General features: G+C 37.4%; 128 protein-coding genes, 12 tRNA genes, 1 pseudogene and 1 CRISPR repeat array (2 of these 142 only partly in view). Of the genes and pseudogenes, 97 read left to right on the plus strand and 44 right to left on the minus strand.

Features of this window, described 5'->3' with window-relative positions:
• Positions 1-366, minus strand: partial view of an HAD-IC family P-type ATPase gene (locus JG738_RS00985; RefSeq protein ID WP_201337935.1) — the 5' end (the start) only. 3570 nt of this gene lie to the left of the window's left edge; only the first 366 of its 3936 coding nucleotides appear in the window; its start codon is at positions 364-366; the stop codon falls past the left edge of the window.
• Positions 367-485: 119 nt separating this feature from the next.
• On the opposite strand from JG738_RS00985, the gene JG738_RS00990 reads away from it, so the two are divergent.
• Positions 486-1346 (plus strand): DNA adenine methylase, encoded by an 861-nt coding sequence (locus JG738_RS00990; protein WP_201337936.1) that lies wholly within the window; start codon positions 486-488, stop codon positions 1344-1346.
• 76 nt (positions 1347-1422) lie between these two features.
• Positions 1423-2202 (plus strand): thiazole synthase, encoded by a 780-nt coding sequence (locus JG738_RS00995; RefSeq protein WP_084275125.1) that lies wholly within the window; start codon positions 1423-1425, stop codon positions 2200-2202.
• A 36-nt stretch (positions 2203-2238) separates the two neighbouring features.
• Here JG738_RS00995 and JG738_RS01000 read toward each other — a convergent pair whose 3' ends face one another.
• Positions 2239-5409, minus strand: coding sequence for a hypothetical protein (locus tag JG738_RS01000; RefSeq protein ID WP_201337937.1), 3171 nt, complete (start codon positions 5407-5409; stop codon positions 2239-2241).
• Between the two features lie 274 nt (positions 5410-5683).
• Between JG738_RS01000 and JG738_RS01005 the strand changes: the two are divergent.
• From JG738_RS01005 to JG738_RS01025, 4 genes and pseudogenes are all read left to right on the plus strand, one after another.
• Positions 5684-6111, plus strand: a pseudogene (locus JG738_RS01005) (thiazole synthase); the annotation flags it as partial.
• Between the two features lie 87 nt (positions 6112-6198).
• Positions 6199-6570: a thioredoxin gene (trxA, locus tag JG738_RS01010; RefSeq protein ID WP_201337938.1), complete on the plus strand. Its 372-nt coding sequence runs from the start codon at positions 6199-6201 to the stop codon at positions 6568-6570.
• A gap of 360 nt (positions 6571-6930) precedes the next feature.
• Positions 6931-7245, plus strand: coding sequence for a hypothetical protein (locus tag JG738_RS01020; protein WP_201337939.1), 315 nt, complete (start codon positions 6931-6933; stop codon positions 7243-7245).
• A 34-nt stretch (positions 7246-7279) separates the two neighbouring features.
• Positions 7280-7588: a hypothetical protein gene (locus JG738_RS01025; RefSeq protein WP_201337940.1), complete on the plus strand. Its 309-nt coding sequence runs from the start codon at positions 7280-7282 to the stop codon at positions 7586-7588.
• A 133-nt stretch (positions 7589-7721) separates the two neighbouring features.
• Here the strand turns inward: JG738_RS01025 and JG738_RS01030 are convergent, their stop codons facing one another.
• The 13 genes from JG738_RS01030 to JG738_RS01090 form a co-directional block, all read right to left on the minus strand.
• The gene (locus tag JG738_RS01030) at positions 7722-7925 is read right to left on the minus strand and encodes a hypothetical protein (protein ID WP_201337941.1); all 204 of its coding nucleotides are present in this window, start codon (positions 7923-7925) and stop codon (positions 7722-7724) included.
• 32 nt (positions 7926-7957) lie between these two features.
• The gene (locus JG738_RS01035) at positions 7958-8167 is read right to left on the minus strand and encodes a hypothetical protein (RefSeq protein WP_201337942.1); all 210 of its coding nucleotides are present in this window, start codon (positions 8165-8167) and stop codon (positions 7958-7960) included.
• Positions 8168-8483: 316 nt separating this feature from the next.
• Positions 8484-10239: a CRISPR direct-repeat array (repeat unit 30 nt; unit sequence GTTTCAATACCTCATAGGCACGATACAAAC).
• A gap of 208 nt (positions 10240-10447) precedes the next feature.
• A complete protein-coding gene (gene cas2, locus JG738_RS01040) occupies positions 10448-10714 on the minus strand; it encodes a CRISPR-associated endonuclease Cas2 (protein ID WP_201337943.1) in 267 nt (88 codons plus the stop codon).
• Between the two features lies 1 nt (position 10715).
• On the minus strand, positions 10716-11708 hold the full coding sequence (gene cas1b / locus JG738_RS01045; RefSeq protein WP_201337944.1) for a type I-B CRISPR-associated endonuclease Cas1b: 993 nt from the start codon (positions 11706-11708) through the stop codon (positions 10716-10718).
• 1 nt (position 11709) lies between these two features.
• Positions 11710-12192: a CRISPR-associated protein Cas4 gene (gene cas4, locus JG738_RS01050; protein ID WP_201337945.1), complete on the minus strand. Its 483-nt coding sequence runs from the start codon at positions 12190-12192 to the stop codon at positions 11710-11712.
• Positions 12182-14476, minus strand: a complete 2295-nt coding sequence (gene cas3 / locus JG738_RS01055) for a CRISPR-associated helicase Cas3' (RefSeq protein WP_201337946.1) — start codon at positions 14474-14476, stop codon at positions 12182-12184. Before cas3 ends, cas4 begins: the two co-directional genes overlap by 11 nt.
• 8 nt (positions 14477-14484) lie before the next feature.
• Complete coding sequence (gene cas5b, locus JG738_RS01060) at positions 14485-15177, minus strand: type I-B CRISPR-associated protein Cas5b (protein WP_201337947.1); 693 nt, start codon at positions 15175-15177, stop codon at positions 14485-14487.
• The gene (cas7b, locus tag JG738_RS01065; RefSeq protein WP_201337948.1) at positions 15174-16088 is read right to left on the minus strand and encodes a type I-B CRISPR-associated protein Cas7/Csh2; all 915 of its coding nucleotides are present in this window, start codon (positions 16086-16088) and stop codon (positions 15174-15176) included. Before cas7b ends, cas5b begins: the two co-directional genes overlap by 4 nt.
• A gap of 11 nt (positions 16089-16099) precedes the next feature.
• The gene (locus tag JG738_RS01070) at positions 16100-16549 is read right to left on the minus strand and encodes a HepT-like ribonuclease domain-containing protein (RefSeq protein ID WP_201337949.1); all 450 of its coding nucleotides are present in this window, start codon (positions 16547-16549) and stop codon (positions 16100-16102) included.
• The gene (locus JG738_RS01075; RefSeq protein WP_201337950.1) at positions 16546-16848 is read right to left on the minus strand and encodes a nucleotidyltransferase domain-containing protein; all 303 of its coding nucleotides are present in this window, start codon (positions 16846-16848) and stop codon (positions 16546-16548) included. The genes JG738_RS01070 and JG738_RS01075 overlap by 4 nt, the downstream gene beginning before the upstream one ends.
• On the minus strand, positions 16826-18520 hold the full coding sequence (locus JG738_RS01080) for a TIGR02556 family CRISPR-associated protein (protein WP_201337951.1): 1695 nt from the start codon (positions 18518-18520) through the stop codon (positions 16826-16828). The genes JG738_RS01075 and JG738_RS01080 overlap by 23 nt, the downstream gene beginning before the upstream one ends.
• Before the next feature lie 12 nt (positions 18521-18532).
• A complete protein-coding gene (cas6, locus tag JG738_RS01085; RefSeq protein ID WP_201337952.1) occupies positions 18533-19252 on the minus strand; it encodes a CRISPR-associated endoribonuclease Cas6 in 720 nt (239 codons plus the stop codon).
• A gap of 92 nt (positions 19253-19344) precedes the next feature.
• Positions 19345-20700 (minus strand): sodium-dependent transporter, encoded by a 1356-nt coding sequence (locus JG738_RS01090; protein ID WP_201337953.1) that lies wholly within the window; start codon positions 20698-20700, stop codon positions 19345-19347.
• Between the two features lie 273 nt (positions 20701-20973).
• On the opposite strand from JG738_RS01090, the gene JG738_RS01095 reads away from it, so the two are divergent.
• From JG738_RS01095 to JG738_RS01120, 6 genes are all read left to right on the plus strand, one after another.
• Positions 20974-21051: transfer RNA gene (locus JG738_RS01095), tRNA-Pro, on the plus strand.
• A 21-nt stretch (positions 21052-21072) separates the two neighbouring features.
• A tRNA-His gene (locus JG738_RS01100) sits at positions 21073-21149 on the plus strand.
• Positions 21150-21222: 73 nt separating this feature from the next.
• A tRNA-Arg gene (locus JG738_RS01105) sits at positions 21223-21299 on the plus strand.
• A 25-nt stretch (positions 21300-21324) separates the two neighbouring features.
• Positions 21325-21401, plus strand: a tRNA-Arg gene (locus JG738_RS01110).
• A 6-nt stretch (positions 21402-21407) separates the two neighbouring features.
• Positions 21408-21492, plus strand: a tRNA-Leu gene (locus JG738_RS01115).
• A gap of 12 nt (positions 21493-21504) precedes the next feature.
• Positions 21505-22008, plus strand: a complete 504-nt coding sequence (locus JG738_RS01120) for a DUF2726 domain-containing protein (RefSeq protein ID WP_201337954.1) — start codon at positions 21505-21507, stop codon at positions 22006-22008.
• On the opposite strand, the gene JG738_RS01125 is transcribed toward JG738_RS01120, so the two are convergent.
• The 4 genes from JG738_RS01125 to JG738_RS01140 all read right to left on the minus strand — a co-directional run bounded on the left by JG738_RS01125 (position 21974) and on the right by JG738_RS01140 (position 28372).
• Entirely contained in the window at positions 21974-23383 is a 1410-nt protein-coding gene (locus tag JG738_RS01125; protein WP_201337955.1) for an FAD-dependent oxidoreductase, read from the minus strand. The two genes, JG738_RS01120 and JG738_RS01125, sit on opposite strands and share 35 nt — an antisense overlap.
• On the minus strand, positions 23380-24024 hold the full coding sequence (locus tag JG738_RS01130; protein WP_201337956.1) for a phosphoglycolate phosphatase: 645 nt from the start codon (positions 24022-24024) through the stop codon (positions 23380-23382). The genes JG738_RS01125 and JG738_RS01130 overlap by 4 nt, the downstream gene beginning before the upstream one ends.
• 77 nt (positions 24025-24101) lie before the next feature.
• Positions 24102-26702, minus strand: a complete 2601-nt coding sequence (locus JG738_RS01135; protein ID WP_201337957.1) for a translocation/assembly module TamB domain-containing protein — start codon at positions 26700-26702, stop codon at positions 24102-24104.
• Positions 26699-28372: an autotransporter assembly complex family protein gene (locus JG738_RS01140; protein ID WP_201337958.1), complete on the minus strand. Its 1674-nt coding sequence runs from the start codon at positions 28370-28372 to the stop codon at positions 26699-26701. The genes JG738_RS01135 and JG738_RS01140 overlap by 4 nt, the downstream gene beginning before the upstream one ends.
• Before the next feature lie 17 nt (positions 28373-28389).
• Here JG738_RS01140 and JG738_RS01145 point away from each other — a divergent pair, with 17 nt between their 5' ends.
• The gene (locus JG738_RS01145) at positions 28390-28794 is read left to right on the plus strand and encodes a pyridoxamine 5'-phosphate oxidase family protein (protein ID WP_201337959.1); all 405 of its coding nucleotides are present in this window, start codon (positions 28390-28392) and stop codon (positions 28792-28794) included.
• Here JG738_RS01145 and JG738_RS01150 read toward each other — a convergent pair.
• From JG738_RS01150 to JG738_RS01165, 4 genes are all read right to left on the minus strand, one after another.
• The gene (locus JG738_RS01150) at positions 28778-29269 is read right to left on the minus strand and encodes a hypothetical protein (RefSeq protein ID WP_084275142.1); all 492 of its coding nucleotides are present in this window, start codon (positions 29267-29269) and stop codon (positions 28778-28780) included. The two genes, JG738_RS01145 and JG738_RS01150, sit on opposite strands and share 17 nt — an antisense overlap.
• A complete protein-coding gene (locus JG738_RS01155) occupies positions 29233-30015 on the minus strand; it encodes a patatin-like phospholipase family protein (RefSeq protein WP_201337960.1) in 783 nt (260 codons plus the stop codon). The genes JG738_RS01150 and JG738_RS01155 overlap by 37 nt, the downstream gene beginning before the upstream one ends.
• Positions 30012-30446, minus strand: coding sequence for a protoporphyrinogen oxidase HemJ (gene hemJ, locus JG738_RS01160; RefSeq protein WP_201337961.1), 435 nt, complete (start codon positions 30444-30446; stop codon positions 30012-30014). The genes JG738_RS01155 and hemJ overlap by 4 nt, the downstream gene beginning before the upstream one ends.
• A 118-nt stretch (positions 30447-30564) precedes the next feature.
• Positions 30565-31383 carry a zinc-dependent peptidase gene (locus JG738_RS01165; RefSeq protein ID WP_201337962.1) on the minus strand — a complete coding sequence of 273 codons (819 nt, stop codon included), beginning with the start codon at positions 31381-31383 and terminating at the stop codon, positions 30565-30567.
• Between the two features lie 64 nt (positions 31384-31447).
• Here JG738_RS01165 and JG738_RS01170 point away from each other — a divergent pair, with 64 nt between their 5' ends.
• On the plus strand, positions 31448-31882 hold the full coding sequence (locus JG738_RS01170) for a DUF2267 domain-containing protein (RefSeq protein ID WP_201337963.1): 435 nt from the start codon (positions 31448-31450) through the stop codon (positions 31880-31882).
• 81 nt (positions 31883-31963) lie between these two features.
• Complete coding sequence (locus JG738_RS01175; RefSeq protein WP_201337964.1) at positions 31964-33961, plus strand: hypothetical protein; 1998 nt, start codon at positions 31964-31966, stop codon at positions 33959-33961.
• 247 nt (positions 33962-34208) lie between these two features.
• Here the strand turns inward: JG738_RS01175 and JG738_RS01180 are convergent, their stop codons facing one another.
• The 8 genes from JG738_RS01180 to dnaG all read right to left on the minus strand — a co-directional run bounded on the left by JG738_RS01180 (position 34209) and on the right by dnaG (position 39677).
• Positions 34209-35171 (minus strand): hypothetical protein, encoded by a 963-nt coding sequence (locus JG738_RS01180; RefSeq protein WP_201337965.1) that lies wholly within the window; start codon positions 35169-35171, stop codon positions 34209-34211.
• Positions 35168-35761, minus strand: coding sequence for a site-specific integrase (locus tag JG738_RS01185; protein WP_201338692.1), 594 nt, complete (start codon positions 35759-35761; stop codon positions 35168-35170). The genes JG738_RS01180 and JG738_RS01185 overlap by 4 nt, the downstream gene beginning before the upstream one ends.
• Positions 35737-36105, minus strand: coding sequence for a hypothetical protein (locus JG738_RS10605; protein ID WP_371815597.1), 369 nt, complete (start codon positions 36103-36105; stop codon positions 35737-35739). The genes JG738_RS01185 and JG738_RS10605 overlap by 25 nt, the downstream gene beginning before the upstream one ends.
• Before the next feature lie 92 nt (positions 36106-36197).
• Entirely contained in the window at positions 36198-36401 is a 204-nt protein-coding gene (locus JG738_RS01195) for an Arm DNA-binding domain-containing protein (RefSeq protein WP_201337967.1), read from the minus strand.
• A gap of 184 nt (positions 36402-36585) precedes the next feature.
• Positions 36586-36661, minus strand: a tRNA-Ala gene (locus JG738_RS01200).
• 43 nt (positions 36662-36704) lie between these two features.
• The gene (locus tag JG738_RS01205; RefSeq protein ID WP_201337968.1) at positions 36705-37067 is read right to left on the minus strand and encodes a diacylglycerol kinase; all 363 of its coding nucleotides are present in this window, start codon (positions 37065-37067) and stop codon (positions 36705-36707) included.
• The gene (locus JG738_RS01210) at positions 37064-38053 is read right to left on the minus strand and encodes an argininosuccinate synthase domain-containing protein (protein ID WP_201337969.1); all 990 of its coding nucleotides are present in this window, start codon (positions 38051-38053) and stop codon (positions 37064-37066) included. The genes JG738_RS01205 and JG738_RS01210 overlap by 4 nt, the downstream gene beginning before the upstream one ends.
• Positions 38046-39677 (minus strand): DNA primase, encoded by a 1632-nt coding sequence (gene dnaG, locus JG738_RS01215; protein WP_201337970.1) that lies wholly within the window; start codon positions 39675-39677, stop codon positions 38046-38048. Before dnaG ends, JG738_RS01210 begins: the two co-directional genes overlap by 8 nt.
• A 48-nt stretch (positions 39678-39725) precedes the next feature.
• Between dnaG and JG738_RS01220 the strand changes: the two genes are divergently transcribed.
• The 6 genes from JG738_RS01220 to JG738_RS01245 are packed head-to-tail and all read left to right on the plus strand — an operon-like array spanning position 39726 to position 43700.
• Positions 39726-40709: a lipopolysaccharide assembly protein LapB gene (locus tag JG738_RS01220; protein ID WP_201337971.1), complete on the plus strand. Its 984-nt coding sequence runs from the start codon at positions 39726-39728 to the stop codon at positions 40707-40709.
• On the plus strand, positions 40687-41109 hold the full coding sequence (rnhA, locus tag JG738_RS01225; RefSeq protein ID WP_201337972.1) for a ribonuclease HI: 423 nt from the start codon (positions 40687-40689) through the stop codon (positions 41107-41109). The genes JG738_RS01220 and rnhA overlap by 23 nt, the downstream gene beginning before the upstream one ends.
• A gap of 50 nt (positions 41110-41159) precedes the next feature.
• The gene (gene rnc / locus JG738_RS01230; protein ID WP_201337973.1) at positions 41160-41840 is read left to right on the plus strand and encodes a ribonuclease III; all 681 of its coding nucleotides are present in this window, start codon (positions 41160-41162) and stop codon (positions 41838-41840) included.
• On the plus strand, positions 41833-42909 hold the full coding sequence (gene aroC, locus JG738_RS01235; RefSeq protein ID WP_201337974.1) for a chorismate synthase: 1077 nt from the start codon (positions 41833-41835) through the stop codon (positions 42907-42909). The genes rnc and aroC overlap by 8 nt, the downstream gene beginning before the upstream one ends.
• Entirely contained in the window at positions 42902-43498 is a 597-nt protein-coding gene (locus JG738_RS01240; RefSeq protein ID WP_201337975.1) for a DedA family protein, read from the plus strand. The genes aroC and JG738_RS01240 overlap by 8 nt, the downstream gene beginning before the upstream one ends.
• 19 nt (positions 43499-43517) lie before the next feature.
• Positions 43518-43700, plus strand: coding sequence for a hypothetical protein (locus tag JG738_RS01245; RefSeq protein ID WP_201337976.1), 183 nt, complete (start codon positions 43518-43520; stop codon positions 43698-43700).
• Here the strand turns inward: JG738_RS01245 and JG738_RS01250 are convergent.
• The 3 genes from JG738_RS01250 to JG738_RS01260 all read right to left on the minus strand — a co-directional run bounded on the left by JG738_RS01250 (position 43691) and on the right by JG738_RS01260 (position 46641).
• Positions 43691-44938 (minus strand): DUF2130 domain-containing protein, encoded by a 1248-nt coding sequence (locus JG738_RS01250; RefSeq protein ID WP_201337977.1) that lies wholly within the window; start codon positions 44936-44938, stop codon positions 43691-43693. The two genes, JG738_RS01245 and JG738_RS01250, sit on opposite strands and share 10 nt — an antisense overlap.
• 61 nt (positions 44939-44999) lie before the next feature.
• Positions 45000-45548, minus strand: a complete 549-nt coding sequence (locus tag JG738_RS01255; RefSeq protein WP_201337978.1) for a ribonuclease HII — start codon at positions 45546-45548, stop codon at positions 45000-45002.
• A 34-nt stretch (positions 45549-45582) separates the two neighbouring features.
• Positions 45583-46641, minus strand: a complete 1059-nt coding sequence (locus tag JG738_RS01260) for an ATP-binding protein (protein WP_201337979.1) — start codon at positions 46639-46641, stop codon at positions 45583-45585.
• 129 nt (positions 46642-46770) lie between these two features.
• On the opposite strand from JG738_RS01260, the gene rpsJ reads away from it, so the two are divergent.
• The 57 genes from rpsJ (at position 46771) to JG738_RS01545 (ending at position 84205) form a co-directional block, all read left to right on the plus strand.
• The gene (rpsJ, locus tag JG738_RS01265; RefSeq protein ID WP_084275161.1) at positions 46771-47082 is read left to right on the plus strand and encodes a 30S ribosomal protein S10; all 312 of its coding nucleotides are present in this window, start codon (positions 46771-46773) and stop codon (positions 47080-47082) included.
• 9 nt (positions 47083-47091) lie between these two features.
• On the plus strand, positions 47092-47670 hold the full coding sequence (rplC, locus tag JG738_RS01270) for a 50S ribosomal protein L3 (protein WP_084275162.1): 579 nt from the start codon (positions 47092-47094) through the stop codon (positions 47668-47670).
• Positions 47667-48281 carry a 50S ribosomal protein L4 gene (gene rplD, locus JG738_RS01275; protein ID WP_201337980.1) on the plus strand — a complete coding sequence of 205 codons (615 nt, stop codon included), beginning with the start codon at positions 47667-47669 and terminating at the stop codon, positions 48279-48281. Before rplC ends, rplD begins: the two co-directional genes overlap by 4 nt.
• Position 48282: 1 nt before the next feature.
• Positions 48283-48564, plus strand: a complete 282-nt coding sequence (locus JG738_RS01280; RefSeq protein WP_084275164.1) for a 50S ribosomal protein L23 — start codon at positions 48283-48285, stop codon at positions 48562-48564.
• Positions 48565-48573: 9 nt separating this feature from the next.
• Positions 48574-49401, plus strand: a complete 828-nt coding sequence (gene rplB / locus JG738_RS01285; RefSeq protein WP_201337981.1) for a 50S ribosomal protein L2 — start codon at positions 48574-48576, stop codon at positions 49399-49401.
• A gap of 11 nt (positions 49402-49412) precedes the next feature.
• Positions 49413-49694, plus strand: a complete 282-nt coding sequence (gene rpsS / locus JG738_RS01290) for a 30S ribosomal protein S19 (RefSeq protein WP_012081604.1) — start codon at positions 49413-49415, stop codon at positions 49692-49694.
• A 9-nt stretch (positions 49695-49703) separates the two neighbouring features.
• Positions 49704-50030 (plus strand): 50S ribosomal protein L22, encoded by a 327-nt coding sequence (rplV, locus tag JG738_RS01295; RefSeq protein ID WP_084275166.1) that lies wholly within the window; start codon positions 49704-49706, stop codon positions 50028-50030.
• On the plus strand, positions 50030-50719 hold the full coding sequence (gene rpsC / locus JG738_RS01300) for a 30S ribosomal protein S3 (protein WP_201337982.1): 690 nt from the start codon (positions 50030-50032) through the stop codon (positions 50717-50719). The genes rplV and rpsC overlap by 1 nt, the downstream gene beginning before the upstream one ends.
• 2 nt (positions 50720-50721) lie before the next feature.
• Positions 50722-51147 (plus strand): 50S ribosomal protein L16, encoded by a 426-nt coding sequence (gene rplP, locus JG738_RS01305; RefSeq protein ID WP_084275167.1) that lies wholly within the window; start codon positions 50722-50724, stop codon positions 51145-51147.
• The gene (gene rpmC, locus JG738_RS01310; protein ID WP_084275168.1) at positions 51134-51328 is read left to right on the plus strand and encodes a 50S ribosomal protein L29; all 195 of its coding nucleotides are present in this window, start codon (positions 51134-51136) and stop codon (positions 51326-51328) included. The genes rplP and rpmC overlap by 14 nt, the downstream gene beginning before the upstream one ends.
• Entirely contained in the window at positions 51328-51579 is a 252-nt protein-coding gene (gene rpsQ, locus JG738_RS01315) for a 30S ribosomal protein S17 (protein WP_084275169.1), read from the plus strand. Before rpmC ends, rpsQ begins: the two co-directional genes overlap by 1 nt.
• Positions 51579-51947 carry a 50S ribosomal protein L14 gene (gene rplN / locus JG738_RS01320; RefSeq protein ID WP_084275170.1) on the plus strand — a complete coding sequence of 123 codons (369 nt, stop codon included), beginning with the start codon at positions 51579-51581 and terminating at the stop codon, positions 51945-51947. The genes rpsQ and rplN overlap by 1 nt, the downstream gene beginning before the upstream one ends.
• A complete protein-coding gene (gene rplX, locus JG738_RS01325; RefSeq protein ID WP_084275171.1) occupies positions 51947-52186 on the plus strand; it encodes a 50S ribosomal protein L24 in 240 nt (79 codons plus the stop codon). Before rplN ends, rplX begins: the two co-directional genes overlap by 1 nt.
• Positions 52183-52734, plus strand: a complete 552-nt coding sequence (gene rplE, locus JG738_RS01330) for a 50S ribosomal protein L5 (protein WP_201337983.1) — start codon at positions 52183-52185, stop codon at positions 52732-52734. Before rplX ends, rplE begins: the two co-directional genes overlap by 4 nt.
• A complete protein-coding gene (locus JG738_RS01335) occupies positions 52734-52919 on the plus strand; it encodes a type Z 30S ribosomal protein S14 (protein ID WP_084275173.1) in 186 nt (61 codons plus the stop codon). Before rplE ends, JG738_RS01335 begins: the two co-directional genes overlap by 1 nt.
• A gap of 62 nt (positions 52920-52981) precedes the next feature.
• Positions 52982-53386, plus strand: a complete 405-nt coding sequence (gene rpsH / locus JG738_RS01340) for a 30S ribosomal protein S8 (RefSeq protein WP_084275174.1) — start codon at positions 52982-52984, stop codon at positions 53384-53386.
• Positions 53387-53434: 48 nt separating this feature from the next.
• Positions 53435-53971 (plus strand): 50S ribosomal protein L6, encoded by a 537-nt coding sequence (gene rplF / locus JG738_RS01345; protein ID WP_084275175.1) that lies wholly within the window; start codon positions 53435-53437, stop codon positions 53969-53971.
• 10 nt (positions 53972-53981) lie between these two features.
• Positions 53982-54338, plus strand: coding sequence for a 50S ribosomal protein L18 (rplR, locus tag JG738_RS01350; RefSeq protein ID WP_201337984.1), 357 nt, complete (start codon positions 53982-53984; stop codon positions 54336-54338).
• 10 nt (positions 54339-54348) lie between these two features.
• Entirely contained in the window at positions 54349-54792 is a 444-nt protein-coding gene (rpsE, locus tag JG738_RS01355) for a 30S ribosomal protein S5 (RefSeq protein ID WP_084275177.1), read from the plus strand.
• Between the two features lie 9 nt (positions 54793-54801).
• Positions 54802-55203, plus strand: coding sequence for a 50S ribosomal protein L15 (rplO, locus tag JG738_RS01360; RefSeq protein WP_201337985.1), 402 nt, complete (start codon positions 54802-54804; stop codon positions 55201-55203).
• Positions 55203-56465, plus strand: coding sequence for a preprotein translocase subunit SecY (secY, locus tag JG738_RS01365; protein WP_084275179.1), 1263 nt, complete (start codon positions 55203-55205; stop codon positions 56463-56465). The genes rplO and secY overlap by 1 nt, the downstream gene beginning before the upstream one ends.
• Positions 56465-57226 (plus strand): type I methionyl aminopeptidase, encoded by a 762-nt coding sequence (gene map, locus JG738_RS01370; RefSeq protein ID WP_201337986.1) that lies wholly within the window; start codon positions 56465-56467, stop codon positions 57224-57226. Before secY ends, map begins: the two co-directional genes overlap by 1 nt.
• A gap of 1 nt (position 57227) precedes the next feature.
• A complete protein-coding gene (gene infA / locus JG738_RS01375) occupies positions 57228-57446 on the plus strand; it encodes a translation initiation factor IF-1 (protein ID WP_012081621.1) in 219 nt (72 codons plus the stop codon).
• Positions 57447-57607: 161 nt separating this feature from the next.
• Positions 57608-57721 carry a 50S ribosomal protein L36 gene (gene rpmJ / locus JG738_RS01380; RefSeq protein WP_084275181.1) on the plus strand — a complete coding sequence of 38 codons (114 nt, stop codon included), beginning with the start codon at positions 57608-57610 and terminating at the stop codon, positions 57719-57721.
• A gap of 3 nt (positions 57722-57724) precedes the next feature.
• The gene (gene rpsM / locus JG738_RS01385) at positions 57725-58087 is read left to right on the plus strand and encodes a 30S ribosomal protein S13 (protein ID WP_084275182.1); all 363 of its coding nucleotides are present in this window, start codon (positions 57725-57727) and stop codon (positions 58085-58087) included.
• 11 nt (positions 58088-58098) lie between these two features.
• Entirely contained in the window at positions 58099-58488 is a 390-nt protein-coding gene (rpsK, locus tag JG738_RS01390; protein ID WP_084275183.1) for a 30S ribosomal protein S11, read from the plus strand.
• 55 nt (positions 58489-58543) lie between these two features.
• Positions 58544-59170 (plus strand): 30S ribosomal protein S4, encoded by a 627-nt coding sequence (gene rpsD / locus JG738_RS01395; RefSeq protein ID WP_084275184.1) that lies wholly within the window; start codon positions 58544-58546, stop codon positions 59168-59170.
• A 50-nt stretch (positions 59171-59220) separates the two neighbouring features.
• On the plus strand, positions 59221-60219 hold the full coding sequence (locus JG738_RS01400) for a DNA-directed RNA polymerase subunit alpha (protein ID WP_201337987.1): 999 nt from the start codon (positions 59221-59223) through the stop codon (positions 60217-60219).
• 3 nt (positions 60220-60222) lie between these two features.
• A complete protein-coding gene (rplQ, locus tag JG738_RS01405) occupies positions 60223-60573 on the plus strand; it encodes a 50S ribosomal protein L17 (RefSeq protein WP_201337988.1) in 351 nt (116 codons plus the stop codon).
• A 108-nt stretch (positions 60574-60681) separates the two neighbouring features.
• Positions 60682-60996 (plus strand): NifU family protein, encoded by a 315-nt coding sequence (locus JG738_RS01410; RefSeq protein WP_084275187.1) that lies wholly within the window; start codon positions 60682-60684, stop codon positions 60994-60996.
• Positions 60989-61558 carry a hypothetical protein gene (locus tag JG738_RS01415; protein WP_201337989.1) on the plus strand — a complete coding sequence of 190 codons (570 nt, stop codon included), beginning with the start codon at positions 60989-60991 and terminating at the stop codon, positions 61556-61558. The genes JG738_RS01410 and JG738_RS01415 overlap by 8 nt, the downstream gene beginning before the upstream one ends.
• Positions 61555-62823, plus strand: coding sequence for a UDP-N-acetylmuramoyl-L-alanyl-D-glutamate--2,6-diaminopimelate ligase (locus JG738_RS01420; protein ID WP_201337990.1), 1269 nt, complete (start codon positions 61555-61557; stop codon positions 62821-62823). The genes JG738_RS01415 and JG738_RS01420 overlap by 4 nt, the downstream gene beginning before the upstream one ends.
• 109 nt (positions 62824-62932) lie before the next feature.
• Positions 62933-63319 carry a ferredoxin gene (locus tag JG738_RS01425; RefSeq protein WP_084275190.1) on the plus strand — a complete coding sequence of 129 codons (387 nt, stop codon included), beginning with the start codon at positions 62933-62935 and terminating at the stop codon, positions 63317-63319.
• 2 nt (positions 63320-63321) lie between these two features.
• Complete coding sequence (panD, locus tag JG738_RS01430) at positions 63322-63687, plus strand: aspartate 1-decarboxylase (RefSeq protein ID WP_201337991.1); 366 nt, start codon at positions 63322-63324, stop codon at positions 63685-63687.
• 7 nt (positions 63688-63694) lie between these two features.
• Positions 63695-64006, plus strand: a complete 312-nt coding sequence (locus JG738_RS01435; protein WP_201337992.1) for a YbaB/EbfC family nucleoid-associated protein — start codon at positions 63695-63697, stop codon at positions 64004-64006.
• The gene (locus JG738_RS01440) at positions 64007-64879 is read left to right on the plus strand and encodes a polyprenyl synthetase family protein (RefSeq protein WP_201337993.1); all 873 of its coding nucleotides are present in this window, start codon (positions 64007-64009) and stop codon (positions 64877-64879) included.
• Positions 64872-66812 carry a transketolase gene (gene tkt, locus JG738_RS01445; RefSeq protein ID WP_201337994.1) on the plus strand — a complete coding sequence of 647 codons (1941 nt, stop codon included), beginning with the start codon at positions 64872-64874 and terminating at the stop codon, positions 66810-66812. Before JG738_RS01440 ends, tkt begins: the two co-directional genes overlap by 8 nt.
• A gap of 83 nt (positions 66813-66895) precedes the next feature.
• A tRNA-Thr gene (locus JG738_RS01450) sits at positions 66896-66972 on the plus strand.
• 30 nt (positions 66973-67002) lie between these two features.
• Positions 67003-67088 (plus strand) — tRNA-Tyr (locus JG738_RS01455).
• Between the two features lie 4 nt (positions 67089-67092).
• Positions 67093-67169: transfer RNA gene (locus JG738_RS01460), tRNA-Gly, on the plus strand.
• An 88-nt stretch (positions 67170-67257) separates the two neighbouring features.
• Positions 67258-67332, plus strand: a tRNA-Thr gene (locus JG738_RS01465).
• An 88-nt stretch (positions 67333-67420) separates the two neighbouring features.
• Complete coding sequence (gene tuf, locus JG738_RS01470; RefSeq protein ID WP_084275194.1) at positions 67421-68620, plus strand: elongation factor Tu; 1200 nt, start codon at positions 67421-67423, stop codon at positions 68618-68620.
• 40 nt (positions 68621-68660) lie between these two features.
• Complete coding sequence (gene rpmG, locus JG738_RS01475) at positions 68661-68813, plus strand: 50S ribosomal protein L33 (protein WP_084275195.1); 153 nt, start codon at positions 68661-68663, stop codon at positions 68811-68813.
• 38 nt (positions 68814-68851) lie between these two features.
• A tRNA-Trp gene (locus JG738_RS01480) sits at positions 68852-68927 on the plus strand.
• Positions 68928-68942: 15 nt separating this feature from the next.
• Positions 68943-69122, plus strand: coding sequence for a preprotein translocase subunit SecE (gene secE / locus JG738_RS01485; protein ID WP_201337995.1), 180 nt, complete (start codon positions 68943-68945; stop codon positions 69120-69122).
• Positions 69123-69134: 12 nt separating this feature from the next.
• Complete coding sequence (nusG, locus tag JG738_RS01490) at positions 69135-69665, plus strand: transcription termination/antitermination protein NusG (RefSeq protein ID WP_084275197.1); 531 nt, start codon at positions 69135-69137, stop codon at positions 69663-69665.
• Positions 69666-69683: 18 nt separating this feature from the next.
• Positions 69684-70109: a 50S ribosomal protein L11 gene (rplK, locus tag JG738_RS01495; protein ID WP_084275198.1), complete on the plus strand. Its 426-nt coding sequence runs from the start codon at positions 69684-69686 to the stop codon at positions 70107-70109.
• Positions 70110-70165: 56 nt separating this feature from the next.
• Positions 70166-70873, plus strand: a complete 708-nt coding sequence (gene rplA, locus JG738_RS01500) for a 50S ribosomal protein L1 (RefSeq protein ID WP_201337996.1) — start codon at positions 70166-70168, stop codon at positions 70871-70873.
• 75 nt (positions 70874-70948) lie between these two features.
• Positions 70949-71461: a 50S ribosomal protein L10 gene (gene rplJ, locus JG738_RS01505; protein WP_084275200.1), complete on the plus strand. Its 513-nt coding sequence runs from the start codon at positions 70949-70951 to the stop codon at positions 71459-71461.
• Positions 71462-71481: 20 nt separating this feature from the next.
• Positions 71482-71865 carry a 50S ribosomal protein L7/L12 gene (gene rplL / locus JG738_RS01510; RefSeq protein WP_084275201.1) on the plus strand — a complete coding sequence of 128 codons (384 nt, stop codon included), beginning with the start codon at positions 71482-71484 and terminating at the stop codon, positions 71863-71865.
• 116 nt (positions 71866-71981) lie between these two features.
• Positions 71982-76142 (plus strand): DNA-directed RNA polymerase subunit beta, encoded by a 4161-nt coding sequence (rpoB, locus tag JG738_RS01515; protein ID WP_201337997.1) that lies wholly within the window; start codon positions 71982-71984, stop codon positions 76140-76142.
• The gene (gene rpoC / locus JG738_RS01520) at positions 76120-80643 is read left to right on the plus strand and encodes a DNA-directed RNA polymerase subunit beta' (RefSeq protein WP_201337998.1); all 4524 of its coding nucleotides are present in this window, start codon (positions 76120-76122) and stop codon (positions 80641-80643) included. Before rpoB ends, rpoC begins: the two co-directional genes overlap by 23 nt.
• A 91-nt stretch (positions 80644-80734) precedes the next feature.
• Positions 80735-81106: a 30S ribosomal protein S12 gene (rpsL, locus tag JG738_RS01525; RefSeq protein WP_084275204.1), complete on the plus strand. Its 372-nt coding sequence runs from the start codon at positions 80735-80737 to the stop codon at positions 81104-81106.
• Between the two features lie 103 nt (positions 81107-81209).
• On the plus strand, positions 81210-81680 hold the full coding sequence (rpsG, locus tag JG738_RS01530) for a 30S ribosomal protein S7 (protein WP_084275205.1): 471 nt from the start codon (positions 81210-81212) through the stop codon (positions 81678-81680).
• 99 nt (positions 81681-81779) lie between these two features.
• The gene (fusA, locus tag JG738_RS01535) at positions 81780-83858 is read left to right on the plus strand and encodes an elongation factor G (RefSeq protein WP_201337999.1); all 2079 of its coding nucleotides are present in this window, start codon (positions 81780-81782) and stop codon (positions 83856-83858) included.
• On the plus strand, positions 83851-84141 hold the full coding sequence (locus tag JG738_RS01540; protein ID WP_201338000.1) for a cupin domain-containing protein: 291 nt from the start codon (positions 83851-83853) through the stop codon (positions 84139-84141). Before fusA ends, JG738_RS01540 begins: the two co-directional genes overlap by 8 nt.
• Positions 84132-84205, plus strand: a tRNA-Arg gene (locus JG738_RS01545). The genes JG738_RS01540 and JG738_RS01545 overlap by 10 nt, the downstream gene beginning before the upstream one ends.
• 246 nt (positions 84206-84451) lie before the next feature.
• On the opposite strand, the gene JG738_RS01550 is transcribed toward JG738_RS01545, so the two are convergent.
• The 3 genes from JG738_RS01550 to JG738_RS01560 are packed head-to-tail and all read right to left on the minus strand — an operon-like array spanning position 84452 to position 85741.
• Positions 84452-85195, minus strand: a complete 744-nt coding sequence (locus tag JG738_RS01550; RefSeq protein WP_201338001.1) for a hypothetical protein — start codon at positions 85193-85195, stop codon at positions 84452-84454.
• A gap of 35 nt (positions 85196-85230) precedes the next feature.
• The gene (locus tag JG738_RS01555) at positions 85231-85506 is read right to left on the minus strand and encodes a type II toxin-antitoxin system mRNA interferase toxin, RelE/StbE family (RefSeq protein ID WP_201338002.1); all 276 of its coding nucleotides are present in this window, start codon (positions 85504-85506) and stop codon (positions 85231-85233) included.
• Complete coding sequence (locus JG738_RS01560; RefSeq protein WP_201338003.1) at positions 85481-85741, minus strand: hypothetical protein; 261 nt, start codon at positions 85739-85741, stop codon at positions 85481-85483. The genes JG738_RS01555 and JG738_RS01560 overlap by 26 nt, the downstream gene beginning before the upstream one ends.
• A gap of 569 nt (positions 85742-86310) precedes the next feature.
• Between JG738_RS01560 and cheB the strand changes: the two genes are divergently transcribed.
• From cheB to JG738_RS01575, 3 genes are read left to right on the plus strand one after another with little or no spacing between them, the layout of a single operon-like run.
• Positions 86311-87393 (plus strand): chemotaxis-specific protein-glutamate methyltransferase CheB, encoded by a 1083-nt coding sequence (cheB, locus tag JG738_RS01565; RefSeq protein WP_201338004.1) that lies wholly within the window; start codon positions 86311-86313, stop codon positions 87391-87393.
• Complete coding sequence (locus JG738_RS01570) at positions 87368-87892, plus strand: hypothetical protein (RefSeq protein WP_201338005.1); 525 nt, start codon at positions 87368-87370, stop codon at positions 87890-87892. The genes cheB and JG738_RS01570 overlap by 26 nt, the downstream gene beginning before the upstream one ends.
• On the plus strand, positions 87885-88706 hold the full coding sequence (locus JG738_RS01575) for a protein-glutamate O-methyltransferase CheR (RefSeq protein ID WP_201338006.1): 822 nt from the start codon (positions 87885-87887) through the stop codon (positions 88704-88706). Before JG738_RS01570 ends, JG738_RS01575 begins: the two co-directional genes overlap by 8 nt.
• Here the strand turns inward: JG738_RS01575 and JG738_RS01580 are convergent.
• The gene (locus JG738_RS01580) at positions 88703-90010 is read right to left on the minus strand and encodes a chemotaxis protein CheW (RefSeq protein WP_201338007.1); all 1308 of its coding nucleotides are present in this window, start codon (positions 90008-90010) and stop codon (positions 88703-88705) included. The two genes, JG738_RS01575 and JG738_RS01580, sit on opposite strands and share 4 nt — an antisense overlap.
• Positions 90011-90012: 2 nt before the next feature.
• Positions 90013-91902, minus strand: coding sequence for a methyl-accepting chemotaxis protein (locus JG738_RS01585; RefSeq protein WP_201338008.1), 1890 nt, complete (start codon positions 91900-91902; stop codon positions 90013-90015).
• Between the two features lie 286 nt (positions 91903-92188).
• On the opposite strand from JG738_RS01585, the gene JG738_RS01590 reads away from it, so the two are divergent.
• A complete protein-coding gene (locus tag JG738_RS01590) occupies positions 92189-92458 on the plus strand; it encodes an RNA-binding protein (protein WP_084275225.1) in 270 nt (89 codons plus the stop codon).
• On the opposite strand, the gene JG738_RS01595 is transcribed toward JG738_RS01590, so the two are convergent.
• On the minus strand, positions 92455-93735 hold the full coding sequence (locus JG738_RS01595; protein WP_201338009.1) for a DNA polymerase IV: 1281 nt from the start codon (positions 93733-93735) through the stop codon (positions 92455-92457). The two genes, JG738_RS01590 and JG738_RS01595, sit on opposite strands and share 4 nt — an antisense overlap.
• A gap of 77 nt (positions 93736-93812) precedes the next feature.
• Here JG738_RS01595 and JG738_RS01600 point away from each other — a divergent pair, with 77 nt between their 5' ends.
• Genes JG738_RS01600 through JG738_RS01615 form a run of 4 tightly spaced genes read left to right on the plus strand, consistent with a single transcriptional unit; the run spans position 93813 to position 96431 of the window.
• A complete protein-coding gene (locus tag JG738_RS01600) occupies positions 93813-94487 on the plus strand; it encodes a S24 family peptidase (protein WP_236583175.1) in 675 nt (224 codons plus the stop codon).
• Positions 94488-94498: 11 nt separating this feature from the next.
• The gene (locus tag JG738_RS01605; protein WP_201338010.1) at positions 94499-95236 is read left to right on the plus strand and encodes a GGDEF domain-containing protein; all 738 of its coding nucleotides are present in this window, start codon (positions 94499-94501) and stop codon (positions 95234-95236) included.
• Positions 95237-95256: 20 nt separating this feature from the next.
• Positions 95257-95970 carry a metallophosphoesterase gene (locus JG738_RS01610; RefSeq protein WP_236583230.1) on the plus strand — a complete coding sequence of 238 codons (714 nt, stop codon included), beginning with the start codon at positions 95257-95259 and terminating at the stop codon, positions 95968-95970.
• Positions 95949-96431: a Mut7-C RNAse domain-containing protein gene (locus tag JG738_RS01615; protein WP_201338011.1), complete on the plus strand. Its 483-nt coding sequence runs from the start codon at positions 95949-95951 to the stop codon at positions 96429-96431. The genes JG738_RS01610 and JG738_RS01615 overlap by 22 nt, the downstream gene beginning before the upstream one ends.
• Here the strand turns inward: JG738_RS01615 and JG738_RS01620 are convergent.
• Genes JG738_RS01620 through JG738_RS01635 form a run of 4 tightly spaced genes read right to left on the minus strand, consistent with a single transcriptional unit; the run spans position 96379 to position 100755 of the window.
• Positions 96379-98145 (minus strand): nucleoside-diphosphate sugar epimerase/dehydratase, encoded by a 1767-nt coding sequence (locus JG738_RS01620; RefSeq protein WP_201338012.1) that lies wholly within the window; start codon positions 98143-98145, stop codon positions 96379-96381. The genes JG738_RS01615 and JG738_RS01620 overlap by 53 nt on opposite strands.
• The gene (locus JG738_RS01625) at positions 98118-99200 is read right to left on the minus strand and encodes an aminotransferase class V-fold PLP-dependent enzyme (RefSeq protein ID WP_201338013.1); all 1083 of its coding nucleotides are present in this window, start codon (positions 99198-99200) and stop codon (positions 98118-98120) included. The genes JG738_RS01620 and JG738_RS01625 overlap by 28 nt, the downstream gene beginning before the upstream one ends.
• Entirely contained in the window at positions 99200-100450 is a 1251-nt protein-coding gene (gene tviB, locus JG738_RS01630) for a Vi polysaccharide biosynthesis UDP-N-acetylglucosamine C-6 dehydrogenase TviB (RefSeq protein WP_305080199.1), read from the minus strand. Before tviB ends, JG738_RS01625 begins: the two co-directional genes overlap by 1 nt.
• Positions 100447-100755 carry a hypothetical protein gene (locus JG738_RS01635; protein ID WP_201338014.1) on the minus strand — a complete coding sequence of 103 codons (309 nt, stop codon included), beginning with the start codon at positions 100753-100755 and terminating at the stop codon, positions 100447-100449. The genes tviB and JG738_RS01635 overlap by 4 nt, the downstream gene beginning before the upstream one ends.
• On the opposite strand from JG738_RS01635, the gene JG738_RS01640 reads away from it, so the two are divergent.
• From JG738_RS01640 to JG738_RS01690, 11 genes are all read left to right on the plus strand, one after another.
• On the plus strand, positions 100754-101254 hold the full coding sequence (locus JG738_RS01640; protein WP_201338015.1) for a hypothetical protein: 501 nt from the start codon (positions 100754-100756) through the stop codon (positions 101252-101254). The genes JG738_RS01635 and JG738_RS01640 overlap by 2 nt on opposite strands.
• Entirely contained in the window at positions 101251-102099 is an 849-nt protein-coding gene (gene nfo / locus JG738_RS01645; protein WP_201338016.1) for a deoxyribonuclease IV, read from the plus strand. The genes JG738_RS01640 and nfo overlap by 4 nt, the downstream gene beginning before the upstream one ends.
• On the plus strand, positions 102099-103832 hold the full coding sequence (locus JG738_RS01650; RefSeq protein ID WP_084275236.1) for an ATP-binding protein: 1734 nt from the start codon (positions 102099-102101) through the stop codon (positions 103830-103832). The genes nfo and JG738_RS01650 overlap by 1 nt, the downstream gene beginning before the upstream one ends.
• A 139-nt stretch (positions 103833-103971) precedes the next feature.
• Positions 103972-104361, plus strand: coding sequence for an NAD(P)H-quinone oxidoreductase subunit 3 (locus JG738_RS01655; RefSeq protein WP_084276565.1), 390 nt, complete (start codon positions 103972-103974; stop codon positions 104359-104361).
• On the plus strand, positions 104343-104852 hold the full coding sequence (locus JG738_RS01660; protein ID WP_084275237.1) for an NADH-quinone oxidoreductase subunit B family protein: 510 nt from the start codon (positions 104343-104345) through the stop codon (positions 104850-104852). Before JG738_RS01655 ends, JG738_RS01660 begins: the two co-directional genes overlap by 19 nt.
• Positions 104852-105643 (plus strand): NADH-quinone oxidoreductase subunit C, encoded by a 792-nt coding sequence (locus JG738_RS01665; RefSeq protein WP_201338017.1) that lies wholly within the window; start codon positions 104852-104854, stop codon positions 105641-105643. Before JG738_RS01660 ends, JG738_RS01665 begins: the two co-directional genes overlap by 1 nt.
• A 10-nt stretch (positions 105644-105653) precedes the next feature.
• Positions 105654-106886, plus strand: a complete 1233-nt coding sequence (gene nuoD / locus JG738_RS01670; protein ID WP_201338018.1) for an NADH dehydrogenase (quinone) subunit D — start codon at positions 105654-105656, stop codon at positions 106884-106886.
• 18 nt (positions 106887-106904) lie between these two features.
• Positions 106905-107147, plus strand: a complete 243-nt coding sequence (locus JG738_RS01675) for an NADH-ubiquinone oxidoreductase subunit E family protein (protein ID WP_084275240.1) — start codon at positions 106905-106907, stop codon at positions 107145-107147.
• Positions 107148-107159: 12 nt separating this feature from the next.
• Positions 107160-109202, plus strand: a complete 2043-nt coding sequence (locus JG738_RS01680; protein WP_201338019.1) for an FAD-dependent oxidoreductase — start codon at positions 107160-107162, stop codon at positions 109200-109202.
• 9 nt (positions 109203-109211) lie between these two features.
• Positions 109212-111485, plus strand: coding sequence for an NADH-quinone oxidoreductase subunit G (locus JG738_RS01685; protein WP_201338020.1), 2274 nt, complete (start codon positions 109212-109214; stop codon positions 111483-111485).
• Positions 111482-112895, plus strand: partial view of an NADH-quinone oxidoreductase subunit G gene (locus JG738_RS01690; RefSeq protein ID WP_201338021.1) — the 5' portion only. Its footprint extends 1073 nt past the window's final position; the window shows 1414 of its 2487 coding nt (coding positions 1-1414); it begins with the start codon at positions 111482-111484; its stop codon lies off the right edge, out of view. Before JG738_RS01685 ends, JG738_RS01690 begins: the two co-directional genes overlap by 4 nt.

A 112895-nucleotide genomic window follows, 5' to 3' on the forward strand; every position in this document is an offset into this window, starting at 1 on the left:
GATGAGCCAACCATAGTCAAGATAGAGCATGACAGCTACGCCCATCAAAAATGGAAAGAGAGTATTGAGTACTGTAGCCAGGATAATGTCACTACTTTGACTCTTCATCTCCTTCATATCGATCTGCAGGCCTATGAAAAAGAGCAAAAAGAGCACACCAAGATCGGCAAGTACAGTAAAGATGTTACCATTGAGTCCAGATTGCAGTATGGAGCCAATAGGTGTATAGTGGATCCCCATACCTACAAAAAGGGCAGCCAAAATTCCAGGGATTTTTAATCTCTCAAAAAAGCCAGCCAAAAAGTAGGTGAGGCCAAAGAGCAGTGCTAAAAGAAGGAGAAATTCGCCTAAAAGTTGTTCATTCATATAGCTATTATAGCACTTATAACATCAATTAATTCTTTAGTATTGTAAAAAATTAAGAATTATTTGTAAGATAATTTTATGTGGTAATATTTTAGAAAAATTTCAATGCAAAGGTTTTTATGGTTGATAGTGTAGAAAAAAAGAGTGTAGCATCGCCATTTATAAAGTGGGTTGGAGGAAAAAGAGGTTTATTAACGCAACTTCTACCTCTTATCCCAAGGAAATTTAATAACTACTTCGAGCCCTTTGTAGGTGGTGGAGTACTCTTTTTTGAGCTTTTTAATTTAGGATTATTACACAACAAAAAAGTCTATCTTTTTGATAGAAATGAGGAGCTTATTAATACATATAAGATTGTGCAAAATAAGCCCGATGAGCTTTTAGAAAAGTTAAAAGAGTTTCAAGAAAACCACTCAAAAGAGTTTTATTATGAGATGAGAGAGCTAGATAGAAGAGAGGATTTGAAAAATTTAGATAGAGTTTTACGAGCTGCAAGATTTATCTATCTCAATAGAACCTGCTTTAACGGGCTCTATAGAGTAAACAAAAAGGAGCATTTCAATGTTCCTATAGGCAGATACAAAAATCCTAAAATTTATGATGAAGATCTTATAATGAATGCCTCCCAAGCATTGCAAGGCGTGATTATCAAAGTTGCTGATTTTAGTGAGGTTTTACAATATGCTCAAAAAGAGGATTTTATCTATTTCGATCCTCCCTACTATCCGCTTAATGAAACTTCCAAATTTACCTCTTATACCGATTTAGCGTTTTTGGAAAATAAGCAAAAAAGACTTTTTGATGTGTACGAAGAATTAGATAAAAGAGGCTGTTTTGTAATGGAGAGTAACTCTGATACTAAATTTATCAAAGATTTATATAAAGAGTATACAATTGATACTGTTTATATGCATAGATTTATTAGTAAAAAAGAGGGGAGAGGAAAAATTAGTGAGGCTCTCGTAAGAGATTATATTTGAATGGAAGGGCTAAAATTTTGACACATAAGCGGTTTTCATATAAAATAAGACAAAATTTATCCTAATAGGAGTAGTGATGGCTGATATCTTAAAAATTGGAAAATATGAGTTTACAAGTAGATTGATTGTTGGGAGTGGGAAGTATCCAGATTTCAAAACTACATACGATGCTACAATAGCTAGTGGAGCACAGATGATTACTGTGGCAGTGCGACGGGTCAATATTACCGATCCAAATAAAGAGAACCTCATGGACTATTTTAAAGATAGCGATGTACAGCTTTTGCCAAACAGTGCTGGATGTACGACTGCTGAAGAGGCAATTACACTCTTTCGTATGGTAAGAGAAGCTACAGGTATCGATATTATTAAGCTTGAAATCATCGGTGATACCGAGAAGACGCTCTATCCAGATGTGATTGAGACGATTAAAGCGTGTGAAGTATTGGCAAAAGATGGTTTTACTGTCATGGCATATACAAATGACGATCCAATTACGGCTAAAAAACTTGAAAATGCTGGAGCAGCAGCTGTTATGCCACTTGCTGCACCGATTGGAAGTGGTCTTGGTATTCAAAACAGATACAATGTAGTTTTTGTCAAAGAAGCTGTGAATGTTCCAGTTATCGTTGATGCAGGGGTTGGATGTGCAAGTGATGCGGCAATTGCTATGGAGCTTGGAGCTGATGGAGTACTAACAAATACAGCTATTGCACAAGCGAAAAATCCGATCCTCATGGCTGAAGCTATGAAGCATGCAGTACAAGCAGGACGTATGAGCTATTTGGCTGGTCGAATTCCTAAAAAACCTTACGCAACAGCATCGAGCCCAAGTGAAGGGATGATACAGTTTTGATGTGCGTCTTTAAAAAGAGCCTAAAGGCGGCTCTTTTTATTGATCATGTGGCGCAAATAGATTTACATCTATGATATTTGTTCCCATTCTTCCATCAGGAATATAAAATATATTGCCATCTCTTACAGCCTTTCTTCCTCCTTTAAAATCTGTTGTTCCAAAAGTATTGAAGTAGCCTCTATACTTTGTCCTATCAAAAACATCTAAACCATATCCTTTTGTTATGCCATATACCCGGTAGCCATAATCATTGCCAGCAATATGCAAGACTACTGTAGGATATGCAGAAGAGGACTCAATTAATCTTGGAGCATTGAGATTTGTAATATCATAATATTTCATCCATGTGGAGAAGGTTAAAAGATGGGAAGTATCATGGAATTGGATGGCCCCATACACATATTCATTTTGATTGTAAGTAATGGTACCGATGAATGAAGGACTTAAAGTGTTGCTGGATGAGATATCGTAAATGTTCGTTTTATACACTGGAGGACTTTGATATGTCGCAAAAGTTTGATATGTGACAAAAAGCTTTGTTCCATCCTCTGAAATTGCAATATAGTTAATGGTACCAGGCACATTTAAAAGATGTTCTTCAAGATAGGCAGGTGTTGACCATAATCTAAGAATGTGGACTTTGCTAAAATCTGCTAAAAAGGCTTTTGAACTATTGCTATTGAGAATGAGTTGCGTTGCATCAGTATATGTGCTTTGAACTGGATAAATTCCTACCGATTGAGGTTGCACAGGATTTGTGATATCAACTTCTATAAGCCCTTTTTTATTGCTACTGATATAGAGATGGTTGAGATGATTGGAGAGAGCAATATCTGTCCAATCAACTGGAGATTGATTATTGATAAATTCTGTGAGTTTATTCAAGAAAACCTTATTTGGAGCGATAGAGTAGATAAATAGTTTGCCTTCACTAAGAGCATAAAGGATACTTCCTCTTTTGGCGATGGATTTAATGGTTGATCCCTTTTCTGTTATGCGTGATACCACACCAGAAAGCGTAATGTCCCTGTAGTAAGGATTCGACACATCAATAATATTGATACCTCTTTGTGTACCTTCATTTCTATAAACAAAGGCCAATTTTTTGCCATTTTTAAAAAGTTTGGTAACTTTACAGGCATTATAGAGAATATCAATGTATCCACTCATGGCAGGATGAGTAGGAGTGGAGAGATCAAACATTATCAATCCACTTGCATAATCCGCAACATAAGCGTAACTTCCATCTATTGTTATATCGCAAGTATAATCAAAAGTGTTTGCATGTCCTACAATAGATTTCGATTGAAAATCTATAACGACGATTCCATTTTGTCCATCTGCGACATAGATGTTGTTACCTTTAACATCTACAGCATTTGCATGACCTGGGGTGTCAATATCGAAAATAAATTTTTGTTGATGCGTTGGAGTGATGCGAGGATAGAGATTAATGATTTTGACACCTTCGGTTCCATTTGCAATGATTGCGAACGTGATACCATTTTTGTCTACTATTTTTATATCGTTTGCAAAATCCAAAGGAATCGTACTTTGTAAAATTTTATTTTGAGAAACATCATATTTGTAAAATTTTGTTCTATCTATCAACCAGATGTTATTGCGACTATCTTTTGCCAAATCTATGAAATTTGCGTATATTGGAGCTACTCTTCCGTAAGAGAGGTTTGAAGTATTGACAAAATACAATCCATGAGATGTTGCTACTGCCAATTTTTGTGAACTGTATACAATAATGGCATTTATATTATGTGATGATGGCAACATTCTTTCACGTACTTTTGTAATGTGAGTAGGGTCAGAAATATCCAACTCTATAAATTTATTGTTGTTACCTATATATGCTCTGTTTCCATGAACACAAACGGCATTGCCATACAGTGGTATATTGACATATTCAGTATCAAAAGTGGAGTTAAGTATCATAGAAGGATATTTACCATCCCTCATTCCAACATAAAGATGTGTCAAATCATGTGCTATAGTTGGAGTTACCGCTCCTTTGTTTTGAAGATCTTGGTAAAACGCTATATCTTTCTCATCAATATTACTATCGCCTGTAATATCACGAGTAAAAAGACTTTTTGCTACAGTACGAAGTTGTTCTTGAAAACCAAGAGGATGGAAGCGATATTTAATATAACTGGCAAGATTTTCATAAGCAATTTCACTGATTAATGAGACCACTGGTCTATGAGAAATTTCATCTCCTTTGACAATGAGTCGCAAAACCCCTTTATTTTTATTGCCGAACTGTTCGAGTTGTCCATCACCATTAGGATCGAAATCACATCCTTTATTGACCTCTACGAGATAGTAGCTATTGTTATGATACATACTGCATTCAGCTCCGTCACAAAAGTCAAAAATAAATCCAGATGCTCCAACATGATGATAGGTATGAGTAGTTTTGCGTAAATTTAAAGAACCTGTGGAAGAGATTTCGTAGATTTTCACTTGTGCGTTATACCATTGAAATGGTGTATCGAGTCTTCCAATTTTACGAGATGCTGGTACGGAGCTTGCTGCTCCACTGGAATGGGAACCAATCGCACAATCGAGGTTGCAAAAATTGCTTGCACAAGAACTTGAACTTGAAGTAGGAATCGAGGTCGAAGAGGAAGATGAAGCTGATGAACTACTGCTTGAGTAGGGACAGATTGCTCCAGGAACTATTGAGCAATGGAATGTAGCAGTATTATCATCGTTGATAGTAAACCAGATATAGGGTAATTTATCGGGAGAGCCATTGTTGTCGATATCTAAATATTGAAAATAGTGTGTATTGGGATCTGCCCCCATCAGTTTATATACAGACTGTGAGTTTCGTGAAAGATAGACCCATGAAAATCTCATATCACTATCGCCATCATATTGGATGAATATAAAATATCCTGCAATTTCTGGAAGTTGGGAAGGAACTTTGTTTAATCTCTTCCAACCAAAAGGATTTTTATCAGAGGGAGTTACGCCTAAAAGCCTATACGCATTTCCACGATAAGAGATATAGAGCCAATCATTATAATCTGAGCCATTTTGTTCAAAATCGTACTGGTAAAAAGTTCCATAGATCTTCCATTTTTCTTTTGAAAGCAGATAAGTGCCCAATCCTTCTACATAAGGAGGAAGAGAAGATGCCAATATATAACCAAAACCAAGGAGGAAAAGAAAGACGAAACGGATCATGGCCAATCCTTTATAAGAATTTAACTCTATTAATCATTTTATATTGTAATAGTTTAAATTAAAATTAAATTGTTTTGGCTATTGTGACTGAAATTTATGATAATAATTTAAATTTTACTATTCCCATCAGAGTAAGCATTATGGTAAGTGGAACGATATGGTATATGAGAAAGAGATATATTTTATATTGACTATCTTTTTATTCAATTTAATACACAACGCAGATATGATGCGCTTTTTTGCAATAAATATTCCAAAGAGATTACAATAACAAATCCTTGCATGTGAAGTACTTGCAAAAGATGGCTTTACTGTTATGGCATATACCAATGACGATCCTATTACAGCAAAAAACTTGAAAACGCAGGAGCTGCAGCTGTTATGCCTCTAGCAGCACCGATTGGAAGTGGTCTTGGTATTCAAAACAGATACAATGTAGTTTTTGTCAAAGAAGCAGTAAATGTTCCAGTTATCGTTGATGCAGGGGTTGGATGTGCAAGTGATGCAGCAATTGCTATGGAGCTTGGAGCTGATGGAGTACTAACAAATACAGCTATTGCACAAGCGAAAAATCCGATTCTCATGGCTGAAGCTATGAAGCATACAGTACAAGCAGGACGAATGAGCTATTTGGCTGGTCGAATTCCTAAAAAACCTTACGCAACAGCATCTAGCCCAACTGAAGGGATGATCCAGTTTTGATATCAAGTGGGCTTGTCCCACTTGTTAATACAATTTTCAACAAAATCTTGCCATAATACTTCTTTATCTCCTCAGTAAAGGCATATTATGGCATTAGAGACATTAACAACACAAAACTTCAATGACAAAGTTGCTTCACACAATATTGTGATTCTTGATTTTTGGGCTCCTTGGTGTGGACCTTGTAAAGAGTTTGGTCCAATTTTTGAAAAAGTTTCCCAAAAGTACCCTGAAATTCTTTTTGGAAAAATCAATACAGAAGAAGAGCGTGAGCTTGCAGCACATTTTAATATCTCTTCTATTCCTACTGTTGCTATTATTCGAGAAGGAATAGTACTTTTTATGCAGCCAGGACTTTTACCTGAAGAGGCTTTAGAAGATCTCATCCGCCAAGTAAAAGAACTTGATATGGATAAGGTGCGTGAAGAGATCGCAAAGCAGGAGCAAAATCCACAGTAAAGAGGTTTTGCCTCTTTACTTGATATAAATTGAGATTGCACTCTTTATACTCTTATGAGAGATTTTTTTCAATGGTGTAAAAATAGCTTTATTTGCTCCCATAGCTGGAGTGGTAGCGTATGGTATTGTTTTTCTCCTTGGTATCATTATCTTTGTCATTTTTCTTGCGTTATAGTTATCACTAACACAGACCAAAATCTTTAGAACCAAAAATTAGCAAAAAGTAGTGAAGTATTTTGAAGATGGTGAAGTGGAGTTTGTCAAATATGAGATGAGTTCCTATCATTTCAAAAAATATATTTGTGATTTTTATGTTGATCTCAATATCTGCTATAGCAAAAGAATTGTGCCAAAGAGCAGATGTGCACACTCTCCCTGCATCAATTTTGCAGATGCAAATATGTACTCCACTATCTTACATCAAAAGAGCGATTCAAAAAGATTAAGCCAAAAAGTTTTAAAAAAGCTCCAAAAGAGACGATGGCGAAATTTAGCAAATATGAGCAAAAAAAGATCCTAGGTAGCTATCAAAAACTTGAGGAATTCAGACAAGGTGAGGATATTGAGAGGATTTTTAATAGACTAAGACCAAAGTACCTGATAAGAAGATATGAGGAGGTGATGGGATATAATTCTTCAATGAAAAAATTCAAAGAAAAATTTCAAAAAAAATGAATTTGGATATTTAATAGGTGATATAAGTAGCGAGTTGGCAAAAATACTTACAAGCATAGAAACACAAGTAATTTTTAGCGAAGAGTCTTTAAAGAAGAATTTAAATCACCACAAGGACTTAACGGAAGAGGATTATTTAAAACTTGATGAAATTATTGGAAAAACACATTTTACAGCAAAAGATGGTGAAAAAACATTGGCAGTAGCACTTTATTTTGATGAGATGTATTATTATGCACTTAAGGCAACAAAAATTGGGAGGGCCATATTTTTGACATCTTTTAGGAAGACTAAATTAAAAGATATTGAGCGATTAAGAAAAAAAGCAGGAAAAATAAAATAAATATAATCAAAGATTTTATGCCATAGGCGAGAGGGCTCCCACCTCCTCTCTTGCCCGTTCCTCTGTGCGAGGCGGTACGGCCGGGAGAATCACCGCGTCAACCTATGGCTTTAATAGTATTATAACATAAAATTTACTTTTTACCTAAGTCTTCCAATTCTATCCTAATCTTATCCATATCCTCAATATCGATGGAGTTTAAATCATTGTTGATAATCTGCAGAAGCTTCAATCTTTCATATGTTGGGGCTGAATATCCTAGCTTTTTGAATGCTTCAAGTGTGCTAAATTTTTGTGATACTTTATAGCAAACAGGAGTGTTTACCTTATGGGACATTGAGTTTGGAAAAAAAAGGTTTAGAGGTTTTATTAGAAAAACAGAGCGTTTAAAAGAGTTGCTGCAAGAGTAACGCCAACGGCGAAGATGAAGGAAATAATAGCTGAAGCAGCGAAGGTATCTAAAAATGGAGCATTGTAAGATATTAAAAAAGCAACAAAGATAGCCATCCATGTTACGCCATACGAAGCAAAATAGGATCTATCTAAAAGACCTATAAACTCTTTTATGAATCTCTTCATGACTATATTATAACAAAGGCAGAAAAATGGCAAAGAGCTTTGGGTTTGATAATGTTATGAGTTCGGTATGGATGGATTTAAAAGTGGTTTTCATGCCCAGTAGAGTAAAGATACGAACCAGCAAAGGTTTTCTCATGGTTGCTTTGTATTGCTTTCATTGTAATATTACAGGCTCTGCAATAAGAATTTGTCCTCGACAAATGTTTTAATCTTTTTATAAGTGGTTGGGCTCTCTTTTTACTACTCATTTCGTTGTTCCTTCATTAACTAAACATTTTATCTATTGCCACAAAAGGTAAAGCATACTTTCTAATGGTTTTCAATACTTCGTTGGCATGATACACACTTGAGTAGAAAACAGATCGCAAAGCTGGTAGCTGCAGTTTCAATACCTCATAGGCACGATACAAACAATAATGCTTGCGCTTGCTCAGTATTTGTTATCTGGGTTTCAATACCTCATAGGTACGATACAAACAATAATGCTTGCGCTTGCTCAGTATTTGTTATCTGGGTTTCAATACCTCATAGGCACGATACAAACTTGAGAATCTAGCAGGGAATACATTTGAATATAGTTTGTTTCAATACCTCATAGGCACGATACAAACAAAGCTTCAAAGAGCTTTTTGAGGAGGTTGAAAATGAGTTTCAATACCTCATAGGCACGATACAAACTGTGTTGTGATATTTGCTTTTGAAACTTTTTCAGCAGTTTCAATACCTCATAGGCACGATACAAACAATGTGAAAAATGCTACCAAAAAGACAACAAAAGAGGGTTTCAATACCTCATAGGCACGATACAAACGATTTTTAGCGATAAAGATGAGATAAGAGAAGATTCGTTTCAATACCTCATAGGCACGATACAAACAACTCATCACCGATCGCTTTTGTGATGGATTTGATGGTTTCAATACCTCATAGGCACGATACAAACTCGTCCACCAGTCCCAAAGAGGTTGCCTTGTACAGTGTTTCAATACCTCATAGGCACGATACAAACATTCGTTATTCCAAGGTTTGTAGCCACAACAGAGTTGTTTCAATACCTCATAGGCACGATACAAACCTGATTTGTACATAAAATTGATAACTTTTAGTGAAGAGTTTCAATACCTCATAGGCACGATACAAACGATATGGTTGGGCTTGATAGTAGGCTCTATGAAAAGAGTTTCAATACCTCATAGGCACGATACAAACAAAAACAAGTCGGTGTTATCTATCTTCAATGTAATAGTTTCAATACCTCATAGGCACGATACAAACAAAAACAAGTCGGTGTTATCTATCTTCAATGTAATAGTTTCAATACCTCATAGGCACGATACAAACTTTGAACCCAAAAAAATCAAAAATGCACAAATGAATGTTTCAATACCTCATAGGCACGATACAAACTGTAAAGCTTTTGAAAAAAAACGCAAGGTATATGGAGTTTCAATACCTCATAGGCACGATACAAACTAATCTTTATGACGCAAGTGGTGCGCCGTCATCTTCGTTTCAATACCTCATAGGCACGATACAAACTTTGAACCCAAAAAAATCAAAAATGCACAAATGAATGTTTCAATACCTCATAGGCACGATACAAACGATACCCCGCACTTTGAGCGCAATGTATAAAAACTTGTTTCAATACCTCATAGGCACGATACAAACCCACTTTTGAAGCCCCGAGTATACAAGGGCAAGAAGTAGTTTCAATACCTCATAGGCACGATACAAACCTTACTGGACAAGCAGTTGATACAGATGCAGACAGCGGTTTCAATACCTCATAGGCACGATACAAACCATTAGTGTGTATAGGACAGCGACAGAGTGCAGGCAGTTTCAATACCTCATAGGCACGATACAAACTCGTCCATTGAAGGCTTATTGCCCTCCATCAAGCTATGTTTCAATACCTCATAGGCACGATACAAACAATGTCGCTAGCTATTTTTATTTTATCCACACACTTGTTTCAATACCTCATAGGCACGATACAAACGAAAGATTGATGGAGGATATGAGTTGAGATTGGAGCCGTTTCAATACCTCATAGGCACGATACAAACCTTAAACTATGACAATAAGTTTTCAAGTAACCATGGGCTTTTAAAGCCTTCTAGCTATTATACAAAATGCAGATTTTCAAGTCAACCTTCAATAAGTCTAAAATCATAGGAGATCGACTGAGCCCGATAATATCGATGATTTATAGGATTTTTAGCTAAAAAATATAAAAATTTGTTATAAATATATTACAAAAACAAACCGATCGACTTAGAAAAATATATCTTCACTCGATGGTATGGGGGCTCCAAAGCTATCACGGCTATAGTATTTTTTAGTTCTAAATTTATAGACGATTATCGCATCTTCATTTTCGTCGATAATCTCTTTGAGTTCAAAAATGAGCTTTTCATATTTTGCTTTTGTTATTTCTCCCTCAAAAACGCTTCTTTGCACCCAAGTAAGATATTTTTTGCAGGTTTTATGAAGTTTGGCTACTCTTTTTTGGTTGGCGTCATACACTAAGATTATAAACATTTCACCATCCTGCTATGAAAGGTTTGTAGAGGTCTTCGAGTAAAAAGTGCTTATAAAGTTTATAGCACTCTAGTTTTATAAGCCTTTTATAGGAGACTTTGCCAAGATTTTTATAGTTGATCGTGGTAGCGAGCCTCTTTTCGAAATACTCTATAAAAATTTTTCTTCCCTTCTCATTGAGATAAGCATATTCAAGGGATTTATCAAAATGTTTGAGTGAGAGTTGATTTTTATTAAGCAGCAAAAAAATTGTGCGATCGACGATTATTGGTTTAAATATCTCGGCAAGATCGAGATTGAGTGAAAAACTGCGGTTATTTGATTCGTGCAGATAGCCAATACGCGGGTCAAGATGGGTTTGGTAGATTTGTGAAAGAGCCGTGATATAAAGCAAAGAGTTGCCAAAGCTAATAAGCGCGTTGATGGGATTATCAGGTGGGCGTTTGGTGCGTTTTGAAAGATGAAAATCGCTGTTTGCGATGATTGTGGGGAAGCTATCATAATAGATTTTGCGAGATTCGCCCTCAATTGCCATAAGAGAGGGGATATCTTTTTGAAGAGGAATCTTTTCGATATTTTCTTGAATTGCATCAATATATTCTTGCAAGCTTTTATGGGTCTTTTTGTAGTAGATAAGATTTTTTAAAATATTTTTAAATGAGCCTTCCACAAACTGAGAAGCTAAATAAAGCCGCTCTTTTGGCTCTATATAGGCTTTGGTCTGGGCTATGATCATAAGACCGGAGTTGAGATACTCTCTTGGATAGAATGTTCCTGTGTAATATCCGTAGTAATTGAAAAAATGCATCAAAATTTTATGCTTTGCAAGTAGTTCTAAAGCTCTTTTGTTGATATCAAGCTCCCCAAAAACATTAATCTGATCGATTGCCTCTATGGGAATAGCTTTTTTGCTTTTATCGGTTTGATGAAATTCAAGGGTGTTGTCCTTTCTTTTTAAAGCTCCATCATTAAAAAGGTAAATGGTCTTTTTCATCTTAGCTCCAGCACAGTTCTTTATAAGCGCACGATTTACAATACCAGATTTTTTTGGCTGGTGGAGGTTTGGGAAGCAAAAGAATCTTTTCTATCTCCATCTCCATTGCGATGAGTTTTTCTTCAATTTCTTTGGTGAGACGTAGTTTCACTCTTTTTCGCTCTTTTGGTATGAGCAGCTCTCCATCCATATTGATACCAAGCTTCTTGAGTCGATAGAGATAGTAATAGAGCTGCATTTTAGCGCTCTCTAAAAATTTGGAAGAGCTCTTGATTTCTCCAATTATTTGCTTATTTTCCAAAATATCGATTTTTAATCCATCGATGAGGATCTCTTTTTTGGCATCTTTGTAGCTGTTTTGATGGATGATCCTGCCAAGCTCCATCGCATCAAAATCTTGATCGGCTTCGAGCCCGTGACCGATGAGCCACACTTCTCTTTTACAGATGGTGTAGTACCATATAAGGGTGCCGTTAATAGACATAATACTCCCTTTTTGGAATAAATCCGGTTTCCAAATCGTAATAATCGGCAAGGCTATCAAAAGATACATAGTAGAAGTTATTCACGATTGGCGGGGTATTTTCTTGGATGGGAACTGATACGACAAACTGATAAAAGTTTGCTTTTATTGCCTCAAATGCCTTTTTCTTCTCAAACAGATCCTCAATCTGCCAAATATTTGCATAGCTTTGCCATACCTCCTTTGCCTCGTCATCAATCTCTATAAAGACATCTTGTTTGTAGCTATCTTCTTTGATGAGGATAAAATCTTCAATCGAATGTATCTGGTTTGGCTCTTTGGGAGCAGAGAATTTGAGGCTATAGAGCATTTCAAGCAGATCCAATGAGATTTTGTCTGACTTTATCTGCGAGATTTTATGAAAATAGCTCTTAATTAGCTGGATAAATTCCTGCTCCGTGTATGTGGAATTTGTCAGAATCTCATCGGTAGCATTGAGTAAGATAGCATCATAGATATAGGAGCCATAGAGTCTGCCGTTTTCATCTATGAGTTTTATGATATGAAAATCGCCTTTTTCTTTTTTCCCTTCTCTGTTGCACCGGCCGGCTGACTGGTTGAGGCTGTCAAAAGGGGCAAAATCTCTGTAAACTCTATCAAAGTCGATATCCACTCCAGCTTCAATAAGTTGGGTTGAAATGGCGATTTGTTTTTTGTGCCCTTTTAATTCTTGGATTCTCTTTATTCGCTCTTTTGGAACGATATGGGTTGAAAGATATACAACTTTGTAACTATTTTTAACCATTTCATAGAGTTTTTTTGCGCTGTTTACGGTATTGAGAATAAAAAGATGAGATTGATTGTTGATTTGTAAATTATCAAAAAACTCTTGCAATGTTTGAGTTTTTTTATCTACTATTACATTGTAACGATTCAGTTTTTCAAAATAGCTTGGTGAAGCAAGCTCAAGATGCTTTTTAAAAATCATTGGCTGGGTTGCGGTAGTAAAAATGATGTAAAAATTAAACCGCTCGGTCATCTGTGTAAGCACTTTTTGTAGTAAAAGCCAATATTGGTGAGGAATGGATTGCACTTCATCCAAAATCACTACTGCATTAGTTAATTTATGAAATTTTCTAAGCATCCTGTTTTTATTGCCAATGAGTGAATAGAAAAACTGTAAAAAGGTCGTAACGACAATTTTGGCATTCCACCCCTCGATTAAAATGCGGGAAGTATCATAATCAAACTCCTCTTCTTGATTTTTGTATGCAAAACCACTTAAATGGTGATGTTTTAAAAGTATTGCACTATCTGGTGTTATACCATTATTTTTCAAAACCTCTTCAAACACTTGAAAATTTTGCTCGATGATAGCAAGAAAGGGAAGGCAGTAGATGATTTTAAGATCCTCTTCCTTTTGCCTTTTGACTTCATTAGCAATTCTTAGAGCCGTTTTAAAAGAAATAAGCGTCTTGCCAAGTCCTGTTGGGAGTGTAAGGGTGTAGATCTTTTGATTGATATCGATCTTTTTTTGTGAAACCTCTTGGTAAGCTCTTTGGCGCAGCTGTGTTATTGTAGAGTCATTGGGTTTAAAGGTTTGAATAAAATTATCCACAATATCTGGCTGCAGCGAGATCTTTTGAAAGAGAATCGTTTTGTCTGTTTGTATTCCGGCATCCGATTTATCCGCATCAAGCAAAAGCGAGAAAAATAAAACGGTATCGATATAGTAATTAAGAGATTTTTCGTTCTTTAGTTTTCGTATGAAGCGCCGTATTTTTGTAAGAATGGCTTTGATTGTATCAAAATCGATCTCATCAAAAGTAAAATTAATAAGCTTTTTATCGCAATTTTTGATATTTTGTAAAAATATTTGAAATTTTTGTCTATCGATGGAGGCGATTTGGTTTTTGAGAATCTCTATTGCACTCTCATCTAAGAAAAATTCACTTAAAAAATTTTTTAGATTAGAGTGGTGGCGTTTGGGCAACACAAAACTTAAAGAGAGTAAAAAGAGATCATTTGGCAGATGCTTGTTTGCCAAATGAAGACTAACCACGGCACTAAGTAGGGCGTGTTTTGTCTCTTGTCTGTTTTTCAGCGTTTTATTGCCTTTGATATACTTTTGAAAAAATTTTGTTGATTTTCCAATATCGTGGGAAAATGTGATAATTGTCAAAAAATCTTTGAAGGTAGTAGGGACGTTCTCGATATTCTCAAAAAATCGCTTTGCAAGATCGATGACGCAAGAGGTGTGATCTTCTAAAAATCTATCAGGATGAGAGAAAAGATTGGAATGCATTGGTGCCCTTACAAAAATGAGATAATCGTATCTCCCACCATATAGCAGTTTTGAAACGCTCCTTTAAGATTACGCCCTTTCATCTCAAATACCACATCTTTGTAGCTTAACACTTCTCTATTTGGAGTCATATCAATGGGGAGCTTCTCTTTAAAATAGCTCTTGCCACCTTCAACATCCAAATCTTTGATATTCTCAGCCAAAATCGCGCTCATCACCTCATTGGCAATTTCTAAAGGATTAGCCTCATAAACACCGACATAGCAAAAGTTTGCAAGGAGATTTGCTAATCCCAATGAAAGGGTGTAGTGGGTCTCTTTGTTTTTTATTTTTTTGATGAGTCTGTCAAAAAGGATATTATCTTTTAGATTGATATAGAGGCGGTAGCTGGGATCTTTTAAAAGCTCCATCTTTATCTGTGTTCTGGTTTTGATGAGGTGGAAACTGTGGGAGTTTTTGGTATCGATGAAATTTTGTGTAATTCTCGTCTTTTTTATGGGATTTTGTAATGTAATGGCTACTTTTGTGGTTTCGTGGTTTATGTGTTTGAGATATTCACTCTTTGCAAATCCCAAAATTGCGCCAAGCATTCCATAGATTGCAGTAGGTGGTGGCACAGAAAAGGTAAGAGGAGAAGAGGTGGTGTAAAATTTTTTAAAGTGCCCAAACTCTCCCCAAATATCAAAAACCAAAACCCTCATCGAACAAACTCTCCAAGCTCTTCAAAAGTAATTTTTGGTGATGATAACTCTTTGTTAAGCTTGAGGTTTCGATCGATTTTATAAAGAACTTTTTCGATTTTTTGGGCTTCTTCCTCCATAACCTCCAAGAGCCTATCGATATTGAGGATAAAATCTTCGGTACTTCGTAGCTCTTCATCCGCTTTTTGTGATTCGAGCTTGATATATCTATGAAGTTCTCCTATATGTGAGTGGGTATCTTCTTTATAGATAATTTCTATCAAAAGTCTTGGCATCTGTTCATTTTTGGATCTTGTTATGAGGTTTTTTGTTCCTTCCCACATCCCTTTTTTGAGATATTCCAAATCACTATTGCTCAAGTTTGTCTCTTTTGCGGCATTTTCATTCGCAACTCCGTGAAACGCGATAAACGAGTATGGCAATATCCACTCTTCTCTAAAGGTTTTTTGCTCTTTGCCCTGGCTTGAAGCAAAAGCGCCTGTTCCTTTGATGTATTCGAGTTTGACTCTATGAAGAGACTGTCCCATATTAAACTGCACAGGTCCAGTGTAGATGATGGAACTATCCTTGTTTTTCCCGGTAGTGATTGGAATAGTTCCGCCAAAAAGTCTTACATCTATACACTCATTTAAAATTTTTTGCGGATCGTTTTCAAAATCTTTCGCCCTTGCTTTGGCGTCTTGGATTTTTCCCTTTTCATCTGCTATTTCTCTAACAAAAATCTCTAAGTTTTCAAAATCTTTGAGATAGTCTCTTATCGTTCTTTTGAGTCTTACGTCTGTGACGATATTTTTTCCCGTCTCTTCATCGATTCTTGGCTTGTTCTCATCATTTGGATCGCCGTTTGGATTGGCAAAACTTACATCGTATAAAAAGAGGTATTCTCTGCGGTTTTTGATTGGCTGGCTCATTGTTGGTCTCCTTATAATAAATTTCTCTTTTTCAAATAATTTTCAATATTTTCCAAACTCTTTTCCATCTCACTGATCATATTTAAAGCTTCTTGCACTCCCTCTTTTATCTCTTCAATTTCATTTGGATACTCGTGAGTAAGTTTGTTTCGTATTTGTCTTATTTCCATCCATTTTTGCGAGGAAGTAATGATTTGCAATTTTTCCAATCGATCTAAAATATCTATAAAACTCATATTTTCATAATATTCTCCAATAACTTCTAAAAATCTTCTCAGCAGCTTTTGTCCCAGATAGTCTTGGAGTTTAATGAATCGAAAGATAAATGTATCGAGAGTTTTTACTATCTCAAAATTATCAATATCGAGATTTTTTAATAACTTTTTTTCTTCAATTTCCTGTTTGGCTTTATGTAATCTTTGAAGATGAAGCTTTGCAATTTCAATATTTTCTTGTATCAAAGCATTACTCCTGTCTCTTTTGCTGTTTGAAAAATCTTTTTTTCTTTTTTATAAGGAGTTTTTACGATTAAATCTACTTTTCTCTCTATTCCTTTTTTTTCAAGAGCTACTAAAAATTGTAGTTCATCTTTGAGTGAAGCTTTATAAGACGTTTCTATAAAAATATCTATATCCCCGCCTTTTTTACTCAAATCTGCTCTACTGCCAAAGATATAGACTTTTGCGTTTTTTCCAAAAATCTTTTTAGTTTGCTCTTTGATGATTTGAATCTCTTGGTTAGAGAGTCTCACTTTTTTCATCTTTTTCCTCATATAAAATATTTGCAATATCCCTATAAAGTGCCATTCCAGCGGCAAAGTAGAAATTTATCTCATCGACTGTGAGTCCAAACTTCTCTTGAGAGAGGAAGTTTTTTGCGATCTCTTGAGCAAGTTCTTGTTTGCCTTTATCAAATCTATCATACTCCATCAGTTTATTCATTACTTTAGCCAGCAATCCTTTAATATCATCTTCATTCATTTTCAGTCCTTTGAGACTTTTGATAAATGGCGCGCTGCCTCTTTCGTGTCCTTGGATATTCAAAAGCATCTGCGTCAGCGCTCCAAGCAAAAAGACTCCTTTTTTGGCCGGAGTATTGAGTGATTTGCCCACCTTTTCATACACTCTATCAAATTTCGTATCTTCCATTTTTTTCTCCTCACTGTGTAATAGACCAAGCTCTTCAAAAAACTTTATATTCATAAGGGCATCTGTAGTTGTTTCTTGAAATTTTTTTCCATTTAAAAACTCATCTTGGATTTTTTTATTGAAAATTTGTAAAAGTGTGCTTGAATCTACCCTCCCACCTCTAAAAATCTTATCAATAATTTCAAAAAAAAGCCTGTCAAAATCTTTTAAAAACGTATTGAGTTTGCCAAATGTATAATTCTCTTGAAAAACTCTGTCCACCTTTGCTTTCGTATCAAAAATAGTGTGGATTCTTGAAGGAAACACATCTTCAATGAAAAGCAAAATTCTCTCGGCTGCGTTATCTTTTTTAAGAAACAAAAAGTAAAAACTCACAACATCTTTGTAGTCTTTGAGGATACTAAGAATTTCTTCTTTATCCCCTGTAATGGTATTTCTTTGCTCGTTTGTTAGTTTTTGGATTTTCTCTTCTGATGATAGTATCTCGTTTATCTCTTCTAAAGCTTGCGGCACGTTTAAAATCATCTTTGGAATGAGATAGTAGGTTTTGCCATAAAAACTAAATCTCAAATGCTCTTCCACATATTTTTTAGCTAAATCAATTTTCAAAAAGCAATCTTCGCAGATTGGAAAATTCTTCCAAGCCTCTTTTTTGTTAAATCCTCCAGTGATGTAACACTCTTTATCAAGAGTATAAAATTTATAAATCAAAGAGGTGGTAAAAACTTCCTCTTTTTTCTCCCCACAGACGCTGCAAACTCCATTCTTCTTGTCGATCTCTTTGATTTTACTCAGGTAATCTTCAAGAAGTATTTTTTTAAAGCTTGGCTCTTCTATTTCATAGAGATATTTGCCATCGATTTTTATGGTGAGAATCTTGTTTTCTTTGGTCTGTTTGTATAATTCATCCAATCTTTTTAAAATTGCATCTTGGTTTTTTAGAAGTTCATTGTAAATTTTTTCAATTCCTGGTACTTCTTTGTGATTCTCAAACCATTTGAGTACTTTTTTTGTAAATGTTTTTTGAGGTTCGGTCACTCTGGAGGTGGGGGAAAAATCGGGAGCGTTTGAGCCAGAAGCTCTTTTGTAAAGATACAGATGAGGCGATTCTGCTTTAAACTCTTCAACTCCTATGTTTTGAAAATGCAAATCTTTATCAAACTCTAATGCCCAAACGATCTTATACGTTCCGTTGCTGTCTGGATTTTCTATAAGGATATCTACAGGAGATTTTTGTTTCTTTTTTAAAAGAATTTCTCCCAAATCTTTAAGGGCTGTTAGCATAACATTTTCCTCTTACGTTTCATCTATAACCTCTACCATTCCAAATCCAGAAGAGTTGTTCGCGCCAAGTCCCGCATCATAGACTTTTTCTAAAACAGGGGGAGGGCATTGAAGGATAAATCTTCCTTCGACTCCCTCTACCACATTTCCGTAGTTTTTAATCACTGTTTTTTTACATTTGAGTGGCTGGAGTTTGAGATCAAAATCACTCTCTTTTCCCGCAAGAATGGCATATTTTTTGGCAAGATTCGATTTTATGAGTGGTAGAAACTCTTTATCGTTTGGAAGAAAATATCTTTTCTTTTTGTCAAATGTTTTATATACGACAATAGGGGAGAGTGTTTTGATGATATTGAGCTCCATAAAATCGACACTCTCAATCACTTCAATATACTCAATATTCAAAATATTGTTTTGCAGCCGAAAGGAGCTTTTCTTCAAAAGATTGCTTGCAAAATCTTTTGCGACGATATTGTCCGCAAATCCCACAAAAAGTTGTACGGGCGAAGTGAATGTGATATTTTTGTCTTTGATAAAAAAGCGCTTTGCATAGAGCTTGGAAAAGGTAAAAAGCTTAAAATAGCGGCTTTTGTAAAAATAGCCTTTGTCGTGAAGATTTTTGGCAGTATCATCGGGCAATACATCATAGATAAGCGCCCTTATAAGGTAGTTATAATTAATAGGTAGTGTAATAGTATTTTGTTTGCTATGCAGTAAAATTTTAAATCTCATAATCAGCCTTTAAAAAATTTTACTAGATTAAATTTAAATATAAGTTAAGAAGAAAAGAAGTAGGTATAAAAATCAAAGGTACAAAAGTACCTTTAGATTTTGAGGATTCCTAAGAGATTGAGCATCATAAAAATAAGAGCTACTGGAGCAATATAGCGGATACTAAACATCCAAACGGAGTAGAGATTTCCTGAAAGTTCACCGGGTTTATGAAGATGAGCTTGTATCTGTGTTTTTGGAAGCACATATCCTACAAAGATAACAATTGCAAATCCTCCAAGTGGAAGTAAAATAGAGTCTGTTGTAAACTCTAATATATCAAAGAGCGGTTTTCCAGCGATGCTAAAAAGTTTTCCCCAGTTATTAGTAAATGAGAGAAGGGCTGCAATTCCTACAATCCAATAAATGAGACTTGTAAGCACGACTGCTTTTGTGCGTGACATCTTAAATCTATCGATGAGGTACTGCACTACAGGCTCTACCAAACTCACTGCTGAGGTAAGTCCTGCAAATGCAAGAGCTAGAAAGAAAAGCAGAGCAAAAAAGACTCCTAAAGAGCTAAAATTATGTAGAATTGTTGGAAGAGAGATAAATACAAGTCCAGGACCTTGCCCAGGCTTTGCGCCAAATTGAAATAAAAAGCTAAAAATAACTAGACCTGCTACCAAAGCGATAAGTGTATCCATAAAAGTAACGATAAAAGCGGTTTTTGTTATGCTTGCATCTTTTGGCAAAGATGCTGCATAGGTCATAATAGCTCCCATACCAAGTGAAAGCGTAAAAAAGGAGTGTCCAACAGCGCGGATGAAAGCTTCAGAGTTTAGCTTTTCCCACTTTGGCTCAAACATAAAAGCCAATGCTTTTGAAAAACCATCAAGTGATGCAGCGTAAGTAAGGAGTCCAAAAAGAATGAGCATCAATGCTGGCATCAAGATGAGGTTTACTTTTTCAATCCCTCCTTTGATACCTCTATGGACGACATAACCAACAATAATTACAGAGATGGTATGAAAAAATATTTGTGCTAAAACCTCATTTCCTACAAGGTCAGAAAATATATTTTTTGCTGTTTGTGTATCAGATGGAAGTCCTGAAAGAAGTACATAAAAAAGATAGTATAAAATCCAGCCGATGACTACAGAATAAAATGTCATAATAATAAGACCGTTAAAGCCCATGAATCCGGCATATTTCCACCATTTTTTATTGGGTGGTGCCAGTTCTTCAAAAGAACTGACCGTATCTTTTTTGCCAAGTGCACCTATAAGCATTTCGGCAATCATGACAGAAAATCCTATAAAAGCGATCGTTACAAGATAAACAAGAACAAAAGCCCCACCACCATATTCACCAGTCATATAGGGGAACTTCCAGATATTTCCAAGACCTACAGCGCTTCCGGCTGCAGCCATAATAAAACCAATCTTGCTAAATTTTTGTATTTTCAAGATATCTCCTGCAATGCAATTTGTTTTGATAATTATACTACACTGCATAAGCTTAATCATATCTAGCACCGCAAATAAGATAAGGGAGTGCAAATTAGATACATAACTTTTCGATTTATGGGCAGTCGATATCATTAATAAAAACTAGCCCAAGCACTTAATTGTTCTTGGTTATAATACCTTCTTGAAAATTATTATGAGTGCCATATGTATTGGACTTATACACTATCTTGACAAGAATGCAAATTTTTCCTATAATTTCAGTCCGATTGTCGGGGCGTAGCGCAGTCTGGTTAGCGCACCTGGTTTGGGACCAGGGGGTCGGGGGTTCGAATCCCTCCGCCCCGACCATGTTTTATTAACACTCGTATGGTGGGTGTAGCTCAGGTGGTTAGAGCACCAGATTGTGGCTCTGGGGGTCGCCGGTTCGAGTCCGGTCATCCACCCCATGTATTTTCGGGCCTAAAATTGATAAAAAATAAAAATTAACAAATTTGTTGCTTTAGCCTATGGGCCGAATATGCGCCCGTAGCTCAATTGGATAGAGCAACGGACTTCGGATCCGTAGGTTAGAGGTTCGACTCCTCTCGGGCGTGCCACTTTATCACCATACATGATATTTATGCGCTCGTAGCTCAGCTGGATAGAGCAACGGCCTTCTAAGCCGTAGGTCCCAGGTTCGAATCCTGGCGGGCGTACCACTTTGCGCGGGAGTGGCGGAATTGGCAGACGCGCCAGACTTAGGATCTGGTACCGCAAGGTGTGGAGGTTCAAGTCCTCTCTCCCGCACCACTAAGGCAAACATTGTCTAATCTTCCATTTGATCAAATTCTCATCTTTGTTCTATTTATTATAATCCTTTTTCTCATACTCTACTTTTTTAGAAGAAAGCCACCACTTAAATACAAAGCAGTGCAAAAAATTTTTACCCCAAGCGAGCGAAAATTTTTTATCCATCTCCAGCAGGCCGTGGGGAACGAGTTTTATATCTTTGCAAAAGTGCGAGCTGCTGATGTCTTACTGCCAGTAAGTGCAAAAGATAGAAGCCGCTGGCAAAGTGCTTTTAACAAAGTTGCTTGTAAACATTTTGACTATGTACTTTGTGATGCAAAGCTCTCGATTGTAGCAGCAATTGAGCTGGATGATGCGAGTCATAGGAGAGCAGATAGAGTAGAGCGGGATATATTTATCGAATGGGCCTGCAAGAGTGCAGGGGTGCCACTTATTCGCATTAAAACCGCTAAAAAATACGATATAGGAGAACTTCGCTCATCTATTCTTCGCCAATGTAAGGTATCAAAAGCTTAGCCATTTCCTGTGGATACCCTCTCTTTTTAGCAATCTCTTGCGCAAGATCATCTATCAATTTTTCATCTAAAAGTTCCCCTTCGACGCGTACACCCTGGGTAGTATGGGGAAGTGCTTGGAGTTTTATGAGTTTGCCTACAATTGCATCTGCCATTGTAAAGATAGAAGAGACTTTGACAATCTCACAGCGAGCGTATCTATCTCCTTCAAAAGATACCTCAGCTGCCCGCAGGCTTAAATCTCTCCCTGGGACTTGCTGAGCACCAAAGAGTGGGGTAGGTGTGGGTGTGGCATCGGCAAATGGTGGCAGATAGCGACTCACATACCATATAGCCTTTTGTGTTCTCTTGATTGCTAGATCTGGATTGAAGCCTTTTTCGATAAACTCTATATATTTTAGTGGTAATTTTGGCTGGCTTGATGGAGGTTCACTCTTTGCGACTCCATCTTCAAAGAGAGTGATATCTTTGCGCATACCGTGAAGTTGATAATAGCCAGCTGGATAGGGGGTAAACTGTGCCATGCCTTTGTCAGTTCCACGAATACCATGGAAGATCATCTCTGGATAGAGATAATCGTCGCAATATTTTGCAATATATGCGGCTTTGAACTCTACAATGCGCTCCCTGTAATAACCTAAAAAGTCATCAATCATTCCGCTCTCAAACCCTGCAGCATTGATGAGAAAGTCAAAGTACTCTTCTTTGCATGCATTATTACATTTAGATATAACGATAAAACTATCACCGCTTCTTTTCACATCTACAACTGAAGTCTCATATCTCACATCAGCATCTTGCAACAGAAGCTGCGCTATTGCACTGAGACGAAAGATATTGATGCCATACTCCTGGACTAAAATGACAGGAAATTTGAGTTTATTGATATCTATCTCATTGGCAAAAGGGATAAGCCACTCCCCAGGTGTTTTTGGCACTTTTTTAGGAGTTTTACCTTGGAGTGCTACAACTTCATCTTTAGAAAAAGTGAGAAAATACTCTTGTGGTTCTCCTAACACTCTATTTGCTGGATCCTTTTCAATAAGCTCTTTGTAGTAGAGCGCTAGTTTTTTGGTTCGTTGTATAAGCTCATCTATATCAATAGAAATATGCTTTGGAATTGCGAGGAGTGTAGGGCGCTTCTCAATTGCTTGGGGATAGAAGCGTAAAAATTCAATTGATTCTTTTAAAAGTTGCTTGCGTTGCGTATCATCGATATCTGGGTAGAGATTCCCTCCTGCGTGCAGATGACAGGCTGGAGGTCCGGCTATGAGCATCGGTTTTTTCTCAAAAAGAGTAGGCTTGAGACCAAGTTTACGCAAATATATTGCTACGCTTGCTCCTGCTACTCCACCACCAATGATTGCAATTTTCATACCAGCTCCATTAAATCTTTCAAAGATGCAATTTTTGGCACATTAAAGGCATCAATCTCCTGGTCATATCCATATTTGACAAGTACTACCGGCACTTTTGTCTCTTTGGCTGCAAGGTAATCACTGGCTGAATCACCTACCATGAGTGCTTCATTACTCTTGATGCCAAATTTTTCAAGGGCAAAAACCAAAGGCATGGCAGATGGCTTTTTTTGGGGCAGGCTGTCTCCTCCAAGAACAAGTGAGAAATGATGAAGCTCGAAATGATTTAAGAGAGGCTCTATAAATGCAAAGGGTTTATTGGTAATGAGAGCGAGGTCATAGTTTTTGTTAAGAGTTTCAAGTATCTCTTTTGCATACGGATAGAGGGAGGTTTTATGGGTGAGATTTTTGCCATAGTATTCCATGAAAATCTTAAGAGCTTTTTGAAAAAGCTCTTTATTAATATCCTCTACCTCTTTGGAGCCACTAAGCCCTCGTTTTACGAGTATAGATGCTCCGCCACCTATCCATGTGCGAATGGTATCAAGTGGATAGGTTGGAAGATTTAATGTCTCAAGAGTATGGTTAAGTGCATCAGCTAGATCTGGTGCGCTATCTATGAGAGTGCCATCAAGATCAAAAAATATAGCTTTTTTCATCATTTTCCTTAAAAATTTTTGGAAGTGTACATAAAAATGTTGATAATATCTTGAAATTCTTTCTATATCTTCTCATCTCATCTCATCTCTCTATAATAAAGATGGGCGCCACTTTTTTGGGGACCAAAAATAATATCACTCTCTACTTTTTTGCTTATTTGATACCGAATAATAAGTGTAGAGATTTCATCATTTTTATAAATTATTGTAATTTTGTTACTTACTCTTTTCCCAATCTCAAAACCGATACGATTTGCACTTGTAAGAAGTGTGAGTGTATCGAGTTTGATGCCAAAATTTGCAACAAGATCTTTTATGAAAAGATTTGAGAGCATACTGCTGAGTTTATCTCCTCCTAGTGCTGCACTGATGAGAGATTTACTGCTTGTGCCAAATGCAAGCAAAGAGAGTATTTCGTTAGGCTTGAGATAAGGTTCGCTATCGAAGTTTACTATAGGATTTTCTAATTCGCCCGCTACTGTAATATAGATAATATAGCGATCTTTTCTGGTAATAAGATGAAGATCGAGTAGAGGATTTTCCACAGGCCCATAAAAATCAATTACAGATGATGAGATCTCAATATTTTCTTGATTTGGAAGATGATACACTCCTTTGAAGATTTTGATCATACCCAGTAGTTGCAGTTGTTTGCCAAACTCTTTATAAAGGAGAAGATCTGGACTTGTAAGAGCGTAGAGATCTGGTATTTTATAAAGAATTGGTTTTTTAGCATCGATTTTGATATTAATTGCTACATTTTTTAAAAAATAGCTCTCCTGTGGACTTTGTAATTCATCGATAACTATTATATCCTCATCTTTGACTATACGCTCTTTTTTAGGGGAATAGGTTATGACTCCTCCAAGGAGGGTGAGAGTTCCTGTAGTTTCAATTTTGTTTTGTTTGATTTGTGCATCAATATCGATTTTTGTGCGTATATCCCCTTCTATAGAGGAGTATCGATAATCTTTGGCCTTGATTTGGAATTTTCCCAATGTGGTAGAAAAATTGTAAAAGCCACTAATTTTTACCTTATCCTCAATCCAAAACTCTTGAACATATATGCCGTCATTTTTCAATTCTATAATTGAAGGTTTTGTAGCGTAAAAGCCGTGATCTTTGAGAAGTAAAGCGTAGTAATCGAGGATAATCTGCTTTGGATTGCCATGGAGTTTGTATTCGAGATACTCTAAAGGAGAGACTCTGTTTTGAGGTTGGACTTTGGAGTGAAGAGTGAAATTTTGTGTATCTATGCTGTACTTTCCAGAAGCGTTCACAGCATGATCTACCGATAGTTGTGGTATAGGATAGATTTGTGAGATGGTTTTTGTTAAGTTTTGTAGATGATTGATATTGCAAGAGAAAGAGAACAGTTGATCGCGCTTTTGAGCTGAACAGAGTGCATCGTCAATTTTGAGAGTAGCACTCTTTTGTAATACTTCTAGAATAATGTTTTTAGCTTGCAGAAAAAACGATTTGGTAGCAAGGTTTGCTTCTATTGTCACAGGGCCAAGTGCAGGGAGATTAAAATCTTTATATCTTTTTTTAAACTCTAATGTGCCTTGTATCTGCTTTTTTGCATGAGAAAATTCTCCTTCTACATAGTTTGAAAAGATCGATAAGTTTTGCTCATTGGGATTGGCCGAGCCAATAAGTTGCAGGTACATATCTTTTGGAAGAGAGCTATTGAGATCATGTGTTTGTATAAGAGAGGTTTTAAATGTGGCGCTATCTTTTTGCCGTTTTATATCAATTGATAAAAATTGATTGAAAACTTTCGCATCTGTTTTCTTCAGATCTCCATTTATATGGGCATATAGTTTTTGGTAAGCAAGAGGATTGATAGGAATGTTATATCTTTTGTTATTGATCGTAGCATTCGCTTCATAGTGGAGTGTTTTGTCATATATCGCATTTATATGCAAAACTGCTTGGCTTTTTTTGTAGATTGTTGACGTATCTGCTTGGATAAAGAGGGACTGATAATTATATTTTCCAGTTATTTTATTTTTGACAAATTGATAGTTATAGATAAAAAATTTATCTGGTGTAAGAGAGAATGCGATCTTTTTGGGATCTGCTTGTATTGTGAAAGGAATCGTCGCTGCACGTATCATTTGATATGTAAGATCTTTAATATTTCCTTGAAGTTGTAGTGTTTGATTGGAATATATACCAAAAGCCTTGACTTTTGCATAAGGGCTTACTATGTGTAAAGAAGAAATATTTGCCTTTTGAAGAGAGATATTTTTTGCCTGGAGTGTTAAGCGATGTGTACCTTCATAGGAGTAAAATGCATTAATATAAGCTTTTTTGATAAATGGTTTTACAAGGAGTTTGGAACTTTTTTGCTCTTTATTTTGTGATAATTGGATACTAAGAAGTGTATTTATATTGAGATCTTTGATAGTTACATTTTCAATATATGCTATTCCTTGGAGCAAAGGAGCATATCTCAATGTCAAAGAGAGACTCTTTGCCAATGGCTTTTGATGATAGCGAATATTTTTGCAAGTGAGTGTATGGATATTTTTGATTGTAAGTTGACACTCTATGCCACTTTTTTGTATTTGTGATGTTATAAGGGTTTGGAGATAGTGGGAGAAATGCTCAGCTAATACAAATGCCATAACAACTATGAGGAAAATCTGGAGAAATTGCAAGATCTTTTTCAAAAGGAGGCTCCTATATAGAGTCCTAAAGAATTTTGCGCAATATGAGATGGATTGAAACCAAAATAGACCTTAATTGTTCCTACGACTGTGGGATAGAGTATGCCAATTCCTACTCCGTCAACTGCTTTGTTAAATTGTAGTGTGTTACTATCTATATAGGTACGATCCCAAAAGAGTGCGAGATAGTAAGAATCGAGAGGATAGCGATACTCTACTGTAGTTGCTAAAAGAGACTTGCCACCAATTTTACAGCTACTATCAAGTGCATAGAGGGATCGAAATGGGTACGCTCTATTGCTTTGCACTCCGCCTGCTATAAAGAGTTTTGTAGGGGGGATTTTGTTTCCTAAGATCTCTCCAAGAGTTCCTTTGAGAAATAGTACACCTTTAGGAAGTGCATAGTAAAATCCGGCTTTTACAGAAGTTTTAAAGTACTCTCCATCAAGTAAGGAGCCTTGTGCGAAAAGTCCCAAAAAATATCCATGAGTAGGAAAGAGCTTTTCATTGCGTTTGTCAATAAGGATATCAATAAAAGGTGTTAAAAGCGTATAGTTTTTATATTTTATACAGCTCTCATTAGTATCTGCTATTTGTATATGACTTGGCTGAAGACCAAATGAGATCCCTTTATTATAATCCTCTTTGAGGAGTTTTAACTTATAAGTTATCTCTTTACTTTTGAAAATATCGAACTTATCTTGTGTATAAGAGAAAGTGTGTTTTATGTCATATCTATTGTGGAATAATGTAATAGAAGAAGGCATAAAATAGCCAAGTTCAACTTTTTTGGTGATATCTGCATAAAAAAGATCCAATGAAATCTGCTTAGCATGATAGTTGAGGTTTTTGTATTGAAAACTTACTATTGCGCCTCTATCGCTTTCAAATCCCACTCCTGCTTTATAGAGGTGAACTTTTTTTCTCTCTTTGCAGTTGATATCTAAAAAAATCTTATTATCTATCTTTTTTGAATAATCAAATCTCACAGCATTGAAATATTCCAGTGAGTAGAGCCTTTTATAACTCTCATCAATCTTTGATAATGAAAAAATATCCCCCGGTTGTACATAGATATGATCTTTTATAACTTTTGCTGGAATAGATTGAAGACCATGAATGGAAATAGTTTCTATTTTACACAAAGAGCCTTTAGCAAGATAGATTGAAATGACAACACTTTTTTCTTTTTTATAAACGTACGCTTTTGGTATAAATTCATAGCTGCAGTAGCCATTTTTTAAAAGAGCATCTTTTATATCTTTTTTCATCTTGACAAATTGGGAGACAATAAAACGATCTCCTTTTTTAAATGGTATAAAGCTTTCTATAGGAAAGTCGGATGTGGTTGCAATAGCAGAGATGTGCAAAGGGGTATGCTCTTCAATAATAAAAAGGAGTATATCTTTTTGTATTTTCGCTGTAATATTTGCATCCCAAAAGCCTTGCTCTTGATAAAAGAGCTTAAGCTCATCGTAGAGAGTAGGAATCAGTTTTTCTTCTACTTTGGGACGAAATTTTTTGTGTAATATCTTTTGCCAAAGTGTTTGTTCAAATCCAAGCTCTTTGTAAAGGCGCTTTTTGGTAAATGTTTTGTTGCCAAGAAAGTCAATGGTATATTGTGCCCCCAGCAATGTATAAAAAGAGAGTATAAGCGATATAACAATTTTCATTTTGCTATTATATACAAATGGAAAAAAAGATTGAAAAATTTTTAGAAAATAACCATCTGCTCACTCTTGCAACCTGCACGGAATACAGTCCTTATGCAGCAAACTGCTTTTATGCTTACGATAAAGAGCATAAAGCTCTTATTTTTGCGAGTGAATTGCATACACATCATATGCAAGATATCTACAAAAACTCCAAAGTTGCTGGTACTATCGCTCTTTGTGAAAAAGAGATTATAAAGATCCAAGGAGTGCAGTTTATAGGTATTGTAGAGAGTGCCGCTGCAGAGCAAAAGAGTCTCTACTACAAAAGATTTCCAATTGCTCTTGGCATTCTAAGCCCTCTATGGGCCATACATTTGCAATGGATAAAGATGACAGATAACACTTTGGGCTTTAAAACAAAACTTATTTGGACTCGATGAGTTTATCGATAATAAATTGCTCTATTTTATGTTTTGCGATATCGCGATCGAGCGCTTCTTTGTATATTTGTGCTACTTCTATATGATATTTTTCATAAGGAAAATGTGGTAGATAGTTTTTCCATCCCTCTTTGATAAGTTTTTGGGCTGCATACTCTTTGACTCTATTTTCAAATATTTTATATGTACCAAAAAAGAGAAGTGTAAATAAAATAGCCAAAATTATGGAGATATGACAATCGAGTTTTGCTAAGAATGTATGAAAAAGGAGAGCTAATGGGATAATAATGAGATTCCAAAGTATAAAATAGATAAGGTAGAGTTTGAGTCTGCAAAATTTAAGTCCTGGAATAGTATCTATAGAGAGGTTATCTACTAATACTCTATTTGCTTCCATCAACTCCCGAAAGCGCATAGGGTATTTTGGCGGAATAAAGACTATTGAGACGATTTTATCGAGGAGTTTTTCAAACATATTTCTTCCCACTCTTTGAGCTCTTTTTCGGCTTGGTGTATGCCAAGTGCATAGATAGCATCAAAATTTTTTCTCTCAAGTATACCAAAATTTTGACACCTATCAATCTGTACGTATTTATCAGCTTTTGCAATTGAGTTGCGAATATTTGTATTGAGTAATACGTAGCCTGCTCTTTTGAAATTGCCCCAAAGGGTTTGAGGAAAAGTGAGATGGTCAAGAGGATTAACATTGATTGCTAGAGTAAAATACCTCGATTGTAGCAGAGGATTCACAGGTAAATTATCGCTAAATCCTCCATCTATGTACTGTTTGCCATCTATCAAAGTAGGAGCAAAAATTGGAATTAATGATGAAGATGCTATAACAGCGCGGGCAAGATCTCCATTTGTCACATAGAGGGTCTCTTTGCCATCATAAGAGGTGAGGGTGACAAAAAGAGGAATGTGTAACTCATCAAAGCTTTTGAGTCCTAATTGATGGAGCTCTTTGATAAGGGGCTCAAGTGAAAAAAGAGTTCCATGTAAAAGGTTGAGCTTAATTTTTGAAAAATTGAACTTTTTAATAATTTCAAGAATTTTTGCAGGTGAGAGTCCAAGAGCCAAAAAGGTGCCTACAATTGCGCCGCCACTGCTGCCACTTAGTGCTGCAAACTCGATGCCAAGTTTTTGTTGCAAAACATGGAGGTAGCCAAGTTGTGCAAGACACCTTGCACCACCTCCACTCAGTGCCACTGCAATTTTCATATAGGTTTGACTACTGCCATAATAACGATGATTATCATCAAAATTGTGGGAACTTCGTTATATACGCGAAAAAATTTGCCGCTTTTTTGGCACGTATCTTGCGCAAACTGCTTCAAAAAATAGCGTAGAGAAAAGTGATAAAGGATAAGAAGTAAAGCGGCAGTGAGTTTGATGTGCAGCCACATACCGCTTTTAAACATTGCAGGATTGAGCCAAATCATAATACCACCACTAATAACGCTTGCCCAAAAAGCTGGAACGCCAATAAAATAATAAAGCTTGTGCTCTTGAATTTTTACAACTTCAACAAAACCAGCGTTGGAGCGATGCTCAGCATGGTAGACAAAGAGTCTTGGCAGATAAAAAAGCATTGCCATCCAACTGATTATGCTCATGATATGGAAAGCTTTGATCCAAAGATAGTACTCCATACTTACACCTTTTTTTGCGGATTATAGCAAAGCTTTATTACAATAGTGTAGCAGATATACAGGAAGTCAAAGATCTTTTATAGAGAAGCAGACACTAAATGTAACACAACAAAAATTTTTACCTATTTTTATTCCAGCTAGCAGGGTCAAGATTGTAATACTCCTGGAGGATTGCATAAAGCTCTGGTTCTTCTTTTTGGAGTCTTTCACTCTTTTCAAAGAAGGCTTCCGTTGCTACTGCAAAAAACTCTGCTGCGTTGGTGATAGCGTAATAATCTAAAAATCCTTTTTTATGTCTTTTATAAAGCTCTTGCAGTTTTGCAAACTCTTTGCTCATTATACTGCTCCAGCGGGGATAGAGTCGTAGTGGAAGGGGAGGCGTGCCATCGGCTTCACCATCTTCCATATCCAATTGGTGAGCAAATTCATGCAGGCCAACATTTTTACCATCATTGGGATTTTGATTGTCCGCAACGAGATCTCTCCAGCTCAAAATCACCTCTCCCCCTTGCCACGCTTCACCAAGGAGAACCTGATCTTGCTCTGTTACAATCCAGCCATTGGCGATCTTTTCATGCTTCATTACTGCTTCGGGGTAGACAAATATCGATTTTACATGTTTATATTCGCACTGATCGTGACCAATTGTGAGCAAGCATGCATCTGCTGCAATGAGAACTTTTTTCATATCATCGATTTTGATACTTCTTCCTATAAACTCTTTCTCTTTTATAAAAGTGAGGATACAGGCTTCGAGCCGTTTGCGCAAATGCTGAGGAAGGCGGTTGTAAAAGGGAAAGTAGGCTTTTAAATACTCTTGATACTTTTTTGGAAAGTGGTCAAGGAGTTTATAGAGTTTATATCTACCATCAGTTACCAAGAAGATAAAAGCCTGGTAGAAAACATAAATAAGAAGAATAGCTCCAAAGAGCAACATTAGTAGCAGATAGTATTGCATAGGAAATTATATAATAATCTAAAAATAAGTGAAGGAGGTTGCCATGAGATTTGAAAGAGATGTACAAAAAGCAAGAGAGTTTCTCAAAGAGCTTGCGCAAACTCTCGGAATTGAAGATAGTGAAAGGGCTGAGAGGATTTTACGAGCTGTTTTACGTGTGATCAGAAGACGTATTGCTCCACAAGAGTATCTTGATTTTATAGCGCAACTTCCAATCTGCATAAAAGCAGAAGCTATCAATGGATGGAAAATGAGCGAATTTCCAGATAAAAGCATTAAAAGAGTGGAAGATTTTGTAGCAGCTGTGAAAGAGGAGGACAATCGAGCAGCGCAGCACGATTTTGGTGATATGGATGAAGCTACGGAGCTTGTGAGAAAAACATTTGCATTTCTTAAACGCCATATTAGCGAAGGCGAAATGAAAGATCTCATAGCAGACCTTCCAGAACACCTCAAAACTTTTGTGGAAGAGGCGTAAGGCCTCTTTCAGCTTCTTTTAAAAAATCTCACTATATCATACTTTATAACTATTTTTAATTTTCCCCATAAAGGATACTCCATGAAAAATCTTCGTATGGCTCTTGCTCTAGGTGCAGCTTTTTTTCTGGTAGGGTGTGGTGATTCTGGAAGTTTTATCAAAATTGGACAGAAACACTTTTTAATCGATCTCGCAGAGCATATGCCTTTTCCTAATGATCTGCTTTTTTTGCCTACAGCGCAAGAGAGGGCTGATGGAACTCTCAATATACCTTACGATCCGCAGAGTCCTTCAGCACCTATGATGCGCTCACTCAATATGCTTGATGGTTTTTCTACCATTTCACCTATAGTTATTCCAGTTGATACTGTTATAGATCCCTCCTCTTTGTATGGAAATCTTAAGATCTATAGAGTTGGTTATACCCATGTTCCAAACTCTGCGTTGCCAATAGCCACAAAATTGCAAGAAGAGCTCAAAATCGATAAAGATTTTCAGGTGATTACGAAAGATAAACAGCTTGTGATTTTACCTCTGAAGCCTTTGCAAGGTGATAGTGAGTATGTCGTAGTAATAAAGCGAGGTGTAATAGATATCAATGGGGCAAAACTTACTCCGGATAAGGTTGGGTATCTTCTCTATACTGAGGAGCCGCTCTTTGATAAGAGTGGTGCTCCTTTGCATGGTCTTGCTCCGCAAACGCTACAAAAAATTGCTGCTTTGCGTCCCTACTATCATAAACTCTTGGCAGCAATAGGTATGCAAGGAAAAAGTGTTGCTGCAATTTTTGGCTTTAAAACGCAAACAATAGGGAAAGTTGCAAAACTTTTAACAGACAAAAACTATGATAGCAAACTTCTTCTCCAAGATAGTGGGCATACTTCCAAAGATCTTTTGGCTCTTGGTGGTGCAGATGTAAGCACTTTGCAGGGCAATGCTGAAGTGTATGTCGGTAAACTCACAAATATTCCTTACTATCTAGGTATTCCTTCTCAAAATGATCCCGTTGCACCGCTGCATGTACAGATGCAATTTGATAATGGTGAGCCAAAAGAGAGCGTAAAGCTTACTATACCTGTTTTGGCATCTATTCCAAAATCGTGCAGCATGCCACAAAATGGTTGGCCAGTTGTTATTTTTCAACATGGTATTACGCAAAATAGAACCAATTTACTTGCAGTTGCAGAGAGTTTTGCCAATATCTGCAGTGCTGCAGTTGCAATAGATCTGCCTTTGCACGGTATTACTGATAAAAATTCACCTCTGTATATGGGAGCGTTGGAGCGCACCTTCAATGTGGATTACTTCACTGAAGATGAGGAGTGTAATGTGTTGGCAGCTCAGCCTGATGGGGAGATAGACTGCTCAGGTAGCCACTATATCAATCTTGCTAATCCTGCTATTTCTCGCGATAATATGCGCCAAAGTGTTGCTGATATCGCCGCCCTTGTGCATGCTTTAGGCAATAGTGTGGGAGTCAAGTTTGATACTTCAAAGATCTCCTATGTAGGGCACTCATTAGGTGCGATGGTACCTTTTGGTTATATGGCGAATAAAAGTTTTGATACGGCAGTGCTTGCAAATCCAGGTGGTGGCATCATCCAGCTGTTGATGAATTCACAAACCTTTGGACCAATTTTGCAAAATGCATTGGCTGCTAATGGAATTGTCCCAGGTAGCCCAGAGTATGACAAGTATACACTCGTTTCTCAAACGCTTATTGACGATGCTGATCCGATAAATTATGCAAAAAGTGTAGGGCAAAAGCAAAAGAGTCTTGTGTTTGAAGTAGAAAATGATGCAGTGATTCCAAATAGTGTCATAAGCGCACCACTGAGCGGTACTGAACCACTCTTAGCTGCCATGGGAGCTAAACCTCTGCCACTCGATACTGCTCCGGGGTTTGTGCGTGTGCCTGATAAAGTTGTGTATGCCAAATTTGTTGCAGGAACACATAGCTCACTCTTGCGTCCTGATGAACCAAGTGTAACTATAGAGATGCAAAGACAAATGGCTTCATTCATCGCAAGCAAAGGTGCTGGTGTGAAAGTTGAAGATATAGGATTGTTGAGTGAGTAACTATCGGTGTGATATGAGAATATCTTTATATTTTTACTGCAGCAATTGGTTTCGACCGGGCTGCAAATTTATTTTCGATAAACAGGAGAATTTCACGATCTCCAGCTATACATATTACCTTTGTGTAAAAAGAAAGATTAAATCGGCTTGACATTTTATGAGGCTGATAGACTTTATTTTTGGTAGACGCATTGCAAAGGGGCATATCTCTGGGAGATCGGAAAAGATAGCTCCGATCTCCTACAGATCAAGGAGTTGTGAAGGTTATTTTGTCCCCATTTTTTGTGGCTTTTACGCCGTTGATGAGAAGCCATCGTAAATTATAATTTTCATCAGTACCTTTTTCAAGTTTTAAAACATGTTTCAGGCTTGATGGAACATATATCCAGTCATAGCTCCCTTCACCATAATGAATGTAATGTCCATTGATGGAGAACTCTTTATTTTTTATTTGATTTATAACTTTATTTGGATCGCTTTTTGTAGTAATAATTGGAATAGCATTGATACCACATGATTTTGGATCTTGACGACATTTTGAGAGTTTGTTTTCTATTATCTGGTCTACTACTTCTTTTGGATATACTATTTTTGGCGCTCCAGGGAGATTTTCTGTATTCTTTGTATAGTCTTCCACCTTCCCACATAAAACTTGAGACTCGCATGTTTGAAATGAGTTGTTATTAGAAACTTCTCCATCTATTATTTCTGCAGAAAGATGGTATATTTTATCACCGTTGACATATCCTTTATATATTAAATCATTTATAGGTACAGTATCATCAAAATTATCAAAGCTATATGGTGCTATCCTAAAAGTTGTAGGAGTATATAATTCATCACAAAAGCTAGGCCCGTCTTCTTTTTGTAATAATTGTATTCTATGTTGAATACCATTTTGGATCACTTTAAAACTTGCACTACAAGTAAAAAATTTTTCTCCAGTTGGAAAAACTCTAATGAAATTTTTACCATTTTGATACCATAGATATAATAGAGCTGATTCATTAAAATATAATACAAAATGTTGATTTACCGTGGTAGGAGGCTGTAATTGTGAATAAATATCTCCAACACTTCTCATAATCGGAATATATTTCTGCTGCAGTGCATTATATTGCAAAACTTTCTTTTGCAATATTATTTTCTCATCTTCTATACTTGCAATGGCTAAAATTGCCAAACTCCATAAGAAAAGTAATTTTTTCATTTTTCATCCTTTAAAAATATTTCCCACCATTCTAACAAATTTCTGCGCTCTTCCAAAAAATCACTTCGCATATAAGCTCTTGTGACACTGCTTCCTATTTGATGGTGCAGTTGCGCTTCAATGACTTCTGCACTCATGCCATGCTCTTTTTGATGCTCATAGCAAATGGTACTGAAGCTTGAGCGCCATCCATGAGCGTTGTGATTGGTGATGCCAAGCCTTTTGTGTGCCACATTCAGGGTGTTGTCTGACATCATCCTTCCCATGTGGACAGGAGAGCAAAATACATATTCGGATCTGCGATATGTGAGATCTCGCATATTATATATGATTTTGGCCAAAGTGTCTGTGAGGGGGAGGCGAAACTCCTTTTTACTCTTCATTGCTTCAGCTGGAAAAGTGATTACTCTATTTTCCATATCAATCCATCTCCACTGCAAGTTGCGAACATTTCCAGGGCGCAATGCTGTTAGAGCCAAAAATTTCAAAGCATTGCCTATGATGTGATATCCCTTAAAATCGTGTGGGATGTTCTCATAGATATTTTTGATCTCTTTTTCATCAGTTACAGCCTTGATACGATTTTGGATTTTGGCACTATTTTATGGATATCTATCCGATTAGGAGTGTCTGCTTCAGTATAGTCATTATGCAGGGCGAATTGATAGATCTGTTTAATGAGATTGAATACTCTTCTGGAGGTTTCATTTTTGTCTGTATTTTTCGTAGATGGAGTTTGAATGAATTTTACATTCTTCACTATATCTACTATATCACTTTTGGTTATACGATCGATATTTTTGAATCCAATGAATGGGAATATGTAGATCTCTGCTTTTCTAATCTGCTTTGAATAATAGGTTTTTGCCCACTCTTTTGATTTGAGGTCAAAAAATTCTCTTGCAATTGTTTCAAACTTCTTTTTTGATTCGATTGATTTTTTTTAGATCTTTCTCTTGGCGCTCTTTTACAGGATCAATACCTCGCAGAATTTTATTGCGCACTTGCGTTGTTATGTATCTTGCTTCAGCCAAAGAGTATGGTTGGATAGTCTCCTATTGTATACATTTTCGCTTTTTTCTCAAATATATAGCGAACTCTCCAGACCTTATTGCCATTTGGTTTTACCTCCAGCATAAGTCCATTGCCATCACTGAGTCTGTAGACTTTATCCTTTGGTTTTGCAAGCTTGATTTTACGATCACTCAATGGCGTTGCTACTCTTCCCATATCATCTCCTGATTGAGTATGGATAACCTCACAAAAGAGGCTTAAATAGATTATATTCATTCCCATACTCAAATTGCATAAAGATTAACAGATGGTTGAGTGTATAAATAGAGAAATTGCATACTTTAAGAAGTGCTATTTTATGGGGATTTTTAAAAAACGGTGATAAATATGGAGAAGCTATTGGTGGAGCATACCGGGCTCGAACCGGTGACCTCCACGCTGCCAGCGTGGCGCTCTCCCAACTGAGCTAATGCCCCTTGGCAGTGCAATTATAGCATAAACTCCTTCTCCTCCAAAACTTTATAATAGTTCATAAACAAATACCGCTACCCAGATGCCTAAAGTTAAAAAGAGCGATAGGAGTACCGCAGCAGCAGCTGCATCTTTTGCGCCTTTAGCAAGGGGATGGATTTTGGAGCAAGCAAGATCTACTGTACGCTCAATTGCACTATTGAGAAGCTCTACAATGAGGGGAATAAAAAGAGATGTTTGTAGGACTATTTTTGAAAGGAGTGAAAAAGGAGTTAGCCAAAAAGCGATACAAAAAATAATAAAGAGCACCACTTCAATTTTAAAGCTTGTTTCACTTATAAAACACTCTTTGAGCCCACTGAGGGCATAGGTGGCATTTTTAAAGAGGGAGTATTTTGGTTGGTTTCTCATTTTATTAAATACCTTTGTGCTTCGCTTTTATTTGGAAAGGGTGAGACAATATAGACTTCATCACCGATTTTTACCTCATACACTTCTTGAGGCTGAGCTTTTGAGTAGGTAAGGGCAATTTTTGCTGCAAGCTCTTTGTCTGCAGTATTTGCATTTTTGCTTACGAGGCTCAGCGGTCCTGGCAGAGGCAAGGAGAATCGCTCATATTTGCTTAGTTGCAAAGATTGAATTTTCTCATTTTCTTCTTTGTTGCGACTTACTACAAGTTTTGCTCCATATGGTAAGCGAAAATGTCTTCCCCATTTGAGTACATCTGCATCTTCTGGGCTGAAAGTATCATGGGCAATATGATCTTTTATCTTTTTGCTAAAGTGCTCATCAGTGAGAAGACATCCGCCAGCAGGACTCTCATAATTTTCTATGCCCCACTCTTTAGCTAAGCGCATCTGCACCTCTCTGCTTCTACCACTAATATCGAGGAGTTTTTCTCTATCAACCCACCCTTTTTGCTCTGGGATAGTGGGTGGTAAAAGTTTGGCACTTAAGGGGCGCAGTATCAATCCATCAGCAGTAGAGAGATTCTCTACCTTTTTGAGTGCATCAAAGCGTTGACTCATAGGTCTTTGTCCTACTACTTCTCCACTGATAATAAAGTGCGCATCATATTTTGGCAGCAGTGCTTTTGCTACACGGATCATGTTGGCGTGACAGTCGATACAAGGATTGAAATTTTTGCCATAGCCATACTTGGGATCAAAAAGTATCTCTTGAATAAACTGCTCTTTTATATCGATTATTTCGAGTTTTGCACCAATTTTTTTTGCAATCTCTTGCAAGTAGCGCTTTTTCTCCTTATCTCCTTTTCCACCAAAGCCTGTATCAAAATAGAGACCTATAACTTCAATTCCCTGCTCAATAAGCAGTTTCATAGCTAGTAGACTATCAAGCCCTCCACTAAAGAGAGCCAATGCGCGTATTTTACTCAATGACTAATTCTCCTTGTCGAAGTTTGCGTATATACTCTTTATATTTGCGAATGAGAAAACTCTTTTGCGTAAAAGAGATTTGCTCTTTTGTTATTTGCTGTATTCTTTTTTCGTAGAATTTTATCAAAAAAACTAATAATTCGCTGGTAAGATGATGCTCTTTGAAAGGTAAAATGTCATCATCAAGTAAAATCGCACGAAGTTGCGGATTGTCCATGTCTTGCGCTATTGCAGCTTCAAACTCGGATCTATGATATACAAAGTGGTGAGGTTCGATGATGTCTAAAACAGTATCTATGAGGTCTGGATGCAAGAGAATTGTTTTTATGATACTGAGCTCTTTCGTATCTTTTGTTTGAATATCTTCTTGAATATTTTGATTTTTTTTGGTTTGCAAAGGCACTTTTGAGGGGAGTATATCTAAAAGGGCAGCGAGGTAGTTTTTATACTCTTGCGCTATGAGATCGGGGAGAGTACGTAAAAATGCTACTCCCTCATACAGGGCATTTTGCTTTTGCTTGGGATCTTTGATGTTGTAGCTTTTGACGATAGATTGCAAAATAAATTCAATAAATGGAGTTGGGTGAGAAAAGAGTTGCTCAAGCTCTGCTATTTGACCATTTTTTACCATATCAGCTGGATCAAGGCCTTCTGGAAAAATGACAACTCCCCCTTCAATATCGTTGGAGCTTAGAAGTCTTGCAGCTTTCGTGGCAGCAGTGATACCTGCTTTATCTGCATCGTATGCGAGTATGACTTGGGGCTCTCCTCTCCTTAAAAGCGGTAAATGCCCCACTGTCAATGCGGTACCAAGTGTAGCTACAGCGGTATTGAAACCAGCTTGGTGAAGCATGACAACATCAAGATATCCTTCACACACAATGATGCGCTTCTTTTGAAAAATAGCTTCTTTGGCGTGAGAGTAGCCATAGAGGATCTTTGATTTATGAAAAAGTTTTGTTTCGGGAGAGTTGAGGTATTTTGCTGGATGGTTGCTGATAGTACGACCACCAAAACCAATAATTGCTCCATTTTGTGAAAAAATTGGAAAGGTAATGCGCTCTATCATGCGTGCATAGACACGGGTTTGGTCTTTTGCTAATACTCCCGCATCAATCGCATCTTGCAAAGGTATGAAATTTGCTTTGAGGTATTCTATCTGCTCTTGACTTGATGGAGCATAGCCAAGCTCAAACTTTTCAATAGAAGCATTTGTTACTCCTCTACTTTGCAGATATGCAAGTGCCTTTTGATGAGTAAAGAGATTTTTTTTATAGAAGCTATTTATCTGCTGGAGTGCTGTAATGAGGGGTTTGATATCGCTTTTGCTTTTAGTGTATTGCAAAGAAAAATTATGCATACTTGCGAGTTTCTCAATCGCTTCAGGATAGGAGAGATTTTCATATTGCATTACAAATTTGATTGCATCTCCCCCTGCACCGCAACCAAAGCAGTGAAAAATCTGTTTTGAAGGACTCACTACAAAGCTGGGGGTATCTTCATTGTGAAAGGGACAGAGTGCTTTATAGTTGGCTCCCGCTTTTTTGAGTTCGATGTAGTTACCGATAACATCCACAATATCAATGGAGTTTTTGAGCTGCTCTATGGAAGATTTATCTATCATGTTTTCATTATAACATATCGATGGTATAATTGCGTCAAAGGAGCGCCGTTGGATTTATTGCTGCAAAACAGGGATCCTCTCTTTAGTCTTATTATATTTTTTGGCCTCATATTTATCATATCTTTTTTTAGTTATACCTGGGCACTTTGGCGCGTACGTAAACAAAAAGGATCTTTAGAGGATTTTTTTGCACGTTTTAGAGCAAGTGCAGATAAAGAGATAGCAAATATTATTGAAGGAGGTGATGCCAATAGAGCTTTGCTGCTTTTGGCAGATGCTTATACGAAAAGCGGTGATTATGAAAAAGCAATAGCTATATATTTAAAACTTAAAAACAATTATGATTTTAAAGAGCAAAAGAGGATTTTGGAAAAACTTGGTGAACTCTACTACAAAGCGGGATTCTTAGCAAGAAGTGTAGAGATTTTTGAAGAGATTTTACGCTACTATCCAAGAAGTCCTCGTGTCTTACAAAAGCTTCTTTTGGTATATGAAAGATTATATGAATACAAAAAAGCCCTTGGAGTTTGTGAGGTACTTGAAGAGCTTGGATGCAAAAGCGACAGAGACTATATCTTAGCAAAAATTGCTATACAAAAAGGGGATGAGCAACAGCTTTTAGCTATCTATCAAAAAGATCCAAAACTTGTTCGATTAATATTTGAGTATCTTTTTCAAACCAATCATATAGTTGCATGGGAGTATCTTCGCACTAATGATATTCCAAAACTCTTTGATATACTCTGGAGACTTCCAAGAGAGAAAATCTCTTTGCATGATACTACACTCAAAGAACTTTATACTGCAAAAGGGTATGTGCAGGAGGTATCTGGTAGCCAAGATTTTATATTTGACCTTTTAATACACTACCCAAAGGCTGATTTAGAGTTTTCCTATCTTTGTGAAGTGTGTAAAGGTGTCTATCCCTTTGCTTTTACGCGCTGTCCTGGTTGTCATAGTGCGGGATCGCCTACAGTAGAGAGAATAATAACGCAAAAAAAGAGGTTGGATGAAGAGAGTTTTTCTGTTTAGTGATGGATCGAGTCTGGGTAATCCTGGTCCTGGTGGGTATTGTGCGATATTGCGCTATAAAGATACTGAAAAAGTGATTAGTGGTGGAGAACCACATACTACAAATAATCGTATGGAACTTCGTGCGGTTATCGAGGGACTTAAAGCTCTCAAAGAGCCTTGCATTGTAGAGATCTATAGTGATTCAAACTATGTAGTGCAAGCAATTAATCAGTGGCTTGCTGGCTGGGTGCACAAAAATTTTAAAAATGTCAAAAACCCTGATTTATGGAAAGAGTTTGTTGAGGTGGCAAAACCGCATAGGATTAAAGCAATCTGGGTAAAGGGACATGCTGGACACGAAGAGAATGAAAGATGTGATAAAATAGCAAAGCAGATGGCACAAATGCAGAAGGCATAATACTGCGCATAGCAATGGGTAGTATTGTGGCCTCTGAAAGAGGAGAAACGATGCAAAATTTACAAGAGTTCCAAGATCGTTTGGGATACGAATTTGAAAATAAAGAGCTGCTCAAAGAGGCACTCACACATAAGAGCTATAAGAGTCCAGTGAATAACGAGCGACTAGAGTTTTTGGGTGATGCGGTGCTCGATCTCATTGTGGGGGAGTATCTATTTAAAAAACTGCCAAAGGCAAATGAGGGTGAGCTTTCGAAACTACGTGCATCTATTGTCAATGAAGAGGGTTTTGCAAAATTAGCTCAAAAGCTTAACATCGGAAAATATATCTATATCTCCCAGGCTGAAGAGAATAATCATGGGCGAACAAAACCAAGCCTGCTATCAAACGCTTTTGAAGCGGTTATGGGGGCAATCTATTTAGAAAAGGGGCTTGAGAAGGTACGAGAGATTATTTTAGCCCTTTTAGAAGAGGTCTATCCAAGAATCGATCTCAATGCACTTTTTAAAGATTATAAAACCACCCTTCAAGAGCTTACGCAAGCACGCTACGGTGTGACACCTACTTATAAACTGATAGGATCTTCTGGGCCTGATCACAAAAAAGAGTTTGAAGTGGCAGTTTTGCTCAATGATGAGACAGTTGCTACTGCTAAAGGGCGGAGCAAAAAAGCAGCACAGCAAGAGGCAGCAAAGATCGCTTTGCAAAAATTAAAGGCTGAAAATGAATAGTTTTGGAATCAAGTTTCGCTTTACTACTTTTGGCGAATCTCACGGCAAAGCGATTGGGTGTGTTGTCGATGGTGTACCTGCTGGGTTAAAAATCGATGAGGAGTTTATCCAAAGTGAGCTAGATCGCAGGCGTCCTGGAAAAAGCAAGTTTGCAACTGCAAGAAAAGAGAGTGACAAAGTAGAGATCCTCAGCGGCGTCTTTGAAAGTAAAGCTACAGGAACTCCAATAAGTATGGTGATATTTAACAAAGATCAAAAGAGTCGTGATTATTCAAATATCAAAGATATCTTTCGCCCAGGGCACGCAGATTTTACCTATTATTATAAGTATGGCATAAGAGATTATCGTGGGGGTGGGAGAAGTAGTGCAAGAGAAACTGCAGCACGTGTGGCAGCAGGGGCAGTAGCAAAGCTGCTGTTAAGAGAGTTTGGCATTGGGGTTGAAGCTGGAGTTGTTGAGGTTGCTGGCATTAAAGCTAAGCAGCTTGATTTCAATCATGCGCGTACAAGTGAGATATTTGCCCTTGATCCCAGTGTAGAAGAGCAGCAAAAAGAGGCGATACTTAAGGCAAAAGAGGCGCATGATAGCGTAGGTGGAGCAGTGCTTGTGCGTGCGCGGGGAGTTCCTGTTGGACTTGGCGAGCCAATATACTACAAGCTTGATGCGGTGCTTGCTGAAGCACTTATGAGTATCAATGCAGCAAAAGCGGTTGAGATAGGCAATGGGTGTGAAGCAAGTCGCCTCAAGGGGAGCCAGAACAATGATGAGATAATTTCACAGGGGTTTGTAAGCAATAATGCAGGTGGGATTCTTGGTGGCATCAGTAATGGCGAAGAGATAATTGCAAAAGTTTACTTTAAACCAACTCCCTCTATCTTTCAAAAGCAGCGCTCTATCGATATTGATGGCAATGAAGTTGAAGTAGAGCTCAAAGGACGTCATGATCCATTTGTAGCAGCGCGTGGGAGTGTAGTAGCTGAAGCGATGATGGCATTGGTTCTAGCTGATATGCTTCTGCTCAATGCTACAAGTAAACTTGAAAATCTTCAAAAGATCTACAATGCATGATATTGTAGCTTGGGTTGTCAATACAGTAGGAGATCTTGGTTATATTGGCATCTTTGTTATGATGTTTTTGGAAAGCTCCTTTTTTCCTTTTCCTAGTGAAGTTGCGATGGTGCCGGCTGGTTATCTTGCTAGTAAAGGAGAGATGAGTCTTATTGCAGCATGGCTTGCTGGTGCTGGGGGGAGTTTGGCCGGAGCACTCTTTAACTACTACCTTGGTCATAAGCTTGGGCGTCCATTTTTAGAAACATATGGAAAATATCTCTTTTTAAAAGAGGAGTCTTTGAAAAAAGTAGAAGATTTTTTTGAAAAGTATGGGCATCCAAGCACCTTTTGGGGAAGACTTATTCCAGGAATTCGCCAATACATCTCACTGCCAGCTGGTATAGGGCGCATGAGGCTTACTTCTTTTGCTCTTTATACCTTTTTGGGTGCTGGATTGTGGTGTGGTATTTTGCTAGCCCTTGGCTACTTTATTGGTGAGAATGAGGAGAAGATAAAATCTGCAACGCATGTTATTATAGCTATTGTAATGATCTTGGTAGCTGGGGTATTTTATTACTACTATCGTAAAAACAAAAATTGCCGATAATAAGTGTAAAGGAGCCAAGATGAAAGTAGCAGATGTAGCACAATATGCTATTATGACATTAACACGCCAAACAAAAGAGCAGATTGCAGTGAGTCTGCTCAAAAAAAGTATAGAGCAGACTAAGCAGATGATGGAAGAGCTTGTGCAAAAAAGTCTCCAGCCTCCTAAAAATGAGAAAGGCACCCTTAGCCTCTATGCTTGATCCTCTTCATAGGGAAGGCTAAGAAGCTCAATGTGGCCAATGGCATTGCCAGCAATCCCTTTTATTGAGCCATAAAGCGAAATAGTGCTGTCAAGCACCTTTTGAATCTGCTTTTCTCTCTGTTTCCAAAGACGCTGCATCGCTCTTTTTTCTTTATCAAGATCCTCTTGCATCTGCGTAAAGCCCTCTACAATCGCTTCAATTTGCATTTTAAACTCATTTGAAGTGAGATAGCGATAGAGCAGACTCATCTTGTCGCTGCGATTTTGCATCGATCGCGTTGTATGGGCAAGCTGAATGATATGCTGGCGCAAAATAAAACTTAAAGCTTTAAACTCTTCAAAGTTGCATACCCAAACTCCATCTATAAGCCCCATACGCTCCATATCTTTTGGCATTGCTTCAGTGACAATTACTCCAATATCAGCGCCGATTTCTCGCATATCGGTTTTGAGTTTTTCGATCCAGCCCTTTTGAAACTCTTTGGTACGCTTGCTTTCGTAATAGATTTTTCCACAGTTTGCCAGCTCTCTAGTATTGACAATCTGTAGGCAGTCTGCTCCCCGCTGTCCTTTTTTAATTTCTTCTATAGAATCAAATGGGAATTGATTTTGTAGGTACTCCTCAATTGCTAGTTCTTGCACCTCGCCTTGGTGCTGTTGAGAGGTCAGCTCTGCTTTTCTTTGGGCTTCAGCGAGTTTTGCTTTGAGATCTTCGAGTTGCTTCTCTTTCTCTTTGAGTTTAAGTTCATTCTCTTGCGCTATCTGTTTTGCAAGACGCTCCTTCTCTTTGGCAAGCTCTTCGTTTAATTCTTTTTGGGCTTGAAGCCTGGCTTGTTGCACAGCCTCCTCTTTTTGGCGTCTAAGTCTTTCTATCTCAATTTTTGCTTCATTGAGCTCTTTTACTTGGTTGCTCTTTTCTTCGAGCTCTTTTCTAAGACTTTCTATAATTGTTGCTTGCTCGCTGGCAATTTTAGCCTTAAGTTCTTGCTCTAGTTTGATGCGTTCTTTTATTAGGGCTTCTTGCGCTTTTTGTGCTACTTTGGCTTCAATGGCAGCCTCTTTAGCTTTAATCTCTTCTTGCTGGGCTTTGAGTTTTGCCATCTCATCTTTATATATTTTTCTATGCTCTTCTATCTCTTTTTGCAGCTTTGCTTTGGCCGCTTTTTCGATCTCTTCATAGAGTGTCTGGTTAATATCGATTTCATAGCCACAGTTTGGACACTTTATGGTATGCATGGGCTCTCCTAGGAGTTGTTTTTCAAAATTATAGTAGATTTCTTAGAATGAAGTGAATAGATTAAAAAAGTGTTGGCTGCAGTGCTTTTGGGCGAAAGCTTTTTCTATGAATAGGACAAAAATCGTACTTTTTGATTGCTGCAATATGCTCTTTTGTGCCGTAGCCTTTATGTTTGCAAAAACCATATTCTGGATAGAGTCTGTCCATTTCACACATGATGCGATCTCGCGTGACTTTTGCAAGGATGGATGCTGCCATCACCTCTTTGATGTTTTGATCTGCTTTAATAACTGGCTCAATTTTTTCTACGCCAAATTTGGAGTTGCCATCGAAGATATATTTTTGCGCCTCGAGGGCACTTATAATATCTCTCAGACCTTGGGTAATGGAGGCAGAGATTCCTTTTTGATCGATTATTTCATTATCGATAATCACTATTTTATACACTGCAGCATTGACTATGCGCTCATAGAGCTTTTCTCTCATTTGTGCTGAGAGTTTTTTTGAATCATCTAATTTGTAGACTCTTTTCGTAAATACTACACCTGCTATTACCAAAGGCCCTGCCAGTGGTCCACGTCCCGCTTCATCGATGCCACAAATTTTCATATTGTCTCCAATAAATTAATTCTCATAAAAATAGCTACTCCTTCCCTACTGCCCAGGCGTAAAAGGGAAGAATTTCACATTGGATGTTCTTAATGTAGTAAGTAAAGCTACTGCCTACAGTAACTACTTCGATCTTTTTTATAGCAATGTGATTTTTTGTGAGGACATGATCGATTTTTTCTTGGATTCTCGCCTCATTTCCAAAAGGGATAGAGAGAATCAGCAGCTCTTCACTAGGAATATAAAAACCAAGAGGTTCAATATAAAAAACCTCTTTATGAGTGATCTCCAAAAATACCATATTTTCAAAAATTTTTGGAAACTCTTTTTGTGTAAAGAGCCTTGATTTAATAGTAAAATCATGAAAAAAGAGCTTTTTTGCAGCTCTTTTTGCGTTATATTTTTCTACTGCATAGATATATCTGTCTCTTTGCCAGCTTTCAAAAAGTGTATAAAACCTGTCTTTTGAAATTTTATGGCGCTCTTTGATGCGATTGAAAAGAAAGTAGATAGATGTAGTATATCCTTGATAGAAGGCTATCTCTTTGAAAATCTGAAAATCTTCTTTGAAAGTAAGAAAAAGAAGTTCTTGAAAATATTTATCTTTTTTGAAATCTGCTATTTTTGAGAGCTCTGGATAATTTCCATTTTTTAAAAAATTATTAAATATCACTTTAATATCGGCTCTTTTTTCAAAAAGGAGATACTCCTCAAAATCAAGATTGCTTAGATGATAATGCATAAAGCCATCAATTTCTACATTATTATGAGAAATTATGATGAGATATGGTGCATTTGGTAAAGAGAAGGGTTTTTTTATGCCATAAAGTACTACTGCTTTGATACTATTTTTTTCAATAAATGGCTCTATTTCATCATAAGCAATACTTTGACTACGTACATCATCAAAATTTATAAAAAGCAGCTCTTTTTGATCAAAATGGCTTTGTAAAAAGGACTGGATAATAGAATATTTACCACAAAACTTTGGTCCAGTAAGTAGGATCTTAGAAGCGAGCGTAATATCAACTTTTCTTGGTAAAAAGGTGTGTTTTGTTAGGCTGTGCTCATAGAAATATTCAAGTGTTCTCATTTTTCCTTCCATAAAGGAAATAAATTGTACAAATTATAGCCAAAACTCTTGATTTTGCAAATTGCTTTGTCTATAATTCAAACTCCAAATTAGGTTGCTTCGGCAACAAGTTCTTTGTGAAAGGCTCAGATGGAAAAGATTAGATTGAAGCTTCGCGCTTATGATCATAGGGTTTTGGATAGAAGTGTCTCTGCAATCGTAGAGGCTGTGAAGAGAACAGGGGCAGAAATCAGAGGCCCAATTCCCTTACCTACAAAAATAAGAAAATATACGGTACTCAGATCACCGCATATCAACAAAGATTCGCGTGAGCAGTTTGAGATTAGAATTCATTCGAGACTTATCGATATCGTATCAGCAACACCTGATACAGTTGATTCATTAATGAAACTCGACTTGGCACCAGAAGTGGATGTTGAAGTCAGGTCAATGGGTGAGTAAGGGGAGTAAATGGAATATATTGTAGAAAAAATCGGAATGAGCAGAACAATAAATATACCGAGTATACCTGTAACACTGCTCAAAGTGAAAGAAGCTAAAGTTTGTGAAATTGTTGGTGACAATAAAGCGATTGTTGCTTATGCACATGGCAAGAGAAAAAATAAGGCGATTGAGGGACAGCAAAAAAAATATGGTCTCTCACCTGAGTTTAATAGATTTGTAACACTCAAAGTTGCAAATAGTGAAGCCGGAGATCTTGATGTTGCACCACTTAGTGAAGCTAAAAGAGTGAAAGTGAGCTTCAACTCAAAAGGGCGCGGTTTTAGTGGTGTTGTAAAGAGATGGAATTTTGGTGGAGGTCCAGATAGTCACGGTTCACGATTCCACAGAGCACCAGGTTCAGTTGGTATGTGTGAATGGCCAGGACGCATTATGCCTGGACAAAAAATGCCTGGACAGTACGGCAATAAAAAAGTAACTGTACAAAATGAGGTAGTAAGTTTCGATCCAGAAAATAAAATCTTGGTAGTAAAAGGTTCGATTCCTGGACCAAACGGCGCACTAGGTAGAATAAGGATAGTCAAATGAGTAAAGCGGTAGTATTGAACGAGAAATTTGAGCGAGCTGGTGAAGCAGCATTGCCAGAAAATTTTCAAGGGATCAACCCGCATAATCTCTATCTGTACGTAAAAGCGTATGCTGCAAATCTGCGAGCAAATAACGCACATACAAAAAATAGATCGGCAGTTAGAGGTGGTGGAAGAAAGCCATGGCAACAAAAAGGTAGAGGTGGTGCAAGAGCGGGCTCAATTAGAAGTCCCCTTTTTGTAGGCGGTGGTGTAGCATTCGGACCAACAAATGCTAAAAACTATACGCAAAAGATAAACAAAAAGCAAAAAAGAAAAGCTCTTGAGTTTGCACTGAATGAAAAAGCAGAAAACGGAGCGCTTTTTGTAGTTGATAGTATTGCAGTGGAGTCTGGCAAAACAAAAGATGCTGCTGCACTTGTAAATAAAATTGGAGCAAGAGACGCACTGTTTGTCAAAGAGAATATTGATGAAAAGACATTCTTGGCTTTTAGAAACTTGCCAAATGCATACCTAATCGAACCAAACGAACTCAATGCATATCTTGCAGCTGCTTTTAGAGCTGTAGTTATCGAAAAACCAGTTTGGGAAAAAATAGTAAAAGAGGGCTAAGATGGCAGATATAACAGATATCAAATCAATCGTTTATACAGAAAAGAGCTTGGGCCTTCAAGAAGAGGGATATATTGTTGTACAAACAAGTGATAAAGTAACAAAAAACCAGCTCAAAACAATTCTTAAAGAGTATTTTGGTGTTAATCCTGTAAAAATCAATTCTCTTCGCATGAAGGGAAAAACAAAGAGATTTAGAGGAATTGAAGGTAAAAGAGATAACTATAAAAAATTCTATGTGAAGTTGCCTGAAGGCGCAAATATAGAAAGTCTAGCGGTGTAAGGATAGAAAATGGCAATAAAAAAATATAAACCGTATACGCCTAGTCGTAGATTTATGAGCGTTGTTGACAGCAGCGACATTACAGCCAAGCCAAGTGTGAGAAAGCTCCTTGTAAAACTTCCTGCACGTGCTGGAAGAAACAATCAAGGACGCATAACTTCTCGCCATAGAGAGGCTGGAGCTAAAAAACTCTATCGTATCATCGATTTTAAACGTAATAAATATGGCGTTCCTGGACGTGTAGCGACTATCGAGTACGATCCATATAGAAATTGCCGTATTGCACTTATAGTTTATAAAGATGGAGATAAGAGATACATATTACAACCAAGCGGCCTTAAAGTAGGAGATACTGTTCAGGCTGCAGAGAGTGGACTTGATGTCCTTCCTGGAAATGCAATGAAACTAAAAAATATCCCTGTAGGTACACTCGTACACAATATTGAGCTCAGTCCTGGCCATGGTGGACAGCTTGCTAGAAGTGCAGGAGCCTATGCACAAATAATGGGACGTGAGGACAAATATGTAATCTTGCGACTTCCTAGTGGAGAGATGAGAAAAGTGCTTGGTGAGTGTATGGCCACTGTTGGTGTTGTGGGAAATGAAGAGTACATCAATATGGTTATTGGAAAAGCGGGTCGTAACCGCCATAGAGGTATTAGACCACAAACAAGAGGTTCTGCAATGAACCCTGTAGATCACCCACACGGTGGTGGTGAAGGTAAAACTGGTCCTAGTGGTCACCCTGTTACACCTTGGGGTATGCCAACTAAAGGTTATAAGACACGACGTAAGAAACCTAGTGATAAGCTTATAATCTCAAGAAGAAAGAAATAAGAGGGTAGAAGATGGCAAGAAGTATTAAAAAAGGTCCATTTGTAGATGACCATCTCATGAAAAAAGTGCTCAAAGCAAAAGAGAGCGGAGATAAAAAACCTATCAAAACTTGGTCAAGAAGAAGCACCATCGTACCCGAAATGATAGGTTTGACAATTAATGTTCATAATGGACGACAATTTGTGCCTGTATATATTACTGAAAACCATGTTGGGTTTAAACTCGGTGAATTTGCTCCAACACGTACTTTTAAAGGGCACAAAGGTTCAGTCCAAAAGAAAATAGGTAAATAAGGATAGGTGATGAGTAAAGCTATTTTGAGATTTATCAGACTCTCACCGACAAAAGCGAGACTAATAGCTCGTGAGGTGCAGGGTATGAATGCCGAAGAGGCATTAGCAGCACTAGAGTTTATGCCTAACAAGGCTGCAAAAGTGATATCAAAAGTTATCGCAAGTGCAGTTGCGAATGGCGGATATGAGCCTGAAGAGGTTACTATCACTTCTTGCAGAGTGGATCGTGGGCCATATTTGAAGAGATTTAGACCAAGAGCGAGAGGTCGTGCAAGCAGAATTATGAAACCGACTTCTCATGTATATGTCGAAGTTGCGCAAAAGAAGGATAGCTAATGGGTCAAAAAGTAAATCCGATTGGACTTAGACTTGGGATCAATAGAAATTGGGAATCTAGATGGTTTCCTGATTACAATAAAATGCCTGAAAGAGTAGAGGAAGATAACAAAATTAGAAATTTTCTCAAAAAAGAGCTTTACTATGCAGGTATCAGCAATATTATAATAGAAAGAACTGCGAAGAAACTTCGTGTTACGATTGTTGCAGCACGACCTGGTATTATCATTGGGAAAAAGGGTGCTGATATTGAAAAACTCAAAGAGAAATTACAAAGACTCGTAGGTAAAGAGGTCTTTATCAATATCAAAGAAGAGAAGCGTCCACAAGCATCAGCACAGCTTGCAGCAGAAAATATTGCCACACAGCTTGAGAGACGTGTTGCATTTAGAAGAGCAATGAAAAAAGTGATGCAAGCAGCGCAAAAAGCTGGTGTGAAAGGTATCAAGGTACAAGTTGCAGGACGTCTTGGCGGTGCTGAGATGGCAAGACGGGAATGGTACCTTGAAGGACGCGTTCCATTGCATACACTTAGAGCAAAAATCGATTATGGATTTGCGCAAGCTTATACTACGTATGGAGTAATCGGTGTAAAGGTCTGGATCTTCAAAGGTGAGGTACTGCAAAAAGGTATCCAACCTGAAAAGAGAGAAAGACCAAGACGTAGAGCTCCAAGAAGGAGAAGTTAATCATGTTAATGCCAAAGAAAACAAAATATAGAAAACAGCAAAAAGGCAGAAACCGCGGAAAAGCTTATAGAGGCAATAGTCTTGCTTTCGGAAATATTGGAATTAAAGCGGTTGAACATGGTCGTATAGATTCTCGTCAAATTGAAGCAGCAAGGGTTGCAATGACGAGAAAGGTTAAAAGAACTGGAAAGATTTGGATTCGCGTTTTTCCTGACAAACCTTTGACTAAAAAGCCTCTTGAAACGAGAATGGGTAAAGGTAAAGGTGGCGTAGAAAAATGGGTAATGAACATCAAGCCAGGCCGTATTATATATGAAATGGCTGGTGTTGAAGAGAGCTTAGCAAGAGAAGCTCTTGATCTTGCACGATATAAACTCCCATTCAAAACAAAAATCGTGACACAAGAGAGTGAAAATGAAATATACTGAGCTAAAAGATAAGAGCCTACAAGAGCTCGAGGGGATGTTGAAGGATAAAAAGGTGGAGCTATTTAAGCTTCGTATGCAGCTTAAAACTATGCAGCTCCAAGATACTAGCCAAATAAGAAAAACAAGAAAAGATATCGCAAGAATCAAAACCGCTATTGCGGAGAAAAGAAGGGCTGGGTAATGGCTTACAAAAGAGTAATTCAAGGAACAGTGATCAAAAAAAGTGGCGATAAAACTGTATCGTTACTTGTAGAGAGAAAAGTTGTGCACCCAAAATATCACAAAATTGTAAAAAGATTCAAAAAATATTTGGTGCATGACGAAAAGAATGAAGCAAATGTCGGTGATGTGATTACTGCCGTCGAATGTAGACCAATTTCAAAGAGAAAGTCTTTTCGACTAAAAGAGATTGTTCAGGCAGGAGTTAAATAATGATCCAAAGTTTTACAAGACTCAATGTCGCAGATAATAGCGGCGCAAAAGAGATTATGTGTATTAAAGTATTAGGTGGTTCAAAGAGAAGATACGCTTCTGTTGGCGATGTGATTGTAGCATCAGTAAAAAAAGCAATACCAAATGGTAAAGTTAAAAAAGGTCAAGTTGTCAAAGCTGTTGTCGTGCGAACAAAAAAAGAGATCCAAAGAGAAAATGGTTCTCTTATTCGTTTCGACGACAATGCAGCAGTTATTCTTGACAACAAAAATGAGCCTATTGGAACACGTATTTTTGGACCTGTTAGTAGGGAAGTAAGATATAAAAACTTCATGAAAATAGTTTCACTTGCACCGGAGGTGCTTTAATGGCAAAGCTTAAGATTAAAAAAGGCGATATAGTAGAAATTATCGCTGGTGATGATAAAGGAAAAACTGGTGAAGTACTCAAGGTGCTTCCCAAAAAAGAGGCTGTAATCGTTGCTGGATGTAAAGTAGCTAAAAAAGCAGTTAAACCAAGCGAACAAAATCCTGAAGGTGGATTTATCAATAAAGAGATGCCAATTCATATCTCTAATGTTCGCAAAGTAGAAGGTGGCGCATCATGACATTGGAATTAAAACAGAATTATCAAGAAAAAGTGCGACCAGCTCTTGTAAAAGAGCTTGAGCTTAAAAACCCTATGCTCATTCCAAATCTTGAAAAAATTGTAATTAGCGTTGGTGCTGGAGAGGCAAGCAGAGATAGTAAATTGATGCAAAATATTCAAGACACTATCAGTTTGCTTGCTGGACAGCATGCAGTTGTTACAAAAGCAAAAAGAAGTGAAGCAGGTTTTAAAATTCGTGAAGGTATGCCTGTTGGTGTTAAAGTAACACTTCGTGGTGATCGTATGTGGAATTTTCTACAAAAACTTATCTATATTGCTCTTCCAAGGGTGAAAGATTTCCGTGGCCTTCCGAAAAATGGATTTGATGGAAGAGGAAATTACAATTTTGGTCTCGATGAGCAGTTGATGTTCCCAGAGATAGATTATGATAATATTATCAAAACACACGGGATGAACATTACGATTGTAACAACAACAGAGAGTGATAAAGAGGCATACAAGCTTCTCGAGCTTCTAGGATTTCCATTTGCAAAAGGTGGTAGATAATGGCTAAGAAAAGTATGATAGCAAAGGCAAAAAGAAAGCCAAAGTTCAAAGTACGTGCATATACGAGATGCCGTATATGTGGAAGACCAAAATCTGTTTATAGAGATTTTGGACTCTGTAGAATCTGTTTGAGAAAAATGGCAAATGAAGGTTTGTTGCCAGGCGTTAAAAAATCAAGTTGGTAATTCACTAATAGGTAGCGTGCAATGCACGAACCCTATTAGATATTCATGAAGGAGAAAAAAGAATGATTAATGATATGATCGCTGACTCTATAACAAGAATCAGAAACGCTTCAATGCGAGGACAAGAAGTTACAAAGTTGCTCTATTCAAAAATAGTCGAGTCAATCGTAAAAATTTTACAAGAAAAAGGCTATATAGAGAGCTATAAAGTTGTTGAAGAGGGCAACAAAAAGTTTATAAATGTTGTATTAAAATATGAAGAAGCGGGAAAAAAGAAAAAACCTGTTATAAATGAGATCAAAAGAATTTCAAAGCCTGGTCGCCGCGTGTATAAAGGCAAAGATGAAATAAAACGATTTAAAAATGGCTATGGAACAATTATTGTAAGTACAAGTAAAGGTGTGTTACCTAACGATGAAGCTTACCGCTTGGGTGTTGGCGGCGAAGTGCTTTGTAGTGTTTGGTAATACGATATCCATTCGAGCAATCGTAGAAATATCGTATAAAGGAAAGAGATGAGTAGAATAGGTAAACAGCCTGTAGCTATCCCAAGTGGGGTAGAAGTAAAAGCAGAAAATGGGAAATTGATTGTTAAAAAAGGAAATCTATCCCAAGAAATTGAATATGGCAATAGAGTAAATGTAAAAATTGAAGATAATAAAATTGTTTTTTCTCCAGTAGGGGAAGATAAGCAGAGTCGTGCTTTTTGGGGAACGTATAGAGCTTTGGCAAATAATGCTATCGAAGGACTAACAAAAGGCTTTGAGAAGAAGCTTGAAATCAATGGTGTTGGTTACAGAGCACAAGTAAAAGGAAAAGAGCTGGAGTTGCAACTTGGATTTTCTCATCCTATAAATTATTCTATTCCAGAGGGAATACAAATAAGTGTTGAAAAAAATATTATCAGCATCAAAGGACATGACAAACAAAAAGTTGGCCAAGTTGCAGCGGAAATTAGAAGCTTCAGACCGCCTGAGCCTTACAAAGGAAAAGGCGTGAAGTATGTAGACGAAGTAATTATTAGAAAAGCCGGTAAGACAGCTAAGAAGTAAAGGGTAGGCAATGAGAGAGAGCGTTCAAAGAAGAAAAAATAGATTGAGAATTAAAAGAAAAAGACGTGTACGAGGTAAAGTGACTGGTACAGCACAAAGACCTCGTCTTTCTATATTCAAGTCAAACAGACATTTCTATGCACAAGCTATAGATGATACAAAAGGACATACACTTGCTTATGCAGATGGAGCAAAAATGGGCCTTAAAGCAAATAGAGAGGATGTGAAAAAAATAGCTGAGCAAATGGCTGAAAAATTGAAGGCCCTAGGCATAGAAACAATCGTTTTTGATAGAAACGGTTTTCTTTATCATGGTGTTGTTGCGTCTTTTGCAGATGCACTTAGAGAAAATGGAATCAAGTTTTAGGGGATAGCGTATGGAAAAGTATAATAGAGAAGAGTTTGAAGAGGTTGTGGTCAATATTAGCCGTGTAACAAAAGTTGTCAAAGGTGGTAGAAGATTTCGTTTCAGTGCCCTTGTAGTTGTCGGAGACAAAAAAGGACATGTAGGCTACGGTATTGGCAAAGCCAAAGAGGTACCAGATGCAATTAAAAAAGCTATTGACAATGCTTTTAAAAACATCACGACTGTAAATATCAAAGGTACCACTATTGCTCATGATATAGAGCATAAATACAATGCAAGTAAAATTTTACTTAAACCTGCAAGTCCAGGTACCGGTGTGATAGCTGGTGGTGCTGCACGTCCTGTATTGGAACTTGCAGGAGTGAAGGATATTTTGACAAAATCACTTGGTTCAAACAATCCTGCTACATTGGTTCGAGCAACTATCGAAGCATTAGAGAGAATAAAAGCATAAGGATAGGAAATGGCATTACATAATCTACAACCAGCTCCTGGCAGCACGTATAAAACAAAACGAGTAGGTCGTGGTCAAGGAAGTGGCATGGGTAAAACTGCCACAAGAGGGCAAAAGGGACAAAAGAGTAGAACTGGTTATTCGCAAAAAAGAGGTTTTGAAGGTGGTCAGCAACCATTACAAAGAAGACTACCTAAAATCGGATTTACCTCAAGAGTAGAAAAACCAGTAGCAATTAATGTAGACAAAGTGAAAAAAGTAGCTAATCTTGATGAAATAACAATAGAAAATATCAAACAAGTTTATAAGTTACCAAAATATGTAACTAAAGTGAAATTGATAGGGAGTAGTGTAAAAGAGATCGTGTCTAATATCAAAGATGAAAATATCTCTTTTAGTGGACAAAAATAATGAGCAAATCATTAGTTAACAAAATCCTCATAACGCTTGGATTCCTCTTTCTCTACAGGGTATTGGCGTATGTGCCTGTCCCTGGAGTTAATATCGATATCGTTAAAGAGTTTTTTGATACACAAGCAGGTAATGCTTTGGGTATGTTCAATATGTTTAGCGGTAATGCTGTAAGACGATTATCGATAATATCACTAGGTATCATGCCTTACATTACGGCTTCAATTATTATGGAACTTCTTGCCGCAACTTTCCCAACACTTGCACAGATGAAAAAAGAGCGTGACGGAATGGTGAAATATATGCAAATCATCCGCTATGCTACTATAGCCATTACTCTTGTGCAAGCAATTGGTGTTTCTATAGGGTTACAGAGCCTTACAGGCAGAGGCGGTGAAAGTGCCATCATGATTGATATGCCTACATTTGTAACTATTGCTGCAATTAGTATGCTAGCAGGAACAATGATACTGATGTGGATTGGGGAGCAAATTACCCAAAGAGGCATAGGTAATGGTATATCGCTTATCATTTTTGCTGGTATTGTTTCAGGAATTCCAAGTGCTATTGCAGGAACGGTAAATCTTGTAAATACTGGTGAACTCAACTTCTTGATACTTATTGCTATTGTTGCAATCATTCTTATAACAGTTGGTTTCATTATTTATGTGGAGCTAGCGGAGCGCCGTGTACCAGTCTCATATTCGAGAAAAGTTCTGATGCAAAATCAAAAAAAGCGTATTATGAACTATATCCCTATCAAAGTAAACTTAAGTGGTGTTATACCACCAATCTTTGCATCAGCTATTTTGATGTTCCCGTCAACAATATTGCAATCAAGTACCAATCCTATTGTGCAAAGAATTGCCGATATTCTCAATCCAAACGGCTTTATTTTTAATGTATTGATGTTCTTTCTTGTTGTATTTTTTGCCTACTTCTATGCTTCTATAGTTTTCAATGCAAAAGATATTGCAGACAATCTCAAGCGCCAAGGAGGATTTATTCCGGGTGTTCGTCCAGGTGAGCCTACAGCAGAATATCTCAATGAGGTAGCAAGTAGATTGACATTTTGGGGTGCACTCTACCTTGGCATAATCTCTACTCTTCCATGGATACTGGTAAAGTTGATGGGTGTTCCTTTCTACTTTGGAGGTACAGCAGTACTCATCGTTGTACAAGTAGCACTTGATACTATGCGAAAGATAGAAGCGCAAATATATATGAATAAATATCAAACACTCAGTGCGGTAGGGCTTTAATGGCTATAGCTATACGAAAGCCCTCCGAAATTGAAAAACTACGCAAAGCAAATATCATTGTTGCAAAAACCCTCAATTACCTATCACAGCAGTGTAAACCCGGCGTCTCTCTCAAAGAGATAGACGCTATGGGAGAAGAGTTTATCAGATCACATGGTGCTAGACCATCTTTTAAGGGATTGTACGGTTTTCCAGCTTCGGTATGTACATCTGTCAACGAAGTGATTATACACGGTATACCAACTGATTATAAACTCCGAGACGGAGATATCATAGGACTCGATATCGGAACAGAAATTGATGGATGGTATGGAGATGCAGCTGTAACAGTTGGAGTTGGAAATATTTCAAAAAACGATGAAGCTCTTATACAAATAGCAAAAGATACACTCTATTTTGCTATAGAGATAATAAAACCTGGTATGCGTTTTAAAGAGCTCAGCTATGAAATAGAAAAATTTATAAAATCTCGTGGATATCAGCCGCTTCATGGCTTTTGTGGGCATGGAATTGGTCGCAAACCGCACGAAGAGCCTGAAATTCCTAACTATCTTGAGCATGGCTCGCCAAAAAGTGGACCAAAAATAAAAGAGGGTATGGTTTTTTGTTTAGAGCCGATGATATGCCAAAAACTCGGAACCCCAAAGATATTAGAGGATAAATGGTCTGTGGTGAGCGAAGATGGTTTGCGAGGAAGTCACTATGAGCATACAGTAGCCGTGATAGGCGGCAAGGCAGAAATTTTAAGTAAGGAGGAATAATATGGCAAAAGATGATGTGATTGAGGTTGATGGTATAGTTAAAGAGGCATTGCCAAATGCAATGTTTCGCGTAGAGTTAGAAAATGGGCATGTAGTTTTATGCCATATTGCAGGTAAGATGCGCATGCACTATATCAAAATACTTCCTGGTGATAAAGTAAAAGTAGAATTGACACCATATAGCCTTGATAAAGGCCGCATAACTTTTAGATATAAATAAGCTTAAATTAAGCAATTCTTAAGTATAATTACATCCCTTTTTGGAAACTGTGGGAAGAATCTTTGTAAGATGTGGCACTGTTCTTACAAGGATTGGCTTGGGTGGCTCATCAAGCCTACGCGTGCCGTTTACAAGTGCCAAATTTTTTAAGGAGTATTCTTATGAAAGTAAGACCATCTGTAAAGAAGATGTGCGATAAGTGCAAAATCATTAAAAGAAAAGGCGTAGTAAGAGTAATCTGCGTCAATCCAAAACATAAACAAAGACAAGGATAGTACATGGCGAGGATAGCAGGTGTAGATCTTCCTAAAAATAAAAGAATAGAGTATGCTCTTCCTTATGTATATGGAATTGGGCTCACAACATCAAGAAAGATACTTGATGCTGTAGGTATCAGTTATGACAAAAGAGTTTATGAACTTACTGAAGATGAAGTGGCAAGCATCAACAAGCATATCCGAGAAAACTATATGGTTGAAGGGGATTTGCGACGTAAAGTTGCTATGGATATAAAAGCTTTGATGGATATTGGATGCTATAGAGGCCTTCGCCATAGACGTGGACTTCCAGTAAGAGGGCAGAAAACTAAAACTAATGCGCGAACACGCAAAGGTAAGAAAAAAACTGTAGGTGCAAAGTAAAGGACTGATAGATGGCAAAAAGAAGAGTTAGAAAAAAGGTTGTTAAGAAAAATATAGCCAGAGGTGTTGTCTATATTAACGCTACATTTAACAACACTGTTGTAACTGTTACAGATGAAATGGGAAATGTTATTGCATGGAGTAGTGCTGGTAGCCTTGGATTTAAAGGGAGCAAAAAATCTACTCCTTTTGCAGCACAGCAAGCTGTTGAAGATGCGATGACAAAAGCTAAAGAGCATGGCATCAAAGAAGTGGGTATCAAAGTACAAGGCCCAGGAAGTGGTAGAGATACCGCTGTAAAAAGTGTAGGAGCAATTGAAGGTATTAAGGTGCTCTTTTTCAAAGATATCACACCTTTACCACACAATGGATGTAGACCTCCAAAAAGAAGAAGAGTCTAATTTAAAACGGCACGCCACACAAGAAGCTAAAATATTTTTGAGTTAGGAGACATAGATGGCAAGATATAGAGGTCCGGTTGAAAAGATTGAAAGACGTTTGGGTGTTAGCCTGGCGCTTAAAGGTGAAAGAAGACTTGCTGGCAAAAGTGCACTTGACAAAAGGCCTTATCCGCCAGGACAGCATGGACAAAGAAGAAGTAAAATTAGTGAATATGGATTGCAACTTCGTGAAAAGCAAAAAGCAAAGTTTATGTATGGTGTTGCTGAGAAGCAATTTAGAAACCTGTTTAAAGAAGCGAACAGAATGGAAGGTAATACGGGGGAGAACCTTATTAAGCTTCTTGAGCAAAGACTTGATAATGTAGTATATCGTATGGGTTTTGCGACAACAAGAAGATTTGCACGACAACTTGTAAACCATGGTCATGTACTTGTAGATGGAAAACGGGTAAATATTCCTTCATATAGAGTAAAACCTGGACAAAAAATTGAAATCCGCGAAAAGAGTAAAAACAATCCTCAAATACAAAGAGCTCTTGAACTAACAAATCAAACTGGGATTGTGCCTTGGGTTGATGTAGATAAAGAGAAAGTATTTGGAATTTTTACAAGAATCCCAGAGAGAAGTGAAGTAGAGATTCCTGTCGAAGAGAGATTGATTGTAGAGCTATACTCTAAATAATAAATAGCTCCGAGCTCTGCTCGGGAAAAATTCACAAAAGAGAGTAGGCAATGAATAGAATAAAAGTAACACCATCGGTTCCAACAAATCTTGAAGTAGAGAAGATAAAAGAGAATCACATTCGACTGAATGTATATCCATATGAGAGCGGATATGCAATTTCTATTGCACATCCTCTAAGACGACTACTATTGAGCAGTACAGTAGGATATGCACCTGTTGGAATCAAAATAGAAGGTGTACAACACGAATTTGATAGCGTCAGAGGTATGTTAGAGGATGTTGCTGAATTTATTATCAATCTTAAAAATATCCGTTTCAAAATCATAGATGAAGAAAAAGACAACGTTACTGTTTCGTTTTCGTTCTCTGGTCCAAAAGAGCTCTACGGAAAAGATCTATCTAATGATGAAATTGAAGTGGTGACTCCAGATAATTTTTTAGCAACCCTAAATGAAGATGCACAGCTAAATTTTGAAGTTATTGTGAAAAAGGGAATAGGATATGTTCCAAGCGAAGCAATAAGAGAGTCTTTGCCAGAAGGTTTTATTCCATTGGATGCATTCTTCACACCAGTTAAAAAAGCTGTTTATACAATTGAAAATGTTCTCGTTGAAGATAATCCTAACTATGAAAAAATTGTTTTTGATATCGAAACAGATGGGCAGGTTGATCCTGTAAAAGCTTTAAAAATGGCTTTAGACGTTCTTTACAATCAACTTGCTATATTCAATAATGATATCACACTCATCGAAGGTGGAAGTGCGAAAAATGGTGCTCAAAATGAGCAGATATTTTTTGAAAAAATAGATGCTCTAGGACTAAGTGCACGTAGCTATAACTCATTGCAACGAGCAGGTGTAGAGTATGTAGGAGAACTCCTTCTTATGGATAAAGATGAATTAAAAAATATTAAAAATCTTGGCAAAAAATCTCTCGATGAAATTGAAGAGAGATTAGAAGATCTAGACGTGGATGTAGAGTCTATGACACCACAGATGAAGTCCACTATTGCTGAGAAGATACAACAGATAAAATCTAAAGGATAAGTCATGAGACATAAGCATGGATATAGAAAACTCAGTAGAACAAGTGCTCACAGAAAAGCACTTTTAAAAAATCTTGCTATAGCACTCATAATGAATGAAAAAATAGAAACAACTGTTGCGAAAGCAAAAACTTTGCGCAGTTATATAGAAAAGTTAGTTACTAAAGCACGTGTAGGTGATTTTAATGCTCACAGAGAAGTGTTTGCATATCTTCAAGATAAAGAAGCTACTAAAAAGCTTCTCAATGAAATTGCACCTCGATATAAAGAGAGAAATGGTGGTTATACTCGTATAGTACGTACGAGAGTCAGAAGAGGCGATGCATCACCTATGGCTTTTATTGAATTTGTATAATACTTCCGAGGCTTTTGCCTCGAAATTCTTGCACTATTGCAATTAAAAAATTTTTTTCAGCTACCTATAATAACAATTAAACTATATTCCTTCTAAAAAAGGCCTACTATGAGTTTACCATTTACTGATGAAGATCTCTATCCAGCAGTAGAGAGAGTGATAGAAAAATTAAAACCTATGCTAGCACTCGATGGAGGAGATATCAAGTTACTCGGTGTAAAAAATGGAAAAGTATTTGTGCAACTTGGAGGAGCATGTGTAGGGTGTAGTGCGGCTGGAAATACTCTCAAATATGGAGTAGAAAGACAGCTAAAAATTGATATTCATCCTGATATAGAAGTTGTCAATATACCACCTGGATATGAAGATCAATGGGAAGATATAGCAGCACAATATGAAGGAGACGAGCATAATAATGGATAAGAAGAAGCTTTTGCAAAAAGCTGCAGAGAGTTTTATGAAAAAAAATTTTCAAGTATCATTGCAAAACTATAATAGCGTTTTACAATTAGAGCCTACAAATAAAGAGGCACATCTAGGTGTTATACTATGTGATCTAGCAAGTGAAGATGAGGAGGAAGCATTAGCACTTTTTGATTTTTACATTATTCTCAAAGAAGAGGGTGAAGAAGAACCAGAAAAACGTGTATTAGAAATGTTAAAAACATTAGAAGATTCGCAAAGAAGTTTTGTAGAAAGTTTTGAAAATGAAAATTCAACTGTTGCAATGGAGGGAATCACGTACAAAGATTTTAAAGAAATTGTTGCAAATAGAGGAAGTTTCAAGCGAGCTTTTGAAGATATTATGTTTAGTACCAAAGTTATTATTACACAAAAAAATGATTTTTTCGATTTTATAGAAAATCTCATAGAAAATGGATTTACCGATATAGTCTATAGCTACCTAGAAGATGCTTCTAAGCTCTATCCAACCGATGAGAAATTACAAGAGTTTTTTGAAAAGCTTCATAGTGAGAAAGCATGATAGTCGATTTTCATGGCAAAAAAATTACAGATAACACTGCTGAAATAAAAAATACTGATCTCTTCTTACTTACTGATCAAAATAGAAAATATTTTTCTCATAGCTGCGAAACTATCACTCCAAAAGAGTTGATAGAAGAGTTGCAATTACAAAATATCAAAATTATAGGTGTGACAGGTACCAATGGAAAGACGACAACAGCTGCCGCAATATATTCATTGCTCAATGATCTAGGATTCAAAGCTGCACTGCAAGGGACACGAGGCTTTTTTGTTGCGGATGAACAGTTAGGCAATAAATCTTTAACAACACCTTCTATTTTGGAAACGGTATCGCATCTTTTTGCAGCAAAAAAGAGAGGATGTGATTATTTTTGCATGGAGGTGAGCTCTCATGCAATTGTACAAAACAGAATAGAAGGGCTCGATTTTTTACTTAAAGTCTTTACAAATATTTCGCAAGATCATCTTGATTACCATAAAACACTGCAAAACTATGTGGCTGCAAAAAGTGCATTTTTTGCAGATGAATCTACCAAACTTATCAACAAAGAGGATAAAAACCTTCAATATAATCTCAAAAATACTCGCACATATGCAGTTGAAGAGCCAGCAACATACCAGATTGTTGCTTACTCTTTAGAAAATGGCATAAGTGGAGTTATCCAGTTTGGTTCGCAAATGGCAGATTTCCATTCTTCCTTGCAAGGACTCTTCAATCTTTATAATCTCACTGCAGCTATTGGTGCAGTGCACATTGTTACGAATGAAGAATTGCAAAAGATTTGTGATGTAGTTGAAAATTTTGCTGGTGTGAAAGGACGCATGGAGGTTGTATCTACAAAACCTCTCATTATTATTGATTTTGCGCATACACCAGATGGCATGCAAAAGGTTTTCGAATCCTTCCCTGGCAAAAAAATCGTTGCAGTTTTTGGTGCCGGAGGAGAGAGAGATAGGGATAAGCGAGCAAAAATGGGAAATATAGCAAGTAGATTTTGTACAAGAATCTATCTAACGAACGATAATCCAAGAAGAGAAAACCCATCTACTATAATTGAGGATATTGCCCAGGGTATTAATACAGATGTACAAGTTGAAAAAATTGAAGATAGAAAAGAGGCAATTAAACGCGCTATAAAAAATCTCAAAAAAGATGAAATACTTTTAATATTAGGTAAAGGTGATGAAGAGTATATGGAAATAGAGGGGGAGAAAATACCTTTTAATGATAGAGAGATAGTCGAGCAAATAATAGAAAGTTAATGTTTGGAAGCTACTTAAGTAATTTATTTATTCTATATATTTAATGCATCTATGATGAATTATTGCTACAATTCAGACAAAAATTGTATTAATTAAAAAAGGAGCTAGTATGGGAATCCCTCAACCAACATTTTATATATTCAAGTGTGAGCAATCAGCACCTCCAGGCTTTCCAAAACCAAGCTGTGTGAGTGCAAATAATCCTGAAAGTCAACAACTTTTTCAACATTTAGCGCAAAAATTGATGGAAAAGGGTATCATTGCTGCAGTACAGCCTGTGCGTACAGGGTGCCTCAATAGATGTCAATTAGGACCAGTTATGCTTGTAGAGCCTGGGCACTATATGTATGTTGGGTTAGATAAGGAAAAAATTGATAGAATTATAGAAGAGCATATTATTGGTGGAAATCCAGTCCAAGAGTATTTAATTCCAAAAGAGTATTGGGATGAGCCAATGAGTATAGCTGATGTTATTAAAATGGCAGGTGGAGCGTAAGAATGCAAATAGAGATGCTCTATAGCAAAATACATCGTGCGACAGTGACAGATGCCAACTTAAACTATGTTGGCTCCATCACTATCGATGAAGAGCTTATGGAGGCAGCAAAACTTCGTGTTGGCCAAAAGGTTGATATTCTCAATATCAATAACGGTGAGCGCTTTCAAACCTATGTTATTAAAGGTGAGCGAGGAAAACGCGAAATTTGTCTCAATGGCGCTGCAGCAAGAAAAGCGCATCCAGGAGATAAAATCATTATAGTGGCATATGCATATATGAGTGAGGATGAATTAACTCATTACGAACCAACGATAGTGCTTGTAAATGAAAATAATGATATCGATGAAATAATCAACTATATGTGAGGAAAAAATGTTCGACAAACTCAATCTCTCAGAACTTGGAAAAATGTTTGAAGAGATACAAGAAAAAGCGAAAAAAGTGCAAGAAGAGAGTGAAAAAAAAGAGTTTACTGCAAAAAGTGGTGGTGGGCTTGTAAAAGTGACTGCAAATGGAAAAGGTGAAATAATAGATATCTCGATTGATGATTCACTTCTTGAAGATAAGGAGTCTTTGGAAATTTTACTCATTAGTGCAATTAATGATGTGCTCAAGATGGTAGAAGAAGAGAAAAAATCAATGGCAATGAATCTAATGAACCCTGATCTTTTTGGACAGAAATAGATGGACCTAGCCGAAGTTTTTGAAAAACATCTCCAAAAAAATCTTATTGACATTCAAACTTATCACCCTTATTATAAAGAAGCCCTCAATTTTATGCTACAAGCTGGTGGCAAACGGTTTAGACCAGTATTGCTTTTAAGTGTGGTCAAAGCCGCAAATCCCTTACTGATTCCTTCTGCACTAGATGCTGCTTTGGCGATTGAAATACTTCATACATATTCATTGATTCACGACGATCTTCCCGTAATGGATGATGCAGATCTTCGCAGAGGCAAACCAACGCTACATAAAAAATTTGATGAACTAACAGCTGTTCTTGTTGGAGATGCACTCAATACTCATGCATTCTATATTCTTGCAAAAGCAGCGTTGCATAATGATGTGAAGATAAAACTTGTACAAATTTTAAGCTTTAATGGTGGCGTGCATGGAATGGTGCATGGACAGATTCTTGACTGCCATTTTGAGGGTAAGAAACTAACACTCGAAGAGCTTAAAACTCTCCATAGGAATAAAACTGCAAAACTTATAGCCGCTTCATTAGAAATGGGGGCAGTAATTGCAAATCTTGGTGAAGAGATTGAAAAGAGCCTCTATGATTTTGGTTTACAATTAGGGTTGCTGTTTCAAATTCAAGATGATATTATTGATGAGATAATGAGTGAAGCAGAAGCAGGGAAAACTACGAAAAATGATGCTTTAAAAAACTCGTTTGTAAATCTCTTAGGACTTGAAGGCGCCATTAAAGAAGCAGATGCACTTGCAAAAAAAATAGAAGAAGATCTTGGCACCGTTCCAGCAAATGTTCAAGAAGAATTAAAAAAGCTTTTACAACAATATCTTTATAGACACAAAAAGGAAAGTAATGGATAAAAAGATGTTCAAAAAAATGGCTGATACGATAAGATTCTTGGGTCTTGATATGATCCAAAAGGCAAATAGTGGCCATCCTGGTGTAGTGTTAGGACTCGCAGATATTGCAGTTGTGCTTTCACAGCACCTTCGTCACAATCCGAAAAATCCCAAATGGCTTAATCGCGATCGTCTTGTATTTAGTGGAGGACATGCAACAGGGCTTATCTATTCGCTTCTGTATCTTTGGGGATATGATGTAACGCTTGAGGATCTCAAAGAGTTCCGACAGTTTGGAAGCAAAACACCAGGTCACCCAGAATATGGACATACTCCTGGAGTTGAAATAACAACTGGCCCTTTGGGACAAGGTGTAGCGAATGCTGTCGGTATGGCAATGGCGAGCAAGTATGCTGCACGTCTTCTCAATACAGAAACAACAAAAATTATAGATCACAATGTCTACTGCCTGTGTGGTGATGGAGACTTGGAAGAGGGAATTAGTTATGAAGCGTGCGCATTAGCAGGAAGATTTGAACTTGATAATTTAATAATGATTTATGATAGTAACCACATTACAATTGAGGGTGATACTTCTTTAGCATGGAATGAAGATGTCAAAAGGCGATTTGAAGCGCAAAACTGGGATGTTACTGAAGTTAATGGACACGACTATGAGGATATAGATGCAGCGTTGCGCTGGGCGAAAAAACGTAAAAAACCGGTACTCATTATTGCTCATACGACAATAGCGAAAGGAAGCTGCAAATATGAAGGAGATCCGCACTCTCATGGAGCACCCCTCGGTGAAGATGATATTCGCTGCGCTAAAGAAAAAGCTGGATTTCCACCTAATGAGCAGTTTTATGTACCAGAAGATGTATTAGTACGTTTTCGCTGTGCAGTAGAAAAAGGGGAGCTTGCCGAGCGAGAGTGGAAAAAACTTATCACGGAGTCTCCATACAAAGAGCAAAATGAGATTTTAGAGAGACTGCAAAATCCAGATTTTGATGCAATCGAGTGGCCAGAATTTGAGGCAGGAAGTATGATTGCAACGCGTGATAGCAATGGAAAAATTCTCAATGCGATTGCAAAAGCACTACCTGGATTTGTAGGGGGGAGTGCAGACCTAGCTCCATCAAATAAAACATATTTGCAAGGTATGGGAGATTTCCCAGATGGAAAAAATTTTCACTTTGGAGTGCGTGAGCATGCTATGGGAGCGATTTGTAACGGAATGGCAGCGTATGGTTTGCTCATACCATTTAATGCAACATTTTTTGTTTTTAGTGACTATCAAAAAGCCGCTGTACGTATAGCAGCACTTTCAAAACTTAAAAACTACTTCATCTGGACACATGATAGTATAGGTGTAGGTGAAGATGGACCAACGCACCAACCAATCGAGCAATTAACTACGTTTAGAGCTTTGCCACAGTTTTATACATTTAGACCTGCTGATGCAACAGAAAATGTGGAGTGCTGGAAAGTAGCTTTGCAACTGGATAAGCCGTGTGGATTTGTTCTAAGCCGCCAAAAACTTAAAACTCTTAAACCTGAACGAGATTTTGGAGAGCCAAGCTTTGGGGGATATATCATCAAAAAACGGGATAATGCAGTAATTACACTTATAGCAACAGGTAGTGAAGTGATGTTAGCACTACAAGCAGGCTGCCATTTAGAAGAAAAAGGTATTAATGCAAATATCGTCAGTATGCCTTGTATGGAGCTCTTTTTAGAACAAGACAAAGAGTATCAGGATAGTGTCGTTGATCCTAAAACAAAAGTGCTAGCAATAGAAGCGGGTGCAGGAATTGAATGGTATCGCTTTGCAGATGATGTAATAAGTATGGAAAATAGATTTGGTGCTAGTGGAAAAGCAGATGTTCTATTTAAAGAGTACGGGTTTACAATAGAAAATATTATTATAAAAGCACAAAGTCTTCTAGGATAGCCGATGGCTATCCAAATTTTTTTTTCAAAAACTCTTGACACATAAAAAAATCTCTTGTATAATTCCACTCGTTATCAATCAACGCCGGTGTAGCTCAGTTGGCTAGAGCAGCTGATTTGTAATCAGCAGGTCGGGGGTTCGAGTCCCTTCACCGGCTCCATTTAAAATTTCAGCGTTTGACCAGTAAAAGGGTGGGATACCCAAGCGGCCAACGGGGGCAGACTGTAAATCTGCTGGCTTTCGCCTTCGGAGGTTCGAATCCTCCTCCCACCACCATTTTGCGGGAGTAGCTCAGTTGGCTAGAGCATCAGCCTTCCAAGCTGAGGGTCGCGGGTTCGAGTCCCGTCTCCCGCTCCATATAAACTGGGAGCTGAACTAAATGTAGCTACAACTCCTACTTTAGTTTTGCTTCCAATTTATATTTTACAATAAACCGATATGCTATGCCCAGATAGCTCAGTGGTAGAGCACTTCCTTGGTAAGGAAGAGGTCGGCGGTTCAATCCCGCTTCTGGGCTCCATTCACTGCAGCTAGCGAGCATATTTGTTTTTGGGTGGTAATTTGGATATAATTAGCCCGCAATTTTAATTACAAACGGAGGAAAAGCAATGGCAAAAGAGAAATTCGTCAAAACCAAGCCTCACGTCAACATCGGTACTATTGGCCACGTTGACCACGGTAAAACAACTTTGACAGCTGCTATTACTGCTGTTTTGGCAGAAAAAGGTTATGCAGAAAAAAGAGATTATGATCAAATCGATAATGCACCTGAAGAGAGAGAAAGAGGGATTACTATCGCTACTTCTCACGTAGAATATGAAACAGATAAAAGACACTATGCTCACGTTGACTGTCCAGGGCACGCTGACTACGTAAAAAACATGATCACTGGTGCTGCGCAGATGGATGGAGCCATTTTAGTTGTATCTGCTGCTGATGGTCCTATGCCACAAACTCGTGAGCACATCCTACTTGCACGCCAAGTTGGTGTTCCTTATATCGTTGTATTCTTGAATAAAGAAGATATGGTAGACGATCCTGAACTTCTTGAACTTGTTGAGATGGAAGTAAGAGAGCTTCTCAATGAGTATGACTTCCCAGGAGACGATGTTCCTGTAATTGCTGGTTCTGCACTTAAAGCGCTAGAAGAAGCAAAAAATGGTGAAATTGGTCCTTGGAGTGAAAAAATCCTTAAGCTTATGGAAGCAGTTGATGAGTATATTCCAACTCCAGAGCGTGATATCGATAAACCATTCTTGATGCCAATCGAAGATGTTTTCTCAATCTCTGGACGTGGTACTGTTGTTACAGGAAGAATTGAAAGAGGTGTTGTAAAGGTTGGTGATGAAATCGAAATTGTAGGTCTTCGCCCAACTCAAAAGACAACTGTTACTGGCGTTGAGATGTTTAGAAAAGAGCTAGATCAAGGTGAAGCTGGTGACAACGTAGGGGTACTTCTTAGAGGTACTAAAAAAGAAGAGGTTGAAAGAGGTCAAGTTCTTGCTCAACCAGGAACAATCACACCTCATACAAAATTTGAAGCAGAAATTTACGTACTTACAAAAGAGGAAGGTGGACGTCATACACCATTCTTCAGCGGATATAGACCACAGTTCTATGTACGTACAACAGACGTAACAGGAACTATTACATTGCCTGAGGGCGTTGAAATGGTTATGCCTGGCGATAACGTAAAAATCAACGCTGAACTCATTGCACCAATTGCTCTTGAAGAGGGAACAAGATTTGCTATCCGTGAAGGTGGTAGAACTGTTGGTGCAGGTGTTGTAAGTAAAATTATCGAATAATATTTGGGGCTTGTGCCCCTTTTTATAGCAAGGGCTGATTATGAGAGATAAAATTCATTTGGCATGTGAAAAGTGTGGAAGAAGAAATTACCATACAACCAAAAACAAAAAAACGCATCCAGAAAAATTTGAAATAAGAAAATATTGTAAATTTTGCAAAGAGCATACGCTCCATAAAGAAGCAAAACTATAATTTTAGAAGAGGGTTTTTCCCTCCTTCGTTTTAAATATAGGGCAGTAGCTCAGTTGGTAGAGCAACGGTCTCCAAAACCGTTGGCCGGGGGTTCGAGTCCCTCCTGCCCTGCCATATCTAAGGAAAAATATGGAAAAGTTTATACAGTATTTACAAAATGCTCGCAATGAGATTCAAAAAGTTATTTTTCCAACTAAAGAGCAAATTAAAAACGCTTATATAGCTGTATTTATAGTCGTTTCAGTCGTTGCGCTCTTCTTGGCTATAGTTGATGGGGCAATGTCTTTTATCCTGTCACATATAATGTAATTAAGGAATTTTATGGCACACAAGTGGTATGCAATTCAGGTTTATGCAGGAAGTGAAAAAGCTGTAAAAACCGCAATTGAAAATATGGCCAAAGAGCTGCATCTCGAAGACAAAATTAAAGAAGTTGTTGTTCCAACAGAAGATGTTATCGAAGTAAAAAATGGGAAGAAAAAGATAACTGAAAGAAGCATATACCCTGGATATGTTTTTGCAAATATTGATCTTGATACAGATCTTTGGCAAAAGATTCAGACATTGCCAAAAGTGTCGAGATTCATTGGTGAATCTAAAAAACCTACTCCTATTTCTGAAGAAGATGTAAAAAAGATTCTAGAGAAAACTGAGAAAAAAGGCGCTCCAAAACCAAAAATATCTTACGAACCAGGAGAAGTGGTACGTATTACAGAAGGTCCATTTGCTAACTTTACAGGAGTCGTTGAAGAGTATGATATGGAGCATGGGAAGTTGAAACTCAATGTTTCTATATTTGGAAGAAGTACTCCTGTAGAAATACTCTATACGCAAGTTGAAAAGATTATCTAAGTTAAAGAAAGGAAGAAAATGGCAAAGAAAATAGTAGACCAATTTAAACTGCAAATTCCGGCTGGTAAAGCCAATCCATCACCTCCAGTTGGTCCAGCCCTTGGACAGCGTGGTGTGAATATTATGGAATTTTGTAAAGCTTTTAATGAAAAAACAAAAGATATGATGGGGTTTAATATCCCCGTTGTTATAACTGTATATAGTGATAGAAGCTTTACATTTGTTACAAAACAGCCCCCTGCAACTGACTTGATTAAAAAAGCTGCAGGTATTCAAAAAGGGAGTGATAACCCGCTTAAAAATAAAGTAGGCAAAATAACACAAGCACAACTTGAAGAGATTGCAAAAACAAAAATGCCTGATCTTAACACTACTGATATAGAAGCTGCAAAGCGCATTATTGCAGGTAGTTGTAGAAGTATGGGTGTTGAAATAGTAGATTGATCCCAACCACTGGATCTCAAATAAAGTGGTAGCAAAAAAATTATGCGGAGTGAATAATGGCGAAAAAACATTCTAAAAGATATCAAGAACTATTAAATAAAATTGAAAAAGGTAAACTCTACTCAGTAGAAGAAGCGGTAGAGAAAGTAAAAGATCTAAAATCTGCTAAATTTGATGAAACTGTTGAACTTGCTCTTAGACTCGGGGTTGATCCAAGACATGCTGATCAGATGGTACGAGGTTCAGTAGTATTACCTCACGGAACAGGTAAAACTGTAAGAGTTGCTGTTTTTGCTAAAGGTGCAAAAGCAGATGAAGCGAAAGAGTGTGGTGCTGACATGGTTGGTGCTGAAGATTTAGTTGAAGAGATCCAAAATGGAAATATAAATTTTGATATTGCTATAGCAACTCCAGACATGATGGGTTTAGTTGGAAAAATCGGTAGGATTTTAGGACCTAAAGGTCTTATGCCAAACCCTAAAACTGGTACTGTTACAATGGATGTGTGTAAAGCAGTAAAAAATGCAAAAGCGGGTCAGGTAAATTTTAGAGTTGATAAAAAGGGAAACATTCATGCTGGTATTGGCAAAGCAAGTTTCTCACCTGAAGCTTTAAAAGAGAATCTCGAAGCTTTTGTTGCACAAATTAATAAACTTAAACCTGCTGCTGCAAAAGGACGTTATATTCGCCATGCTGCATTATCGTTGACAATGAGCCCTGCGGTAGAACTTAATCCACAAGAATTAATGGATATTAAAGCGTAGTTTATCTTAGACTGAAGATAGCGGGCATCCATAAGACCTGCTTGAAGTCTTCTGTCGGAAAGGAGGTAAAAAAATTTGACACGTAGCCAAAAAGAAGAGGTTGTATCTTACCTCACCGAAGAGTTTAAAAATGCTGCCGCGATCGTCGATTGTGATTATAAAGGGATGAGTGTTGCTGAACTTGAATCACTTCGACGCGCAGCAAAGGAAAAAGGGCTCAAAGTTAGAGTAGTAAAAAATACTCTAGCAATGATTGCTCTTAAAAATAACGGTGTTGAAGACTTTGTGCTCAAAGAGACAAACGTTTTGGTTTGGGGAGATGATTTAGTAGATCTTGCCAAAACTGTAACTGACTTTGCTAAAGAGCACAAAGAGAACTTCAAAATCAAACAGGGCTATTTTGAAGGCGAAGTTGCTGATGCGAGCAAAATTGAAGCTTATAGCAAGCTTCCAAGCAAAGAGGAGCTACTTGGAATGCTTTTGTCTGTATGGACTGCTCCATTACGCAATCTCCTCTATGTATGGAATGCGCCTAAACAAAACTTTGTTACTGTTCTTGAAAATATAAGACAACAAAAAGAAAGCTAAAAAAATAAAAGGAGAGAAGAATGGCTTGTACAAGAGAAGATGTAATCGAATATATCTCAAACCTTAGTGTTTTGGAACTTAGTGAACTTGTAAAAGAGTTTGAAGAGAAATTTGGTGTTAGCGCACAACCAACTGTAGTTGCTGGAGCTGTAGCTGCTGGTGGTGCTGAAGGTGGTGCTGCTGCAGAAGAAAAAACTGAATTTGACGTAGTATTGACTGATGCTGGTCCTAAGAAAATCAATACTATTAAAGTTATTAGACAAGTAACTGGTCTTGGACTTAAAGAAGCTAAAGAAGCTGCAGAAAATACACCAACTACAATTAAAGAGGGTGTAAGCAAAGAAGAGGCTGAAGAGCTCAAAAAACAATTCGAAGAAGCTGGCGCTAAAGTAGAAATTAAATAAGACTTTCAATAAATACTTAGAAGAGGAAGCTTTCCTCTTCTTAAACAAATTTGCGATAGAATACTCCCCCTTCTACATATACCATGCGGTAAAAACTACGAAAATGAGGTTAGCCTATGCTAAATAGTTTAAAATCCGGAAGCAGACTCAGGGTAGATTTTTCTAAGATCCCCCAAGACTTAGAGGTTCCAAACCTTTTACAACTTCAAAAAAGCAGTTATGAAAACTTCTTAATGGCAAATGCCAAAGATAGAGAAAATAGCGGTATTGAAAAGGTTTTTAGATCAATTTTCCCTATCCATGATCCGCAAAATAGAATTTCGCTTGAATATGCTGGAAGCGAAATTGTTAAACCAAAATATACAATTCGCGAATGTATGGAACGTGGTATTACATATAGCGTTTCACTGAAAATGAACATTCGGCTTGTACTTTGGGAGCGCGATGAGAAAACGGGAGAGAAAATTGGTGTGAAAGATGTCAAAGAACAAGCCATTTATGTTCGTGACATTCCTTACATGACTGATAGAACCTCTTTTATTATCAATGGTGTTGAGCGTGTTGTTGTGAACCAGCTCCATCGTAGTCCTGGCGTTATATTTAAAGAGGAAGAAGCCACGACTTCTAGTGGAACGATGATTGATACTGCGCAAATTATTCCAGATCGTGGAGCATGGCTTTACTTTGAATATGATCCTAAAGATATTTTGTATGTACGTATCAATAAAAGAAGAAAAATTCCTTCTACTATTCTCTTTCGAGCACTTGGATATACAAAACAAGATATTTTAAAACTTTTTTATCCTATAACAAAGATAATTGCAAAAGATAATAAATTTTTAATTGAATTTAAACCAGAAGATTTTATCGGTAGAGTAGAATTTGAGGTTCGCGACGAAAAAGGCAATCTCATTATAGAAGAGGGTAAGCGCCTTACTAAGAAAAAAGCCCAAAAACTTATTGAAGAGGGGCTGCAATATGTAGAATTTCCTCTTGAAGTTTTGATGGATCGCTATCTTGCTGCACCAATAATTGATCAAACAAGTGGTGAAGTACTTTTTGATACATTGACCAACCTTGATGAGACAAAACTCAAAAAAATTATTGAAAGCGGAATTACTGAATTTGAAATTGTCAACGATTTGGCAGTTGGAAAAGATAAAGCAATTATCAATTCATTTCTTGCTGATCAAGAGAGTCTGAAGCTTCTCAAACAGACAGAAGGCATAGAAGATGAAAATGATCTTGCAGCTATTAGAATATATAAAGTAATGCGCCCAGGAGAGCCTGTTACAAAAGAGACTGCCAAAGCCTTTGTAAAAGATCTCTTCTTTAATCCAGAAAAATATGATATTACCCGTGTGGGTAGAATGAAAATGAACCATAAGCTCGATCTCAATGTTCCTCAATATGTAACTGTACTTACAAGCGAAGATATTATAAAAACAGTACAGTATCTCATAAAAGTAAAAAATGGGCAGGGACGTATCGACGATCGCGACCACCTTGGAAACAGACGTATTCGTGCAATTGGTGAGCTATTGGCAAATGAGCTTCACTCTGGTCTAGTGAAGATGCAAAAAGCAATTCGTGATAAGATGACCACAATAAGTGGCAATTTAGATGAGCTTATGCCACACGATCTCATAAACTCAAAAATGATTACAAATACTGTTTTAGAGTTTTTTGCAACAGGGCAGCTTTCTCAATTTATGGATCAAACAAATCCACTCAGCGAAATCACACACAAAAGACGCCTCTCCGCTCTTGGCGAGGGAGGACTTGTTAAAGAGCGTGCTGGGTTTGAAGTACGTGACGTTCACCCTACACACTATGGAAGAATTTGTCCTATTGAGACACCAGAAGGCCAAAATATTGGTCTTATCAACACTCTCTCCACTTATGCGAAAGTAAATGATCTTGGATTTATTGAAGCTGCGTATAAAGTTGTAAAAGATGGAAAAATAACTGATGAGATCGTCTATCTCACAGCGGCACAAGAAGAGGGAAAAATCATTGCTCCAGCCAATACTGAGATTATTGATGGTAATGAGATTAAAGGTGATTATGTAGAAGCAAGAAAAGATGGAGAGATTATCTTAGTTGAAAAAAGTAAAGTAGAGCTTATTGACCTCACTCCGCGCATGGTAGTTGGTGTTGCTGCGAGTCTCATTCCATTTTTGGAGCATGATGATGCGAACAGGGCTTTGATGGGTTCAAACATGCAGCGCCAAGCTGTACCACTTCTCAAAACTGAAGCGCCAATGGTGGGAACCGGTATGGAAAAAGTAGTGGCGCGAGATGCTTGGGAGTCTATTCGCGCTAAAAGAAGTGGAGTAGTAGAAAAGATTGATAGTGAAAACATCTATATTCTTGGTGAAGATGAAGATGGAGCATATATCGATCACTATAAGCTCCAAAAGAATCTCAGAACTAACCAAAATACCTGCTTTACACAAAAACCAATTGTCAAAAAAGGTGATTATGTAGAAGCGGGACAAGTAATTACTGATGGTCCAAATATGGACAATGCTGAACTTGCCCTTGGTAAAAATATGCTTGTAGCCTTTATGCCTTGGAATGGGTATAACTTCGAGGATGCTATTGTTGTGAGTGAGCGTATTATTCGCGATGATGAGTTTACATCAGTGCATATTTATGAAAAAGAGGTTGAAGCAAGAGAGCTTAAACATGGTGTAGAAGAGATTACTCGTGATATTCCAAATGTCAAAGAGGAAGAGATTGCGCACCTTGATGAGAGTGGTATTGTCAAAGTTGGTACATATGTGAAGCCAGGAATGATCCTTGTAGGAAAAGTATCTCCAAAAGGAGAAGTACGTCCAAGCCCAGAAGAGAGACTCTTGCGAGCAATCTTTGGGGAAAAAGCGGGTCATGTTGTCAATAAATCACTCTACTGCCCACAATCTATGGAAGGGGTTGTGGTAGATGTGAAGATTTTTACCAAAAAAGGGTATGAAAAAGATCCTCGCAGCATCAAAGCCTATGAAGAGGAGAAGGAGAAGCTCTCAAAAGAGCATCATGATAAACTTTTGATGATAGACAGAGAAGAGATGCTCAAAATCATTTCACTCCTTTCTAAAGAGCCTTTAGAAAAAGATGCAAAAATCAAAGATAAAGAGTTTAAAGCGGGCGAAGTTATTTCAAAAGAGGAGCTCAGTAGTATCAATAGATTTGCACTCAATGCACTTGTGAAATCCTATCCAGCCGAGGTACAAGCTCGTTATAACAAGATAAAAACACATTTCCAAAACGAAAAGAGAAAACTTACAGAAGAGCATGAAGAGAAGCTTTCAATCTTAGAAAAAGAGGATATCTTACCAAGTGGCGTTGTAAAACTTGTGAAAGTCTTTATCGCGACAAAGCGAAAGCTCAAAGTAGGTGATAAGATGGCGGGACGTCACGGTAACAAAGGTATCGTCTCTGTTATCGTTCCTGAAACCGATATGCCATATACAAAAGATGGTCGCATTGTAGATATTGTACTTAACCCTCTTGGGGTTCCATCACGTATGAATATTGGACAGATTCTCGAAGTACACTTAGGACTTATTGGAAAGCGACTTGGTGAGCAGATTCAAGAGATTTTTGAGGCTAAAAGAGCAGATTTTATCAATGAGTTGCGTGCTAAAATGATTGAGATTGCCGATGTGGCAAAACTCATGAATGCTAAAGAGACAATCGAGAAGATGAGTGATGATGAACTTATCAAATATGCACGAGATTGGAGTAGAGGTGTAAAATTTGCTACACCTGTTTTTGAAGGTGTAACTGCTGAAGAGTTCCAAAAACTCTATGAAATGGCAAAAATGGATCTTGATGGTAAAACAGAGCTTTACGATGGGCGCACAGGTGAGAAGTTTAAAGAGCGTGTAAATGTGGGATATATGTACATGCTTAAACTCCATCACTTAGTAGATGAAAAAGTGCACGCTCGCTCCACTGGACCATACTCACTTGTTACACAGCAACCAGTAGGTGGTAAAGCACTCTTTGGTGGGCAAAGATTTGGTGAGATGGAAGTTTGGGCACTTGAAGCGCATGGTGCAGCCCATACGCTTAAAGAGATGCTTACTATCAAATCAGATGATGTAGAGGGGCGTGTAGCTGCTTATAAAGCTATTACGAAGTCTGAGCCGATTCCAGAGCCAGGAATTCCAGAAACACTGTTCGTTTTAACAAAAGAGTTGCAAGCACTAGGAATTGATGTAGAAATTTTAAATGAGGAAAAAGAAGATGAAGAGACTGATTCCAATTGAAATAGGTGAAGAGCAACGACCAAAAGATATCCAGGCGATCCAGTTTCGCCTTGCAAGTCCAGAAAAGATTCTTAGTTGGTCTCATGGTGAGGTAAAAAAACCAGAAACAATCAACTACCGTACGCTTAAGCCTGAGCGTGATGGACTCTTTTGCGCAAAAATTTTCGGTCCAATCAAAGATTATGAGTGTCTGTGCGGTAAATATAAAAAGATGCGCTACAAAGGCGTTGTGTGTGAAAAGTGTGGCGTTGAAGTGACTGTAAGCAAAGTGCGCCGTAGCCGCATGGGACATATTGAGCTTGTTACTCCTGTAGCACATATTTGGTATGTCAACTCTTTGCCAAGCCGTATCGGAACTTTACTTGGTGTGAAAATGAAAGATCTTGAGAGGGTTCTTTACTATGAGGCTTATATTGTAAAAGAGCCAGGTGAAGCTTACTACGATTTTGAGAAGAAAAACCCTGTTAAAAAGTATGATGTTTTAAATGAAGAGCAGTATCAGCAATTGATGCAGCATTTTGGCGATACAGGTTTTGATGCGCGCATGGGAGGAGAAGTAGTAAAAGAGCTGCTTGAGGAGTTCGATCTTATTGAAGCTTTTGAGCAGCTCAAAGAGGAGATGCGCAATACCACCTCTGAAGCCAAAAGAAAAACAGTTGTAAAAAGACTCAAAGTCATTGAGAGTTTTCTCAATAGTGGAAATAAACCTGAATGGATGATGCTTACAGTTATTCCTGTACTACCACCAGATCTGCGTCCACTTGTAGCACTTGATGGAGGGAAGTTTGCAGTAAGTGATGTCAATGATCTCTATCGCCGTGTAATTAACCGTAATCAACGCCTCAAACGTCTTTTAGATCTTGATGCACCTGAGATTATTGTGCGCAATGAAAAGAGAATGCTTCAAGAGGCAGTGGATGCTTTGATCGATAATGGTCGCCGTGGTAATGCAGTAAAAGGTGCAAACAAGAGACCACTCAAATCTTTGAGTGAAATTATCAAAGGAAAACAGGGACGTTTTCGCCAAAACCTTCTTGGTAAACGTGTCGATTTCTCTGGACGTTCCGTTATTGTAGTTGGGCCAAACTTGCGTATGGATCAGTGTGGTCTTCCAAAATTGATGGCTTTGGAGCTTTTCAAACCACATCTTCTTGCAAAACTCGAAGAAAAGGGTTTTGCAACAACACTCAAAACTGCTAAAAAGATGATAGAAGATAAAGAAAATGAAGTATGGGAGTGCCTCCAAGAGATAGTTGAAGAGTATCCTGTACTTCTCAACCGTGCACCGACACTCCATAAATTATCAATCCAGGCATTTCACCCAGTCCTCATTGATGGAAAAGCTATTCAGCTCCATCCACTTGTCTGTTCTGCATTCAACGCAGACTTTGATGGTGACCAGATGGCAGTGCATGTGCCTTTGACTGAAGAGGCGATTGCTGAGTGTAAAATATTGATGCTCAGCTCCATGAACATCTTGCTTCCTGCATCAGGACGTGCAATTGCAGTACCAACGCAAGATATGGTACTTGGTATCTACTATCTTTCTAAAGAGAAAGAGGGAGTAAAGGGTACAAATAAGCTTTTTGCAGATGTTGATGAGATTATGATTGCATTGGAGTCTGGAAATCTCGATATAAATGCAAAAGTACGTACAAAAGTAGATGGACATGTAGTCTATACTACTGCTGGAAGACTGATTATAAAATCTATTTTGCCAGATTTTGTTCCAGTGGATTTATGGAACAGAGTATTGAAGAAAAAAGATATTGCTGCGCTCGTTGATTATGTATTTAAAGAGGCTGGACCAAAAATTACAGCTGAATTTTTGGATAATCTCAAAGAGCTTGGATTTAAATACTCTACTCTCACAGGGATTTCAATCAGTGCTTATGATATTAAAGTACCTGAGGCGAAGAAAAAACTCATCGAAGAGGCAAAAAGAAAAGTAAAAGAGATCCAACAGCAGTTCCAAGCTGGTTTACTTACAGAGCAAGAGCGCTATAACAAAATTATCGATATTTGGACAGATACAACAAATGCTGTTGCAAATGAGATGATGGAGCTTATGAAAAACGATAAAGATGGTTTCAACTCTGTGTATATGATGGCAGACTCTGGTGCACGTGGTAGCTCAGCACAGATTCGTCAGCTTGCTGGTATGCGTGGGCTTATGGCAAAACCTGATGGAACTATTATTGAGACACCAATTATTTCTAACTTTAAAGAGGGACTCAACGTTTTAGAATATTTCATCTCTACCCACGGTGCAAGGAAAGGTTTAGCAGATACGGCGCTCAAAACTGCAAACGCAGGATATTTGACAAGAAAACTTGTTGATGTTGCACAAAATGTCAAAGTTACAATTGAAGATTGTGGAACGCATGAAGGAGTTGAGATTACAGAGATCTCGGTAGGTAATGAGCTTATTGAGCCGCTTGAAGATAGAATCTATGGACGCGTTTTGGCGCAAGATGTTATAGATCCTATAACCAAAGAGATCCTCTTTGCAGAGGGTACACTCCTTGATGAAGAGAAAACGAAGAAAATTGTGGAAGCAGGAATTAAGTCTGTTGTTATTCGTACACCTATTACTTGTAAAGCTGAAAAGGGTGTTTGTGCGAAGTGTTATGGACTCAATATGGGAGAAGGAAAACTTGTCAAACCGGGTGAAGCCGTAGGAATTATTGCAGCACAATCAATTGGTGAGCCAGGAACACAGCTGACACTACGAACCTTCCACGTCGGTGGTACTGCTAGTAGGGCAGCTGAAGAGCGACAAGTAGTTGCAACCAAAGAGGGTTTTATACGCTACTACAATCTCAAAACATATGAAGCCGAAAATGGCAAAATTATTGTTGCAAATAGACGTAACGCAGGAGTTTTACTTGTTGAGCCAAAAGTAAAAGCACTTTTTGATGGGACTCTTGAAATTAAGAGTGTTCACGATGAAGTGCTTATTACTTTGCAAAATGGCGATGAGAAAGTACGCTATAGCTTTAAAAAGGGAGATTTTGCAAAACCAAATGAGCTTGCCGGAGTAAGTGGTAAAATAGAAGGTAAACTCTATCTTCCTTATGAGAGTGGAATGCAAGTAAAAGAGGGCGAAAGTATTGTTGAAATCATCAAAGAGGGATGGAATGTTCCTAATCGTATCCCTTATGCAGCTGAGCTTAAAGTGCGTGATGGTGCTCCTGTAACGCAAAAAATTGTCAGTGGCGCAGAAGGTGAAGTGAAATTTTATAAACTCAAAGGTGACTATCTTGAGCGCTTCCATGAAGTGAAAAAAGGTGAAAAGATAGATGAAAAAGGGCTTTTTGCTGTCATTGCTGATGAGGAAGGAAGAGAAGCAGCACGCCACTACATTGCAAGAGGCTCTATTATTGAGGTAGAAGATAACCAAAAAGTATCGAAAGATACCATTATTGCAGTACCTGCAAAAACAGATAAAACAGTAATAGCAGAGTGGGATCCATACTCTATACCAATTATTGCAGAAAAAGAGGGGGTTGTTACATTTGAAGATGTTATTGCAGGCGTAACAGCTGTCGAACAGGTTGATGAGTTTACTGGTGAGACAAGGCTGACAATCAACGAGTATGTTCCACCTGAATATAAGCCAACTATTGTATTGGCACCAAAAGATGGTAGTGATGTAATCAGATATGTATTAGAGCCTAAAACTGCTATCTATGTGCAAAGTGGACAAGAGGTAAAACTTGCGCAAACATTGGCAAAAACACCAAAAGCAGCTGCAAAATCGAGAGATATTACAGGAGGTCTTCCAAGAGTGAGTGAGCTCTTTGAAGCAAGACGTCCAAAAGATCCAGCAGTTGTGGCAGAAATTGATGGAGTTGTAAGTTTTGGAAAACCGAGCCGCGGTAAGCAACGTATTATCATAACTGCAGATACTGGCCAAACAGTAGAGTACTTAATCGATAAAAATAGACAAATTCTTGTGCATAATGGCGAGTTTGTCCATGCTGGTGAGAGACTTACAGACGGTACAATAAGTGGTCACGATATTTTACGTACTCTTGGCGAAAAAGCATTGATGTACTATATGGTCACTGAGATTCAACAAGTCTATCGACGCCAGGGTGTTAATATTGCGGATAAACACATAGAAATAATTGTTTCTCAAATGCTCAGACAAGTGAAAATTCTCGACAGCGGGGATACAAAATTTATCCCTGGAGATCTTGTGAGTAAAAAAGAGTTTAGAAAAGAGAATGCAAGAATCCAAAGACTTGGAGGACAACCAGCTATTGCAGAACCGGTACTTGTCGGTATTACACGTGCAGCTGTAAGTTCTGACTCAGTTATCAGTGCAGCATCTTTCCAAGATACAACAAAAGTACTTACTGAGGCGAGCATTAGTGCAAAAGTAGATTATCTCGAAGATCTCAAAGAAAACGTTATTATTGGTCGTTTAATTCCTGTGGGTACAGGTCTTTATCGTAAAGAGGATATAGAGATAAAAGTAGGTGGCGAGGAGTAACCTCGCCAAACTTATATAAAGTTTAATTTAAGCTAAATATAATTTAAATTTCTATATAATTAGCCACTAATTTTAGAGAAAGGAAGAGAACGTGCCTACAATCAACCAGTTGGTAAGAAAAGAGAGAAAAAAGGTCATTAAAAAGTCTAAATCGCCTGCTCTTGTAAAATGCCCTCAAAGAAGAGGAGTATGTACAAGAGTCTATACTACTACACCTAAAAAACCAAACTCTGCACTTCGTAAAGTTGCAAAAGTAAGACTTACTTCAGGATATGAGGTAATTAGCTATATTCCAGGTGAAGGTCACAACCTCCAAGAACACTCTATTGTTCTAGTACGTGGTGGTAGGGTAAAAGACTTACCAGGTGTGAAATATCACATTGTTAGGGGTGCACTCGATACTGCGGGTGTTGCAAATAGAAAGAAATCACGATCAAAATACGGTACTAAAAAACCAAAATAATCGTAAAAAAATAGTGAGAAATTAAAGAGATTTAATGACTCACTCATAGCCACAGGCGAGGCTTAGTCGTCTGAGTAAATTAAAAAATTGAAGGGAGCTAGAAGTGAGAAGAAGAAGAGCGCCAGTACGAGAAGTAATGCCGGATCCTATTTATGGCAGTAAATTAGTAACAAAGTTTATTAATAAATTGATGTGGGACGGAAAGAAAAGTGTTGCACAAAAGATTTTTTACAATGCATTGAAGTTAATTGAAGAAAAAGATAAAGAAGCAAAAGGTATTGATGTCTTTAATGAAGCGATTGAAAATGTTAAACCTTTGCTCGAAGTAAAGAGTAGAAGAGTAGGCGGGGCGACTTACCAAGTACCGGTTGAAGTAAGACCAGTAAGGCAACAATCTCTAGCAATTAGATGGATAGTGGATGCAGCCAGAAATAGAAATGAACGTACAATGGCTGAGCGTTTGGCAAATGAACTTCTTGATGCTGCGAATAAACGAGGAGCAGCATATAAGAAGAAAGAAGATACTTACAAAATGGCAGAAGCCAATAAAGCATTTGCACACTACAGATGGTAAAAAAAACCGATATTACGGATTTCTTCAAAGAACGAGAGAACTTCTCTCGTTACTACACATATAAAAACATAATTCTCCAAAAACGATAAAGGATAACAGATGGCAAGAAAGACTCCTATAGAAAAGGTTAGAAATATAGGTATTGCTGCACATATTGATGCAGGAAAAACCACTACGACAGAGCGAATTCTCTACTACACAGGAATCTCTCATAAAATAGGTGAGGTGCACGAAGGTGCAGCGACAATGGACTGGATGGAACAGGAAAAAGAGAGAGGTATTACAATTACTTCAGCTGCAACTACATGTTTTTGGAAAGATCACCAAATTAACATCATCGATACTCCGGGACACGTTGACTTTACAATTGAAGTTGAGCGCAGTATGCGTGTTCTTGATGGTGCTGTAGCAGTTTTTTGTGCTGTTGGTGGTGTGCAACCGCAATCTGAGACAGTATGGAGACAGGCAAACAAATACCATGTTCCAAGAATCGTTTTTGTAAACAAAATGGATAGAATTGGAGCAGACTTTTTCAATGTTGAAAATCAAATTAGAGAAAGACTCAAAGCAAATCCAGTTCCTATTCAGATTCCTATAGGTGCAGAAGATAACTTCCGTGGTGTAGTTGATCTTGTAGAGATGAAAGGAATTGTCTGGGATGACGAGACAATGGGAGCAAAATATGAAGTAATCGATATCCCAGAAGATCTTAAAGAAAAAGCAGAAGAGTACCGAGAAAAGCTCATCGAAGCAGTTGCAGAAACTGATGAAGAGCTTTTAGATAAATATCTTGGTGGTGAAGAGCTTACAATAGAAGAGATCAAAAAAGGTATCAAAAAAGGTACTCTAGATATGACTATCACTCCAATGCTTTGTGGTAGTGCATTTAAAAATAAAGGGGTACAAACACTTCTTGATGCAGTTGTTGATTACCTTCCAGCTCCAACAGAAGTTAGTTGGATTAAAGGAATCGATCCAAAAACGGGAGAGGAAGTAAGTGTTGAATCTACAGACAATGGTCCATTTGCTGCACTTGCATTCAAAATTATGACAGATCCATTTGTTGGACAGCTCTCATTCATTCGGGTCTATAGAGGACAGATTACTAGCGGAAGCTATGTACTGAACTCAACAAAAGAGAAAAAAGAGCGTGTTGGGCGACTTCTCAAAATGCATGCAAATAAACGTGAAGAGATTAAAGAGCTTCCAGCAGGTGAGATTGGTGCAGTTGTTGGACTTAAATATACACTTACTGGTGATACGCTTTGTGATGAAAATCATCCAGTTATTTTGGAAAAGATGGAGTTCCCAGAGCCAGTTATTTCTGTTGCAGTTGAGCCAAAAACAAAAGCAGACCAAGAGAAGATGGCTACAGCATTAGCCAAACTTGCAGAAGAGGATCCGAGCTTTAGAGTTCATACTGATGAAGAGACAGGTCAGACAATTATTTCTGGTATGGGTGAGTTGCACCTTGAAATCATCGTTGATCGAATGAAGCGTGAATTTAAAGTAGATGCAGAAGTTGGTCAGCCACAAGTTGCATATAGAGAAACTATCAAAGCTCCTGTTGATCAAGAGTACAAATATGCAAAACAGTCTGGTGGTCGTGGTCAATATGGTCACGTATTTATCAAACTTGAACCACAAGAGCCTGGTAAAGGGTATGAGTTTGTAAACAACATAACCGGTGGTGTTATTCCAAAAGAGTATATCCCAGCAGTTGATAAAGGTATCCAAGAGGCAATGCAAAACGGTGTTGTAGCTGGATATCCAGTAGTTGATGTAAAAGCTACACTTTATGATGGAAGCTACCACGATGTTGACTCTAGTGAAATGGCATTTAAAATCGCTGGTTCTATGGCTTTTAAAGAAGCAGCTAAAAAAGCAAATCCAGTACTTCTTGAGCCAATCATGAAAGTAGAGGTTGAAGTTCCAGAAGAGTACATGGGTGATGTTATCGGTGATATCAATAGAAGACGTGGTCAGGTGCAAAGTATGGAAGATAGAGCAGGTAACAAAATCGTAACTGCTATGGTTCCACTTGCAGAGATGTTTGGATACTCAACTGATTTACGATCTTTCACACAGGGTCGAGGTACGTACTCTATGGAATTTGATCATTATGAGGAGGTACCTAAAAACGTTGCAGATGAGATCATCAAAAAACGTAATGGCTAAGGTTATAAAAACCGGTATAAGAGAAGAAAAAACAATCAAAGAGACTCTCCAAAAGGAGGGTTTCTTCAATATCTTCACATGGCATGACGAGCCACATACAAGCTATCCCGTGCATACACATCCACACTATGAAGTGCGATGGGTAATTGATGGTGTTTTAGAAATTACACAAGATGGTAAGACGATACAATTAGAGCCAGGTGATCGCTTAGAGAGCGAGCCAAATACTCCTCATAGTGCCTTTACTCCTACTGGTACAATATATGTTTGTGCGTCCCGGTAGCTCAGCAGGATAGAGCATCGGATTCCTAATCCGAAGGTCGTGGGTTCGAATCCCGCCCGGGACATACCATAAAATCGGGCTTTTAGAGGATTTTGCAAAGTTTAAGAAAGCGGTGGGTGTCGTCTTGGGTGTCGTCTTCTTAATTGTAACTTGCAACTACTTATAAACCTTTCTAATGCTTATATAATTATGCTATCATTGATATTGAAATCAATACAAATTAATCATAAACAATTATTATAAATCGAAAGAGTTATATTCTTTTCTTAAGAATTAAGCTTCAAAATCCATAAATAGCTATAAATCTTAATCAATTGGCTTTGGTCTTTTGTAGCCAATAGTAGCCATTGACGAGGTCTACATCTTCCCATTTAAGATGCAGCACTTCATTTTTACGCCTGCCAAATAGTTCAAATAAAAAGATAGCCTGATAGTATGGATCGTCTTTATAGATAGATTTGATAGCGTCATAGACAGCGATAAACTTTTGAGCAGCATTCGTAATGATTTTGCGTTGTAACGGGACTTTTATAATAATCCTCTCTATAGGATTTTTAATGAGTATGTCGTTTTCTATGGCAAATTTATACATAGGATTGAGAATACGCTTAACTTTTGCCTGATGCGCCTTAGAGTATCCATTAGCATCCATCTTGGCTATTATCTTTCTCACTTCAAAAGGTTTAAGATCGATCGCTCGTCTGCTTCCTATATGCGGTTGGATATGAATAGCAAAAAACCGCTTTTGCTCTTGCGTCCAGGAAGTGGAGGGTTTTTGTGATATGTAGAGATTGAATAGTTGTGTAATGGTGATTTTTTCATCTGGTTTGCGTCCTTGTCTTACTTCCTCTTTATAGTGTTGTAGCAACCTTTTAGCTTCGTTAATACGTGTGTGTTTATCCCATAGAGGATTATCGAGAGTGATTACTTTGCGGTATCGCTTTTTGAGATGCGTAAAATCAAATAAAAACTTGGTAGGCTGCTCTTTTTTGTAGTTTCCGATAAGGTAGAGGTTAGGGGCTATTTTCGTTTTAGCTGTATTATCTATCGCCAATGTTTACCTTTTGTATAGCCGTAATGTTGCCGTTATCAATACACCTCATCATGACTCCCAATATCGAGTAAGATTATCTCTTTATCAGTGATGATGAGGTCTATGACAATTCTATAGTGCATATCTATTGATACGCTGTAATATTCGTTTAGATCTCCTTTGAGCTTATGGAGTCTCAAAGAGGGATAGTATGGATCATTTTCCAGCTGCTCTATAACCTTTTTGTATTTTGGTAAAAGATTGGGATGCTTTTTAAAAAACTTTGCAGCCCTTTTGAGGTATTTTTCACTCTGTAGTATTTTGTATTTCATTCATAAGCTCTTGTATATGCTCTTTTGCCGTTACCTCTTTGACTTTACCTAATGCTCTCTCTTCCAAAAACTCAATATATCTCTTATCAAGCTTTTTAGCTCTTTCATACTCCTCTAAAGGCAAAACAATATACTTTGGCTTCCCTCTAAAGGTGATGATAGCCTCAGGCTTCTTTTTGAGTTCAGCTTCTATTGCTTTGATACCCTTCACCTTTAAATCGTTTGCGCTTATCATTGTTTATCCTTTGTAATCGCACTTTTAATCTATTATATCATACGATTGATTTGCATTGATTTGCATTGATATCTTTTAAGGTTGGATGATCGATTGAGTAGTATTTGCAGCATAAGAGAAAAATAGTGTTTATTGGATTAAGAAAGGAAGATATTATCTCATCTTATAGGTAGAAAATTTAGTGATTTAGTGTTTAAGTTTTGCAATGGGTGTCGTCCTGAGTGTCGTCTTTTAGTCAAAATATATCCATTTTAAGCAATCTATAAGAAAATAGGAATCCCCATAAATACGCTATTATCAATCAAAATCAATCTTAATCTTAAATAGACCTTAATTTCCCTAATCTGAAGGTCGTGGGTTCGAATCCCGCTCGGGACATGTAATTTAAATCATGGAAAATTTTGCGCATGCTCTTTGACATTTTCAGAAATTCCTCATCGTTTTTAGTTAAATTTATTACATTCAATTATGGTTCACAGAAAATTTAGCAATAAACTGAACAATCATCATTGTTTAAATAGCTCTTTAAAGATATAATATTATGTAAGCAAAAATTTAAAAGGAAATAGATGAAAAAGGGCCAAAAGGCGCTTGTTATTGATGATTCAGCGTTAGTGCGCAGATTTTTAAAAAAGGAGCTCGAAAGGCTTGGATTTGAAGTGGAAGTAGCAAAAGATGGAGAAGAGGGCGAAAAAAAAGCCTTAGAAAATAGATATGATTTTATAACTCTTGATATCGAAATGCCTAAAAAAAGTGGACTTGAAGTTTTAGAGTCCATAATGCAAGAAAACCCCACACGGGTTTTAGTTATTAGTGCTTATGTAATTGAAAATGGTGAGATTGCAATGAGAGCGCTTGAATTAGGTGCGCTTGATTATATCAAAAAGCCAAATTCAAAGGTTGTAACAGGGGAAGAGGGTTTTATAAAAGAGCTTGAGAATAAAGTGCGAGATAGTATGAAGATCAATAAATTATCTCTTTTAAGAAGGAAAAATAAGCCATTACGCCAACCTAATTCTATAGAAAAGCCTGCAAAATTTTTACCAAATGAGGACAAAAAATATGTCCTCATTGGTGCATCTACTGGGGGTCCAAAACTTATTGAAGCTATTACAAGGTCTCTTCCTGCAACATATCCATATCCAGTATGTGTTGTGCAGCATATGCCAGATACATTTACAGATAAATTTGCTCAAAGGCTGAATACTATAAGTCAAAATAGCGTAGTTGAAGCAAATAATGGCGAAGAACTTACGCCAGGAAAGATAATTATTGGTAAAGGTGGCAGGCATCTTCATTTTCGTAGAGATGGGAGTAAAATTGTATGCAAGTTGGTTCCAAATTTTAGTAATCGCTTTTTTGTGCCTAGTGTGAATGAGATGTTTTTTAGTGCATTGGAGGTTATGAATCCAAAAAATATTATGGCCGTGTTATTAACAGGTATTGGTGATGATGGGGCAGATGGCATGGTTGCACTCAAAAAGTCTGGAGCTTATACTATTGCGGAGAGTGAGGAGAGTGCAACAGTTTATGGAATGCCAAAAGAGGCTTATGTGAGAGGTGGAGCTGTAAAAGTGCTCCATTTTGATGAGATTTTACAAGAGATAATTGCATTTGGGAGTAGTAATGGCGTTAAAAAAAGTAGAAGCTGAAATACCAATTTCGCGATTTAAAGAGTTTCAAGAGGCAAGTCGCTATATTGAAGCCTTTGAAGAGTATAGTGAAGAAGAAGTATTTGCCGCTATAGATTATATGCTTGTGCATAAAGAGTTTCATTATCTTCTTCGAACACTTTTGCAACAATGTCAAAAAAAAGATATAGAAAAACTTTCAAGCTATATATTTGCTCGACTTAATTGTCTCAAAAGAGAAGAGGATCAGCAGTTGTTACAGGAACTACTTGCATGTCAAAACAGAGGTATTCAACACAATACTATTGCATATATATTGGCATGTTGTGAGCACTATGACACAGCTAAATTATTGCAAAATTACCCGATCTCAAAAGAAGAGCTTAAGATATTGGTTAAATATGGAGATTGTGAAAGTGTACATAACTATGCTACTAGGTTGCAAGAGGAACTTTTTGAAAGATTGCGTATTTTAGAAGAGTTTTTTGAGATATATGATCAAAAGAGGACTTATGAATGATTTTGATTTGATAAAACTTAGAGATTTTATAGCAGCAAAAACTGGCATTTTTATAGATGATGATAAACTCCTAAAAATCTATAAAAGAAAATTTGAAGATTTCATACAAAAACAGGGCTTTGAAGATTTTGAGAGTTTCTATCACCATCTCGTTTTTAGGAAAGATGAGTATCTATTACAAGAACTTATCAATCTCTCAACAGTGAATGAGACCTATTTCTTTCGTGAAGAGTATCAATTTAAAACTCTCGTGGAAGAGGCTGTGCCAGAACTTGATTCTTTACGCTCATCTCGTGATTCAATTAATATTTTGACAGCTCCTAGCTCTTCAGGTGAGGAGCTATACTCTATTGCAATCTACATTATGGAGTATGCTAAAGAGTTTTTTGCAAAGAGAGACTTTGTACTCGTTGGTATAGATATTGACTCTATGATGATAAAAAAAGCTCGAAATGGCGTTTTTAATCAAAGAAGTATCAGTAAGATCCCTCCTCATCTATTGCAAAAATATTTCATACAAGATGGCAAGCAATATAGGATTATTGATGAAATTCGTAAAGGGCTTACTTTTAAAGTTGTGAATGTGATGGACTTTTATGCTATGAAAAAACTAGGAAAGTTTGATGCTATCTTTTCACGCAATATGCTTATCTATTTTGATGAAAAGACACGTAAAGAGATATTAGCAACGTATCATGCTCTTTTAAAATCTCATGGATATCTCTTTTTGGGACATGCCGAAAAGGTCCCAGAAGAGATGGAGATTTTTAAAAGGGTGAAAAAAGGAGAGAGTATAATTTATCAAAAAGCCTAATTGAATGTTTTCCATCCTATATTAAAGAGATTGAATGACTTGGTATCTAAAGTAACAATACCTGCACTCAGAGATATTGTATTTGGAAGATAAGCAATATGTGCTTTAGAGACAGAGACAATATCTTTGATACTATCAACAATGATAGCATATTCATGTCCTTCGTTAGTCTTAATAATTAAAATTTTTGATTCATCAGTTGGGATAAAATCTTTTTTGAGCATTTTTGCAATATTTAAGAGATGGTAGGTTTTGTTTTTATAGAGTATAAGTCCTTGTACATTTTCATGTGTAGTTAATGCATTATTGGTGATATCAGTTTTGGAAAGCTCTAAAATAGTGATAATATTATCAATAGGTACAGCATAATCTTCTTGAAAGAGTGAAATAAGTAAAAAATCTTCTTCATACTTATACTCTTTTTTTGCAGAAGTGTTATGAGTATTCATTAAAAGTCCATACTTTTTAATACTATCTTGGATAAAAGATGAAGAGATAATTGGAATAATACTGTTTTGATAGTGAAAATACCCTTCAAAGAGTTGTTGTGGATCGCTCTCAATTATAATATCTTCATAAGCAATATCTAAAAGCCCTTCAATACGCTCTATTAAAAGTCCAAGTACTTGTGAATCATCTTGTAAAATGATGACAGAACCCTCTTTTGATGACTCTAAAGAGAGTTTTTTAGCCAAATCAGCAACTTTAAGAGCTCTATTTTTAAAATTATAGATTCCAGTTATCCATTCTTGGTGAAATTGTTGTACGAGATCTATATTTGTTATAGGAACAATAGAGTGAATAAAACTGTTATCTATAGCATAGAGTCTATTTTGTAAAGTAAAAAGAAGTAGTGGCCGAAAATGCTCTTTTGTATTTTGGGAAACTTTTTTTTCTTCGCTTTGCTGTAGTGGTGGAAAAGTAAGAGATTGAAGAATATGTTGGAGAGGAAGTTCCTGAAACACAATATCATCTTTTTCATAAAGACTACCTGCTCTAGAGCTATTTTGATCAAACTCTTCTAGGGCTAAAATTTCATCAATTAAAAACGCATAAGCATTATTTTGAAACTCTAAAAGCAATACAGGTTTATTTGTTGTCTCTTTACATTCATTTATATTGAGAATCTTTTTAAGGCAAAGAAGCAGATAGTGTGAAATACCTTGCTGTACGCTGCCAATTATATAATCATTCATGTGAAGCATAGAGACGATTTTTTGTGCATAGAAGATCTGTTTTATATAATCAGTTGGAATGACATATACTTGATTATCAATGCGAAATTTTATAACTGTTGTTTTCATAACTACAGCCTTTGGGTAACAAGATTAATCTGGTTTATATCATTTTGCATCTGATTAGCAATATTTTTAATAATTTGCGCCGCTTCTTTTGATTGTGTCGAGTTTGTAAAGCTAAGTTCAGCTGCCTCTTGTATCTGCTGTGATGCTATGAGGGATTGCTCGAGAGCTTGGAGCATCTGGTTTGTAGCTTCAGAGAAAGTTTCAATCGTTTTTTGAACGTGTTCAAGTTGTTGCATATTTCTTGAAAGCTCTGTTTTTAATTTCTCTAATTTATTGAGCTCTCGATCTTGAATGAGAATAATATTATTTATATCAACGAGCATTGTGTCATTTTGATCTTGAATTTCATCAATGATTTCAATAATTTTGTCCAGATCGTTTTCAGAATCGATAGCGAGATTACGGATATCGTTAGAGACCTCTCGAAATCCTTTGCCCTTTTCGCCAAGTCTTATTGCTTCTAATGCACCATTAATAGAGATACTAGCAACCTGTACAATTGCTAATTCTATTTTCCTAATAAGATTGCTGAGTGTCAAAATTTTTGATTTGATAAACTGTAAATCATTTTTCCGTTCATTGGCAAGACCATAGTTTTGTTTTGTCGAATATTGTACGTATGAGATAAGCTCTATTATCTCTTGAAACTCTTTTTGTACATTTTGAATCTCATCATAAATATTTTCTACTTTATCCACTCCATCTTTAATGTGTCCTAGACATTTTTGGGCAACTTGTGCATTTGTTTGTGCATCATTTTTAGCAAGTTCTGCAGCTGTCTCTATCTGCATAAGGGCTTCCAATACCTGCTCCATAGAGTTGTTGAGTTCAAAAACAGAGCTGGAGAGCTCTTCTGAAGCAGTAGCGAGTTCATGCTTTATTGCTTCTTTATCATTTGTGTGCATAGATTCTATAAGATTATCTATCATTTTTGCTGCTTCTTCGATCTGAGAAAAAGCGGTATTTTGCATACTAATTGTACTTGTGACCTGTGCTACTGCACTCGCGCTCTCTTCTGCTGCACTAGCTATCGTTTCTGCTCCTCTGTGTAATATAGCTATCTCTTTGACTACTTCTTGGATATTTTGTAGCAGTGCATCGATATCGTTAACAAATTGCTCCATCGTTTGAACCATAGTAGCTATTTTTTGATGGGAACTATCAGCTTTTTGGGAAGAGTTTTCCATTTCATCTTTTACTTGCAAAATATCGTTCTTGCTTTTTTCGACTTTATCTTTAATAATATCGACAACCTGCTCTATCTTATGGGCATAGACATTCGATTTTGAAGCGACCAGGCGAATCTCACGTGCCATTACATTAAATGACTCCCCCTCTTCTTTCACACGACTTGCTTCAATTGCAGCATTGAGGGCAATAAGGGCAAGATTGCGAATGATATTGACTGCTTCTGTGATCTCTTGCGATGTTTCAAAAAGCTCTTGACTCTTTTGTACAATGTTATTGGCCCACCCAGAGGCTTGCTCCATTCCATTTTTTGTATCACCAATACTTTCTTGCGTCTCTAAAAATACCTCTTGTAAATCATTTGATATACCAACAATTTTATTTGTCTCTTTTTCAAGCATTATAGAGTTCTCTTTGATTTGCGTAATAGCGCTAAGACTCTCTTCTGCTGCACCAGCACTCTCTTCTGCAGCTGCGGCAATCTGCTCCATGGTCTGCTTGAGCTCTTCAATAGCTGTGTATCCTTCTGCGATCTCTTTCATAAAGTTTTGTGAGATGCGAGTAAGCTCTTCTTGTACTGTTTCATCTCCTGTAGATGATGTTTGTACAGATTGTGAAGCCTCTTTTATTACCTGCTGTCTTTGTTCTATTTGTTCTTCTTGCTCATAACTTGTTTCATAGCTTTGATGTTGTTTAAATGCCATAACCGTACCTTTTCATAGAACTTTAATGTATGAAATACGCTTATAAATTTAAGCTATTTATTATTATCGAATATTTTTTAAAAAAAATGAGTATATAGAAAAAAATAAACTTTATATTAAGAGATAGACTTGTTACTATAATTTTTTGCATAATGACAGAGGGAAAAATCCAAAGAGTGCCACATGTATTGGACTTATACAATACCCTATCTTTTTTTTTAAAAAACAGCTATAATATTTTTACCCAAAAATTTTTTGGGATGCATTATTTTCAAAGGAACAATCGATGAAGCAAATTTATGTAGGGAATCTCCCATACAGATCAAGTGAAGAGGATGTCAGAGAGCTTTTTGCTCAGTATGGCGATGTAAATTCTGTTAAGCTTATAACAGATAGAGAAACAGGACGTGCAAGAGGTTTTGGTTTTGTTGAAATGGATGATAGCAGTGCACAAGCAGCTATTGAAGCGCTAGACGGGAAAGAATTTGAAGGAAGAGTTCTAAAAGTAAACGAGGCTCGACCAAGAGAAGAGAGACCTCGAAGAACATTTAACTAACTATTCTCCATGGCGGCTTTGCCGCCTTGCATCTCTATCCCCCACATTATCTTATCTATTCCAAACTTTTTTCTTATAAGATTGGTAGAATTGAAGAGATTGTACAACTTTTTATCACCCTCATATGTGAAAATATCGTAGAGTTTTTGATCGTAAAATCTCGAGCAGTGCAAAGATATCCGAATAATTGGCTCTACTGATAATATGTCACACATAGTTAAAAGTTCTAAAGCGATGTTTTTGAGTAATTGCTCGCTAAAGATTTTGTGTGAGAGGGTATGAGCTTTTGCTTTGCTTCCATTTTCATATTTCAAGCTTAAAAGATAAAACTTTGGTTCAAGACGCAGTCTTGCGACACTAAAAGCTAAATGGCGAGCCAGAATAACTATACGGCGTTGCAGTTCTTGGCGATCGATGAGGGGGTCGATAGTGCGTGATATGCCTACAGATTTTCTTGGACTTTTATGTTCTATTGGCTCATTATCAATACCCCATATTCTTTTATAAAGGGTTATACCCGGCTTTTTCCAGCTGTAAAAGAGCTCTTTTATCTCTTTTGTCTCTCCTAAAGTCTTAATACCGTAATTGCGTAGGCGTTTGCAATAGCCTCTTCCAATACCTGGAAATTGCTCGATAGGAATAGGAGATATAAATTGCTCTACATCACGTACTACTTTTATGCCGTGAGGTTTTGCAAAAGATGTTGCAAGTTTTGCTGTCCATTTACTCTTAGCAGCTCCTATGGATATGGGAAGGTGAAAGGTTTTGAGAATTTTTTGCTGGAGTGAGTGGAGAAATGGCTCTATTTCACTCTCATTTACCCACCCACTGAGATCTGCAAAAAACTCATCGATGCTAAACTGCTCAACTGCTGGGAGCTCTTTTTTGAGAAATAGATGGAGTTTGTGTGAGAGTTCATGGTAGTAGAGATGATTTGGCGGGACTACTTGCAACGAAGGATATACCTGGAGAGCTTCTCGTATAGTCATACCGGTTTTAATGCCATATTTTCTTGCTTCATAACTTGCAGTGATGATAATACCTCGAATTTTCTTCCCTTCAATAAAATACTCTTCAAAACTGTTTTTAGCATCATACATAATAGAAGGTACAAAGGCACCACTATTAGCATGGGTTGTATCTATATTTTTATTAAAACTATTAAATATAAAGGGATCTCCCCTTCCTCCCACAGCTGCAGGGATATTACGTAGACTTGGCTTACGAATGCGTTCAGCTGATATGAAAAATGCATCAAGATCGAGATGGATTTTCATAGCTTTTCTCCTATAGTTGTTTAGTCTTATTAAAAATATTAACAATTTATTAAATAGATGGTAGAATAATTAACAAAATGTTTATTGGAGTAGGTATGCTTGGTTTTCAAGAGGTTGTGGAACGGATAAAGGATATTATCTCAAAAGAGATTGGAGAGAGAAAAATTTATGATAAAGATGTAGCAGCAGTACTCGGTCTTACGCCAGAGCACTTTTCTATGCTCAAAAGAAGAAAGCGATTGCCTTTGCCAGAGTTACTTGACTTTTGTGCTAAGAGGCGCATTAGTATCAACTGGCTTCTTTATGATCAAGATCCTGCATCTTTGCATAAAGAGACAGAGAAGTTTGCATATGTGAAATATTTTAAAGAGGTTAATGCAAGTGCTGGGGGAGGGGCTTTTAACTATGAATTGGTTTCACAAAAACTTTTTTTGGATGAAGAGATTGTGGAGATTCTTGGAGGCAAAAAGAGGTTACAATATATTCAAGCCATCAATGTTTTGGGCGATTCTATGGAACCAACATTGAAAGATGGAAGTATCGCTTTTGTAGATACTTCACAACAAGATATCAAAAAAGGGGGACTTTTTCTCATATCTACAAATGCTGGATTATTTATAAAGAGAATTCGTCTGCGAACCGATAAAATGGTAGAATTAGTTTCTGATAATGCAAATTATGCTATAGAAGAGGTTGAGCCAGAGAGTGTAACAGTAGTAGGCCGTGTTATTGGGAGTATTGAAAAGATTTAAAAGGATACTTTGTGTTCAAATACTATGCGAAATATTTTGTGCTCTATCTATTTATAGGTATTATTCTTGGATCTTTACAAATATATGTGGTTATGGAGCCAATAGAAATATCCCTTCGCTATCTTCTGCTTCCTCTTTTAATGATACTCTTGTTTGCCTATTTTCCAGCAAGAGCAGAATATAGATTGCAAGAGATGAGGGAAATGAAAAAAAGAGAGGAGTATAGTGAAAAATACAAAGAGACAATTCAGTCCACGCAACGAGGAAGACTCAAAAGAGATGCCCTAACAGGGGCACTTAGCAAAGAAGCTTTCAATGAGATAATAGGGCTAAAGATTATCGAAGCAAAACATGTTTCAAGTCCCCTTTCACTTATTCTATTTGATATCGATTTTTTCAAAAAGATCAATGATACATATGGCCATATTGTAGGTGATCAGGTCTTAAAAGAGTTGAGTGAAGTTGTACGAAGTAATCTGCGTGAATCTGAATATTTTGTGCGGTGGGGTGGGGAAGAGTTTATTGTTCTTTTACCAGGAACCCATTTAAATGGTGCTCTTATGGTAGCTGAGAAGCTACGGAGAAAAGTAGAGGAGTATACATTTCCTGAAGTTGAACGGATGACCTGTAGTTTTGGTGTAACAGCACTAAAAAACAATGATACAATAAAAAGCTTCATAATACGTGCTGATGAGGCTTTGTATGAGGCTAAAAATGATGGGAGAAATAGGGTGAAGGAGAAGGTATAAGAGTTATTGTTTATGGAGATATTCATGGCTGCTTAAATGAACTAAAACTATTACGCAAAAAAATAGGAGTCACAAAAGAGGATATTGAGGTAAGTGTAGGGGATTTTATAGGAAAAGGTCAATACTCCAAAGAGACTCTTTGCTACTTGCAAGAACACTCCATTAAGGCTATAAGAGGAAATCACGAAGATAAATTTTTACGATACTACTATCACGAACAGCGTTTTTTAACTCAAGGGATTGCAAATCCGATGCAGCTCTCTGCCAAAGAGCAAGAGATCTATAAAACTCTTGATAAAGAGGATTTTGTATTTTTGCAAAGTCTACCACTTTTTCTCCAATTTAATGCATTAACAGTTATACATGGTGGGATTTTGCCATCAACAAATCTTGCAAAGCTTGATAAAAAAAGTGCAGCACAAGTGATGCGTGTGCGTTATCTTGATGTTCATGGAAGATTTGTTGCCCTCGATGATGCTGATCCGCATATACACTTTTGGTGGAGTGAACTCTATGATGGAAGATATAGGTATGTAGTATATGGGCATCAACCCTTCTTATACCCTAGAGTTGATCGCTGGAGCTTTGGCATAGATACTGGAGCAGTATATGGTAATAGACTCACAGCAATTGTTTTTGCTGATGCTAAAACTCCTTTTTGCTATGAGCTTTTTTATGTACCATCTCAAACTTATGCAAAAAAGAGCAAACCGTGGATAGTATCCGATTTATAGCCGATGTGCATTTGGCAAAAGTGGCAAAATATATGCGTCTCTTGGGATTTGATACACTCTATTTCAACCAAATAGATGATAGTACATTACTCCAAATTGCTGCGAAGGAAAAGAGATATATCTTGACAAAAGATAGAGGATTAGCGCAGCGTAGTGACAGGGTCTATTTGGTAAAAGAAAAAGAGATAAAAGGGCAAATCTATGAAATATTGCGCCATTTTGCAGTAAAGCAGTGTGAGCCATTTACGAGATGTTTAGTAGATAATGCTTTTTTACAACCTGTATCAAAAGAGGAAATTATTGATAGACTTCCTCAAAAAGTAATTGGATGGTGTAATAAATTTTGGATATGCCCAGTGTGTGGACGTATTTACTGGCATGGTACCCACTTTTTGAGGATGAAAAAATTTATCGATGAGGTGTGTGGTGAAATTCAGGCACGAGCTCTTGTAAAAGAGTGATAATTTTTTGTGGATTTTGTGTTTGTAGCAGCTCTTCTATCTTTTCTCTAAGTTTTGCAAAATCAATTGGATCTGGTTTAGCGATATAGATTGATTCATAGCGTGTTGGTTCTTCTGCCCCTTCTAAGAGGATCTCTTCATAAAGCTTCTCTCCTGGACGAAGTCCAATAAATTTGATAGGTACCTCTTTATTGTAAATCTCCATCATCTTTTTTGCAAGATCTACTATTTTAACAGGCTCACCCATATCCAAAATAAATATCTCTTTACCCTTTGCGATAGTTGCAGCTTGTAAAACGAGTTGGCAAGCTTCACTTGTGAGCATAAAGTAGCGGGTAATTTCTGGGTGCGTGACAGTAATAGGTCCTCCCTGCTCAATTTGGGCTTTAAATTTTGGTATAACGCTTCCGCTACTTCCAAGTACGTTCCCAAAACGTACAGCGCAGATTGTAGTATTGTGTGATGGTATACTTTGAGCATAAAGTTCACAAACACGTTTTGTAGCTCCCATAATATTTGTTGGATTAACAGCTTTGTCTGTTGAGATGAGTACAAAATGGGGCACTTCATGCGCAATTGCAGCATCAATACAGCTTTTAGTACCTAAAATATTATTTTTCACAGTTGCCTGGGGGTTAAGCTCTGCAAGATGGACATGTTTATATGCTGCAGCGTGTAAAATAATATCAGGTTTGTGCTTTTGAATGATTGATGCAATTTCATTATACTGTGTCACATCGCAAAGATATGGAATAAGTGAAGGGTGTTTTTCACTAATTACATAGAGATTGTATTCACTTATTTCAACACCTATTACCTCTTTTGCCCCATATACAAAACATTGTTGTACTAATTCGCTGCCGATACTCCCGCCAGCACCTGTGATGAGCACGCGCTTGTCTTTTATAAACTCTTGAATAGCTTTACTGTCCAAATCTCTCGGTTTTCTTGCAAGGAGATCTTCAATCTCAAGATTACGTAAAGGCTCTTTTGTAAGAGTTGCGATCTTTATCTCATCAATACCATGCTCTTTTGCTTTTTTTTCAAGATCCTGTAATTTTTTAGGCTCCAGTTTTGTAGCAATTATAAGTGCATCTGGAGTGAGATGCTGCCAAAATTTCTCTTCAGAGAGAATCGGTATAGAGCTAAGGAAGTTGCCAGATCTGTTATTATCGATGATTGCAAGGGGTTTGTAGTCAAGTTCACCATTGAGAAATGCATCAATGAGGTTTTTTGTGTTGGGTGATATACCATAAATGGCGCATGTTTTGATACTTTTATGTTTTGTCGATTCTATCCATACTCTTTTTGCAATGCGAACAGCTGCTAAAAAGACAAGGGAGAGGAAAAAATCTATAAAAAGTGCGCTGCGAGGGAAAAGCAATACTTTTTCATGTAAAGGAAAAAGAAGGAAGATAGCAACGCTGTATGCTCCTATGAGTGCTAACAGAAGTTTGCGCGCTTCACTAAGACCATAGAAACGCCAAGTAAAGTGGTACTGCTTAAAGAGGTAGAGAAAAATAATTTTTATAGAAGTTATAACAAGATAGATCTTCCAAAAATCATGCCAAGCAATAGGAGGAATAGAAAAACTATAACGAAGAGTATAGGCTAAAAGAAGAGATAAAAGTGAAAAAATTGCATCTGCAATTATAAAAAAAAGGACTCTTTTACCTGTCGTTGGTTTTAACAAACTGTCATGATTTTTTCGCATATATCCTCTACCTGCTCTTTTGTGAGTTGTGTACCGCTAGGAAGACAGAGTCCCTGTTGAAAGAGTTGTTCACTCATTCCTTTTCCATAAAATTTATTATCTTTACAGAGTGGTTGTAGATGCATAGGCTTCCATAATGGACGCGATTCGATACCTTTGCTTAAAAGGGATTCGTAGATACGTAACGGATCGGTTTCAAAGAGTGCAGTTGTAAGCCATCTATTACCAAAACTTTCAGGGAGTTCGGGCATAAAAGTTGCGCTATCTTGAAGATACTCTTGATACCAAGCAAAAATTTCTCTCTTTTTTGCAATGCGCTCATCTAATACTTCCATCTGCGCTACACCAATTGCTGCAAGAATGTTGCTAAGACGATAGTTATATCCGTAGGTTTCGTGTTCATACCATGGATATCCTGGTTCTTTTGCCTGTGTGGAGAGGAACCTGGCTTTTTGCATCAGTTTTTCATCTTTTCCTATGAGCATGCCTCCACCACTGGTTGTGAGGATCTTATTGCCATTAAAGGAATATGCTCCAAAAATTCCAAATGTACCAGTGTGTTTTTCCTCAAACCTTGCTCCAAGAGACTCTGCAGCATCTTCGATGAGATGCGCTCCATACTTTTGGCATAGATTCGCAATCTCTTTGATATTGGCACTTTGGCCATAAAGATGGGTAACTATCACAGCTTTGGGGTGCTCACGTTTGAGTGCTATTTCTAGTGCTTCGGGATCCATCTGCCAGCTTGTATCGCAGTCTATAAGAATTGGCTTGGCTTTTTGGTAAAGAATTGGTGCAAGAGATGCTATAAATGTAAAATCGCTTACTGCTACCTTGTCACCCTCTTTGATTCCAAGAGTACGCAAGGCAAGATGAATACCAGCAGTAGCATTGCAAAGTGCAAGTGCATACTTAGCATTTGTATACTCTTTGACTGCTTCTTCAAAGCGGTCTATAAATTCGCCAACTGGAGCAATATAGTTACTTGCAAAAGCCTCTTCAATATATACAAGCTCTTTACCGCTCATGTGAGGAGGGGAGAGATAGATTTTCATCAAAGCCTTTTATCCACTATATCTTTTGGCAGTATACCCTTAATATCAAACACTATACTTGATTTCGGTATCTTTTGATAATCAAGCTTCTTAAACTGCTCATGAGCAACAGCTAAAATGATAGAATCATACTCTGCAAAGTTTGGCTCATTTGCTAAAAGCTCAAGATTATACTCTCTTTTTACTTCTTCACTATCAGCCCAAGGATCATATACATCTACTTTGATTCCAAAATCTTGTAGCTCTTGTATTACATCAATAACTCTACTATTTCTAATATCTGGACAGTTCTCTTTAAAAGTTATTCCAAGTACCAATGCTTTGCTTCCCTTTACCTTATGTCCTTTATGGATAAGGAGTTTCACGACCTTGTTGGCTACGAAGATGCCCATCTCATCATTTGTTCTTCGACCAGCAAGTATTATTTGTGGATGGTATCCCACCTCTTTTGCTTTGTATGCTAGGTAGTAGGGATCTACTCCGATACAGTGTCCACCAACAAGACCTGGACGAAAGGGAAGGAAGTTCCATTTCGTTCCAGCTGCTTCAAGCACATTCAGTGTATCGATATTTAATTTATCAAAGATTAAAGCTAGTTCATTGACAAAAGCAATATTGATATCTCTTTGAGCATTTTCTATTACTTTTGCAGCCTCTGCTACTTTGATACTTGGTGCTAAATGTGTTCCAGCGGTGATGATGCTTTTATAGAGCTCATCTACTTTTTTTGCAACTTCTGGAGTACTGCCGCTAGTTACTTTCTTAATAGTTGGAAGTCTATGTTTTTTATCTCCTGGATTGATTCTTTCGGGACTATAGCCACAGAAGAAATCTTTATTAAATTTTAGTCCACTTTCACGCTCTAATTCTGGTACACACACCTCTTCAGTACATCCTGGATAGACAGTTGATTCATAAATAACAATATCACCTTTTTTCAATACTCTGCCAACTGTTCTACTAGCCATGATGAGAGGAGTGAGGTCAGGATTTTTATGCTCATCTATTGGAGTTGGAACAGTGACGATATAGATATTTGCATCTTTAATCTCATCTATTGAGGAGGTAAAGGAGAGGTTTTTAGCTTCTTGGAGTTCTTCTTTACTTACTTCTAATGTTCTATCATAGCCATTTTTGAGCTCTTCAATTCTTTTAGTATTAATATCAAATCCGATGGTTTTATACTTTTTACCAAATTCTACTGCTAATGGCAGGCCTACGTAGCCGAGACCGATGATGGCAAGAGTCAAAAGCTCTCCTTTGGAAAAGCTGCATGAAATATATGATCTAAATCAAAAGGGCGAATTGTTTTATTGAAACCAAGAAGATATGGGATGATCTCAAGAAAAAGGTATGCAAGATGAAGCATGGGCAAAAAAATTATAAGCATAGTTTTAAATGTTGAAGGTTTATGCCATTCTCGTATCCACTCAATTGCGCTCTTTACATCATAGAGGGCTAGCATTGCTTCAAAACTAATGATAAAGCCTAAAACAAGATATGTTAAAATGAAGCTATAAACAAAGAGATAGAAAAAAAACTCAAGGTTACTCATGCCACATCTTTTTTCTTCGCATTATAGCAAAAACTCTCTCAATATATTGATGATAATTGTTTTATTTTTTAGTGGATGTGCTATGAAGCAAAAGATTACAAGTGAGCCAGTGCGTTTTGTTTTCAAAACGAAAAGTATAAAAGTTGCTGCTAGTGGTTTTTTGCAACGAGGAGGAAGTCTCAAACTCCAAGCATATGGTGCTGGACAGCCTCTGTTTGAGCTTATTTTAGGTAAAAGAGTCTGTATAAATGGACGGTGCATGTCCTATGCGATGTTTAATGAAAAAGTGCTTTCTCCCTTTTATCCATCTTATATTATACGTAATATTTTAGAAAGTAAGCCAATATTTGCTGGTAAAAACTTAGAAAAAAGAGGTGATGGATTTTTCCAAGAGATCTTGGATGAGCGCTTTGCTATAATCTACCGGGTAACTAAAAAGGGTGTATATTTTAAAGATAGTAAAAATAAAATATTGATAAAGCTAAAGGAGTTAGATTGAGTAAATTTATTGGTGCGCATGTAAGTGCCAGTGGAGGAGTGGAAAATGCTCCTAAAAATGCACAAAAAATTGGTGCAAAAGCTTTTGCACTCTTTACAAAAAACCAGCGCCAATGGAAAGCAAAGCCTCTATCAAGTGAGAGTATTGAAAAATTTAATGAGTATGTGGAAAAGGCTGGTATTGAAAAAAAACATATATTGCCACATGATAGTTATCTCATCAATCTAGGCCATCCAGAGGATGAGAAGTGGCAAAAAAGTCTTGATGCGTTTATAGATGAAGTGCAGCGCTGTGAGCAATTAGGGCTTGATAAGCTCAACTTTCATCCCGGAAGTCACCTTAAAAAGATAAGTGAAGAGGAGTGTTTAGATCGCATTAGTGAGGCTATGAATGAGACGCTCAAGCAAAGTAGCAATGTTATCCTTGTGATTGAAAATACAGCGGGACAAGGAAGCAATTTAGGATACAAATTTGAACATCTACGCTATCTTATAGATAAATCTATTGATAAATCACGTGTTGGAGTTTGTCTTGATACTGCACATATGTTTGCAGCTGGGTATGATTTACGCACAAAAGAGGCTTATGAAAAGACAATGCAAGAGTTTGATAAGATTGTTGGATTTGAGTATTTACGGGGAATGCACATTAACGATTCTAAAGCCAAATTTGCAAGCCGAGTAGATCGCCACCACTCTCTTGGCAAAGGAGAAATAGGTCTTGATGCATTTCGTTTAATTATGCAAGATGAACGCATAAAAGATATTCCCTTGATTTTGGAAACAATTGATGATACTATCTGGGATAAAGAGATAGCACTTTTATATTCTTTTATGGAGAGTTAATGGAATTTTTAAAAGATTTTTTACAAGTCAAAGATGTAAAAAAAGCCAAAATTTTCCCGCACCTCAAGGTGAGTGAAGAGGAAGCGAAAATTTTACAATATCTTACTAAAGAGTACATCAATGGTGAAGATGAGGTAAATGTTTTTGATGTACTGAATGACATTTACGGAGAAGAGAGGTTTATCTATCTTGATAAGCTCCATTTGATAAAAAATCTGCTAGATTTAGGATGGATTGTACAAGGTGGGTTTGGTTCACTCAAATCCAATGACTTTACGAAGTTAGAGCTTCTCCATAGCGAAATTGCTCTCAGTGTCCCCTTTTTGCGCCTTTTGGAAGAGGGTAATGTAGAGCTTGCTTTGCCTGAAATAAAGCCGTATGAGGATCATCTTGAATATTTTGAGGACCAATTTTTCCGCATAGAGATCTATCAAAAAATTGCACAGGCACGTCAAAACTACAGCACAGATGCTCCTACAATAAATAGACTCAAAAACAAACTCAATCTATTAGAAAACCGTATCAAAGAGAGATTACAAGTAACAACCAAAGAGCTTGAGGTAGAAAAACTCTTCCAAGAGTATGCTCTTTCGCAAAAAGAGCAGATTATTTTTTTGGCTCTTTTAAAAGAGGAGTATGCAGGGAACGAGGGGGGTTTGAGAGAGATGAATGCGCTTATTGATCTTATTAGTTTTAATGAGTATGAACGTATAGAAAATAGATCCCTTCTTGAAGAGCATGCAAAACTTATAGCTAATGGGCTCATTGATTATGATGAGGTGCTCACCCCTTTTGGTAATCTCTCTCGAAGCTTTTTTGTTGTAGAAGATATCATGCAGCGCATAGTCCATCCAGATCGTAAGCGTAGTAAAAAACTCAAACTCCAAAATCTCATAAAAGAGCAAGATATTTTTGAGCTTATTGAGCCAAAAACAACTTTAGATGATGTGGTGTTGCATCCTGAGACGAGAAAAACCCTCGATGCCCTTTTGCGACAGATGGATAGACGCGTAGCTGAGAGACTCAAAAAGTGGGGTATTAAAACAAAAAAACGAGGCGTTGATGCAAGGATCATCTTTTACGGTCCTCCAGGAACGGGAAAGACGCTTACAGCGCTTTCACTAGCAAAATCATTGAAAAAACCGGTGCTCAGTTTTGATTGCTCTAAAATTCTCTCTATGTATGTGGGTGAGAGTGAAAAAAATGTACGCAAGATTTTTGATACCTATAGGGATCTTAGTCAAAAAGCTAAGAGTGAGCCGGTACTTCTACTCAATGAAGCAGATCAATTCTTAAGTGCACGTAGCCAATCTCCTGGAAGCAGTGCTGATAAAATGCACAACCAGATGCAAAATATCTTTTTAGAGCAGATTGAAAATTTTGAAGGAGTGCTTATTGCTACAACAAATCTGCTTGAGACAATCGATAGTGCATTTTCTCGCCGTTTTAACTATAAAATAGAGTTTAAAAAGCCTAGTTTCCAAGAGCGTGTGAAGCTGTGGGAGATGATGTTACCCAAAGAAGCAGATTATGAGCAAGGATTTGATATAAATACTTTGGCACAATATGATCTTACTGGTGGGCAAATCAATATTATTATAAAAAATACTGCATATAAAGTGGCTATCAAAGAGGAGCCGATTTTTACTATGAGTGATTTTATAGAAGAGATCCAAAAAGAGAAGATCTCAGCTTTTGGTGATGAAAAATCGATGGGGTTTTTGCATAGATAGGAATCTATGTAACATTCAGAAACAGACAATATTATCTTTTTGAATAGAAAAGAATGCTCAAACTCTTTTAAAATTCTTTTTGTTACACTTGCAGATAGATATATTAGGCGACTGCCCATTTACTAAAGGAGCATAGATGATGAGTCATATGGATGTGGCGCATCCCTATTTTGGTGCGTTTTTACTCTTTGTTATAACAGCTATAGCCTTTACGGCCACGACTGCGGCTGCGAGATTTGTCAGTAGAAGATTGGCACGTCTTGATACAGAAAAACTCAAAGTTGCAATATATGAGTGTGGTCCTGAGCCCGATAAGCAACCAAACAGAATCTCTGCGCAATTTTATCTCATTGCACTTCTTTTTATTCTGTTCGATGTTGAAATTATATTCATGTTTCCTTGGGCGATAGACTTTAAAATACTTGGTTGGTTTGGGTTTGCTGAGATGATACTCTTTATTTTGCTTTTGGCTATAGGTTTTGTATATGCATGGAAGAAAGGAGCTTTGGAATGGCACAGCATCAAGTAAATTTTGCTTCAAATGCGGGTTTACCCGTTGCACTTACTACTGTAGATAAATTAGTCAATTGGGGACGTACCAATTCTCTTTGGGTACTTACCTATGGACTTGCGTGCTGTGCTATCGAGATGATGGCAAGTGGTGCAAGCCGATACGATTTTGACCGATTTGGTGTAATCTTTCGGGCTAGTCCTCGCCAATCTGATGTTATGATTGTTGCTGGAACACTTACGAAAAAACATGCTGAATTTATTCGTAGACTCTACGATCAAATGGCAGAGCCAAAATGGGTTATATCTATGGGTAGCTGTGCAAATACTGGTGGAATGTTTAATACTTATGCAACTGTACAAGGGGTAGATAGAGTAATCCCTGTAGATATCTATCTTCCAGGCTGTGCGCCAAGACCAGAAACATTGCAGTATGCTGTGATGCTTTTACAAAAAAAATTGCGTAAGCGCTCTATTTTTCAAAAACAAAAACCTAAAAGGCTTGTATAATGAGACCTTATAGACCAAAAGATAACGTACAAAAAAAATCGTACTATACCGATCGCTTTTGGGTGGCTCCAAAAATTCCCCATGAGCCGGTAGAAGATGAAGTTTTTAAAGCTGATTTAGCAAGTCTTAAAAAAAGCGTAAAAGTCAAAGATGCCTATATCGAGCGAGGGCAGATGGTAATTATTATTGATGCAAAGGATAATATAGCTACGCTTAAACATCTCAAAGAAGAGTGTGGTTATGATGTTCTTTCTGAAATGAGTGCAATCGATTACTTAGCAAAAGATGGAGAGTTTGAGATTTTTTATCAACTTCTTGCAATGAGTAAGCGAAAACGTGTGCGCGTAAAATGTCGTATTAAAGTGGATGAGGCCATTGAGAGTGTCGAGCCTCTTTTTCGCAGTGCAGACTGGAGTGAGCGTGAGATGTATGATATGTTTGGCATCAAAGTCAACAACCATCCATACCTCAAACGCATCTTGATGCCTGAGGATTGGGTTGGTTATCCTCTTCGCAAAACATATCCACTCCATGGTGATGAAGCAGCACAATGGTATGAAGTGGATAAAATATTTGGAAAAGAGTATCGAGATGTAATCGGTCCGGAGCAAAGAGATCCGGCTTATATCAGCACAACAGATACCTGCAATTTTGCACGAATCTATCATGAAGTGCCAAGATGTGCTGATCCTAATAGTGAGCCAGAGCAGATTGAGAGTTTCAATGAGGATGCACCACTTGTTGAGACATTTGATCTTAAAAAAGCAAAAATAGTAGATAAAACACGATAAGGGCTTGAATATGCAACAAAGAAATAGATTAGAGCCATATTTTGAAAACCTGGTTTTCGAGCGTGATGACAATAAAATGGTCATAAACTTTGGACCACAACACCCATCTGCCCACGGACAGCTAAGACTCATCCTTGAGATGGATGGAGAGCAGATAACCAAGGCAGTCCCAGATATTGGATATCTGCACCGTGGTATGGAAAAGATGGGCGAAAACATGATTTACAATGAGTTTTTGCCTACAACAGATCGTATGGATTATATTGCTGCAACTTCCAATAACTACGCTTTTGCATTGGCAGTAGAGCGTCTGCTTGGTATAGAAGATAAAGTGCCACGTAGAGCTAAAGTTATCCGAATGATTTTGCTTGAGCTCAATAGAATTATTTCACACCTTTTCTGGCTTGCAACACATGCCCTTGATGTAGGTGCGATGAGTGTCTTTTTGTACTGTTTTAGAGAGCGTGAACATGCAATGGATTTAATCGAAGATTACTGTGGTGCAAGGCTTACTCATAGTTCTGTACGCATTGGAGGAGTACCTCTTGATCTACCAGAAGGCTGGATGGATCGTCTAAATTGGTTTTTGAATAAACTTCCTGAGCAGATTGAACTCTATGAAGGACTCCTTACGGAAAACCGCATCTGGCGAATGCGTCTTGAAGAGGTGGGTGTCATACCTCCTGAAATGGCAAAGCAGTGGGCATGTAGTGGAATTATGCTCAGAGGAAGTGGAATAGAGTATGATATACGCAAAGAGGAGCCGTATGAGCTCTATGATGAAGTCGATTTTAATATTCCTGTAAGTGATAGATGCGATAGTTATGGTCGCTACCTTCTTTATATGGAAGAGATGCGTCAAAGTATAAAAATCATTCGCCAACTCATCCCTATGTATAAAGATACAGAGCCGCAACTCATGGCACATGCTCCTCAGTATATCAGTGCTCCAAAAGAGGATATTATGACGCAGAACTACTCTTTGATGCAGCACTTTGTATTGGTGACACAAGGTATGCGTCCACCAGTGGGAGAGGTCTATGTACCAACAGAATCGCCTAAAGGAGAGCTTGGATTTTTTATTCGTAGTGAAGGAGAGCCATATCCTTACCGCTTAAAAATCAGAGCACCAAGTTTTTGGCATACAGGTATTTTACAAGATCTCTTACCTGGGCACTATCTTGCAGATGTAGTAACAATTATTGGTTCGACTAATATCGTATTTGGTGAGATTGATAGATAAAGCGCATAAGGAACAGTTATGGTCAGATATGATTTGAGACATCTCCATGAGGATTTTTATGATCGTATGGTAGAACTTCTTGATAAAAATGTAAAGAGTGGAGAAGTAGCGATTTTTCTCTTTGAAGTAGTAACAAATGGCAAAAGCAATTTTGATGCAGTACAAAAAAGCGCTGATGTTATCAAAGAGCAAGGGCATGAACTTCTCAATTCATTGAAATTCAATGAGGTTGACTGGACGATAGTTGTCAGAAAAAAATAAGAGGGTAGTATTGTGAGTAAAGTATACTTTTCATGCTGGAAAGATGAGTTGATCGACAACAGAGGAAAACCACAAGAAGAGTGGGCAGAATCTGCTTATAATTTTCCGGTCAACTACAATATCGATCTTGCATCCAAAGCATTTATTGGATGGGCAGGTTTTGCTCTTTTCGATGAAGATGTAGATGTAGTAAAACTCGCAACTGAATATGCTGCCCAATATCAGATCTATTCAGAAGCATGTGGAAGATGTGCTCCAGGAAGATGGGGTGGAAGAATTTTATATGATCTTTTTGATAAGATTGCAAGAGGTGAGGGCGAAGAGAGTGACGTAGAGCACCTCAAAGAGGTCTCTCGCACTATGATGGAGACAAGTAAATGTGAAATTGGACGCACTGTTCCAAAGCCGCTTCTTGATATTTTGACACACTTTTCTGATGAGATTCATGATCTTATAACAAATAAAAAACCATCAAAGTACTATAATAATCCTGAGATCAGCTATATTGCAAAAGTTACTGCACCTTGTATGGATGCATGTCCTGCTCATGTTGATATTCCAGCCTACATTGAGGGTGTTCGCGATTTGCGCTATGACGATAGTCTCAAAGCAACAAGAAAGACTATGCCGCTTGCGCATACATGTGGGCGCGTCTGCCCGCATCCATGTGAAGATGAGTGTAGGCGAGCCAATCTTGATGAGCCTATTTCTATTATGGAACTCAAAAGAATTGGGGCTGATTTTGAGGATGAGCATGGTCTTTTCTGGCTTCATCCAAAGGAGCAAAAGCCGCTTAATGGCAAAAAGGTTGCTGTCATTGGTGCAGGTCCAGCAGGGTTGGCTGGTGCATACTACTTAGCTCTTGATGGAGTAGCTTGTGATGTATATGAAGAGCTACCAGTACTAGGTGGTGAAGTAGCTGTTGGGGTACCAGAGTATCGTATGCCTGTTGATAAATACAATAAAGATATCGAAGCGGTTCATTCCCTTGAAGGTGTGCGGTTTATCACAGGCAAACGTGTTACTGCAGAGGATATGAGAAAGTTTGAAAAAGAGTATGACGCTATATTGGTTGCTACTGGAACGAGAATTAGTAAAAAGGTGCGAGCAAAAAATGAACGCCTGGAAATCAAAGGATACTGGCCGGCTATTAACTTTCTTGACTGTATCAATCTCTATGTGAAGTATGGAATACCGGTCCCTGATGAGATTAGAAAACAGCAGCATCTCGATAAAGAGTATGTGGATTTGACTGGAAAAACCCTTGTGTGTGTTGGTGGGGGATTTACTTCTATGGACGTTGTACGTTGTGCGGTAAGAGCTAATGCGAAAAAAGTGATTATGCTCTATCGCCGTGATGAAGCTACAATTATTCGTAACACAACATATGAAGAATATCATGAGGCAGTAGAAGAGGGAGTTGAATTTATATTTTACTCTGCAGTAGAAGAGATTATTACTGATGAAAATGACAATCTCAAAGCATTAAAAGTAAACCGCTTTGAGCTCATCCCTGATCCAAACGGCGGAAGACCGCAACTACAAAAAATAGAGGGTGCAGATTTTACTATTGAGTGTGACTATCTGGTGCCTGCAGTAAGTCAGAGAGCAGATCTTTCACACCTTCCAGAAGAGTGGGAGATAGAGCTTACAAGTTGGGGTACAATCAAAACAGATGGCAAAACTTATATGAGTTCACGTAAAGGCGTTTTTGCAGCAGGTGATTGCGAATATGGCCCAATGACAATTGTTAACGCTGTGGGTCAGGCAAAGAGAGCTGCAAGTGTTATAAGCAGATATGTTCTCACAGGTGAGGTGAGTTTAACTGATGAGGAGATTATGGAAGATCATCTCAGAGCTCTCAAAGTTTATGATAAAAAAGAGAAGATTCGAGGTTGGTTGCCTGGAATTCCTCGCCAAGTGAGCGAAAAACTCACAGTTGATGAACGTAAATATACAAATGAAGAGGTCAATCTCGGTTTTACACAAGAGCAAGCGATCGCAGAAGCAGAGCGATGCATGCGGTGTTATTATATAGCAATGGTTGCAGTGTAAGGGCTGATGATGGTGAAATTTTATATAGATGGCAAAGAGGTTGTAGCACAAAAGGGTGAAACTATTTTACAGGTAGCCAGAAGGGAAGGCATTTATATCCCTACAATGTGCTATCTCTCAAAAGTGAAGCCAATTGAGTCGTGTAGACTCTGTGTTGTAGAGGTTGAGGGAGTGGATGGATTTGTACTGAGTTGTCAAACTCCCGTAACACCAGATATTAATGTAATAACTAATTCGCCCGAGCTTTATGAGCATAGACAAAATATTATGAAGCTCTATGATGTCAACCATCCACTAGAGTGTGGTGTATGTGATAAAAGCGGCGAGTGTGATTTGCAGAATAAAACTCTGGAATTTAACGTTGGTTCACAAGAATTTACAGCAAAAGATCAGTATCGTCCTATACAATATTGGAAATATATTCAGTATGATCCAAGTCTTTGTATATTGTGCGAAAAGTGTGTGCATGTTTGCAATGAAGTTATAGGTGATGATGCGATTGATATCTACTTTGGGGGCTATAAATCACACATAATCCCTAAAAATGCTGAAACTCTCGATTGTACTTTTTGTGGAGAGTGTATAGCGGTATGTCCTGTTGGAGCTCTTATTAGCTCAGATTTCAAATACACTTCAAACGCTTGGGAACTCAGACGTATTCCAGCTTCATGTGCGCATTGTAGTGCAGCTTGCCATCTCTATTATGAAGTAAAGCACGATTCTATATTCAATCCAGATCCAAAAATCTATCGTGTAAAAAATGAGTTTGAATTTGCAACACTTTGTGGTGCAGGAAGATTTGGATTTGATTTTGAAAATAGAGCGAAAAAAGATGAAAAAGCATTTAATAACGCAATAGCAGCTTTTCAAAAAGCAGATACCATAGAGTTTACTTCTTTCATTACCAATGAAGAAGCCTTTATCTTACAAAAATTGAAAGAGAAATTTGGTTATAGTCTCATTAATAAAGAGGCACGTGCATATCAAAAATTTTTACAAAACTATGGATCTTATAGTGGGAAAAGCCTCTATACAGCAGATTTAGAAAGCATAAAGAAAAGTGATTTTATTATACTTCTTGGAACATTTAGCTCTTCAGACAATCCTGCTGTACGCTACGCTTATACTGTTGCTCATAAACATCGTAAAGCTGAAATTATCAATATGCATCCGATTGAAGATGATCTTCTTAAACCTATTGTGACAAAATTTGTCAAATATGAAGTGGGAAGTGAAGAAGCAGTCTTGGCGATGCTACTTGATGCATTGCTTGATAATGAAGCAAAGAAAAAAGTAGGGAAAAAGTGGTTTGAAAGTCTCGATATTGGCTACTTGAGTGCAGAGTCAAGCGTAGGTGAAGAAGAGATTGGTGAAATTGTTGCAAGGTTGCAAAGAAAAAAACGTTTACGTGAAACAAATTTTACACTCATTCTTGGCGAGGATCTCTACACTCATCCGAGGGCAGAGAATATAGCGAAGCTGGCTGGGATAATAGAGAGATTTACAGATTTTCAAGTGATGCTTATACCACCAAAGACAAATAGCTTGGGAGTAGCTTTAATATGTGATCTTGATGATGAGGCAGGGGAGTATACAATAGGCTATAACATAAAAGGCGATTTTACATTGAGTGCTTTGGGAGATGGGGATCTTGATATGCCAGCACTCAATCAACAAGAGGGTACATTTACAAATATCGATAAGCGAGTAGTACCAATAAATGTTGCATTGCCATATGAGGGGTATGTACTTAATGATATAGCGCGAGCTTTGGGAGTGAGTGATAAAGAGTATACAATAGAGTTTACTCAGGAGCTTCCGCAAGAAAAAGGGTATCAAGAAGTAGCATTTGATGACTTGCCAAATGAGTTTTTGAATGATGGGACAGAGCAAAGAGGATATGTATTAAAGATACAAAAAGTGAATCTATCAAGAAAAAATGCAGAGTCAATAGAGGAGTTGCCAGAATTTAATGGCACAGTAATCTATAGATGTGAACCTGTTTTACAGTTTAGCCCTTTTACGAACAAAGCGCATCAGCTTGCATGGGAGTGCGATTTAGTAGGTTCTGAGCAGTTTAGTGTAGCAGCGAAATTAGAAGATGGCGATCATGTAGTGATTCATTCACGCCATGGAGAGATATATAAAAAATTTAAAATTGATAAAAAGCTCAAAGGGACTATTGCACTATTGGGAGTAAGTGATATGGGCGAGAAGTATTTTACAATGCAAGATTCATATCGCTATGAAAAAGTAAAAATCACAAAGAGAGATGAGCTATGAGTGAGAAAATTAAAATTACAATAGATGGTAAAGAGTGTGAAACGGTTGCAGGTGAATATGTACTCAATGTAGCAAGAGCTAATGGTATATTTATACCGGCTATTTGCTATTTGACAAACTGCTCACCGACCCTTGCTTGTAGGCTTTGTCTTGTAGAAGCTGATGGCAAGCAGGTATATGCGTGTAACGCTAAAGCAAAAGATGGTATGAGTATTGTAACTGTGACAGAAAATATCATCAAAGAGCGCCGCGCTATCATGGAAGTATATGATGTTAACCATCCGCTTGAGTGTGGTGTATGTGATCAAAGTGGTGAGTGTGAACTGCAAAATTATACTCTTGAGATGGGAGTGGATGAGCAGCACTATGCTATACGCGATACATACCGCCCAGTGAAAAAATGGAACTTTATCCATTATGACTCCTCTTTGTGTATTGTATGTGAGCGTTGTGTAACTGTGTGTAAAGACATGATAGGTGATGCAGCACTCAAAACTGTTCCACGAGGTGGTGATGCGCTTGATAAATCATGGAAAGAGCAGATGCCTAAAGATGCATACGCTATGTGGAATAAGCTCCAAAAATCAATCATTGGTGCAGTAGCTGGCGAGGAGCTTGATTGTACTTGGTGTGGAGAGTGTATCAGTGTATGCCCAGTGGGTGCTTTAGTAAGCGAAGATTATCACTATACGACAAACTCTTGGGAGCTTAATAAAATCCCAGCTGCATGTGCACACTGTAGTGCTGCATGTCATCTATACTATGAAACAAAACACACCTCTATTGAAAATCCTGAGCCAAAGATTTATCGTGTAACAAATGAGTTTCATTATCAACCATTGTGTGGGGCAGGAAGATTTGGATTTGATTTTGAAAACCGCCAAGTTAAAAAAGATGAAAAGGCATTTAACAGTGCATTAGAAGCGTTTAAAAAAGCTGATACTATCGCTTTTGATTCCTATGTTACTAATGAAGAAGCGCTCATTTTGCAAAAACTCAAAGAAAAATATGGCTATAAACTTCTCAATGAGGATGCATTACGATTTAAAAGATTTTTAGAAAACTACTCTTCTTACAGCGGCAAATCACTGCCAAGTGCTCAAGTAAAAGATGTGCATGAAAGCAATTTTGTCATATCAGTGGGAACAGCACTCAAGAGTGATAATCCTCGCGTGCGCTATGCATTTAACAATGCAGTGAAGATGAATAAAGGTGGCGGTATCTATTTTCATCCAATAAAAGATCCTATTATCGAGGCTCTTGGAAAAACAGTAGTTCCTGTTTACCATAAACCTCTCAAAGAAGAGGCTGTGCTTTACTTTATTTTGCAAGAGTTTGCCCAAAGAGAAGAACTTCCAAAATATATTGCTGAATATCTTGATTCACTAATGACAACGAAAACGAAAGAGG

The organism is Nitratiruptor sp. YY08-26, from assembly GCF_016593215.1.
Classification (GTDB): Bacteria; Campylobacterota; Campylobacteria; order Campylobacterales; family Nitratiruptoraceae; genus Nitratiruptor; species Nitratiruptor tergarcus.

What these genes read in the sequence shown, in the direction of transcription:
- JG738_RS00990 (WP_201337936.1), top strand. Translation starts at nt 486, where the DNA reads ATGGTTGATAGTGTAGAAAAAAAGAGTGTAGCATCGCCATTTATAAAG.
- JG738_RS00995 (WP_084275125.1), top strand. Translation starts at nt 1,423, where the DNA reads ATGGCTGATATCTTAAAAATTGGAAAATATGAGTTTACAAGTAGATTG.
- JG738_RS01000 (WP_201337937.1), bottom strand. Translation starts at nt 5,409, where the DNA reads ATGATCCGTTTCGTCTTTCTTTTCCTCCTTGGTTTTGGTTATATATTG.
- trxA (WP_201337938.1), top strand. Translation starts at nt 6,199, where the DNA reads ATGGCATTAGAGACATTAACAACACAAAACTTCAATGACAAAGTTGCT.
- JG738_RS01020 (WP_201337939.1), top strand. Translation starts at nt 6,931, where the DNA reads ATGTGCACACTCTCCCTGCATCAATTTTGCAGATGCAAATATGTACTC.
- JG738_RS01030 (WP_201337941.1), bottom strand. Translation starts at nt 7,925, where the DNA reads ATGTCCCATAAGGTAAACACTCCTGTTTGCTATAAAGTATCACAAAAA.
- JG738_RS01035 (WP_201337942.1), bottom strand. Translation starts at nt 8,167, where the DNA reads ATGAAGAGATTCATAAAAGAGTTTATAGGTCTTTTAGATAGATCCTAT.
- cas2 (WP_201337943.1), bottom strand. Translation starts at nt 10,714, where the DNA reads ATGTTTATAATCTTAGTGTATGACGCCAACCAAAAAAGAGTAGCCAAA.
- cas1b (WP_201337944.1), bottom strand. Translation starts at nt 11,708, where the DNA reads ATGAAAAAGACCATTTACCTTTTTAATGATGGAGCTTTAAAAAGAAAG.
- cas4 (WP_201337945.1), bottom strand. Translation starts at nt 12,192, where the DNA reads ATGTCTATTAACGGCACCCTTATATGGTACTACACCATCTGTAAAAGA.
- cas3 (WP_201337946.1), bottom strand. Translation starts at nt 14,476, where the DNA reads ATGCATTCCAATCTTTTCTCTCATCCTGATAGATTTTTAGAAGATCAC.
- cas5b (WP_201337947.1), bottom strand. Translation starts at nt 15,177, where the DNA reads ATGAGGGTTTTGGTTTTTGATATTTGGGGAGAGTTTGGGCACTTTAAA.
- cas7b (WP_201337948.1), bottom strand. Translation starts at nt 16,088, where the DNA reads ATGAGCCAGCCAATCAAAAACCGCAGAGAATACCTCTTTTTATACGAT.
- JG738_RS01075 (WP_201337950.1), bottom strand. Translation starts at nt 16,848, where the DNA reads ATGAAAAAAGTGAGACTCTCTAACCAAGAGATTCAAATCATCAAAGAG.
- JG738_RS01080 (WP_201337951.1), bottom strand. Translation starts at nt 18,520, where the DNA reads ATGCTAACAGCCCTTAAAGATTTGGGAGAAATTCTTTTAAAAAAGAAA.
- cas6 (WP_201337952.1), bottom strand. Translation starts at nt 19,252, where the DNA reads ATGAGATTTAAAATTTTACTGCATAGCAAACAAAATACTATTACACTA.
- JG738_RS01125 (WP_201337955.1), bottom strand. Translation starts at nt 23,383, where the DNA reads ATGAAAATTGCAATCATTGGTGGTGGAGTAGCAGGAGCAAGCGTAGCA.
- JG738_RS01130 (WP_201337956.1), bottom strand. Translation starts at nt 24,024, where the DNA reads ATGAAAAAAGCTATATTTTTTGATCTTGATGGCACTCTCATAGATAGC.
- JG738_RS01140 (WP_201337958.1), bottom strand. Translation starts at nt 28,372, where the DNA reads ATGAAAATTGTTATATCGCTTATACTCTCTTTTTATACATTGCTGGGG.
- JG738_RS01145 (WP_201337959.1), top strand. Translation starts at nt 28,390, where the DNA reads ATGGAAAAAAAGATTGAAAAATTTTTAGAAAATAACCATCTGCTCACT.
- JG738_RS01150 (WP_084275142.1), bottom strand. Translation starts at nt 29,269, where the DNA reads ATGTTTGAAAAACTCCTCGATAAAATCGTCTCAATAGTCTTTATTCCG.
- JG738_RS01155 (WP_201337960.1), bottom strand. Translation starts at nt 30,015, where the DNA reads ATGAAAATTGCAGTGGCACTGAGTGGAGGTGGTGCAAGGTGTCTTGCA.
- hemJ (WP_201337961.1), bottom strand. Translation starts at nt 30,446, where the DNA reads ATGGAGTACTATCTTTGGATCAAAGCTTTCCATATCATGAGCATAATC.
- JG738_RS01165 (WP_201337962.1), bottom strand. Translation starts at nt 31,383, where the DNA reads ATGTTGCTCTTTGGAGCTATTCTTCTTATTTATGTTTTCTACCAGGCT.
- JG738_RS01170 (WP_201337963.1), top strand. Translation starts at nt 31,448, where the DNA reads ATGAGATTTGAAAGAGATGTACAAAAAGCAAGAGAGTTTCTCAAAGAG.
- JG738_RS01175 (WP_201337964.1), top strand. Translation starts at nt 31,964, where the DNA reads ATGAAAAATCTTCGTATGGCTCTTGCTCTAGGTGCAGCTTTTTTTCTG.
- JG738_RS01180 (WP_201337965.1), bottom strand. Translation starts at nt 35,171, where the DNA reads ATGAAAAAATTACTTTTCTTATGGAGTTTGGCAATTTTAGCCATTGCA.
- JG738_RS01195 (WP_201337967.1), bottom strand. Translation starts at nt 36,401, where the DNA reads ATGGGAAGAGTAGCAACGCCATTGAGTGATCGTAAAATCAAGCTTGCA.
- JG738_RS01205 (WP_201337968.1), bottom strand. Translation starts at nt 37,067, where the DNA reads ATGAGAAACCAACCAAAATACTCCCTCTTTAAAAATGCCACCTATGCC.
- dnaG (WP_201337970.1), bottom strand. Translation starts at nt 39,677, where the DNA reads ATGATAGATAAATCTTCCATAGAGCAGCTCAAAAACTCCATTGATATT.
- rnhA (WP_201337972.1), top strand. Translation starts at nt 40,687, where the DNA reads ATGAAGAGAGTTTTTCTGTTTAGTGATGGATCGAGTCTGGGTAATCCT.
- rnc (WP_201337973.1), top strand. Translation starts at nt 41,160, where the DNA reads ATGCAAAATTTACAAGAGTTCCAAGATCGTTTGGGATACGAATTTGAA.
- aroC (WP_201337974.1), top strand. Translation starts at nt 41,833, where the DNA reads ATGAATAGTTTTGGAATCAAGTTTCGCTTTACTACTTTTGGCGAATCT.
- JG738_RS01240 (WP_201337975.1), top strand. Translation starts at nt 42,902, where the DNA reads ATGCATGATATTGTAGCTTGGGTTGTCAATACAGTAGGAGATCTTGGT.
- JG738_RS01245 (WP_201337976.1), top strand. Translation starts at nt 43,518, where the DNA reads ATGAAAGTAGCAGATGTAGCACAATATGCTATTATGACATTAACACGC.
- JG738_RS01250 (WP_201337977.1), bottom strand. Translation starts at nt 44,938, where the DNA reads ATGCATACCATAAAGTGTCCAAACTGTGGCTATGAAATCGATATTAAC.
- JG738_RS01255 (WP_201337978.1), bottom strand. Translation starts at nt 45,548, where the DNA reads ATGAAAATTTGTGGCATCGATGAAGCGGGACGTGGACCACTGGCAGGG.
- JG738_RS01260 (WP_201337979.1), bottom strand. Translation starts at nt 46,641, where the DNA reads ATGAGAACACTTGAATATTTCTATGAGCACAGCCTAACAAAACACACC.
- rpsJ (WP_084275161.1), top strand. Translation starts at nt 46,771, where the DNA reads ATGGAAAAGATTAGATTGAAGCTTCGCGCTTATGATCATAGGGTTTTG.
- rplC (WP_084275162.1), top strand. Translation starts at nt 47,092, where the DNA reads ATGGAATATATTGTAGAAAAAATCGGAATGAGCAGAACAATAAATATA.
- rplD (WP_201337980.1), top strand. Translation starts at nt 47,667, where the DNA reads ATGAGTAAAGCGGTAGTATTGAACGAGAAATTTGAGCGAGCTGGTGAA.
- JG738_RS01280 (WP_084275164.1), top strand. Translation starts at nt 48,283, where the DNA reads ATGGCAGATATAACAGATATCAAATCAATCGTTTATACAGAAAAGAGC.
- rplB (WP_201337981.1), top strand. Translation starts at nt 48,574, where the DNA reads ATGGCAATAAAAAAATATAAACCGTATACGCCTAGTCGTAGATTTATG.
- rpsS (WP_012081604.1), top strand. Translation starts at nt 49,413, where the DNA reads ATGGCAAGAAGTATTAAAAAAGGTCCATTTGTAGATGACCATCTCATG.
- rplV (WP_084275166.1), top strand. Translation starts at nt 49,704, where the DNA reads ATGAGTAAAGCTATTTTGAGATTTATCAGACTCTCACCGACAAAAGCG.
- rpsC (WP_201337982.1), top strand. Translation starts at nt 50,030, where the DNA reads ATGGGTCAAAAAGTAAATCCGATTGGACTTAGACTTGGGATCAATAGA.
- rplP (WP_084275167.1), top strand. Translation starts at nt 50,722, where the DNA reads ATGTTAATGCCAAAGAAAACAAAATATAGAAAACAGCAAAAAGGCAGA.
- rpmC (WP_084275168.1), top strand. Translation starts at nt 51,134, where the DNA reads ATGAAATATACTGAGCTAAAAGATAAGAGCCTACAAGAGCTCGAGGGG.
- rpsQ (WP_084275169.1), top strand. Translation starts at nt 51,328, where the DNA reads ATGGCTTACAAAAGAGTAATTCAAGGAACAGTGATCAAAAAAAGTGGC.
- rplN (WP_084275170.1), top strand. Translation starts at nt 51,579, where the DNA reads ATGATCCAAAGTTTTACAAGACTCAATGTCGCAGATAATAGCGGCGCA.
- rplX (WP_084275171.1), top strand. Translation starts at nt 51,947, where the DNA reads ATGGCAAAGCTTAAGATTAAAAAAGGCGATATAGTAGAAATTATCGCT.
- rplE (WP_201337983.1), top strand. Translation starts at nt 52,183, where the DNA reads ATGACATTGGAATTAAAACAGAATTATCAAGAAAAAGTGCGACCAGCT.
- JG738_RS01335 (WP_084275173.1), top strand. Translation starts at nt 52,734, where the DNA reads ATGGCTAAGAAAAGTATGATAGCAAAGGCAAAAAGAAAGCCAAAGTTC.
- rpsH (WP_084275174.1), top strand. Translation starts at nt 52,982, where the DNA reads ATGATTAATGATATGATCGCTGACTCTATAACAAGAATCAGAAACGCT.
- rplF (WP_084275175.1), top strand. Translation starts at nt 53,435, where the DNA reads ATGAGTAGAATAGGTAAACAGCCTGTAGCTATCCCAAGTGGGGTAGAA.
- rplR (WP_201337984.1), top strand. Translation starts at nt 53,982, where the DNA reads ATGAGAGAGAGCGTTCAAAGAAGAAAAAATAGATTGAGAATTAAAAGA.
- rpsE (WP_084275177.1), top strand. Translation starts at nt 54,349, where the DNA reads ATGGAAAAGTATAATAGAGAAGAGTTTGAAGAGGTTGTGGTCAATATT.
- rplO (WP_201337985.1), top strand. Translation starts at nt 54,802, where the DNA reads ATGGCATTACATAATCTACAACCAGCTCCTGGCAGCACGTATAAAACA.
- secY (WP_084275179.1), top strand. Translation starts at nt 55,203, where the DNA reads ATGAGCAAATCATTAGTTAACAAAATCCTCATAACGCTTGGATTCCTC.
- map (WP_201337986.1), top strand. Translation starts at nt 56,465, where the DNA reads ATGGCTATAGCTATACGAAAGCCCTCCGAAATTGAAAAACTACGCAAA.
- infA (WP_012081621.1), top strand. Translation starts at nt 57,228, where the DNA reads ATGGCAAAAGATGATGTGATTGAGGTTGATGGTATAGTTAAAGAGGCA.
- rpmJ (WP_084275181.1), top strand. Translation starts at nt 57,608, where the DNA reads ATGAAAGTAAGACCATCTGTAAAGAAGATGTGCGATAAGTGCAAAATC.
- rpsM (WP_084275182.1), top strand. Translation starts at nt 57,725, where the DNA reads ATGGCGAGGATAGCAGGTGTAGATCTTCCTAAAAATAAAAGAATAGAG.
- rpsK (WP_084275183.1), top strand. Translation starts at nt 58,099, where the DNA reads ATGGCAAAAAGAAGAGTTAGAAAAAAGGTTGTTAAGAAAAATATAGCC.
- rpsD (WP_084275184.1), top strand. Translation starts at nt 58,544, where the DNA reads ATGGCAAGATATAGAGGTCCGGTTGAAAAGATTGAAAGACGTTTGGGT.
- JG738_RS01400 (WP_201337987.1), top strand. Translation starts at nt 59,221, where the DNA reads ATGAATAGAATAAAAGTAACACCATCGGTTCCAACAAATCTTGAAGTA.
- rplQ (WP_201337988.1), top strand. Translation starts at nt 60,223, where the DNA reads ATGAGACATAAGCATGGATATAGAAAACTCAGTAGAACAAGTGCTCAC.
- JG738_RS01410 (WP_084275187.1), top strand. Translation starts at nt 60,682, where the DNA reads ATGAGTTTACCATTTACTGATGAAGATCTCTATCCAGCAGTAGAGAGA.
- JG738_RS01415 (WP_201337989.1), top strand. Translation starts at nt 60,989, where the DNA reads ATGGATAAGAAGAAGCTTTTGCAAAAAGCTGCAGAGAGTTTTATGAAA.
- JG738_RS01420 (WP_201337990.1), top strand. Translation starts at nt 61,555, where the DNA reads ATGATAGTCGATTTTCATGGCAAAAAAATTACAGATAACACTGCTGAA.
- JG738_RS01425 (WP_084275190.1), top strand. Translation starts at nt 62,933, where the DNA reads ATGGGAATCCCTCAACCAACATTTTATATATTCAAGTGTGAGCAATCA.
- panD (WP_201337991.1), top strand. Translation starts at nt 63,322, where the DNA reads ATGCAAATAGAGATGCTCTATAGCAAAATACATCGTGCGACAGTGACA.
- JG738_RS01435 (WP_201337992.1), top strand. Translation starts at nt 63,695, where the DNA reads ATGTTCGACAAACTCAATCTCTCAGAACTTGGAAAAATGTTTGAAGAG.
- JG738_RS01440 (WP_201337993.1), top strand. Translation starts at nt 64,007, where the DNA reads ATGGACCTAGCCGAAGTTTTTGAAAAACATCTCCAAAAAAATCTTATT.
- tkt (WP_201337994.1), top strand. Translation starts at nt 64,872, where the DNA reads ATGGATAAAAAGATGTTCAAAAAAATGGCTGATACGATAAGATTCTTG.
- tuf (WP_084275194.1), top strand. Translation starts at nt 67,421, where the DNA reads ATGGCAAAAGAGAAATTCGTCAAAACCAAGCCTCACGTCAACATCGGT.
- rpmG (WP_084275195.1), top strand. Translation starts at nt 68,661, where the DNA reads ATGAGAGATAAAATTCATTTGGCATGTGAAAAGTGTGGAAGAAGAAAT.
- secE (WP_201337995.1), top strand. Translation starts at nt 68,943, where the DNA reads ATGGAAAAGTTTATACAGTATTTACAAAATGCTCGCAATGAGATTCAA.
- nusG (WP_084275197.1), top strand. Translation starts at nt 69,135, where the DNA reads ATGGCACACAAGTGGTATGCAATTCAGGTTTATGCAGGAAGTGAAAAA.
- rplK (WP_084275198.1), top strand. Translation starts at nt 69,684, where the DNA reads ATGGCAAAGAAAATAGTAGACCAATTTAAACTGCAAATTCCGGCTGGT.
- rplA (WP_201337996.1), top strand. Translation starts at nt 70,166, where the DNA reads ATGGCGAAAAAACATTCTAAAAGATATCAAGAACTATTAAATAAAATT.
- rplL (WP_084275201.1), top strand. Translation starts at nt 71,482, where the DNA reads ATGGCTTGTACAAGAGAAGATGTAATCGAATATATCTCAAACCTTAGT.
- rpoB (WP_201337997.1), top strand. Translation starts at nt 71,982, where the DNA reads ATGCTAAATAGTTTAAAATCCGGAAGCAGACTCAGGGTAGATTTTTCT.
- rpoC (WP_201337998.1), top strand. Translation starts at nt 76,120, where the DNA reads ATGAAGAGACTGATTCCAATTGAAATAGGTGAAGAGCAACGACCAAAA.
- fusA (WP_201337999.1), top strand. Translation starts at nt 81,780, where the DNA reads ATGGCAAGAAAGACTCCTATAGAAAAGGTTAGAAATATAGGTATTGCT.
- JG738_RS01540 (WP_201338000.1), top strand. Translation starts at nt 83,851, where the DNA reads ATGGCTAAGGTTATAAAAACCGGTATAAGAGAAGAAAAAACAATCAAA.
- JG738_RS01555 (WP_201338002.1), bottom strand. Translation starts at nt 85,506, where the DNA reads ATGAAATACAAAATACTACAGAGTGAAAAATACCTCAAAAGGGCTGCA.
- JG738_RS01560 (WP_201338003.1), bottom strand. Translation starts at nt 85,741, where the DNA reads ATGATAAGCGCAAACGATTTAAAGGTGAAGGGTATCAAAGCAATAGAA.
- cheB (WP_201338004.1), top strand. Translation starts at nt 86,311, where the DNA reads ATGAAAAAGGGCCAAAAGGCGCTTGTTATTGATGATTCAGCGTTAGTG.
- JG738_RS01570 (WP_201338005.1), top strand. Translation starts at nt 87,368, where the DNA reads ATGGCGTTAAAAAAAGTAGAAGCTGAAATACCAATTTCGCGATTTAAA.
- JG738_RS01575 (WP_201338006.1), top strand. Translation starts at nt 87,885, where the DNA reads ATGAATGATTTTGATTTGATAAAACTTAGAGATTTTATAGCAGCAAAA.
- JG738_RS01580 (WP_201338007.1), bottom strand. Translation starts at nt 90,010, where the DNA reads ATGAAAACAACAGTTATAAAATTTCGCATTGATAATCAAGTATATGTC.
- JG738_RS01585 (WP_201338008.1), bottom strand. Translation starts at nt 91,902, where the DNA reads ATGGCATTTAAACAACATCAAAGCTATGAAACAAGTTATGAGCAAGAA.
- JG738_RS01590 (WP_084275225.1), top strand. Translation starts at nt 92,189, where the DNA reads ATGAAGCAAATTTATGTAGGGAATCTCCCATACAGATCAAGTGAAGAG.
- JG738_RS01595 (WP_201338009.1), bottom strand. Translation starts at nt 93,735, where the DNA reads ATGAAAATCCATCTCGATCTTGATGCATTTTTCATATCAGCTGAACGC.
- JG738_RS01600 (WP_236583175.1), top strand. Translation starts at nt 93,813, where the DNA reads ATGTTTATTGGAGTAGGTATGCTTGGTTTTCAAGAGGTTGTGGAACGG.
- JG738_RS01620 (WP_201338012.1), bottom strand. Translation starts at nt 98,145, where the DNA reads ATGCGAAAAAATCATGACAGTTTGTTAAAACCAACGACAGGTAAAAGA.
- JG738_RS01625 (WP_201338013.1), bottom strand. Translation starts at nt 99,200, where the DNA reads ATGAAAATCTATCTCTCCCCTCCTCACATGAGCGGTAAAGAGCTTGTA.
- JG738_RS01640 (WP_201338015.1), top strand. Translation starts at nt 100,754, where the DNA reads ATGCCACATCTTTTTTCTTCGCATTATAGCAAAAACTCTCTCAATATA.
- JG738_RS01635 (WP_201338014.1), bottom strand. Translation starts at nt 100,755, where the DNA reads ATGAGTAACCTTGAGTTTTTTTTCTATCTCTTTGTTTATAGCTTCATT.
- JG738_RS01650 (WP_084275236.1), top strand. Translation starts at nt 102,099, where the DNA reads ATGGAATTTTTAAAAGATTTTTTACAAGTCAAAGATGTAAAAAAAGCC.
- JG738_RS01655 (WP_084276565.1), top strand. Translation starts at nt 103,972, where the DNA reads ATGAGTCATATGGATGTGGCGCATCCCTATTTTGGTGCGTTTTTACTC.
- JG738_RS01660 (WP_084275237.1), top strand. Translation starts at nt 104,343, where the DNA reads ATGGCACAGCATCAAGTAAATTTTGCTTCAAATGCGGGTTTACCCGTT.
- JG738_RS01665 (WP_201338017.1), top strand. Translation starts at nt 104,852, where the DNA reads ATGAGACCTTATAGACCAAAAGATAACGTACAAAAAAAATCGTACTAT.
- nuoD (WP_201338018.1), top strand. Translation starts at nt 105,654, where the DNA reads ATGCAACAAAGAAATAGATTAGAGCCATATTTTGAAAACCTGGTTTTC.
- JG738_RS01675 (WP_084275240.1), top strand. Translation starts at nt 106,905, where the DNA reads ATGGTCAGATATGATTTGAGACATCTCCATGAGGATTTTTATGATCGT.
- JG738_RS01685 (WP_201338020.1), top strand. Translation starts at nt 109,212, where the DNA reads ATGGTGAAATTTTATATAGATGGCAAAGAGGTTGTAGCACAAAAGGGT.